The sequence below is a fragment of the Allomuricauda sp. NFXS6 genome (genome assembly GCF_040148835.1).
Taxonomy (GTDB): domain Bacteria; phylum Bacteroidota; class Bacteroidia; order Flavobacteriales; family Flavobacteriaceae; genus Flagellimonas.
The window spans coordinates 1-115,343 of sequence record NZ_JAGEMG010000011.1 but is presented as its reverse complement, the minus strand read 5'-3'; the positions used below and the strand labels follow the sequence as shown (position 1 = coordinate 115,343).

At 41.7% G+C, this 115,343-nt stretch carries 97 protein-coding genes, 1 tRNA gene and 1 pseudogene (1 of these 99 running past the window's edge); 46 read left to right on the top strand and 53 right to left on the bottom strand.

Annotated features, from left to right (window positions below; translation table 11 throughout):
- The 3 genes from J4E06_RS15520 to ppsA all read right to left on the bottom strand — a co-directional run.
- A protein-coding gene (locus J4E06_RS15520; protein WP_349524902.1) for a zinc ribbon domain-containing protein crosses the window boundary here: on the bottom strand, positions 1-87 show its 5' portion. The gene continues 84 nt to the left of window position 1, outside the view; the window shows 87 of its 171 coding nt (coding positions 1-87); it begins with the start codon at positions 85-87; its stop codon lies beyond the left edge, outside the window.
- 24 nt (positions 88-111) lie between these two features.
- Positions 112-513 carry a DUF302 domain-containing protein gene (locus J4E06_RS15515; RefSeq protein ID WP_349524901.1) on the bottom strand — a complete coding sequence of 134 codons (402 nt, stop codon included), beginning with the start codon at positions 511-513 and terminating at the stop codon, positions 112-114.
- A gap of 680 nt (positions 514-1,193) precedes the next feature.
- Complete coding sequence (gene ppsA, locus J4E06_RS15510; protein ID WP_349524900.1) at positions 1,194-3,593, bottom strand: phosphoenolpyruvate synthase; 2,400 nt, start codon at positions 3,591-3,593, stop codon at positions 1,194-1,196.
- A gap of 261 nt (positions 3,594-3,854) precedes the next feature.
- Between ppsA and J4E06_RS15505 the strand changes: the two genes are divergently transcribed.
- From J4E06_RS15505 to J4E06_RS15490, 4 genes are all read left to right on the top strand, one after another.
- Positions 3,855-4,364, top strand: a complete 510-nt coding sequence (locus tag J4E06_RS15505; protein ID WP_349524899.1) for a nicotinate-nucleotide adenylyltransferase — start codon at positions 3,855-3,857, stop codon at positions 4,362-4,364.
- A gap of 49 nt (positions 4,365-4,413) precedes the next feature.
- Entirely contained in the window at positions 4,414-4,620 is a 207-nt protein-coding gene (locus J4E06_RS15500; protein WP_349524898.1) for a dodecin family protein, read from the top strand.
- A 157-nt stretch (positions 4,621-4,777) separates the two neighbouring features.
- Positions 4,778-5,416, top strand: a complete 639-nt coding sequence (locus tag J4E06_RS15495; protein ID WP_349524897.1) for a class I SAM-dependent methyltransferase — start codon at positions 4,778-4,780, stop codon at positions 5,414-5,416.
- Positions 5,413-5,823, top strand: a complete 411-nt coding sequence (locus J4E06_RS15490; protein WP_349524896.1) for an archease — start codon at positions 5,413-5,415, stop codon at positions 5,821-5,823. Before J4E06_RS15495 ends, J4E06_RS15490 begins: the two co-directional genes overlap by 4 nt.
- 38 nt (positions 5,824-5,861) lie before the next feature.
- Here J4E06_RS15490 and J4E06_RS15485 read toward each other — a convergent pair whose 3' ends face one another.
- On the bottom strand, positions 5,862-6,497 hold the full coding sequence (locus tag J4E06_RS15485; protein WP_349524894.1) for a phosphoribosyltransferase: 636 nt from the start codon (positions 6,495-6,497) through the stop codon (positions 5,862-5,864).
- Positions 6,490-7,155, bottom strand: coding sequence for a dienelactone hydrolase family protein (locus J4E06_RS15480; RefSeq protein WP_349524892.1), 666 nt, complete (start codon positions 7,153-7,155; stop codon positions 6,490-6,492). The genes J4E06_RS15485 and J4E06_RS15480 overlap by 8 nt, the downstream gene beginning before the upstream one ends.
- Positions 7,156-7,436: 281 nt before the next feature.
- Between J4E06_RS15480 and J4E06_RS15475 the strand changes: the two genes are divergently transcribed.
- Together J4E06_RS15475 and J4E06_RS15470 are read left to right on the top strand one after the other, a co-directional pair.
- Complete coding sequence (locus J4E06_RS15475; RefSeq protein ID WP_349524891.1) at positions 7,437-7,652, top strand: hypothetical protein; 216 nt, start codon at positions 7,437-7,439, stop codon at positions 7,650-7,652.
- A 26-nt stretch (positions 7,653-7,678) separates the two neighbouring features.
- On the top strand, positions 7,679-8,221 hold the full coding sequence (locus J4E06_RS15470) for an ABC-2 transporter permease (protein ID WP_349524889.1): 543 nt from the start codon (positions 7,679-7,681) through the stop codon (positions 8,219-8,221).
- Positions 8,222-8,343: 122 nt separating this feature from the next.
- Here the strand turns inward: J4E06_RS15470 and J4E06_RS15465 are convergent, their stop codons facing one another.
- The gene (locus J4E06_RS15465) at positions 8,344-8,640 is read right to left on the bottom strand and encodes a hypothetical protein (RefSeq protein WP_349524888.1); all 297 of its coding nucleotides are present in this window, start codon (positions 8,638-8,640) and stop codon (positions 8,344-8,346) included.
- Positions 8,618-8,998 carry a hypothetical protein gene (locus J4E06_RS15460; protein ID WP_349524886.1) on the bottom strand — a complete coding sequence of 127 codons (381 nt, stop codon included), beginning with the start codon at positions 8,996-8,998 and terminating at the stop codon, positions 8,618-8,620. Before J4E06_RS15460 ends, J4E06_RS15465 begins: the two co-directional genes overlap by 23 nt.
- Positions 8,999-9,119: 121 nt before the next feature.
- Between J4E06_RS15460 and J4E06_RS15455 the strand changes: the two genes are divergently transcribed.
- The 4 genes from J4E06_RS15455 (at position 9,120) to J4E06_RS15440 (ending at position 12,239) form a co-directional block, all read left to right on the top strand.
- Complete coding sequence (locus tag J4E06_RS15455; RefSeq protein WP_349524885.1) at positions 9,120-9,506, top strand: hypothetical protein; 387 nt, start codon at positions 9,120-9,122, stop codon at positions 9,504-9,506.
- Between the two features lie 174 nt (positions 9,507-9,680).
- On the top strand, positions 9,681-10,472 hold the full coding sequence (locus tag J4E06_RS15450; protein ID WP_349524884.1) for an MlaE family ABC transporter permease: 792 nt from the start codon (positions 9,681-9,683) through the stop codon (positions 10,470-10,472).
- Positions 10,472-11,248 carry an ABC transporter ATP-binding protein gene (locus tag J4E06_RS15445; protein WP_502877357.1) on the top strand — a complete coding sequence of 259 codons (777 nt, stop codon included), beginning with the start codon at positions 10,472-10,474 and terminating at the stop codon, positions 11,246-11,248. The genes J4E06_RS15450 and J4E06_RS15445 overlap by 1 nt, the downstream gene beginning before the upstream one ends.
- 1 nt (position 11,249) lies before the next feature.
- Positions 11,250-12,239, top strand: a complete 990-nt coding sequence (locus J4E06_RS15440) for an MlaD family protein (protein ID WP_349524882.1) — start codon at positions 11,250-11,252, stop codon at positions 12,237-12,239.
- 67 nt (positions 12,240-12,306) lie between these two features.
- On the opposite strand, the gene J4E06_RS15435 is transcribed toward J4E06_RS15440, so the two are convergent.
- The 5 genes from J4E06_RS15435 to J4E06_RS15415 form a co-directional block, all read right to left on the bottom strand.
- Positions 12,307-13,386, bottom strand: coding sequence for a response regulator (locus J4E06_RS15435; RefSeq protein ID WP_349524881.1), 1,080 nt, complete (start codon positions 13,384-13,386; stop codon positions 12,307-12,309).
- Between the two features lie 2 nt (positions 13,387-13,388).
- Positions 13,389-15,938, bottom strand: coding sequence for a PAS domain S-box protein (locus tag J4E06_RS15430; protein ID WP_349524880.1), 2,550 nt, complete (start codon positions 15,936-15,938; stop codon positions 13,389-13,391).
- Positions 15,939-16,225: 287 nt separating this feature from the next.
- Complete coding sequence (locus J4E06_RS15425; RefSeq protein WP_349524879.1) at positions 16,226-17,944, bottom strand: cation-translocating P-type ATPase; 1,719 nt, start codon at positions 17,942-17,944, stop codon at positions 16,226-16,228.
- Entirely contained in the window at positions 17,895-18,881 is a 987-nt protein-coding gene (locus tag J4E06_RS15420) for an HAD-IC family P-type ATPase (protein WP_349524877.1), read from the bottom strand. The genes J4E06_RS15425 and J4E06_RS15420 overlap by 50 nt, the downstream gene beginning before the upstream one ends.
- Positions 18,882-19,000: 119 nt before the next feature.
- Complete coding sequence (locus J4E06_RS15415; protein ID WP_349524875.1) at positions 19,001-19,465, bottom strand: Hsp20/alpha crystallin family protein; 465 nt, start codon at positions 19,463-19,465, stop codon at positions 19,001-19,003.
- 226 nt (positions 19,466-19,691) lie between these two features.
- Here J4E06_RS15415 and J4E06_RS15410 point away from each other — a divergent pair, with 226 nt between their 5' ends.
- A complete protein-coding gene (locus J4E06_RS15410) occupies positions 19,692-20,543 on the top strand; it encodes a universal stress protein (RefSeq protein ID WP_349524874.1) in 852 nt (283 codons plus the stop codon).
- On the opposite strand, the gene J4E06_RS15405 is transcribed toward J4E06_RS15410, so the two are convergent.
- From J4E06_RS15405 to J4E06_RS15395, 3 genes are read right to left on the bottom strand one after another with little or no spacing between them, the layout of a single operon-like run.
- Positions 20,537-21,214 (bottom strand): ABC transporter ATP-binding protein, encoded by a 678-nt coding sequence (locus tag J4E06_RS15405; RefSeq protein ID WP_349524873.1) that lies wholly within the window; start codon positions 21,212-21,214, stop codon positions 20,537-20,539. The two genes, J4E06_RS15410 and J4E06_RS15405, sit on opposite strands and share 7 nt — an antisense overlap.
- An 8-nt stretch (positions 21,215-21,222) precedes the next feature.
- Positions 21,223-22,485 (bottom strand): ABC transporter permease, encoded by a 1,263-nt coding sequence (locus J4E06_RS15400; RefSeq protein WP_349524871.1) that lies wholly within the window; start codon positions 22,483-22,485, stop codon positions 21,223-21,225.
- Complete coding sequence (locus J4E06_RS15395) at positions 22,482-23,579, bottom strand: efflux RND transporter periplasmic adaptor subunit (RefSeq protein ID WP_349524870.1); 1,098 nt, start codon at positions 23,577-23,579, stop codon at positions 22,482-22,484. Before J4E06_RS15395 ends, J4E06_RS15400 begins: the two co-directional genes overlap by 4 nt.
- Before the next feature lie 197 nt (positions 23,580-23,776).
- Between J4E06_RS15395 and J4E06_RS15390 the strand changes: the two genes are divergently transcribed.
- Together J4E06_RS15390 and J4E06_RS15385 are read left to right on the top strand one after the other, a co-directional pair.
- On the top strand, positions 23,777-24,628 hold the full coding sequence (locus J4E06_RS15390) for a universal stress protein (protein WP_349524869.1): 852 nt from the start codon (positions 23,777-23,779) through the stop codon (positions 24,626-24,628).
- 12 nt (positions 24,629-24,640) lie between these two features.
- On the top strand, positions 24,641-25,495 hold the full coding sequence (locus tag J4E06_RS15385) for a universal stress protein (RefSeq protein WP_349524867.1): 855 nt from the start codon (positions 24,641-24,643) through the stop codon (positions 25,493-25,495).
- A gap of 464 nt (positions 25,496-25,959) precedes the next feature.
- Here the strand turns inward: J4E06_RS15385 and J4E06_RS15380 are convergent.
- Together J4E06_RS15380 and J4E06_RS15375 are read right to left on the bottom strand one after the other, a co-directional pair.
- A tRNA-Ser gene (locus tag J4E06_RS15380) sits at positions 25,960-26,044 on the bottom strand.
- A 129-nt stretch (positions 26,045-26,173) separates the two neighbouring features.
- Positions 26,174-26,662 carry an outer membrane beta-barrel protein gene (locus J4E06_RS15375; protein ID WP_349524866.1) on the bottom strand — a complete coding sequence of 163 codons (489 nt, stop codon included), beginning with the start codon at positions 26,660-26,662 and terminating at the stop codon, positions 26,174-26,176.
- A gap of 175 nt (positions 26,663-26,837) precedes the next feature.
- On the opposite strand from J4E06_RS15375, the gene J4E06_RS15370 reads away from it, so the two are divergent.
- Positions 26,838-27,590 (top strand): sulfite exporter TauE/SafE family protein, encoded by a 753-nt coding sequence (locus J4E06_RS15370; RefSeq protein WP_349524865.1) that lies wholly within the window; start codon positions 26,838-26,840, stop codon positions 27,588-27,590.
- A gap of 14 nt (positions 27,591-27,604) precedes the next feature.
- Positions 27,605-28,798, top strand: coding sequence for a DegT/DnrJ/EryC1/StrS family aminotransferase (locus J4E06_RS15365; RefSeq protein ID WP_349524864.1), 1,194 nt, complete (start codon positions 27,605-27,607; stop codon positions 28,796-28,798).
- Between the two features lie 514 nt (positions 28,799-29,312).
- Here J4E06_RS15365 and J4E06_RS15360 read toward each other — a convergent pair.
- The 12 genes and pseudogenes from J4E06_RS15360 to J4E06_RS15305 form a co-directional block, all read right to left on the bottom strand.
- A complete protein-coding gene (locus J4E06_RS15360) occupies positions 29,313-31,190 on the bottom strand; it encodes a BspA family leucine-rich repeat surface protein (protein WP_349524862.1) in 1,878 nt (625 codons plus the stop codon).
- A gap of 527 nt (positions 31,191-31,717) precedes the next feature.
- A complete protein-coding gene (gene ribB, locus J4E06_RS15355) occupies positions 31,718-32,857 on the bottom strand; it encodes a 3,4-dihydroxy-2-butanone-4-phosphate synthase (RefSeq protein ID WP_349524861.1) in 1,140 nt (379 codons plus the stop codon).
- 571 nt (positions 32,858-33,428) lie between these two features.
- Positions 33,429-34,907 (bottom strand): annotated as a pseudogene (locus J4E06_RS15350) (LptF/LptG family permease); the annotation flags it as partial.
- Between the two features lie 3 nt (positions 34,908-34,910).
- The gene (gene lolA1 / locus J4E06_RS15345; RefSeq protein WP_502877355.1) at positions 34,911-35,576 is read right to left on the bottom strand and encodes an outer membrane lipoprotein periplasmic chaperone LolA1; all 666 of its coding nucleotides are present in this window, start codon (positions 35,574-35,576) and stop codon (positions 34,911-34,913) included.
- On the bottom strand, positions 35,563-37,953 hold the full coding sequence (locus J4E06_RS15340) for a DNA translocase FtsK (RefSeq protein ID WP_349524860.1): 2,391 nt from the start codon (positions 37,951-37,953) through the stop codon (positions 35,563-35,565). Before J4E06_RS15340 ends, lolA1 begins: the two co-directional genes overlap by 14 nt.
- Positions 37,954-38,015: 62 nt before the next feature.
- Complete coding sequence (locus J4E06_RS15335; RefSeq protein ID WP_349524859.1) at positions 38,016-38,381, bottom strand: diacylglycerol kinase family protein; 366 nt, start codon at positions 38,379-38,381, stop codon at positions 38,016-38,018.
- Positions 38,374-38,880, bottom strand: coding sequence for a thiol peroxidase (gene tpx, locus J4E06_RS15330; RefSeq protein WP_349524858.1), 507 nt, complete (start codon positions 38,878-38,880; stop codon positions 38,374-38,376). The genes J4E06_RS15335 and tpx overlap by 8 nt, the downstream gene beginning before the upstream one ends.
- Positions 38,881-38,975: 95 nt before the next feature.
- Positions 38,976-39,233, bottom strand: coding sequence for a DUF6952 family protein (locus tag J4E06_RS15325; RefSeq protein WP_127136767.1), 258 nt, complete (start codon positions 39,231-39,233; stop codon positions 38,976-38,978).
- A complete protein-coding gene (locus J4E06_RS15320) occupies positions 39,214-39,528 on the bottom strand; it encodes a thioredoxin family protein (protein WP_349524857.1) in 315 nt (104 codons plus the stop codon). The genes J4E06_RS15325 and J4E06_RS15320 overlap by 20 nt, the downstream gene beginning before the upstream one ends.
- Positions 39,529-39,533: 5 nt before the next feature.
- Complete coding sequence (locus tag J4E06_RS15315; protein WP_349524856.1) at positions 39,534-40,178, bottom strand: peroxiredoxin; 645 nt, start codon at positions 40,176-40,178, stop codon at positions 39,534-39,536.
- 353 nt (positions 40,179-40,531) lie between these two features.
- Complete coding sequence (gene nhaC / locus J4E06_RS15310) at positions 40,532-42,022, bottom strand: Na+/H+ antiporter NhaC (protein ID WP_349524855.1); 1,491 nt, start codon at positions 42,020-42,022, stop codon at positions 40,532-40,534.
- A gap of 71 nt (positions 42,023-42,093) precedes the next feature.
- Positions 42,094-43,314, bottom strand: a complete 1,221-nt coding sequence (locus J4E06_RS15305; protein WP_349524854.1) for an aminotransferase class I/II-fold pyridoxal phosphate-dependent enzyme — start codon at positions 43,312-43,314, stop codon at positions 42,094-42,096.
- 150 nt (positions 43,315-43,464) lie between these two features.
- On the opposite strand from J4E06_RS15305, the gene J4E06_RS15300 reads away from it, so the two are divergent.
- Positions 43,465-43,923 carry an Lrp/AsnC family transcriptional regulator gene (locus J4E06_RS15300; protein ID WP_349524853.1) on the top strand — a complete coding sequence of 153 codons (459 nt, stop codon included), beginning with the start codon at positions 43,465-43,467 and terminating at the stop codon, positions 43,921-43,923.
- Between the two features lie 352 nt (positions 43,924-44,275).
- Positions 44,276-45,679: a dihydrolipoyl dehydrogenase gene (lpdA, locus tag J4E06_RS15295; RefSeq protein ID WP_349524852.1), complete on the top strand. Its 1,404-nt coding sequence runs from the start codon at positions 44,276-44,278 to the stop codon at positions 45,677-45,679.
- A gap of 210 nt (positions 45,680-45,889) precedes the next feature.
- Here lpdA and J4E06_RS15290 read toward each other — a convergent pair whose 3' ends face one another.
- The gene (locus J4E06_RS15290) at positions 45,890-47,095 is read right to left on the bottom strand and encodes an acyltransferase family protein (RefSeq protein ID WP_502877354.1); all 1,206 of its coding nucleotides are present in this window, start codon (positions 47,093-47,095) and stop codon (positions 45,890-45,892) included.
- 121 nt (positions 47,096-47,216) lie between these two features.
- Here J4E06_RS15290 and J4E06_RS15285 point away from each other — a divergent pair, with 121 nt between their 5' ends.
- From J4E06_RS15285 to J4E06_RS15260, 6 genes are all read left to right on the top strand, one after another.
- Positions 47,217-47,750: an NADPH-dependent FMN reductase gene (locus J4E06_RS15285; RefSeq protein ID WP_349524851.1), complete on the top strand. Its 534-nt coding sequence runs from the start codon at positions 47,217-47,219 to the stop codon at positions 47,748-47,750.
- 7 nt (positions 47,751-47,757) lie between these two features.
- Positions 47,758-49,047 carry an anthranilate synthase component I family protein gene (locus J4E06_RS15280; RefSeq protein WP_349524850.1) on the top strand — a complete coding sequence of 430 codons (1,290 nt, stop codon included), beginning with the start codon at positions 47,758-47,760 and terminating at the stop codon, positions 49,045-49,047.
- A gap of 704 nt (positions 49,048-49,751) precedes the next feature.
- The gene (tilS, locus tag J4E06_RS15275) at positions 49,752-51,059 is read left to right on the top strand and encodes a tRNA lysidine(34) synthetase TilS (RefSeq protein WP_349524849.1); all 1,308 of its coding nucleotides are present in this window, start codon (positions 49,752-49,754) and stop codon (positions 51,057-51,059) included.
- The gene (locus tag J4E06_RS15270; protein ID WP_349524848.1) at positions 51,056-53,035 is read left to right on the top strand and encodes a protein-disulfide reductase DsbD family protein; all 1,980 of its coding nucleotides are present in this window, start codon (positions 51,056-51,058) and stop codon (positions 53,033-53,035) included. The genes tilS and J4E06_RS15270 overlap by 4 nt, the downstream gene beginning before the upstream one ends.
- Before the next feature lie 84 nt (positions 53,036-53,119).
- The gene (locus J4E06_RS15265) at positions 53,120-55,507 is read left to right on the top strand and encodes a penicillin acylase family protein (RefSeq protein ID WP_349524847.1); all 2,388 of its coding nucleotides are present in this window, start codon (positions 53,120-53,122) and stop codon (positions 55,505-55,507) included.
- Between the two features lie 105 nt (positions 55,508-55,612).
- A complete protein-coding gene (locus tag J4E06_RS15260) occupies positions 55,613-57,148 on the top strand; it encodes a YifB family Mg chelatase-like AAA ATPase (protein ID WP_349524846.1) in 1,536 nt (511 codons plus the stop codon).
- 2 nt (positions 57,149-57,150) lie between these two features.
- Here J4E06_RS15260 and J4E06_RS15255 read toward each other — a convergent pair whose 3' ends face one another.
- A complete protein-coding gene (locus tag J4E06_RS15255) occupies positions 57,151-58,581 on the bottom strand; it encodes a M20 family peptidase (RefSeq protein ID WP_349524844.1) in 1,431 nt (476 codons plus the stop codon).
- Positions 58,582-58,821: 240 nt separating this feature from the next.
- Here J4E06_RS15255 and J4E06_RS15250 point away from each other — a divergent pair, with 240 nt between their 5' ends.
- Complete coding sequence (locus tag J4E06_RS15250) at positions 58,822-59,232, top strand: hypothetical protein (RefSeq protein ID WP_349524843.1); 411 nt, start codon at positions 58,822-58,824, stop codon at positions 59,230-59,232.
- Here J4E06_RS15250 and J4E06_RS15245 read toward each other — a convergent pair.
- A complete protein-coding gene (locus tag J4E06_RS15245; protein WP_349524842.1) occupies positions 59,229-59,672 on the bottom strand; it encodes a hypothetical protein in 444 nt (147 codons plus the stop codon). The two genes, J4E06_RS15250 and J4E06_RS15245, sit on opposite strands and share 4 nt — an antisense overlap.
- A gap of 181 nt (positions 59,673-59,853) precedes the next feature.
- Here J4E06_RS15245 and J4E06_RS15240 point away from each other — a divergent pair, with 181 nt between their 5' ends.
- The 10 genes from J4E06_RS15240 (at position 59,854) to J4E06_RS15195 (ending at position 72,303) form a co-directional block, all read left to right on the top strand.
- On the top strand, positions 59,854-61,050 hold the full coding sequence (locus tag J4E06_RS15240; protein WP_349524841.1) for an Nramp family divalent metal transporter: 1,197 nt from the start codon (positions 59,854-59,856) through the stop codon (positions 61,048-61,050).
- Entirely contained in the window at positions 61,051-61,794 is a 744-nt protein-coding gene (gene pxpA, locus J4E06_RS15235; protein WP_349524840.1) for a 5-oxoprolinase subunit PxpA, read from the top strand.
- Positions 61,791-62,525, top strand: coding sequence for a 5-oxoprolinase subunit PxpB (gene pxpB, locus J4E06_RS15230; RefSeq protein WP_349524839.1), 735 nt, complete (start codon positions 61,791-61,793; stop codon positions 62,523-62,525). Before pxpA ends, pxpB begins: the two co-directional genes overlap by 4 nt.
- On the top strand, positions 62,518-63,357 hold the full coding sequence (locus tag J4E06_RS15225; RefSeq protein WP_349524837.1) for a 5-oxoprolinase subunit C family protein: 840 nt from the start codon (positions 62,518-62,520) through the stop codon (positions 63,355-63,357). The genes pxpB and J4E06_RS15225 overlap by 8 nt, the downstream gene beginning before the upstream one ends.
- A 361-nt stretch (positions 63,358-63,718) precedes the next feature.
- Positions 63,719-65,395 (top strand): dihydroxy-acid dehydratase, encoded by a 1,677-nt coding sequence (gene ilvD, locus J4E06_RS15220; RefSeq protein WP_349524836.1) that lies wholly within the window; start codon positions 63,719-63,721, stop codon positions 65,393-65,395.
- Positions 65,396-65,433: 38 nt separating this feature from the next.
- The gene (gene ilvB / locus J4E06_RS15215; RefSeq protein WP_349524835.1) at positions 65,434-67,167 is read left to right on the top strand and encodes a biosynthetic-type acetolactate synthase large subunit; all 1,734 of its coding nucleotides are present in this window, start codon (positions 65,434-65,436) and stop codon (positions 67,165-67,167) included.
- 75 nt (positions 67,168-67,242) lie between these two features.
- A complete protein-coding gene (gene ilvN / locus J4E06_RS15210) occupies positions 67,243-67,770 on the top strand; it encodes an acetolactate synthase small subunit (RefSeq protein ID WP_014034547.1) in 528 nt (175 codons plus the stop codon).
- 23 nt (positions 67,771-67,793) lie between these two features.
- Complete coding sequence (gene ilvC, locus J4E06_RS15205; protein WP_349524834.1) at positions 67,794-69,269, top strand: ketol-acid reductoisomerase; 1,476 nt, start codon at positions 67,794-67,796, stop codon at positions 69,267-69,269.
- A gap of 16 nt (positions 69,270-69,285) precedes the next feature.
- Positions 69,286-70,551, top strand: coding sequence for a threonine ammonia-lyase (gene ilvA, locus J4E06_RS15200; protein ID WP_349524833.1), 1,266 nt, complete (start codon positions 69,286-69,288; stop codon positions 70,549-70,551).
- A 159-nt stretch (positions 70,552-70,710) separates the two neighbouring features.
- The gene (locus J4E06_RS15195) at positions 70,711-72,303 is read left to right on the top strand and encodes an NADP-dependent glyceraldehyde-3-phosphate dehydrogenase (protein ID WP_349524832.1); all 1,593 of its coding nucleotides are present in this window, start codon (positions 70,711-70,713) and stop codon (positions 72,301-72,303) included.
- A 196-nt stretch (positions 72,304-72,499) separates the two neighbouring features.
- Here J4E06_RS15195 and leuB read toward each other — a convergent pair whose 3' ends face one another.
- The 5 genes from leuB to recG all read right to left on the bottom strand — a co-directional run bounded on the left by leuB (position 72,500) and on the right by recG (position 79,565).
- Positions 72,500-73,558: a 3-isopropylmalate dehydrogenase gene (gene leuB / locus J4E06_RS15190; RefSeq protein ID WP_349524831.1), complete on the bottom strand. Its 1,059-nt coding sequence runs from the start codon at positions 73,556-73,558 to the stop codon at positions 72,500-72,502.
- Positions 73,559-73,601: 43 nt separating this feature from the next.
- Positions 73,602-75,119, bottom strand: a complete 1,518-nt coding sequence (locus J4E06_RS15185) for a hydroxymethylglutaryl-CoA lyase-like TIM-barrel protein (protein WP_349524830.1) — start codon at positions 75,117-75,119, stop codon at positions 73,602-73,604.
- Between the two features lie 30 nt (positions 75,120-75,149).
- Positions 75,150-75,746: a 3-isopropylmalate dehydratase small subunit gene (leuD, locus tag J4E06_RS15180; RefSeq protein WP_349524829.1), complete on the bottom strand. Its 597-nt coding sequence runs from the start codon at positions 75,744-75,746 to the stop codon at positions 75,150-75,152.
- A gap of 100 nt (positions 75,747-75,846) precedes the next feature.
- Positions 75,847-77,259 (bottom strand): 3-isopropylmalate dehydratase large subunit, encoded by a 1,413-nt coding sequence (gene leuC / locus J4E06_RS15175; protein WP_349524828.1) that lies wholly within the window; start codon positions 77,257-77,259, stop codon positions 75,847-75,849.
- A 200-nt stretch (positions 77,260-77,459) separates the two neighbouring features.
- On the bottom strand, positions 77,460-79,565 hold the full coding sequence (recG, locus tag J4E06_RS15170) for an ATP-dependent DNA helicase RecG (RefSeq protein WP_349524827.1): 2,106 nt from the start codon (positions 79,563-79,565) through the stop codon (positions 77,460-77,462).
- Between the two features lie 46 nt (positions 79,566-79,611).
- On the opposite strand from recG, the gene J4E06_RS15165 reads away from it, so the two are divergent.
- The gene (locus J4E06_RS15165; protein WP_349524825.1) at positions 79,612-81,693 is read left to right on the top strand and encodes a M1 family metallopeptidase; all 2,082 of its coding nucleotides are present in this window, start codon (positions 79,612-79,614) and stop codon (positions 81,691-81,693) included.
- A gap of 4 nt (positions 81,694-81,697) precedes the next feature.
- The gene (locus tag J4E06_RS15160; protein ID WP_349524824.1) at positions 81,698-82,612 is read left to right on the top strand and encodes a patatin-like phospholipase family protein; all 915 of its coding nucleotides are present in this window, start codon (positions 81,698-81,700) and stop codon (positions 82,610-82,612) included.
- A gap of 1 nt (position 82,613) precedes the next feature.
- Here the strand turns inward: J4E06_RS15160 and J4E06_RS15155 are convergent, their stop codons facing one another.
- From J4E06_RS15155 to J4E06_RS15135, 5 genes are all read right to left on the bottom strand, one after another.
- Entirely contained in the window at positions 82,614-83,135 is a 522-nt protein-coding gene (locus J4E06_RS15155; RefSeq protein WP_349524823.1) for a DUF7935 family protein, read from the bottom strand.
- A gap of 76 nt (positions 83,136-83,211) precedes the next feature.
- Positions 83,212-83,985 (bottom strand): OmpA family protein, encoded by a 774-nt coding sequence (locus J4E06_RS15150; RefSeq protein WP_349524822.1) that lies wholly within the window; start codon positions 83,983-83,985, stop codon positions 83,212-83,214.
- Between the two features lie 34 nt (positions 83,986-84,019).
- The gene (locus tag J4E06_RS15145; RefSeq protein WP_349524821.1) at positions 84,020-85,600 is read right to left on the bottom strand and encodes an FMN-binding glutamate synthase family protein; all 1,581 of its coding nucleotides are present in this window, start codon (positions 85,598-85,600) and stop codon (positions 84,020-84,022) included.
- 190 nt (positions 85,601-85,790) lie between these two features.
- A complete protein-coding gene (locus J4E06_RS15140; RefSeq protein ID WP_349524820.1) occupies positions 85,791-87,077 on the bottom strand; it encodes an amidohydrolase in 1,287 nt (428 codons plus the stop codon).
- A gap of 17 nt (positions 87,078-87,094) precedes the next feature.
- On the bottom strand, positions 87,095-87,634 hold the full coding sequence (locus J4E06_RS15135; protein ID WP_349524819.1) for a DsrE family protein: 540 nt from the start codon (positions 87,632-87,634) through the stop codon (positions 87,095-87,097).
- Between the two features lie 101 nt (positions 87,635-87,735).
- On the opposite strand from J4E06_RS15135, the gene J4E06_RS15130 reads away from it, so the two are divergent.
- Positions 87,736-90,105: an ATP-dependent helicase gene (locus J4E06_RS15130; protein WP_349524818.1), complete on the top strand. Its 2,370-nt coding sequence runs from the start codon at positions 87,736-87,738 to the stop codon at positions 90,103-90,105.
- Positions 90,106-90,240: 135 nt separating this feature from the next.
- Positions 90,241-92,472 (top strand): alpha/beta hydrolase family protein, encoded by a 2,232-nt coding sequence (locus J4E06_RS15125; protein WP_349524817.1) that lies wholly within the window; start codon positions 90,241-90,243, stop codon positions 92,470-92,472.
- 103 nt (positions 92,473-92,575) lie between these two features.
- Here J4E06_RS15125 and J4E06_RS15120 read toward each other — a convergent pair whose 3' ends face one another.
- Positions 92,576-93,199, bottom strand: a complete 624-nt coding sequence (locus J4E06_RS15120) for a hypothetical protein (protein WP_349524815.1) — start codon at positions 93,197-93,199, stop codon at positions 92,576-92,578.
- A gap of 238 nt (positions 93,200-93,437) precedes the next feature.
- Here J4E06_RS15120 and J4E06_RS15115 point away from each other — a divergent pair, with 238 nt between their 5' ends.
- Complete coding sequence (locus tag J4E06_RS15115; RefSeq protein WP_349524814.1) at positions 93,438-94,058, top strand: L-threonylcarbamoyladenylate synthase; 621 nt, start codon at positions 93,438-93,440, stop codon at positions 94,056-94,058.
- Between the two features lie 237 nt (positions 94,059-94,295).
- Here J4E06_RS15115 and J4E06_RS15110 read toward each other — a convergent pair whose 3' ends face one another.
- The 3 genes from J4E06_RS15110 to J4E06_RS15100 form a co-directional block, all read right to left on the bottom strand.
- A complete protein-coding gene (locus J4E06_RS15110; protein ID WP_349524813.1) occupies positions 94,296-95,168 on the bottom strand; it encodes an OmpA/MotB family protein in 873 nt (290 codons plus the stop codon).
- Positions 95,169-95,264: 96 nt separating this feature from the next.
- The gene (locus J4E06_RS15105) at positions 95,265-96,266 is read right to left on the bottom strand and encodes a glycosyltransferase family 2 protein (RefSeq protein ID WP_349524812.1); all 1,002 of its coding nucleotides are present in this window, start codon (positions 96,264-96,266) and stop codon (positions 95,265-95,267) included.
- A gap of 12 nt (positions 96,267-96,278) precedes the next feature.
- On the bottom strand, positions 96,279-96,725 hold the full coding sequence (locus J4E06_RS15100) for a type I restriction enzyme HsdR N-terminal domain-containing protein (protein WP_349524811.1): 447 nt from the start codon (positions 96,723-96,725) through the stop codon (positions 96,279-96,281).
- 26 nt (positions 96,726-96,751) lie between these two features.
- Between J4E06_RS15100 and holA the strand changes: the two genes are divergently transcribed.
- Positions 96,752-97,753 (top strand): DNA polymerase III subunit delta, encoded by a 1,002-nt coding sequence (gene holA, locus J4E06_RS15095; RefSeq protein WP_349524810.1) that lies wholly within the window; start codon positions 96,752-96,754, stop codon positions 97,751-97,753.
- A gap of 2 nt (positions 97,754-97,755) precedes the next feature.
- Here holA and J4E06_RS15090 read toward each other — a convergent pair whose 3' ends face one another.
- From J4E06_RS15090 to uvrA, 5 genes are all read right to left on the bottom strand, one after another.
- The gene (locus J4E06_RS15090; RefSeq protein ID WP_349524809.1) at positions 97,756-98,133 is read right to left on the bottom strand and encodes a DoxX family protein; all 378 of its coding nucleotides are present in this window, start codon (positions 98,131-98,133) and stop codon (positions 97,756-97,758) included.
- Positions 98,134-98,231: 98 nt separating this feature from the next.
- A complete protein-coding gene (locus J4E06_RS15085; RefSeq protein ID WP_349524808.1) occupies positions 98,232-100,643 on the bottom strand; it encodes an alpha-ketoacid dehydrogenase subunit alpha/beta in 2,412 nt (803 codons plus the stop codon).
- A gap of 157 nt (positions 100,644-100,800) precedes the next feature.
- Positions 100,801-103,686: a gluzincin family metallopeptidase gene (locus J4E06_RS15080; RefSeq protein ID WP_349524807.1), complete on the bottom strand. Its 2,886-nt coding sequence runs from the start codon at positions 103,684-103,686 to the stop codon at positions 100,801-100,803.
- Positions 103,646-104,332: an LOG family protein gene (locus tag J4E06_RS15075; protein ID WP_349524806.1), complete on the bottom strand. Its 687-nt coding sequence runs from the start codon at positions 104,330-104,332 to the stop codon at positions 103,646-103,648. The genes J4E06_RS15080 and J4E06_RS15075 overlap by 41 nt, the downstream gene beginning before the upstream one ends.
- A 20-nt stretch (positions 104,333-104,352) precedes the next feature.
- Complete coding sequence (gene uvrA / locus J4E06_RS15070; protein ID WP_349524805.1) at positions 104,353-107,214, bottom strand: excinuclease ABC subunit UvrA; 2,862 nt, start codon at positions 107,212-107,214, stop codon at positions 104,353-104,355.
- A 108-nt stretch (positions 107,215-107,322) separates the two neighbouring features.
- Between uvrA and J4E06_RS15065 the strand changes: the two genes are divergently transcribed.
- The gene (locus tag J4E06_RS15065) at positions 107,323-108,222 is read left to right on the top strand and encodes a nucleoside hydrolase (protein WP_349524804.1); all 900 of its coding nucleotides are present in this window, start codon (positions 107,323-107,325) and stop codon (positions 108,220-108,222) included.
- Positions 108,223-108,287: 65 nt separating this feature from the next.
- Positions 108,288-108,812: a DUF8685 domain-containing protein gene (locus J4E06_RS15060; protein ID WP_349524803.1), complete on the top strand. Its 525-nt coding sequence runs from the start codon at positions 108,288-108,290 to the stop codon at positions 108,810-108,812.
- 220 nt (positions 108,813-109,032) lie between these two features.
- On the opposite strand, the gene J4E06_RS15055 is transcribed toward J4E06_RS15060, so the two are convergent.
- Positions 109,033-111,228 (bottom strand): transferrin receptor-like dimerization domain-containing protein, encoded by a 2,196-nt coding sequence (locus J4E06_RS15055; protein ID WP_349524802.1) that lies wholly within the window; start codon positions 111,226-111,228, stop codon positions 109,033-109,035.
- 175 nt (positions 111,229-111,403) lie between these two features.
- Here J4E06_RS15055 and J4E06_RS15050 point away from each other — a divergent pair, with 175 nt between their 5' ends.
- The 4 genes from J4E06_RS15050 (at position 111,404) to J4E06_RS15035 (ending at position 115,141) form a co-directional block, all read left to right on the top strand.
- Complete coding sequence (locus tag J4E06_RS15050; RefSeq protein WP_349524801.1) at positions 111,404-111,904, top strand: hypothetical protein; 501 nt, start codon at positions 111,404-111,406, stop codon at positions 111,902-111,904.
- A 69-nt stretch (positions 111,905-111,973) separates the two neighbouring features.
- Positions 111,974-112,471, top strand: coding sequence for a hypothetical protein (locus tag J4E06_RS15045; protein WP_349524800.1), 498 nt, complete (start codon positions 111,974-111,976; stop codon positions 112,469-112,471).
- 3 nt (positions 112,472-112,474) lie between these two features.
- The gene (locus J4E06_RS15040; protein ID WP_349524799.1) at positions 112,475-113,296 is read left to right on the top strand and encodes a tetratricopeptide repeat protein; all 822 of its coding nucleotides are present in this window, start codon (positions 112,475-112,477) and stop codon (positions 113,294-113,296) included.
- 135 nt (positions 113,297-113,431) lie between these two features.
- Positions 113,432-115,141 (top strand): leucine-rich repeat domain-containing protein, encoded by a 1,710-nt coding sequence (locus J4E06_RS15035; RefSeq protein WP_349524798.1) that lies wholly within the window; start codon positions 113,432-113,434, stop codon positions 115,139-115,141.
- A 47-nt stretch (positions 115,142-115,188) separates the two neighbouring features.
- Here the strand turns inward: J4E06_RS15035 and J4E06_RS15030 are convergent.
- A partial coding sequence (locus tag J4E06_RS15030) for an integrase core domain-containing protein (RefSeq protein WP_349524937.1) occupies positions 115,189-115,343 on the bottom strand: 155 nt, incomplete at its 5' end.

Sequence of the window (115,343 nt, the reverse complement as noted above, 5' to 3'; positions counted from 1 at the left end):
ATTGATACTGCCATCCCGGTTGGTTCCAAAATCGGTAAGGTGGTACATGGGCTTTCCACAGTGTTGGCAAATATTTGAAGATTCCATGACGGTATACTTTGTTGATATGGGTCAATGACTTTCTTGAAGGGCCTCTATCACTCTTTTGAGTTTGTCCCGGACCTTCTCGGCAATGCCCATCAAGGCCTCATTGTGGACTCCCATCATCGAAGCAATGGGATTTACGGCGGCCACCTCTATGTTGCCATCTTCGGCTTCCCTTACGATTACATTACAAGGAAGCATGGTGCCAATCTTGTTTTCTACCTGTAATGCTTTATGGGCAAATGATGGGTTACAGGCTCCCAAAATTGTATAATTGGGAAAGTGTACATCCAATTTCTGCTTCAATGTATTCCTGATGTCAATTTCGGTAAGAACCCCGAAACCTTCATTTTTAAGGGCGGAGGTGGTGCTTTGTATAGCTTTCTCGAAAGTGGTATCACTGAGAACGGTATTGAAATAATATTCCATTTTTATCAGAATGAATTAATTTAGGGAACAATACACCATTACTAAGGAGAATGGACGGAATTTAAATGGAAACAGGGAGCCAAGACTCCCTGTTTCTTCGAAAGGCTTGAGTTGCTTTCTGCCTTAAACTTTCTCTATACCATCTTATTTCTAAAATGCTTAAGAACGATTGTACAGTGGACAATCCAAACCTTTCTAGTTTATGTATCCTCTCAGATCATAAACATTTTATGGGGTGTTTTTGATGGAGAGGAGGATCGTTCTCCGCATTTGGAAAAATGTGGTTGATATTCAAATCCTCGTGCCTTATAAAAACACCTTTTATTACCATTGGCTTTTTTCCAATTAACTATTTTTCTATAGTTTTTGTAGAAACCGGAGCATTTTAATGCCCCGGTTTCACAGAAGAAGTTATCCTACCCAACGCTCTTTTTCTTGTATATGCTACTAGTGTTTATCACTAAACATTTTTGCAATTCCAAGAGGAGTCAAAGAATAGTTGTATCTCCCTCTGTATTTCTTAAACCAATGATTTTTATCTTCAAAGAACGTATAGTATCGTAATCTTGGTGCTAAATTAAGGCGATTGTTTTGGCTTTGAAATGATCTGGATCATCTGGGTACTTTTTTTTCAAATTTTAACATTTTTGACAACATTGTCATTTCTTATGAATTCAATGTCAAGCCAAGAATGTGCTTTTTCTATCAACCATTCTTTTTTCTGCCTTGTTGATGTTCTTTATCCCTTTTAACAACGCATCGGGATTAAAGGAAATACTGTTGATGCCCAGGTCCACCAAAAAAGCCGCAAACTCGGGAAAATCACTTGGTGCTTGCCCGCAGAGTCCAATTTTGGTCTCGGTCTTTTTTGCAGATGAGATGGCCATGGAAATCATCTTTTTGGCAGCGGGGTCATTTTCATCAAAGAGACCACCCATTATTTCCGAGTCACGGTCAATCCCCAAAGTAAGTTGTGTAAGATCGTTGGAACCAATGGAAAAGCCATCAAAGATCTGTGCAAACTCCTCAGCCAAGATTACATTGCTGGGTATTTCGACCATGGTATAGATCTCAAGCCCATTTTCCCCTCTTTTCAATCCGTTTTCCTCCATTATCAGGAGTACTTTCTTTCCTTCCAATAGGGTGCGGCAAAAGGGTACCATTACCTTAAGGTTGGTCAAACCCATGGTATCCCTAACCCTTTTTATAGCTGCACATTCAAGTGCAAATCCATCCCTGTACCGATCGCTGTAGTAACGGGAGGCGCCTCTAAAGCCCAGCATGGGGTTTTCCTCTTTGGGCTCAAAATCTTTTCCTCCGATGAGGTTGGCATATTCATTCGTCTTAAAATCGCTGAGCCGCACAATGACTTCTTTGGGATAAAAAGACGCGGCAATGGTGGCAATTCCCTGTGAAAGCTGGTCTATGAAATAATCTGTCCTCTTGGGATAGTCCTTGGTAAGCATTTCGATTTCTTTTTTTGCACCTTCATTTTTGATGCTGTCAAAATTGACCAAGGCCATGGGGTGGATCTTTACCGAATGGGTTATAATAAATTCCATACGCAATAATCCTACACCATTATTGGGATAAAAAGAAAGTTGAAATGCACTCTCGGGGTCGGACAGAATCATTTTGACCTCAGTATCAGGCAAAAGGATATTTGAAAAATCTACCTTGGTTTCCTCAAATTTTAAAGCTCCATTATAAATGTGGCCGGTTTTCCCTTGGGCACAGGACAGGGTAACATTCTGACCATTTGAAAGAACATCGGTGGCATTGCCACAGCCAACAATGGCAGGCACTCCCAATTCGCGGGCCACAATGGCTGCATGGCTGGTACGCCCACCTTTGTTGGTGATGATCCCACCAACCTGTTTTAGGAGCGGATCCCAATCCGGGGTTATGGTATCGGTCACGATCAAGTGTTCCGATGTTAGATCTTTGGCTTCTTTGGGGGATTTCAATTGGAGTACTGTACCCACTTTTATTTTTGAACCTACGGCATTTCCAGAGGTGAGTATCGTTCCTTTTTCAAGCAGTTTGTACTCAATATATATGTTCATGTCCCTGCCTTGATGCACCGTTTCCGGCCGTGCCTGAATGATAAAAAGTTCACCGGAAAGACCGTCCTTTGCCCATTCAATGTCCATGGGTTTTTGGTAATGTTTTTCTATGGCCATGGCCCATTGGGCCAATTGCACAATTTCATTATCGGAGAGGACAAACTGGACCTGCTTGGAAGCTGGAGTTTTAATGTTCAATGTTGGTTCTCCGTGCTGATCTGTGTTATAGATCATGGTCAAACGTTTGTCGCCCTTCTTTTTTTGGATGATGGGGAAGTGTCCCGTTTTCAAGGTGGGTTTAAAAACATAGAACTCATCAGGATTGACATTGCCCTGTACGATGTTTTCCCCGAGGCCCCAAACCCCGGACAACAGAATGACATTTTCAAAACCGGATTCAGGCTCTATGGTAAACCCCACACCCGAACAGCCCTTATCTGCCCTTACCATTTGCTGCACACCTACCGATAGGGCAACATCAGCATGTTTAAAACCCTTGTCGTTACGATATTTGATGGCCCTATCCGTATATAGGGAGGCAAAACATTTTTTAACCGCCTCCAGAACTTGCTTTTCCCCTTTTATGTTCAAAAACGTGTCATGTTGCCCTGCAAAACTGGCACCGGGAAGGTCTTCGGCCGTGGCACTGCTCCTTACGGCAACAGTGGCAGAACCACTCTTGTCAAGATTTTGGTAGGCTTCCACTATCTTTTGGGAAAATTCATCTGAAAAGGTTCCGCCCAATATCAAATCCCGCGCCTTTTTGCCAATTTCATTTAAGTTGACATATGTGTTTGTATCCAAACTTGCCAAAACGTCTTCCAAAGGTTTTCGAAGTTGATTTTTATCCAAAAAATCCCAGAAAGCATCCGATGTGGTTGCAAAACCATTAGGAACTCGAACCCCTTCCTCTATCAATTCATTGTACATTTCACCCAATGAGGCATTTTTCCCACCAACTTTTGGTAAGTCATCAATATGTATTGCTTTAAAAGGTTTGATGTAATCATCCATGGCTAAGGATTTAATTCACAAATTTCAAGGCACAGCGACTATTTTCCAATGATTTGGGTCAGTCCATTAGATTCTCTGGATGTAAATTTTAGCATTGACCGCCCTGTTTTCAATGGATTCTAAATGAGTCACTTAAAATGATTCAGGATGATCTGGGTCATTTCGCAAAGAGCCTATCCACACTAGTTTTGAATATATGAAGCGATACATTTAAAAAGATGGCTCAGTAGCCATTGAAGTATTAACAAAAACACTAAGATTATGAAAAAGATAGTATTAACTCTATTGACCGTGGGACTCGCAATCTCTTTGCACTCCCAGATCATCAAAACGGAAGAATTGTCAGAGGTAATTGTGTATGCGACCAATTACAAGTATTTGAACAACATCGACACTGAGGAAGAGGCTTCCATACCTGTTGAAATGCTCAGAAGAAAAGTTGCAGCTTTTGACGTAAAAGGTTCTGAATTCTATCAGGATGATTATGACCTGTACAACATTAATTTCTTTATCCCAGAAGGGAAAATCCTTGCTGCCTATGACAAAGACGGCAAGATTATCCGAACTGCTGAAAGGTTTAAGAACATTAATCTACCGAATACGGTAAAGAAGGCCATCTTGGACAGGTTTCCGGAATGGACCATAACCAAGGATGTCTACCTGGTCACTTACCACAACGAAAAGGGTGTTTCCAAAAAGTATAAATTGAAATTGGAAAATGGGGATAAGACGTTGCGGGTAAAAGTGGATGAAAAAGGTGAGTTTCTATAGAAATCGGGGTCGTCTTTGGCCTAATTAATAAACAATAAAATCAATCATTATGTCAGTATTAAAAGTCGTCGAAATTATGGGAAACTCAAAAGAGAGTTTTGAGGATGCCATCAATAACATTGTCAAGGAGACATCAAAAACAGTGAGGAACATCAAGTCTGTTTATGTAAAGGACATGCAGGTTTGTGTAAAAAGCAACCAAATTTCCGAGTACCGTGTGAATGCCAAGGTCACTTTCGGAATAGATGAAGAATAATTCCTAGTTAGTAGGTTTTGTTTGTATGGTCCGCGCTGGTCTCCTGGCTTCGGACCGTATTTTTTGTAATGGTCAGTAGTAGGTAAAGCCTTATGGTTGACCTGGATCATTGTGCACCATGCGTCCAATAACTAAATTTTATAAAAAACAATAAGCTATGGCAACTACAGCAGTATTTGATGAACATGTATCCCAATACGAGCAATGGTACGAGGACCATCCCGAGGTGTATCAGTCCGAAATATTGGCATTACAGGAGCAGTTTTTGGAGATGCCCCAGAACATAAGGGGAATTGAGGTAGGCCTGGGCACTGGAAGGTTCTCCGAACCTTTGGGCATCAAGGAAGGAATTGAGCCTTCTCTGGAGATGGCAAAAAAAGCATTTGATAGGGGGATTGAAATCATGAAAGGTAAAGCAGAGCACTTGCCCTATTCCGCCTTGCAGTTTGATTTTGTCCTTTTTGTCACCATTTGCCATTTTAGCAATGTAAAAAAAGCCTTGTCCGAAGCTTTTCGTGTTTTAAAATCGGATGGGGCCATTATTATCGGTTTTTTGGACAAAGAACGTAGCATTGCAAAATCCTATATGGGCAAAAGGGATCGAAGCAATTTTTACAGAACAGCAACTTTTTATTCGGTAAGTGAGTTGGAACAACTGCTGAAAAAATCAGGGTTCAAAAACATGAAATATAACCAGACCCTTTTTGGTGAACTGGAAAGCATCAAAGAAGTGCAGATTCCCAAAACCGGTCATGGATTGGGATCTTTTGTGACCGTAAAAGCGATGAAGCCATGAATGGGTTGGTACAACATACGGCTGATATTGAAATAAAGGTACTGGCACCAACGCTTAAGATACTTTTAAAGGATAATCTTGGAATCATGAACGATATCTTAAAAAAGGGAGGCTGTGACACTATAAGTCATTTCGACTGCCAGATGTGCGTGGAGGTCACTGCTAAGAATACGACAGATCTCTTGATTGGTTTTCTCTCAGATATCCTATCCATCACCTATATTCAGAAGTCTCTTTTCTGTAATGTTTATTTTACCGAGCTATCGGAAAATAGAATCAAGGCCCAGCTTTATGGCAAGTGGTTGGGTGAATTTGATAAAAATATCAAAGAGGTAATCTACCAAGATGGTTATGTGTTAAGGAACGAAAAGAATATGTGGGAAAGCCATATCATTTTTACTATTTGAATGAGAGAGATAGTGAAAGGTTTTCCATAAAAACCGAATCAAGGGTTGACCGTACCGTTGGTTTGTTCCAACAATATAATGGCTTCTTCTTCCGAAACTTGGTCGAATTCTGAATAAAATTGCCCCACAGCATGAAAATTACGAGGGATGAGAAGGCAGATTACCTCATCAATATATTTGGAATCCTGTAGATTTTGTACCGCTCCATGAGGCGCCACAGGGATGGCAACTATTGTTTTTCTTGGATTTTGATGTTGTACCAATTGGGCAGTGACCTTTATGGTGTTTCCTGTAGCTACACCATCATCCACTATAATCACAGTTTTGTCCTTCAAGGGTATTGATATTTTATTCTTGTGGTAAGCCTCAAATTTTTTCCGAAGCTTTTCACGGATACGTTGCGTTTCTTTAACAATGTAATTGCTTTCAACTCCATGCTCATTGGACAGAATGACGTCCTCCAAACTTACGGCTCCAATGGCATATTCCTTGTTGTAGGGATGGCCAATTTTTTTGGAAAGAGCTACATCCAACGGGGCATTCAAAGTTTTTGCGATGATGGCCCCCAAGGGAAGTCCGCCTTTGGGTATGGCAAGTACCACTACATTCTGATTTTTGTATTTTTCAAGCCTTTCTGCCAATTGCAGTGCGGCATCTTCCCTGTCTCTAAACATAATTTTCTGGATTTTTTTCGAGCCATCTCAGAAACCAAGTAGCAGAAATTTCGGCAACCGCTCTTAACTTGCCCGGCTCCTCAAACAAATGCCCCGCACCGGGGATGATTTCCAATTTCTTTCTGCATTTCAATTTTTCATAAGCCCTTTGGTTCATGGAAATTACATCGGTATCTCGCGAACCTACGATAAAAAGGGTAGAGGCCTTAACTTCGGAAAGTTCGTCCATGGCCAGATCTGGTCTCCCCCCACGCGATACCACTGCTTTTATGGCAGTTCCAAAAAAGGCAGCTGCCCGTAGGGCCGAAGCAGCACCGGTACTGGCGCCAAAATATCCTAAAGGCAACCCCTTGATTTTTTGGTGTTGTTGAGCCCATTGTGTCGTTTCAATAAGTCGATGGGTGAGCTTTTCTATATCAAACCTATTCTTATAGATTTTGTCTTCCGATTCGGTTAAAAGATCAAATAATAACGTAGCTATTCCTTTTTGCTGTAATATGTTGGAAACATAGTTGTTTCGGGGGCTCAAACGGCCGCTGCCACTTCCGTGGGAAAAGAGCACCAAACCCTTGGGGTCGGAAGGGATGTCCAAAAATCCCTCCAAGACAACATCTTTAAGGGATATGTGGACCGTTGCATTTTGTTCTTCAGTGTTCATGTTTTTTCTCTTTGCTTGAAGCCCATGGTTTCTTGCAGTATTGGAATTTTCAGCATCACATAAAAAAAGGAGGCGGAAAAAATGACCTACATTATGCCGTGCCCAATTTGAATGGAAAGTTAAAGTAAACGCTTACTGCTATCAATGATGTTCATCATTCAAGGTATCCATTTTGGTATGATGAAGATCATTTTCAAAGAATATCCCAGCCGTTATTTTTATTGAATCATTATCCTGAGAAAGCGTGTAAAGTACATTCTAGTTAAAAGTTGCCTAAAACTATGAGAGAGTTGAACTCCATATTGGACAGGATTACCATGTTGACCAATACTATGGAATCACAATATCCGGAATTGTATCAATTTTTGGACGAAAATCCGATTACCCTTCCTCTATTACCACATCCAGAAATGAACAAAGAAGTGATGGAATCTTATCTGCAAAGTTTACAAGAGTTGCTAGATCATCATGTGAAAACCCATAAAAATGAACCTTAAAACAAACAAAAGAAAAAAATGGCCCTATGAAAATTAAACGGTACAAAGTAGTGGTTTGGATATTGATTGGTGCCATGGTCCTTTTCTTTTTACTGGCTGTTTGGTACAAGAGCAGGTATTCGATGGATGTTGTAGAACCATACGCTATGTATTCGCAAACGTTTGATAAGAAACTGCTCATTGCAACACAGGGCAGTGCCTTTAAGGACTCCTTGGTTCGGAACGTTGTTCGCTATTACAAAAATGATTCTGTTTTCATCAAGATCATTGATGTCTCTGAGCTTCAAGGGATAGTTCCTGCCGAGTTCAATGCCACACTGATTTTACATACTTGGGAATATGGAAGTGCACCGGAAGATGTGGTGGCCTTTGTGGAAAAGAATAGGGACCATCTTGAAAAAGTGGTTGTGTTCGCTACATCCGGAGAGGGAAACAACAGTATAGAAGGTGTAGATGGTCTCGCGGGAGCTTCCATTATCAAGGATATGTTCCTTTACAAGGATTGGATACTGTTAAAATTGGATTCCTTATTGCCTCGTGAAAAGAGCCAAGCCCCTCAATACAGATGATGGCCAACGAGGGCTTTCTACTTGATTTTCGCAATGGGAGATTTGGTTTTCACGAGATGTTCCGTAAAAAGTCATTTTATAAAATGGGGTAGAATCAGCTCCCATTTTGGATGGCATGAAACTTACACGCAAGGCCTTCGAAATGCTCCAAGCGATATATTGGCCAAGGATTGAAAAAGAGCTATCGTTGAAATACCCCAAGAACCCGAGAAACGTTCAAAACCATAGACCTGTCCAAAGAAACGGGAGCGGAAACCGTTTCGAAGATGTACAGGACCATTTGGGAATATGGGTTGAAGGTAATCACCATCTACAGGGACGGTAGCAAAGCAGACCAAATTTTGCAAGCCCGTAGGTTGAATAGGAGTTTCAATGGTTGAAGAAGGTGTTTGTGACTTATTTGTTTCTTCTTCCAACACTTTTATTGCTCCTTCCCCTGTCCGCATTGTTCTGATCGTGATACCGCCTAATGTCGTCCTCATAATAATTCCTAATGCGTTCATATCGAGATCGGTTCAAGTCTTGTGTACGGTAACGGGGCGGTAATACCTTTCTCCTTATCCATACCCCACCATCCCAATAAATGTAGGTTCTGGCCGATAAATCATAATAAATGCTCAGTTCTGGAAAATATACATATCTAACAGTCTCGATCCTATTCGGGTAAAACCAGGGTGGGGGAGGGTCTGCCAAATTGTGCGAAACCAACACCGGACTACAGCCCTGCACTGCCATAAACAATAGGACAATTGCTGTGTATGACCAAATTCTCTTCATGATATTTTCATTTAATAAGACAAAGTAATGTAAAGGAGAGTCCCAGAAAAATGACCCAGATCATTCCATGAAAGCATGGGATAGGATAGTTTTGGGATAGAACATTAAGTGGTTAATTATCATGGAAAAAGTAATCATAGACAACAGTGACCTGCATTTTGAACACAAACAGTGGGATTCCGAACTTGCCTTTTGGAAAGATGAATTGAAATCGTTCAACCTTCGTTTGGATGAATTGGTAAACCGATGGACCAAAAAGGAGGTGCTCCAAAAATTGGAACACTACCAAAACGAATTCATGCTCCACAATGGCGTCATCGAAAAGCTTCAGGAAGAAATACAGGTCCATGAAACAAACATAGCGGCCCAAGAAAGGACAGGCAGGCCTGCACTGGATACCATTTTGGTCAAAAACCATTCTGATTTCCGAAAAAAAATGGAAGAACAGCGGCAAATCTATGCAGATTTGAAAAAGGAATTTTTTCGATTCTTGTCACAGTACATGTAAAAAAATAACGATTTGTTGCGGTAAAGGTTCCATCATCGGACAAGGTTTTGGAAGTTATGTTTGCTGATGGACAAAAGGTCCAATGCTTCATAAAAGCAGTTGACCTTCAACACGGATGATGGTTTTTATGATAACCGTCATTTCAGCACCGGTTTTGCCAACCTATTTTTGAGTATGGAAGACTTGGCAATTCCCATGAAAATTATGGAAAGGACCAAACTTTTTTTTAAAGAGGTGGGTAGCCTTTCCCATTTTGCAGGCCGTTTTTTTAGACAGGCCCTGAACCCTCCATTCGAATTCAAGGAATTGTTGAGACAATGTTACCAAGTAGGGAATAGGTCCCTGCTATTGGTGATGGCCACAGGTTTTATCATTGGTCTGGTACTGACCCTACAATCTAGGCCCACGCTCATAGAATTTGGGGCCGTGTCCTGGATGCCCAACATGGTAGGGATTTCCATAGTCCGTGAAATTGGCCCCGTGATCACCGCCCTGATCTGTTCGGGCCGTATAGCTTCCGGTTTTGGTGCAGAGCTCGGTTCCATGCGGGTCACGGAGCAGATAGATGCGATGGAGGTTTCGGGCACCAATCCCTTCAAATATTTGGTGGTGACCCGCATTTGGGCCGCTACGCTCATGCTTCCCTTGCTGGTCATTTTTGGGGATTTGGTAGCGCTTTATGGTTCCTCTCTCGTAGAAAACATGAAAGGGGATGTCTCCTTTAGGTTGTATTTCAACACGGTTTTTGATGCACTCTCCTTCGGAGATCTGGTACCAGCGACCATCAAGTCCTTTTTCTTTGGATTTGTTATTGGGCTAACGGGCTGTTACAAAGGATATAATTCGGATAAAGGGACCGCAGGGGTGGGAATAGCAGCAAATTCTGCCGTGGTCATGGCATCCCTGCTCTTGTTCGTGGTCGATTTCATTGCCGTTTTTGTTTCTGATATATTTTATGAGCTATGATGGGAAGGCAAGAACAAATCACGGGAAAGGCCAAGGTTGATGATGATTTGGTAATCAAGATTGAAGATCTCCACATCAGTTTTGGCGACAACCATGTGCTGAAAGGGTTCAACATGGTTTTGCACAAAGGGGAAAACTTGGTGGTCATGGGAAAATCCGGTTCGGGCAAGTCTGTGCTGATCAAGTGTATGGTAGGGCTCATCACTCCAGGTCAGGGCTATGTGGAAGTTCTTGGTAAGGAGATAAGTGCTTTGGACCAGCATGCTTTGGATGAGCTTCGCTCCAATATCGGGTTCCTTTTTCAAGGGAGTGCCCTGTACGATTCTATGACGGTGCGCGAAAATCTGGAATTTCCCATGCGAAGGCACAGGAATAAATTTGGTAAAGACCAGGATACGCTTCCGTATGTTATGGAAGCTTTGGAGAATGTGGGCTTGGCGCATACCCTGGATTTGATGCCCGCTGAACTGTCCGGGGGAATGAAAAGGCGGGTTGCCTTGGCCAGGGCGATTATTTTAAGACCAAAATTGATCATGTACGATGAGCCCACCAGTGGATTGGATCCCATAACAGCAAAGGAAATCATCGAGTTGATGCGGAACATCCAAAAAAAATATGGCACTTCGGCCCTGATCATTACCCATGATGTAGACTGTGCAAGGGTCGTTTCGGAACGGATGATCTTGCTGGTGGATGGAACAAATTATGCCGAAGGCACCTATGGGGAACTGTTGGCGTCGTCGGACCCTATGGTAAACGCATTTTTTAAAAAGTGATATGGCTTCAAAAACTTCTTCAGAAAATATAAGATTGGGCATCTTTGTGGTGGTCGGAACCTTACTGTTGCTCATAGCAGCCTATCTTATTGGCAACCGACAGAACATGTTTGTCAAAAACTTTACCTTAAGTGCTGTTTTCAAAAATGTGAATGGGCTTCAAAATGGGAACAATGTTCGATTTTCAGGTATCAATATTGGTACGGTCAACCGTATCGATATGATGAACGACACTACCATTTATGTCTATATGACCATCGAAGACAAAATGCGGAACCATATTAAGAAAAATGCCATTGCCACAATAGGCTCCGATGGTTTGGTGGGCAGCATGTTGGTGAACATTGTTCCAAGTGGAGGAGAAGCGGAGTTGGTGCAGAACGGTGACGAGCTCCAATCATATAGTAGGATTTCATCCCAAGATATGCTCAGCACACTCAATGTTACGAACGAAAATGCAGCTTTGCTCACATCCAATCTTTTGAAGGTTACCCAATCCGTGATGGAGGGAAAAGGGGTTTTGGGTCGCCTGCTCAATGATACGTTGATGGTACAGGACTTGCAGCGTATCATAAAAAATCTTGAGCGGAGCAGCAATCATGCAAATAGCACACTCTCCGAACTAGAGGTCATTGTGGGAAAAATTGATATGGATGAAAGTGTTGCCGGGGTAATACTGTCGGATACCTTGGCGGCTGCAAATATTAAGAGCAGCATTGAAAATTTGGAGACCTCAAGTATCCAAATAAGGCAAATGACCGAAGACCTGACCCAGCTTATCGATGGTTTGAACACAGGGGAGGGGATGCTCCATTTGGTATCCAAAGATACGACCATGGCCAATCTCCTTATGCAAACAATGCGCAACATTGAACAGGGAACAGATAAATTCAATGAAAATATGGAAGCCTTAAAACACAATTTTTTGACTAGAAGATACTTTCGAAAAATGGAAAAGGAAAAAGAGAAGGCAAATAAACAGAAGGATTGAATCCCGATCACTATAATTCATTTTTGGCCCATAGGTTCCACTTAAATATTTATAGGATAATCTTGGATCATAGCATCCCCTCAAAATCTGCTATACGTTTTAAACGGTCAATATCCAATATGGTAAGTTTCCTCTTTTTATCAGTACCTACAAGACCAATTTCCCTGAATTTGGTAAGTGTCCTGATGGCGGTTTCCTTGGCTACACCGATCAAAGAGGCAAAATCTTCCCGAAGCATATCCACACCTTTATGATGCTCATCTTTAAGGATGCCCTTTTCGTGAAGTTCCAGCAGCGCTTTTGCTGCCCGCCGATCCACAGATGAATAGGCGATGTCTATCAATTTTCCTTGTAGGTCGATCATATTGTTGGAAATTATGCCAAGGAATTTATTGGCCACTTCCTTATCCTGGTATACCAAGTGTATAAAATCTTCCTTGGGAATACCGAGCACTTTGGCATGTTCCATTACGATGGCCGTTTCTAGATAAGTGCCGCCACTTCCCAACAAAGATAGTTGCCCTACAAAGTCCCCGGGCCCATATAGTCCGGTAATCATTTCTTTGCCGCTTTCCGTGCCCCTAAAAGTCTTTATGTTTCCATCTTCTATAAAATAGAGATAATGTGCAGCGTTCCCTTCTTGATATATTCTTTCCCTATCCTTAAAAATTTGGGATTCCCTTTCTTTGGAAATGAGTTCTTTTCCCAGATATTCGGATACCTCCTTAAAAAAATGGTTGATTCCGACTGGGGTCTTTGAAAACTTTTGCTGGATAAAGTTATGTTTCTTTATCCGCATTTCCACGGCATCCAATAGTTCCTGTGACCGATAAGGTTTATAAATATAATCATCGGCCCCAAGGCTCATCCCCATTCTTATATCTTCCTTCTTGTCTTTGGCGCTTAAAAAAATAAAGGGAATGTTTGCTGTATCGCTGTTTTGACTCAAGACTTCCAGTACGGTATATCCATTTGCTTCAGGCATGACTATGTCGCTGATGATGATATCGGGCAGTTGTTCCATGGCCATTTGGATACCTGCCCTGCCATTGGCCGCAGCTATTACGTTATAGTTGGCCAACTCAAGAATTTCCACCGTGTTCTCGCGGACTTCCCTGTTGTCTTCAATTACCAATACTTTTTTCATTTTTATTTATAGTGTTTTGGAAACTTTAATTCGAAGGAGGTACCATGGTTCTCTTTACTGTCATACCGTAGTTCTCCTCTCATCAACTCCGTATACAATTTTACAATGTGCAGCCCAAGCCCGGTCCCTTGAACATTAATGCTATTTCTCGCCCTGAAGAACCGTCGAAAAAGATACGGTTTGTCCTCTTCGGGTATTCCTATGCCCTGATCGACGACCTGGATTTTTACCTTTTGCGATTCTTCCTCAATCCTTAGGATAATGGGTTGGTTTTCATCAGAATATTTAATGGCATTGCTCACTAGGTTCATTAGTATGTGTTGCACCAGCTTAGGATCCAGGTAAATTTCTATTTTCGAATGGTTGCATTCCAAAACAATGCTCTGACCGTTTTTTGTATTCACTTCCATTTGCTGGATCAAGGATTTTGACAATTGTAATAAGTCAAAAAATTTAGGGGTGGGTTTGGTTTCCCCTTCCTCTAATTTGGTGAGCGATAGAAAATCGTTCAGTATGTTTACCAGATGTTCCACATTGGCTTTTATTCTTCCCAAATGGAACAAACGTCTTTCTGTTTTTTCAGGCCCGTTGAGTTTTTCTATCAATGAAGTTGAAGACAGAATAATGCTAAGAGGTGTCCTGAACTCATGGGAAGCAGTACTGATAAATCTGGTCTTGAGCTCACTTAGTTCCTTTTCCTTTTTTAGGTTTTTAAGGATTCTCTCCTCGTTTCGTTTTCTCTCTGATATATTTAATAGAACGAGTACTGCATGGGTAACTTCACCATCTTTAGACAATATGGGAGTGGTGTTGATTACATAATTACTGTTCTTATACTCGATTTCAAAACTTAGATGTTTACCTTTTAGGGCCTGGATCATGTGATATTTCAAAAGGCGTTTACTGCTTGTTGACAATCCATCAAATTCCATTATGGTTGATGCTTTTTTTGAATAAACCTGATCTTGGAGATGTTTCAACTCTGCACCCTTTATAAAATTGATTTGCATTTGCTTGTCCACCAATATTATAGCACCTTTTGGGAAATTTTGGGTGATGGCCAAAAGCATGCTTTCCTGTATTTCTGCCCTTGTCTTGGCAGCGTTGGCATCTGTAACTTGCTCAATAAGCTCAAAATTTGTTACCGTCAATTCCTCTAGAATCTTTTTTAGGTCTTTGTTGCGTTGCTCAACTTGTTTTTCCAACTCTTTGGAATAAGTCTCCAAATGCTTTTGGTTCGTTTGCAATTTTTCGCGAATCTTCTTTTGTTCAATGGCCAAACCGATAAGACCGACCATCTCATCGACCAATTCTTCCTTTTCGAAGAAAGGATAATGTTCGGAAGGGTAAAAAGCGGACAAAACACCAAGAATGTGATTATCAGCATCTAAAATAGGGGAGGAACTGATGGATTTGAAACCAGCCTTGGTCAATTCGGACCGGTACTTGGACCATGAAGGTTCGTCCAGAATATTGGCGACCCTTACTCTTTTTTTGGACTGTATAGCCCGTATGCAGGGACAAGAATCAGATGTGGCTAAAATTTGGTCCATGACCTTGCCAATTGCAGGGTGTGTTTTACTTCCAGAGACCCTCTTGGGCATTTGTTTGGCATCATCATATAAAGTGATTGCCACGGTACCTATACGTATTTGTTGCTCCAGCACTTCTTGAACACGGTCAAAAATTTCGGGCAGAGGCCTTTTTTTTATGACCATTTCAAAAATGTCATTCTTGGCTTTTCTTAAGAACTCTAGGTTCTTTCTTTCCGTAATGTCGTTTTGAATACCTATAAAATGTGTGGTTTCCCCATTGATGTCCCGTACTGGGGTAATGGATAGTTCATTCCAGAACATGGTCCCATCTTTCCCATAATTTCGTATCTCCACATGGCAAGGAGATTGGGTCGCGAGTGCATCTCGAATGATTTGAATTTCCTTTTGCTGGCGGTCATCGCTTTGAAGAAAATTGCAATTTTTTCCAACGACTTCTTCCTTGGTGTAACCGGTTATTCTTTCAAAAGCCTGGTTGACATGGATAATGGGAAATTGTTTGAGTTGCGCATTTGCTATGATGATTCCATTCCCTACCTCATCCAAGGCCCTCTCCTTGATAACATTGATGTTGCCGCCCATGATTTGGGTGGTGATATCTTGCATATATCCTTCCAGATAGGCCGTGCCTTCTTTTTTTTCCACTGCAATTCCGGTTTCACTGATCCAGTGAATCTTCCCCTCTTTATCTATTATCCGGTATTTCAACTGGAACTTTTCGTTTTTGCCCAAGGCCAATTGTACCGCGTTCCATACATCATCCTTGTCCATGGGGTGAATCAGACTTCCCCAAGCTATTCCATCTGACTTGCAAAATTGTTCGGGCCAATATCCTGTGACGCATTTGCACTCATTGCTGATGAACTGCATGGTTCTGTCCGAATCGTTCTTACAGCGAAATACAATGCCCGGGAGGTTTTCCACCAACGTCCGTAGCTTTCGGTCACCCTCAAACAAAAGGGAGGAAGCTTTTTCTTCTTTGGAATTTTGCCGTTTCATTTAAACAGATGGTTTTAGATCATAACAGTGAAATATAGCAAGTGGATTCCTTGATTTTTCTTTGGTTCTTTTTGGAATCAGTATCATCTTTATGGACCGAGGGTTTTCCGTTTAAAAATTTCAAGGAGCAATAAAAAGAACACAACCAAATATAATATATGACTTTTTACCTTGACATGACATAAATCATTTTCTAAAGCTCCCTCAAAACGGAATAAAATGGATTTAAATATTTGACAATCAATATATTTTAAGGGAGTTGTGTGATATCTGTTTGATGATATGATTCACTGCACGAAGCCCATTTTTTTAAATATCTGGGACAGCGCCAATGAACCAAATCCAAATAGTACGGACAATTGGAGTTGTTCCCAATTTAAGGAGACCAAGGAAAGTGCTTGGGATGTGGATGGAATCACATAAGCAAGTGCCGTAATGGTAAGGCTCAGAACAATGGCACCCCATACCCATGGATTCTTGGTAACTTCATTGAAAAGAAACGAGACCTGTCTATTGGGCATATTGAAGACATTGAGCAACTGTGCGATAATGAGTGTGTAGAACGCCAAATTATTGATTTGTTGAGGGTTGAGGAGTAAATGATAATTGGCATAAAGTGTTATGCCCAATACGGCACAGGTGATGGAAATGCCATAAAGAAATGTCGATTTCCAAAGCAAAGGTGTCATAATGGGTTCTCCGGACTTTCTTGGCGGCCTGTCCATTGCATCGTTTACCCCTTTTCCAAAACCTAGGGCAAGAGCGGGAAAAATATCGGTTACCAGATTCAGAAATAGAATCTGTAAGGGTAGCAAAGGGGAAGGAAGGTTTAAAAGGGCTGCCACGCCCACAATAATGATTTCCCCTAGATTACACGACAAAAGATAAACCAAAAATTGTCTGATGTGCTCATAGATTACTCTACCTTGTCTGATGGCCAGTTCCACAGCTCCGAAACGGTCATCTTTTAGGATTATATCCGCGGCCTCCCTTGCCGCCTCAGTACCTCTTCTGCCCATGGCTATACCAATGTCTGATTTGATAAGTGCTGGTACATCGTTGATTCCGTCCCCGAACATTCCAACGACATGGTTTTGTTTTTGAAAAAATGTAATGAGGTCCAATTTCTGTTTGGGCGTGACTCTGGCGAACACTTTAGTGCTTAACAAATGTTTTTTGGATTCGTCTGTTTTTATGTTAACAATGTCCAGTTCCTTTCCTTCCATCAGCGCACTTTCTCCTTCTGCCTTGGTCAATAACCCAATATCTTCAGCAATTTTCTGCGCTGTTTTGGGATGGTCTCCGGTCATCATGACCACTTTGACTCCTGCTTTATTGTAGATGTCCATGATTGCTTTCACGTCTTCCCTCGCCGGGTCTATAAAACCTACAATTCCTATTAGAACAAGGTTGTTGAGCAACTCTGCTTTTTTAAAATTTGCCCCTTCTACTTCCTTATACGCCATGGCTATGGTTCGAAGCCCTTGGGAGGACATTTGTTCCACTGATTCCTCCCATTCGTTGATGTTGTTGAGTTTGGCAATGTTTCCATTGTCCAATTTCTTTGTGCACATTGGAGCTATGCTCTCAAAGGCTCCCTTTACATAAACACAGGAAGATGAAGAACCGGTTTTGTTAACAGTTGCCATAAGCTTCATTTCCTCATCAAAAGGTAACTTATAAACCTCTGGAAACTCTTCTCTTATTTTCTGCGGATCTTTATCAAGCTTTTCAACAAATCGAAGCAATCCCAAATCAATGGAATCGTAATACGATTGATCGGTACCCAAGATTATATCGTTGCAAAGTACACTGGTCCGCACAAGCTGCTCCAATGCTCTCTTGTTTGTTGGTGCTTTGATTGATTGGCCTTTTCCTTGATCTAATTTCTGGAATGTTCCACAATCAAGTCCAACGGTATGTACCGTCATATTGTCTTCGGTCAATGTCCCTGTTTTATCTGTAGCGACCATGGTAATTGAACCAAGGGTCTCCACAGCTTCCATTTTTTTTTTTGATGACGACTTTCTTTTTGGACAATTTTAGCATTCCTCTGGCCAAAGCAATGGTGACCACAACAGGAAGACCTTCAGGAATGGTGGCTACGGCAAGTGCGATTCCTGTTTCCAACATGATCAGTAAATCCTGGCCCCTGAGAATCCCGAATAGGGTTATCGGGAAGACAAAGGCAAGCGTGACCCAAACCAAACGTTTGCTGAGCTGGTTCAATTTCTTATCCAACGGGTGGCCTGTTTCTTCGGCCGACTCCCCAAGCAACTGTATTTCTCCTAAAACTGTGCCCGATCCAATGGCAACAACTATTGCCTTTCCCGACCCTCTGTTCACCGATGTGCCTTTGAAGACTATATTTTTTTGGTCTGTTACGGGGATGTTTTGCCCTAAAGTCTTGGAATCCTTTTCTACAGGAGTACTCTCTCCTGTGAGAATAGCTTCTTTCATCTCAAGGTTTTCTGTGCTTATCAAGCGAGCATCGGCGGCAATGACATCCCCGATTCCAAACGTAAGAATATCTCCAGGAACAAGCTGTGTGACCGGTACTTTTACAGTCTTACCAGATCTTATCACACGACATTCCATTTGTCCAATATCCCGGAGCAATTCCAGGGATCGTACCGCACTGAGTTCCATGAAAAATCCAATAAGTATGGTAATTAGGATGACAATACAGACTGTAATGGCCTCTAACCACTCACTAAATACAAAACTCAGAACAGCCGCTATGGAAAGAATGTAAAAAATAGGATTGGCAAATTGATCTTTTAGGATGGCCAATTTTCCCTTCCTTGCATGGGCGGGGAGATAATTTTCGCCATACTGGGCCAGGCGACTTTTTACTTCATGGGCACCTAATCCTTTTGCTATATTGCTATTTAGGTCTTTGACCACTTGTTCCCATGGAAAGGCAAAGGCATTGTAGCTCATGGTATTTGTAAGGTAAGTTTATGTGTTTTTTGGTAAAAAAGGAACAAAAAATCCCCATCACAGGAATTCCATGAAAAAGATTGCGGAAACTGTAATGGGGACTGGGCTAAAAGTTCAATTCATGAGACTTGGATCACCTTGGGTTTCTTTTTTTTGGCCTCTTCTTTTTTTACCAGTTTAAACCGCAGTATACCATCATTGTATTTTGCATTGACGTTATCATCTTTTATGAAGTCTGGCAATTGAAGAGAACGTTCAAAGGAATTGTGGCTGAACTCCCTTCGGGTGTAATTCGCATTTTTCTCTTCCTCTGAGGTCGATTTTTCAGCAGAAATGTTCAAACATCCATTTTCAATGGTGATTTTAAAATCTTTCTTGTTAAAGCCCGGCGCGGCTAACTCAATTTCATAGTCATCATCGGTTTCTTTGATGTTCATGGCCGGAATCGTGGTTTTTCCGTTCCAAAAACTGTCCTTCAACAGATTGGTGTCCCATACACGATCTTCAAAAAAATCGTCAAAATCGAAAAAATCGGAACCGATGAGGTTCCCAAAAGGTCTGTTTCTAAATTTTACTAATGACATAACGCAATTGTTTTTTAGGTTAAATAAAATCATTTTACAACTAAGTGGAACTAAATTAAAAACAATACCCTCGAAGTGAAATGATGTGGATCATCCAAGACTCGTTTAAAGGGTTAAATAGAGAACCCATGTTTTTGATTTGCAGAAACTAGGATACTCAACTGGACATAGCTGACCAAAATCATTCCCACATCTATCAAAAACCAATAGTTTCACATAAAAAACGATGAGAACCATACTCTGCGCCACAGATTGCTCCAAAAATTCCGAAGCGGCCCTAAAAATGGCCAATGCCCTGAGCAAAAAACTCGAATCAAGGTTGTTGGTGCTCCATGTGTTTGATCTGAATGTGGCGCTGCTGACCCCTTTGAGCATAACATACGCCAAGATGGAAAAAGAAGCATTCGAAGAAAATCGCAAAAAACTGGTCGATTTCTATAAAGAGCATCTGGGAGAACTTAAAAACAGCACAAAGCTCCGGTTAATAGTAAAGGAAAATGCCATAATAAACGATGCCATCATTGACGCTGTTACCGAGTTTGACGCTTCAATGGTCATTATGGGCACAAAAGGCAGAAGTGCACTCAAGGATATGATAATAGGCAGCAACTGCAAGGTAATGATCAATAAAAGTCCCTGTCCTTTCTTGATGATCCCACCAACTGCGGATAAATTTTCAATAGCGCGTATAACTTATGCTTCCGATTTTGAAGAAACGGATATACATGCCATTGATTGGCTCGTTAAAAGCATGGCACGTCCATATCAAGCTTTTGTTAAAATAGTTCATGTAAACACCTTGGATTGGGAAAAAGGTGAGGAACAGATGCAGTGGTTCCAAAAAATACTGCTCCAAAAGGTCAAGTATGAAAAATTGGGGTTTGAACTGATTCATTCCGACAATGTTTCTGATGCCCTGACGCAGTATGCCGAACGTGGGGAAATGGATGTATTGGTCATGTTGGAGCGGAACAGAAAAAGTATTGCGTCCTCCTTTGTCCACAAGGATTTTGTAAAGCAGATGATGTCCAAGACCCAACTTCCCTTGCTCAGTTTAAACAAGTCCATATTTTATTGAGCCACAATTCTTCCGTCTTCCAATTGAATAATGCGATCGGTTCTTTTGGCAAAATCCTCATCATGGGTTACCACCAAGAGCGAAAGTCCTTGTTTCTCCTTGAGTTTTTTGAAGATATTGAATACGTTTTCAGAGTTTTGGCTGTCCAAGTTTCCAGTGGGTTCATCGCCCATCAAGATCGTAGGGTTGTTGATCAACGCTCGGGCAATGGCCACGCGCTGCTTTTCCCCTCCAGAAATCCGAGAGGCCCGCTGGTGGGCCAAATGACCTATATGGAGCATTTCAAGTTTATGCAGGGCATCGCGTTCAATCTCGGCGGGGGATTTTTCGCCAAGTTTTTTCGCGGGCAACATCACATTTTCCAGAACACTGAATTCGGACAATAAATAGTGGAATTGGAACACAAAACCGATATTTTTATTACGGATTCGGGAGAGTTCACGTTGGGTTTTCCCAGTAATCAATTCTTTGCCCAAATACAATTCCCCGCTATAATCGGTATCCATAGTGGAAAGAACATACAACAAGGTGGATTTTCCAGACCCAGATTTGCCCATAATGGAAACAAACTCCCCTTTTTTGACCCTAAAGGAAACATCTTTCAGAACATGAAAATCCTTGGGTTTATGGAAGTGCTTGTTGATATTTTTGGTTTCAAGGACAAGGTTCATAGGCTAGATTAAGTTCCTCTGATGATTTTTACAGGATCGATATTTTTGGCCCTATTGGAAGGCAAATAGCCTGCAACAAAGGTTGATAAAAGGGCAAAAGTGATCCCAATGATATAATAGGTCGGGTCATAGTTTACAGGGTACGTGGTGATGGTGGGCAACGCCTCAGTTTCAAAAGGAGTCTGGTCAATTATTTTTGAAAGTACAAATCCGACCATTAGCCCCAAAAAACCACCGACCAATCCTATGATTATGGCCTGACTCATAAAGATGAGCTGCACATCCGTTCCTGAAAAACCAGTTGCTTTGAGTATGGCAATGTCTTTCATTTTTTCATAGATCAGCATGTTCAATATGTTATAAATGCCAAAGCCGGCAACAATAAGCAGCGTAATGGAAACTGCATAGGTAATAAGGTTCCTGATGTTCGATCCCGTTTCAAATTGTGCATTGGCCTCGTTGATTCCCATAGCCTTGACATTGAACTGTTTTCCCAAGCGTTCTGCCATCGATTGTGCCTCGGTTATGTCCAACAATTTGATATTGATATCAGTGACATAATTCTCTGCTTCCCCTAAAATGCGCTGGACGGTCTTGAGATTGACAAAGCTTTGTACATTGTCAATTTCTGCAATGCCACTTTGATAGATGCCCACTATCTTCAAAGGAAAAATACTACCGGATACCGTACTTATCTGTACCCTGTCTCCAACGGACAAGGACATTTTATCGGCCAATCCTGCCCCCAAGAGAATGCCATTATCATTGTTCTTCAAGGTTTCAGGGGAACCTTGCACAATATTGTCCCGTAGGTTGGACAAACGGACTTCCTCCATGATATCCACCCCAATCAGATTACCGCCCAGCTCCATGGAACCGGATAGATAAAAGATCTGTGCCCTGAGTTGCGGCGTGGCTCCATCCACGTTTGGCTGTTTTTTCAGATAATTTAGAATGGGGAGCGCATTGTGTATCTTTTTCTGGCTTTGTTTTGGTTTTATGGAGTGCACCACGTTGAATGTGTTCTTGAAATCATCATAAAGGGCAATGGGTTGTTCAGGAGAGGGACGGATCTCATTATAGATGTGGATGTGGGGAGTTTGGTTCAACACCAGATCATCCAGCATGGTGTTTAGCCCTGTCATGAAACTGACCAGTGTAATATAGGCCCCAATCCCAAAAGTAACCCCTAGCGTAGCAGTAACGGTGGATTTCATCTTGGTGAGAAGATGGGTCTTGGCAATGTCCAATATTACATTCCAATTGATCATGGTTCTGGTTTGTATATTACCGTGTTTTCGTTGATGCCGTCCAAAATCTCTACCAATACCATGTTCTGCAGGCCAATGGTAACCTTAGTTTCTCCCTCGTCCGTGATTACTGTTGATTCGTCGACCAGATATGTCTTGGGGATGGTCAGGGTTTCCTTTTTTTCGGCAATGATGATATTGCCTTCTCCTGATAGGCCGGGATACAAGGTTTTTGGAGGCTTATTGAACAAGGCTTCAACTTTGAACGTTTGGGAACGTTCATCTTTTCTGGGATAGATTTTGTCCAAGGTCCCTTCAAAAACTTTGGGACCGTAGGAATCAAGTGTAATGAACACTTTTTGCCCAATACTGAGTTTAACAATGTCCACCTCATCTACCAATAACTCCACAACAAATTTATCGCTTCTTCCCACTGCCGCCACGGGTTCCAATGTATTCACAATTTCGCCGGGATTTTTGTAGAGGGCATATACCTTGCCGTCTATTTTACTGGTTATGGTGAAATCATTCGACGTTGTGAGCGAGGTTTTATAATTGTTTTCAGCTTGTCTCAGATGGGTTTCGAGCTCATTTTCTGTCTGTTCATATTTCTTTTTGAGCAATCCCAGACGATTTTGGGAAAGTTCATAGGCCAATTTTTTGTTGTCGTATTCCAATTTTGAACCAATGTTTTGGTCCCAGAGTTTTTTTTGACGGAAATAATTGATGGAATCATTTTTCTGTTGGAGCTTGGCAGCTTGGATTTCGTCTGCTATGCTGTTCAGAATTCCCGAAGTACCAGAATAGTTCTCTTGGGCCAGTTGCAATGCCAGTTTAGCATTTTCTTTGTTTAGCTCAGGTGAGGTGTTAATAATCTGTAGAATACGATCGCCCTTGGCCACCTTATCGCCTTCTTCCACCCAAATCTTGTCCAAAATGCCCATGGCCACCGAGTAAACCTGATAAAGGCTATCGGGTTGTACCGTGGCGGAAGCATATACGGATTCGGTCATCGGCAGTTTCTCCGGATATATTTTTTCCTTGGGATCGGTACATGCGAATAGGAGGGACGACAAGATAGAAAACAGCAAAAAGTATTTCATGGTACTTGGCATGGGATAATGTTCAAATTACAAACAAAATACCGATCTGGAATATGAGCAAGATCAGCAAAAGTTCCGTAATCAGGTTATCAGGGGAACTTTGTGAAATGATTCAGGTCATGGTAAAAAAGCCTGGCATACCTTAATATTGAATGGAACAAAGAACTGTTTGCAAAGGAAGCATCCAATTCCTTTTAAAGTAAAAGATTATGAAAAAAATACTGCTGCCCACCGATTTTTCCAAGAATGCATGGAACGCAATCCTTTACGCTCTGGAACTTTTTAAGGAGGAGAAATGTACATTTTATCTATTGAACGCTTACACACCGGCTTTTTATAGAATTGATTACATGGTGGGTGGTCCCATGGCCAGTGCCATTCCGGACATTGGGGTCGATATTTCCTTGAATGGATTGGAAAATACATTAGATCGGATTAAAAACGATCACCACAATCCAAGACATACCCTGGAAATCCTGTCAGCCTTCAACACACTGCCCGACGAGGTCAATGAGGTTTGCCAAGATAGAAAAATTGATATGGTGGTGATGGGAACCCAAGGTGCGACCGGTGCAAAGGAATTTTTTCTGGGTTCCAATACCGTACATGTCATCAGAAAAGCAGCTGTGCCCGTTTTGGCCGTTCCCAACGGTTACCGTTTCAAGAACATTAAAAAAGTGTTGTTGCCCACGGATTATTGGTCAAAATATAAACCCAATGAGCTGAAACCTCTCCTGGACATGATCAAAAAATTTGGGGTCGACCTCCATGTACTACATGCTCTGGAAGGGCATGACCTTACCAAGGCACAATCTGAAAACAAGGAACATCTCAAAAAAATGTTTAAAGGTATTCCCAATGTGGTTTTTACAGATAACACGGATGAATATATGCCCAATATTGTGCATGATTATATTGAAAGGAACCACATTGGACTGGTGGCCATGATGAACAGGAAACACACCTTTTTAGAACGACTTATGATGAAGCAGAATGTGGATGCTGTTGGGTATCATTGCCAAACACCTTTTTTGGTACTGCCCGATACTTCCGAGATTTAAAATATAAATACTATGAAGAATATCCTTTTGCCCACCGATTTTTCCCAAAACGCATGGAATGCCATTTTTACGGCCATCAAACTGTATGGGCCATTAACATGTAGATTTTACCTTTTGCACACTTATGAACCGAAATTACAGAATGTGTCAGGCTTTAAGAGCACTTCCAGGGCAGGAAACATTTATGGTTCAATGGCTGCTGAATCGAAAGGTGAACTAGATAAAATCAAAGAGTATTTGCTGAAAAACCACAAGAACAAAGACCATGTTTTTGAGACATTGTCCATTTCTGGTGGATTGGTGGAAAGCATCCAAACGCTAATCCCAAAACTGGATATAGACAATATTGTTATGGGGACCCATGGAGTCACTGGATCAAATAAGTTTCTTTTTGGAAGCAACACCCTAAAGGTTATACGTGGAATCGATAATTGCACAATGCTGTTAGTCCCCGGTTCTTTTAATTTCCAAAGGCTTAAATCCTTGGCCTTTCCTACTGATTATATGCATTTTGTTCCCAAAAACATGTTGTTTTCTTTGCTAGAGTTGATGGAAGTATGGAAATCGGAGATTCATATGTTCTATGTGGCGCAGGAATTCAAATTATCGAAACAGCAAGAAAACAATAAGGAAGTTTTAATGGAAAGGTTCAAGAAATTCCCAGTAACGCCCCACGATGTTCCCATGTCATCCAATGTAGCGGATGCCATTTTGAAATTTATTGAAGGGTTGAAAGTGGATTTGGTTGTCCTAACCAAACATTCACATGGTTTTTTTGAAAGGTTAACCCGAGAACCTATAGTAAAAAAAGTAGGGACTCAAACCAGTGTTCCTTTATTGGTTCTTCCAGGTTTTGGTGGAAATTGATAAGGGAGGATGAACAGGATACTCCAAAAAGAGGACACTTTTGCATACATTTTAATTGCTTGCGATCACAATCATCTACGACAAACAATAAAGTTTGAGGGATGGGGCTTGCTCAATAGTGTAACAATTTTTTTAAAACAAAGGACACAATGAACATGCCCGACCTACTTTGTCGGTTTTGTGCTTTTTGATGTAGAATAAGAGAGATAACATAAAAGGGATACCTATTTTAACATTATTTACCTTGAAATTAGTAAAAAAATATTAAAGAATAATCCTTGTAATGTATTGATTAACAATATTTTAAATGATATTGGGTGTCCCTTTTTAGTAAGATTACAGGTGACACCGAATTGGGCACCTATTAGGATGATATTATCTGATATCATTTGATACCAAAAAAAATAAAAACCCTGTAAATCAATAATTTACAGGGTTTCTTGTTTTGAGATGATGTCTCTCAGCGGAGGAAGAGGGATTCGAACCCCCGGAGGTGTGACCCTCAACAGTTTTCAAGACTGCCGCATTCGACCACTCTGCCATTCCTCCTAAGCGGGTGCAAATATATAAAGCTTTTTCTTATCCCAAAAGACCTTTTTAGTTTATTGCACATAAAAGTAAAAATCCGATGTGCCTAAACCTAAGCACATCGGATTTCAGTTAAGTTTGCAGAGAGCTTCAATTCAGGTTGAACTCCACTCCAAGGGAAATAATGTCCCAACTGCCGCCATCTAGAGCAACTCCCCTGTAGGCAAGCACAATGTCCATGAGCTCACTCACCGAGTAAGCTGCTTTGGGGGCATAATAAAAGCCTCCGTCATTTCCATCACTTATGCCAATGGCATAACCAAGATCAGCTCCTAACGAAAATTCATCGGAAACACTAAAGCGCCCTGCGGCGGCAATAGGTAAGAACTGCACGTCGTCAACTTCAAAACCTCCTATTTCATCGCCAAAAGAATGGGAATAGCCCGCAGTGGGTCCCACTTGAAACTCATCTGAGACATCAAAAAGATAGCCCAGGTCAATTGCAATGGCAAAAGTTGCAAAGTCACCGGCATCGCCAATGGGAAGCCCCGCGTGGATACCTGCCTTGAAATCACCTTGTGCCTGAACAAAACTCAGCCCAAAGAATGTGGCCAACATAAATAATGCGATTTTTTTCATGATTATGGATTTATGATTACTCCAAATGTAATAAAATATAACATATTGGTAATTTTGACCAACTAATATTGTGAAATTCAGATACAATAGTTTATTATTTTGAATATTTTAAACTTGATTAAAGTTTATAAAAATCAGTACGCCCTTTCAAAACAATGGTGATACCTTTGTTTTTATGCTCGAATGGTACCATTATTTACTGTTGATTGCTGTAGGTTTTGCGGTGGGATTTATAAACACCGTAGCGGGAGGAGGTTCCTTACTGTCCCTTCCCACGCTTATTTTCTTGGGATTGCCGCCAGCCGTGGCCAATGGCACCAATCGGGTAGCCATTGTGATTCAAACCGCTATGGGCACCGCTGGTTTCAGGAGTAAGGGCATCTCCACCTATCCTTTTAATGTGTATTTGGGGATTTCTGCTTTTTTGGGCTCCATTATCGGGGCCTATATTGCCGTGGATATCGATGGCGAAACCTTTAACCGAATTTTGGCTATAGTGATGATTACAGTCGTGCTTATCATCATTTTTAAACCCAAAATGCGCGTGGAGGAGATGCAGGAACGCCTCACGGGCAAATACCTTTGGGTGGCCATGATCGTTTTCTTCTTTTTTGGAATCTATGGAGGATTTATCAATGCAGGACTTGGTTTTTTGATGTTGTTATTTTTGCATTACTTTAATCAAATGAATCTGGTTAGGTCCAACGCAACCAAAGTGGCCGTGGTTTTCATTTATATGTTGGCCGCCTTGGCGGTTTTTGTATTCAACGACAAGGTGGATTGGAAATTGGGACTTGTATTGGCCATTGGAAATGGTTCGGGAGCATGGTTTGCCAGTAGGTTCTCCGTGAAAAAAGGAGACGGATTCATAAAAACATTTTTAGTAATTGCCGTAGTCTTGATGGCCATCAAACTATGGTTCTTTTAAAATAAAATTGAATTATGCCAGGATTTGAACTTTTTGGGGATAAGGAAAGAAAAGAAGTACAGGATGTAATAGACTCTGGAGTGCTGATGCGCTACGGGTTCGATGGCATGCGGAACGGACATTGGAAAACCAAGGAACTGGAAGCTGGTTTGTGCCAACGGATGCAGTCCAAACACGCCCACGCCGTAAGTAGCGGTACAGCTGCATTAACGGTAGCTTTGGCAAGTGCCGGTATTGGAGCAGGTGATGAAGTGATTATGCCCACCTTTACTTTTGTGGCCAGTTTTGAATCTATCTTGGCATTGGGAGCCGTCCCTATTTTGGTAGATATTGATGACACCTTGACTTTGAAGCCCAAAGCGGTGGAAAAAGCCATCACCCCAAAAACCAAAGTGGTAATGCCCGTGCATATGTGCGGTTCAATGGCGAATTTGGATGCCTTGAAAGTTATTTGCGACAAACACGGATTATTATTGTTGGAAGATGCTTGTCAGGCCATTGGAGGAACTTACAACGGAAAACCGTTGGGAAGCATTGGCGATTTGGGATGTTTCTCGTTCGATTATGTAAAAACCATTACCTGTGGAGAAGGGGGGGCTGTGATCACGGATAACGAAGTGTATTATGGGAATGCCCACAAATATTCCGATCACGGTCACGATCATATTGGAAACAACAGGGGGGCAGAGGAGCACCCGTTTTTAGGCTACAATTTCCGAATCTCCGAAATGAATGCCGCAGTCGGTGTGGCTCAATTGGCTCGTTTGGATGAATTTATTGCCATTCAAAAAAGAAACTATGGTATTTTGAGAGAAGCATTGTCCAGTATTCCCGAAGTAGTATTTAGAACGGTTCCCGATGGGGGAGAGGAAAACTATTCTTTTCTGAACTTTTTTATGCCGTCGGAAGAGTTGGCACAAATTACCCATCAGGAATTGATTGAGGCTGGTGTGGACGGATGTTTTTACTGGTACAATAACAATTGGCACTACTACAAAAAATGGGAACATTTGACCGAGATGAAATCATTGGGCAATTTGCCAAAAGATGTGCAAGGGTCTTTACCCGATTACAGCAAAGCTGATTTCTCCGAATCAGATAAATGGATGTCCAGAAACATTTCTTGCTTGATTAAACTGGGCTGGACGCAGGAAGAAGTGGCCGAACGTGCCCAAAAAATGGTGGAGGCGGTAAAAGCAGCATTATAGCCATTCTTTTGAATTGGTGAAGGGCAGTTGAGGAGCTTCGATTGTTGGATTATTGGAAAGACGTGCCTTGAGCGGAGTCGAAGGGTTACCTAATGTTAAGGCCTGAGATTAAAGAAGAGATTTAGTTTTTGGATTGTTGGATGAAGGTTAAAGGGTGAAAGGTGGATTATTGGATGATTGGAAATTGACCATTGTTTATTGTTAATTGGTCATTGATTTGACACGAATTTCACGAATGACCAGCATACGCTTTGTTTGTCATTCTGAGCTGTCACCCTGAACGTAGTAGAAAGGGGTGCGAAGAATCTTTGGATTTGCACTTGGTTCTTGTTCTTGAACTTGTGAAAGAGGTTCTTCAGTCGTTGCACTCCTTCAGAATGACAGTTGTGGATTCCGTTTTCGTGCTTCTACTAAGCTCAGCAACCACACGGAATAAACTGCAACCGAAAGATGATATTGTAGTCAAATTTCGGGGGAATAACTTGGTTGCTTTAATTTGTTTGTACTTTATTGGTTATGGGCAATTTATGTAGCTTTCCCCTGTTACAGACCATCCTGCAATGTTCTCCAACCAGTTTATTTCTGATTCGGCAAGTGACCCAATACAGAACTCCTGTCCATCTAACCCTAATAAAATGTTCTGAGGTCCACCATTGTTCTCGATAAAATTTCCCCAACCCTGCAGGGTCTGGGTCATGCTGGTCTGTGGATCCATACCTGAATTATCAAACATAGCGGACATACCATCTTCGTTTAAGTTATCAATATTTCCTATGTCCCAATTGCCAAGGTTCTGATTAAAACTGGTTGCACCCCATAGCATTACTGATGTATCTTTAACATTTTCTATATTCCAACCACTGATATTACTATTGAATGAGGTGGCATTAATAAACATTCCACTCATAGTCTCCACAGAGCTCACGTTCCAACCACTAAGGTCTCCATTGAAGGAAGTGGCGCCATTGAACATATCGCGCATATCGGTTACCTTGTCCGTAGTCCAACCACTGATATTACTGTTGAATGAGGTGGCATTCATAAACATTCCACTCATAGTCTCCACAGAGCTTACGTTCCAACCACTAAGGTCTCCATTGAAAGAAGTGGCATTTTCAAACATATTGTTCATACGAAATACGTTCTCCACATTCCAACTGTTCAGTCCATTTCCAACAAAAGCATCCGCATTTTGAAACATTTTTGTCATAAAGTGGACTGTACTTACGTTCCAACCACTAAGATTACGATTGAACGAAGTGGCATTTTCAAACATATTGTTCATATTGGTCACCGCACTTACGTCCCAACTACCAATGTCACCGTTGAACGAACTGGCACCATTAAACATACTGTTCATATGCGTCACTTCACTTACGTCCCAACCGCTCAAATCACCGTTGAACGAACTGGCATCTTTAAACATACTGGACATTGTGTTGACTGCACTTACGTCCCAACTACTCAAATCACCGTTGAACGAACTGGCACCTTCAAACATTCCATACATATCGGTTACAGAGCTAACATCCCATTCACTAAGATCACCGTTAAACGAACTAGCGCCCATAAACATTTTACGCATATTGGGTACATTTGAAAGGTCAGGAATATCTGTTGCATAATAGTTTTCCAACATTGTAGCATTCATAAAAGCATAATTCATTGATTTCCATTGAATGTCGCCCCATTGCTCAATACCCACAAGGCCATAACCTGCTTTGGGGGCTGGGTCAAGGTTTAAAAGACCTAATACCTCCATCCAAATAGCGGGGAAATCTCCTATTATGGCCACAGTGTGCTCACCTGCTTCAGCATATTCATGAGTTATAAAATTATTATTAGCTGAACTTATTTCCTCTACGGTGCCATCACCCCAGTTTATTGTGAAATTATAATAATAATGAGAGACCAGTCCAATATAAATGGTCTCGTTGGCCATATCGGTCTGCCAAACGGTCACAAAAGCTGTGGGGTCATCGGGGTTAGCCTCTGCCACGTCAAATACTGTAATGGTTATCGTGGCACTCGCAGTCTCGCCCTCGCTGTCTGTAACGGTTACGTTTACTTCGTAATTGGACTTTGCCTCAAAGTTGAGGGACTTTCCGGTCTTTAGGCTCAAAGAGCCCGCTTCGGTAATTTCAAAGAGTTCGTTTTCGGCAATGCTGAAGGTCAACACATCGCCTTCGTCGCTGTCTGAGGCGGCCACGGTACCTATTTCGTCCGCGTCGGTAATGTTCTCGGGCACTTCAAAACCTTGGGCGCTTATGGTAGGGGCAGTGTTGGTGGGTTCTGGTTTGGGAGGAGTGCTCGCCCCGTCGTTCTTACTGCAGGACCATACCAAAGCCACGGCCAACATTCCTATTCCAAATTTGTAAAGTAGATGTTTCATAACATATTTTTTATTGTCTACGATAAGCAAGATGGCAAGTTTAGGGGAGTTTTGTCGGCACGATCTTATGAACACCTCCTCTGGGTTGATGGGTGCCCAGTTTGGGTTGATGCGGGATTTTCAATTGACAGTTAACAATTGACAGTCAACAATATTCGATTATTGGAATGTTGGAATGTTGGATGAAAGGTGAAGGTTGGAGCTTTGATTATTCGATGGTTGGATTGCTTGCTGGTTGGCTTATTGGAATTGACCATTGTTTATTGTGAATTGGTCATTGATTTGACACGAATTTCACGAATGACCAGCATACGCTTTGTTTGTCATTCTGAGCTGTCACCCTGAACGTAGTCGAAGGGCTGCATGATTCCCTGTTCCGATAACTATCGGTTTGTTTCAGGTTCTCACAACTTGTGAGATTCCGAAAAAGTTCGGAATCAAGTTGAAGTTTTGGATTCCTGCCTTCGCAAGAATGACAATTGACACAAATTGCACTTGAATTTGATTCTTGAACTTGCAATTGTTGATTAGTAGTTCACATACTCCACAATCTCAAGACCGTAACCCACCATGCCCACACGTCGGGTTTGACCTGAATTCGTCAACAACCGAATCTTGGAAATGTTGATGTCGTGAAGAATTTGCGCTCCAATGCCGAAGTCCTTATTGTCCATTTCAATTTTTGGGGCTTTGGTGACTCCTTGACCTTGAATTTTTTTGAATTCTGACAATCTACTTAACAAATTCTTGGATTGGTTACCTTGATTTATAAAGATCATAGCGCTTTTTTCCGCTTTGTTCAGTACGTCGAACATGCGCTGCAAACCTTCATCCGGATTATTGGTCAAAGTTCCCAAAATATCGTTGTTCACCAAAGTGGAGTTGATTCGGGTCAACACTGGTTCCCCAGCTTTCCAGTTTCCTTTCAACAAGGCAATATGAACTTGGTCGTTGGTGGTTTGTTGGTAGGCCCTCAACCTAAATTGGCCAAATCTTGTGTTTATCGTAAACGCTTCTTTGAGTTCGATCAAGCTATCGTGTTCCATTCGGTAGGCGATCAAATCCTCTATGGAAACAATTTTAATGTCGAATTTCTTCGCAACTTCCAACAATTGGGGCAATCGTGCCATGGAACCATCTTCGTTCATGATCTCCACGATAACGCCCGCAGGTTCCAATCCCGCCAGTCGGGCAAAATCAATTGCTGCTTCGGTATGTCCGGTTCGGCGCAAAACACCACCTTCTTTGGCAATCAAAGGGAAAATATGGCCGGGTCTGGCCAATTCGTGGGGTTTGGTTTCTTTGTTGGTGAGCGCAAGTACTGTTTTGGCACGGTCTCCAGCGGATATTCCTGTGGTTACCCCTTTACCTCTTAAATCCACGGATACGGTAAATGCGGTCTCCAAAGGGTCTGTATTGTGGTTCACCATTTTATGGAGTCCCAAATCTTTACAGCGCCCTTCGGTTAGGGGAGCGCATATAAGACCTCGACCGTGCATGGCCATAAAATTGATGGTCTCTGGGGTTATCAGCTCGGCAGCGGCCAAAAAATCACCTTCGTTCTCCCTGTTCTCATCATCCACCACAATAATAACCTTGCCATCCCTAATATCGGCAATGGCTTCTTCTATGGCGTTTAGTTGTATGTTACTTGAATTTAAAGACATTTTATCGGATTAGTTTCATGTCTTCTCTCAACGATTTTTTTACGTAAAAGTAGAAGAAAAAATAAATTAATGCTCCAAGGATGAATGCTATTATAGGGTTAAATTGCCCATCCTTATTGATTAATTTGTAGAGGTTTGAATATTGAATTCCAGATTTGATAATATAAATCAAATACCCTAGAATAAATAAGTTGGAAAGAACTATATATAATATGTCCCCCACTTTTGAATCTGGCAATATTAAACTGGAAAGTGGCACAAAAATTATAGCTAAAAAGTATAGGACAAATGCAATTTTGGAATCTGATTTAAAACCTTGATATAGTTCTTCAGCCCTTTCGTAGGCTAGATTCTTTAGAGTTCCTTTTAATCTCAACTCCTCAATGCTGACCCCCCTTTTTTCTAGAATAGAAATAGCCGTATTTCTATAAGATGAGTCAAAATCATATTGTTTAAAATTTTTAACAATGTCCATCAACTTTTTATTATCATAGGACTCGAGATTTTGTATGGTATTTTTGTCACCAATTTTATCAAAATCTAATTTATTCTTTTCCTCAGCTTCGTTATCTTTCTTTTTAAATAATAATTTAATACGGTCTATAAAATGACCAAATCCTACTAATCCCTTATCCGCCGTGGCCCTTCTGGTAAGCGATATGCCCAAGGGGAGCATGATCATAGTGGGCAGCCAAGCTCCGATAGCGGGATGAATGTTCCCTTCCTTGGCGTAGTTGCCAGCAAAAACGCCTAAAAAGTAATAAGTCAAAAATAAGATAATAGCGACCACCATGGGCAATCCCAAACCTCCCTTTCGGATGATGGCGCCCAATGGTGCTCCCACAAAAAATAAAATTATGCACGAAAGGGCCAGTGCATATTTTTGATGGAGCGATAGGATATGGCTGTTGTAAAACTTGTATCTGCTTTGCAGTTCTTTCTTTTTAGAGGTCACGGTAGATAGGATACTGGAAACATCGTTCAATGCTTTTTTCATCACCTGAATCTGTTCCCACTGCTCCAGCTCACCTACAAATTGATCGATGGTTTCAATGGAATCCAATTGGGTTTCTTTTTCCACAGATTCCGGTTCAATCAGCTCTAAGTTTTGTCTGGTAGTATCTTGCGGGATTTTTAGCGGAAATGCGCCCATTCGGTTGACGACGTTTTTTGAAAATGCGGCAACTTTTTCAAGATTGTTTTCGCGAAGGGAGTCGATATCTTTGATGAGTCGTCCTACATTTTTCATTTTATTGGTGGTGATATTCTGGTCTTCCTCCAGATCTTGGTCATTGAGTTCAGAAATATCAATATTGATGGTGTAGGTATCGAAATTAGATTTTGCAAAAGGTTGTTTTCGTTTCTCCTTTGCATCCTTTTTCACAATTTCCTCGTAATAGTGCCCATCTTTCAGTACCAATTGGATGATATCCGATTCCTCACTACTGATCAACTCCCCGGTTTTGGCCTTGATTACGGTATTGTTGATGTTCTGGTTGGTTTTTTTGTGGATGATGACGTTATCCAAGAATCGGTCTTGTTCCCCATACTTCTTGTCCACTTTTATGTTCATTCCCTCACCGGTGCCTTCAAAATCACTGAAAACGCCTTCGGTTATGGCGGCGGCTGGTTTTACTTTAGCAATATTTCGCCTAAGGTTGAACATTTTTTGCTCGGACTTCGGAATCACATCATTTGCAAAAAAGAAAGTGACCACCCCTAAGAACAGTACAAAAACAATTAAACTGCGCATCCCCCGCTGAAGCGATATACCGGAAGCTTTCATGGCAGCGAACTCATAGTTTTCCGCAAATGTACCAAAGGTAAGAATGGAGGAGAGGAGCACCGTGAGCGGTAATACCTTGTCCACCAAGGTTGGGATAAAGTAGAAAATAAACTTGCCAATAATGACTATGCCCAGTCCTTTTCCCGCTAAATCATCAATGAACAGCCATATTCCCTGAAAAATGAATATGACGATCAGAATGAAAAAGGAACTGAAGAAGTTGTATAGAAATCTTCTTAGTATATACTGATCAAGTATTTTCAATGCCTAATTTCTTATGATATAGTATCCTTTATCCTCGTATTTTTTCTCGTCAAAGGTAAACAGAGTACTTGATATGGGCTGATTGGTTTTGAAAGAATTAACGGTAATGATGGTTTTGGTACCGTTGTTTCCCGTTTGAATCAGTTTGTATATATGTTTTGTTTCGGAATCAATTCCTAAAAGCACGGATTTGATTTCGGTGTTGGAATCAATCGGAATCAACTTTACGAATTGTATTTTTCTTCCGCCCACGTTTTGAAGAATATCCCATTGGTAGTTGTGTCCCGTTTTATAAAAAGTCAACATTTTGGATGGGCTTACATTGTCGTTGTCCTCGTTAACGTCCTCAATGGTCACTTCTTCGTTTTCTGGAACCACGGTGTATACTTTGTTGCCATCATACAATTGTGTGGCTCCAAAATAGTTCAACAGGTATTTTTCACCATCCAAAGTTACGTTTCCGTTGGTTTCCTGTTTGAGGTTGGCCTCTGTGTTTTCCAAAGTGGATTGAAAATCAATATAAATATTGTCGTAGCTCTGCACCTTGTTGTACACTTCATCCAAAAGTGCTTTGGCTTTATCTGAGTTTTGTCCGTAGGAAAAAAGTCCAGCGACAAACAATGTTATTAAAAGAATACTTTTCTTGATCATGATCTTATTTTGCTTCATTTTCTAATAGTTGTTCCAAAGAATACATATCGGGAACCAAAACCTGTCTTGCTTTGCTTCCTTCAAATGGTCCTACAATTCCTGCGGCCTCCAATTGGTCTATAATTCTACCCGCTCTGTTGTATCCCAATTTTAATTTTCGTTGAATCAAAGAGGCGGAACCTTGTTGTGCGGTTACAATCACTTCTGCCGCATCTCTGAACATGGCATCCCTTTCCGCGATATCATTATCAAGACTTGTGCCAGATTCTTCTCCCACATACTCTGGTAGTTCGTGTGCTTCGGGGTAGGCGCGTTGCGAACCAATATAATCGGTGATCTTGGCAACTTCTGGTGTATCCACAAAGGCACATTGCAGCCTTGTAACATCATTTCCTTGTGTGTAGAGCATATCCCCGCGACCGATAAGCTGATCGGCGCCTTGGGCGTCCAAAATGGTTCTGGAATCAATTTTTGAAGTTACCCTAAATGCTATTCTTGCGGGGAAGTTGGCCTTGATGATTCCTGTGATTACATTCACCGAGGGTCTTTGGGTCGCAATGATCAAGTGAATACCGATGGCACGTGCCAATTGTGCCAATCTGGCGATCGGCGTTTCAACCTCCTTGCCCGCGGTCATGATGAGGTCGGCAAACTCATCGATTACCAAGACAATGTAGGGCAAGAATTTGTGCCCATCGTTCGGATTCAGTTTTCTGGCCTTGAACTTGGTGTTGTACTCTTTAACGTTCCTCACCATGGCTGACTTGAGCAGCTCGTAGCGATTGTCCATTTCAATACAAAGCGAATTCAAAGTATTGATTACCTTTGTGTTATCGGTAATTATGGCTTCTTCGGAATCGGGGAGTTTGGCCAAGAAATGACGCTCAATCTTGTTGTACAGGGTCAATTCCACCTTTTTGGGATCCACCAAAATGAATTTAACCTCTGCCGGATGTTTCTTGTAAAGTAGGGAGGTAATGACCGCATTCAACCCTACGGATTTACCTTGACCCGTGGCACCGGCCATAAGCATATGTGGCATTTTGGCCAGATCTACTACAAAAGTCTCGTTGCTAATGGTTTTTCCGAAAGCGATGGGCAGTTCCATTTCCGCTTTTTGGAATTTATTGGAAGCGATTACCGAACGCATGGAAACTACTGTCGCGTTTTTATTTGGCACCTCGATTCCCACCGTTCCTTTTCCTGGAATAGGGGCAATGATTCGGATACCCAAAGCTGCCAATGACAAGGCAATGTCGTCTTCCAAGTTTTTGATTTTGGAAATTCGGATACCCGCTTCGGGAACAATTTCGTACAGCGTTACCGTAGGACCAATGGTCGCTTTGATCTGGGCAATCCCGATTTTATAATTTTTGAGGGTACTTACAATTCGATTTTTGTTTTCCTCAAGCTCTTCTTGGTTGATGGTAATTCCGCCAGATGCCCCGTGCGACTCGAGTAAGTCCAAAGTGGGAAATTTATAGTTGCCCAATTCCAATTTGGGGTCGAACTCACCAAAGTCTTCCACAAGTTTCGCAGCTTTGGCGTCAGTTTCTTCTTCCTCAATCGGAGTTTCCTCAACCTTTAGGGCAATATCGGATTCCTCTTCTTCGGGAATGTTGACATCCAGTCCCGCTTCATCCAAAGGAGGAATATCTTTTTTATGGGTATAGGTGTCTACTTTTTCGGGAACGTTATCTTCGGTGGTCAGCTCAATGCTTCCTTCTTGGTCATCCAAAGTAGATTGTAGCGTGGTTGATGATGCTGAATCTTCATTAAAGTCCGATTTGATTTTTTGTTTTTGCCTACGGAAGAAATTGGCAAAGCCTTCGGGTGTAAAGTTGAACAATTGCACCAAAATGACCATCAAAACAAATATAAGAATCAAGAACACCCCGATTTTGCCTGTGTAATCCTGAAGAAAATCGTTCATTTCATAACCGATGAGTCCACCCAATAGTGGGAAATCAACAGCAAAGAAACCTAGGGCAATGGAGCCCCAAATGACTCCGACCAAGCCCCAAATCCATTTGGAGATCAATCGTTTTCCATGCAACCCAAGAAATAAATAAAGTCCGGTGACTGCCAATAGGAGCGGAAACACAAAAGATGCTAAGCCAAAGCCTTTGTACATAAAAAAGTGACTTACATTGGCTCCGAATTTGTTCAGGAGGTTGCTGGCTTCTGCATTGCGGTCGGCAAATTGGGACAACATACTTTGATCCTCCTGCCACGTAAAATAAAATGACATAAAAGAGAAGAAAAGTGCGATGCTGAGAACAATCAAAAGGCTGCCAAAAATAATCTTGTTCTGCTTGGAAGGTTTAAAAGACACCTTCTTCTTAGCAGTAGTGCTGGTTTTTTTTGATTTGGATTTTGTTCTTTTTTTGGCCATCAATCAATTTTAAGCGGGGCTAAGTTACAAATTTACGTTGCTACTCGGGGTCTTGGATTTTACTAAAAGATTTTGGGCACGTAAATGATCAAACCAACAATGCTTGCCAAGACCGATACTATCATAACGGCTCCTGCGGAAATATCTTTTATCAAACCGATTTTGGGGTCTAAATTGGGTTGAATATAGTCGCATATTTTTTCAATGGAGGTATTCACACCTTCCACTCCCATGACCAAACCAATAGCCAACAGTTGGAGAATCCATTCGGTATTAGAAATTTCAAAATAAAAGCCGAAGGCGGTAACAATCAATGCGATAAAGAACTGAATCTTGATACTGGACTCGGTCCGTAATAAAAGAAACATGCCCTTTAGGGCATATCCCACACTTTTGATCCTGTTCCGTAAAAAAGATTCCTTAGGCATCCATCAATGCTTCAAGGGCGGCTTTATAGTTAGGTTCATCCACAGTTTCCGACACTTGTTCGGAATAGACTACTTCACCATTTTCGTCGACCACCACTACGGATCGTGATAGCAAACCTTGCAACGGTCCATCGGTAAATTCCACCTTATAGGATTTTCCAAAGTTGCCATCTCTAAAGTCGGATAGCGTCTCTACTTGATCGATTCCTTCAGCACCACAAAAGCGGGCCTGAGCGAAAGGCAAATCTTTAGAAATGCACAAAATCTTGGTGTTGCTCAATTCTGCCGCTTCTTGGTTGAATTGACGCACGGATTGGGCACAGGTGCCCGTATCTATACTTGGAAATATATTGAGAACCACTTTTTGACCCTTATAATCAGAAAGGGAGGTAGTGGACAGGTCGTTTTTCACCAAAGTAAAGCTAGGTGCTTGGGAACCATTTCCCGGAAGGTTGCCAAGTGTATGAATTTCATTTCCTTTTAGTGTTACAGTTGCCATAGTAGTTGTTTTGATTTGGAATCAAAAATACTAAAAAAACCTTCCCGAAGTCTGTTACGGGAAGGTTCTTATTTCAATGTTTGTTACAATGTCCGTTACTTGTCTATTGAGCCAAGCACCCTTGACATAAAACCGTTGAGTGCTTCTTTTTTTGGAGTTCCATTCTTGATTTCTCCGGATACTTCCAAGGCTCCATAAATATTGGAGATCAACTCCCCGATCATATCCAGTTCCTCATCTTTTAAACTGGAAACCTCACAAACACTTTCAAGTGTATCGGCAGTTTCCTGCAAATAGTCCTCATCGTGCTCTTCTGCAAAATTGACCAGTTGTTTAATTATGGGCAACTTCATTGATCAAGTCTTTTAAAACATCATACTTATTGGTCTGCACCTGATTCTTCAGAGATCCTTTGGAAAAAGCAGCGAAGGTGGGCAAGTTGTCCACGTTGGCCAATTTTCTGGATTCCGGGAATTTTTCGGCGTCGACCATCACAAAGGTTATGTTCTCGTTCAAAGAGGCTTCTTTTTTGAACTTCGGCTTCATAATCCTGCAGTTACCACACCAGGATGCGCTGTACTGCACCACTACATTGTCATTTTCGGCAATGACCTCGTTTAAATTGTCTTTATCCAATTCTACGATCATAGTGCTTAGTTTACGTGATTGGCCAAATACTCAGAAACACCTGCTCTATCAGCATTCATCGCTTCTTTTCCTTCTTCCCAGTTGGCTGGGCAAACCTCACCTTTTTCCTGCACGTGGGTGAAGGCATCCACCAAACGCAAAAATTCTTTTACGTTTCTTCCCAATGGCATATGGTTGATGCTTTCGTGGAATACGGTTCCTTCTTCATCAATCAAATACGTAGCTCTGTAAGTTACATTGTCTCCTTCTACCACAACAGAGTTGGTCTCTTCGTTGTAGTCTTCTTTCATAATATCCAAAATGCCCAAGGCGGTTGCCAAGTTTCTGTTACTGTCAGAAACAAGAGGATAGGATACACCTTCGATTCCACCGTTGTCTTTTTCGGTACTCAACCAAGCAAAATGTACTTCGGCAGTATCGCAAGAAGCTCCAATAACAATGGTATTTCTTTTTTCGAACTCACTTAAGTTTTGTTGAAAAGCAAAAAGCTCCGTAGGGCAAACAAAAGTGAAGTCTTTTGGGTACCAGAACAACAAAACTTTTTTGTTTTCGGCTTTGGCTTTCTCTAAAATGTTGATTTTGAACGTATCGCCCAACTCGTCAATGGCGTTTACTTCAATGTTTGGAAATTTTCTTCCTACTAATGTCATTTATTGGATTTTTTTAGAATTCGAGTAGCAAAAATAGTGCGGTTTGACGGCTTTTGCCAGCTCGGAAATTACTTTTTCTTATGGTCTAATAAGTCGTGACTATGTCGTAAAAAAGCACCATCAATATTAAGGTAGTGACAAATTTGAGCCATCAAAATTGAGAACTCTGCAAAGAATCAGGTTTAATAAAAAAAAACGGAATGAAAATTTATCTTAGTGAACGAATCAATCTAATAGACAAAAGTTGTCAGGTCGAGCGCAGTCGAGACCTAACTTAAAAATCTAAGTGTCCCATAACTTCTCGACTGCGCTCGAAGAGACAGGGTGTGATGATTGGTTGTGGTTCCTAAAAATTATTCAGCCGTTGTTGTGGCCAATTGCTTGATCTTGATTCGGAATGCAGCAAAAAGCAATGTCATAAACGGACTGAGCCAGTTAAAGATAGCATATAGTGCATATTCCCCAACACCTACACCCAAAACACTGCTGTGGTAGGCTCCACAGGTGTTCCAAGGCACCAATACGGAAGTTACCGTACCTGAATCTTCCAAAGTCCTACTTAGGTTTTCTGGGGCCAATCCACGTTCTTCATAAGCTTTGGAAAACATTTTACCAGGAACTACGATGGCCAAATATTGGTCAGATGCAGTTACGTTCAATGCCAAACAGCTACCAACTGTACTGGCGAACAACCCAAAGGTAGTCTTGGCCAATTTTAGAAGAGATTCAGTGATACGCTCCAGAGCACCGATGCCATCCATAATGCCTCCAAATACCATGGCGCAGACTATTAACCAAATGGTGCCTAGCATGCCGGACATTCCTCCCGAGGAGAAAAGATCGTTAAGTGCAGGGTCGTCCGTGGCAATTGATGTATCAATCGTTATAGCGTTTAGGATTCCTTTGTAACCTGTTTCAAAATTTAAGGCTGCGCCTCCACCGATGTTGGCCACAATGTCTGGCTGAAAAATAAGCGCAAAAACACCACCTAACAGCGTACCAATCAAAAGCGCCATTAATGGCGGGGCCTTTTTTACGATCAAAGCAATTACAACCAATGGTACCAAGAACAACCATCCATTTATATTGAAGGTGGAGCCAATATTTTCTAGTAGTGAACTTGTATCGGCAACTCCTGAGGTATCAATCGTAAATCCAAGAATGATGAAAACAATCAAAGTCACTACGATGGTCGGAACCGTAGTGTAGGTCATATAGCGAATGTGTGAAAACAAATCCCCACCAGCCATTGCGGGGGCCAAGTTGGTAGTATCGCTCAAAGGGGACATCTTATCTCCAAAATAGGCTCCTGAGAGTACAGCGCCGGCCGTCATGCCCAATGAAATGCCCAACGCATCGCCAATACCTATAAGTGCAATACCAACAGTCGCAGCCGTGGTCCAGCTACTTCCGGTAGCAATAGAGATAATCGCAGAAATAATGACACTGGCGGCCAAAAATATAGTGGGATTCAAAATTTGAAGACCGTAGTAGATCATCGCGGGAATAATACCGCTGACCAACCAAGTGCCCGAAAGTGCGCCGACCATCAACAAAATGAGCAAAGCTCCCGTAGTGGACCGAACATTCTCCGCTACTTCGGCAATCATTCTTTTATAGGAAACCTTATTGAAAATACCTACGATTGCGGCCACGGCACCGCCCATCAACAAAATAAATTGGTTGGAACCGCTTAGTGCTTCATCTCCAAAGACATAAACATTATATGCCAACATGGCGACCAGTGCAAGCACCGGAATCAATGCCTCCGCTATGGTCAAATTTTTATTTTCTACAATATTTTCATTTTCCCTAAACTTTGGTTTTTTCTTTCTGTCCGGCATTTGGTCTGAGTTTGTTAGAAGGTAATATTACGATTTTGCACTATGTTGTGCAAACAACGTTGGTTTACTTCTTAGGCCAAACTTGCATCGGGAGATAAAATACCTAGCTTGTCCATACACTCACGCATGGTGATGTATGTTTTATGGATATCGTTGTCCAATCCGATTGAAAAACGGATAAGTCCTTGGGAAAGACCCAGTTCTTTTTGTTCTTCCTCTGGAATTTCGGAAGAGGTTGAAGTTCCAGAAGCGCTGAACAAGGTTTTATAGAAACCAAGGCTTACTGCTAAATAGCCCAGTTTTTCTTTTTGCATAAGTTCCATTAAAGCATTGGCCCTTTCTACGGAACCAACATCTAGAGTGAGCATGCCGCCAAAGCCATATTCGCGGTTCATCTGGGATTTCATCAAGTCATGGCCAGAATGACTTTCCAAACCGGGGTATACCACTTTTAAACCGTCTTTCTCAAATTGTTTGGCCAAGTAATGGGCATTTTCGCTATGTTTTTTAATACGGATATGCAGTGTTCGCATATTCTTAAGGATTGAAGCGGCCCGCAAACTGTCCAAAGTACTTCCCAAGAGCATTCCAGCACCGTTGTTCACATCTTTTAAACTGAGACAAAAATCTGTTGTTCCACAAACCGCTCCAGCAACACAATCACTACTACCGTTGATGAATTTGGTAAGGCTGTGCACTACAATATCGGCTCCCAATTGTGCCGCATTTATCGTCAAAGGAGAAAAGGTGTTATCGACGACCAATGGCATCTCGTTCTTTTTAGCAATTTTGGATAGCGAAGGGATATCAGCAATTTCCAAGAGCGGATTGCTGATAGCCTCGCAGTAGATCATTTTGGTTTTTGGGGTGATGGATTTCTCGACCGTTTCCAAATCGGTAATATCTACAAAGTAAACATCAATATGGAACTTTTTCACGAAGTTCTTCAAGAAGGCGTAGGTACCCCCGTAAATGGTTCTACTACAAACAATATGGTCACCCGAATCGCAGAGTTGAAGTATAACAGCAGTAATGGCGCCCATCCCGCTGGCGTAAACATTGGCAGCTTCCGTTCCTTCCAGTTGTGCCATGGCTTCGCCCAAATATAGGTTGGAAGGGGAGGAGTGACGGCTGTATAGGTAGCAGCCTTCGGTATTCCCTTCAAAAGTATCGAACATGGTTTTTGCAGAAAGAAAAGTGTAAGTTGATGAATCTGATATAGAGGGGTTTACACCTCCGAATTCACCAAAATATTGAAGGTCTTGAATGTGTTCTGATGCTTTATAGTCCATAATGTACCGTTTTTAGTAAAAATATAAATTGATAGACCCAAAATCAATAGATATATTTGAATAAGGAATATTTGTCCTAAATAATAAAATAATTAGGTAATTGTTCCATAAAATTGGAATTTAGCCTTTATAGTTAGAAAAATCGTCGGTATGAAACTGGATAAAGTGGACATTGAGCTGCTGAGATTGCTCCAAGAAGATTGCAAAAAGACAACAAAGCAGTATGCAGATGCTTTGCATTTGTCCAAAACTGCGGTCTATGAGAGAATTCGTCGTCTGGAACGTAATGGGGTAATTACTCAATATGCTGCTTTGGTGGACAAAGAAAAAGTTGGGCGCGATTTTATGGTGCTCTGCCAAATACGGTTGGTACAGCATACCAAGGAGAACGTTCTAAAATTTGAACGCGAGGTATTACAGCTTCAAGAAGTCTCCGAATGCTTTCATGTAGGTGGGGATTACGATTATATTTTGAAAATATTTGTTGAGGACATGAAAAGTTACCGGGAGTTTATGGTGACCAAGCTCACCGCCATCGCCAATATCGGCAACACGCAAAGCTCTTTTGTGATTAATGAAGTGAAGAATAGTCCTTCGGTGCATATTTAGAAGTCAGAAATCAGTGGGCAGTATGCAGTCGACAAATTTCAAGCTCAAGAAAAAAATGTTCGAGCTATTCGTGTCGAAGCAGTGAACAATGAACAATGAACAATGAACAATGAACAATTATCCATTAACAGTCGACAATGAATAATAATCGAAGAATCTAGAATTAGATATGAGATGTGAGAATCTTTTCCTTTTTAACCTTCGCCATTAAAACCAAACCCTAAACCCCAAACCATCCAACCATCGAACAATCCAACATAATACATTGATACTGTCCCGAAAAACATTTGTATTTTTACGGTTGTTTTTAAAAAACAAATCTTTTAGCAATTATCCTTACAAATAATATAATATGAATCAATATGATGTAGCTATTATTGGCTCTGGACCTGGAGGCTATGTAGCAGCCATTCGATGTGCCCAACTGGGAATGAAAACGGCAATAATAGAAAAGTATTCCACTTTAGGAGGTACTTGCCTTAACGTAGGCTGTATCCCATCCAAAGCACTTTTGGACTCCTCGCACCATTACGAAGATGCCGTAAAGCACTTCGAGGAGCACGGTATCGATATTCCGGGAGAAGTAAAAGTAAACTTGGAGCAAATGATTGCCCGTAAACAAGGCGTGGTTGACCAAACCACCAAGGGTATCGAGTTTTTGATGAGCAAAAACAAAATCGATGTCTATCACGGAGTTGGGAGTTTCAAGGATGCCACGCACATCAATATTGCAAAAGAAGAAGGAGAAGAAACCATTGAAGCTAAGAACATTATCATAGCCACGGGTTCTAAACCTTCGTCTCTGCCATTTATTGATATTGATAAAGAACGTGTGATCACTTCCACGGAAGCCTTGAAACTTAAGGAAATTCCAAAGCACTTGATCGTTATCGGAGGTGGTGTAATTGGATTGGAATTGGGTCAGGTATACAAACGCCTGGGTGCAGATGTAACCGTTGTGGAGTATATGGACCGAATTATCCCGGGAATGGATGGCGCTTTGTCCAAAGAACTCACTAAGGTGATGAAAAAGCAAAAGGTGAAGTTCAACCTATCCCACAAAGTTAAATCTGTGGAGCGTAAAGGTGATGAGGTAATTGTGAAAGCCGATGACAAAAAAGACAAGGAAGTGACCATTACAGGTGACTACTGCTTGGTAAGTGTGGGCCGTAAGCCTTATACCGAAGGATTAAATGCCGAAGCTGCTGGAGTAAAATTGGATGAAAGGGGTAGAATAGAGGTAAATGAGCACTTACAGACCAATGTTTCCAACATTTATGCTATTGGTGATGTGGTAAAAGGAGCTATGTTGGCACATAAAGCTGAGGAAGAGGGCACTATGGTCGCTGAAATATTGGCAGGTCAAAAACCACATATCGATTACAACCTGATTCCTGGAGTAGTTTACACTTGGCCAGAAGTTGCGGCTGTAGGTAAAACAGAAGAGCAATTGAAGGAAGAAGGTGTCGAGTACAAATCAGGTCAGTTTCCTATGCGTGCCCTGGGTAGAGCCCGAGCCAGTATGGATATTGATGGTTTTGTGAAAATTCTTGCCGATAAGAACACGGATGAGGTATTGGGAGTACACATGATAGGTGCGAGATGCGCCGATTTAATTGCTGAAGGCGTGACTGCAATGGAATTTAGGGCATCGGCCGAGGATATTTCGCGTATGAGCCACGCACACCCTACCTTTGCGGAAGCTGTTAAGGAAGCTGCATTAGCTGCCACAGATGACAGGGCCTTGCATGTTTAATTTACTTTTTGACAAGCATATAAAAAAATTCGTCAGTTCGAGTTTTTCCTTTAAGAAAAGTATCGAGAACTCAGGTTCCCATAATCATCGCTTACAAGTACAATGAGGTTCTGAAATACCTTGCCTGCCGGTAGGCAGGAATTCAGAATGACGTGTTTCAATCATTTTTAGACAACTACAAAGCATTCAATCGTAAGGTTGGATGCTTTTTTAGCTTCTAACAGTGCGCAATATGCGCCTTAGGAAAAGTCGGGCCCTATTGAAAACCTCCCGTAGTATAGGAATGGAAATTTCTTTCAACTCAAAGAGTTGGATTTGTACATAAGAAACGCCCAAAGCCATTTGAGATTTGATGTTTGCTTCGTATTTGTTGTATTGGAGAGATAGGAATGTGCAGGCAATCATGAAAAATACAGCGCCCGGAATCACAATTTCTGGAGAAAGGGAGTAATTGAAGAACCTGTACAGTCCCAAGCCAGTGAAACTTCCGTACAAAATAATAAAGTGAATCACATAAATGGATAGTGTATTCGCCCCGATTTTTAAAACCGTTTTGTTCGTCATTAATTGGCGAAGTATCATAAACACGGCAAATACTACAAAAACATTCCCCAATCGGATAAACAGGTAATTGTTGTCTTGAATCATTTTGAATAATTCGATTCCAGTCAGTTCGTGGAAAAACAAAAATGTCGGAGACGAAAAGTAACAAAGCCCTATTCCAGTTATAATTGCTAAGGAAATGGCAGCAGGGTAAAGATACTTGTAGTCTTTAAACCTTGTAAAAAGCACGGAGATGAAGGCTCCTATGGCAGCGTAGCCAAACCAAGGAATTATTGTAAATACCGAACCGTTGGATTTGCTAAAGTAATTTGCAAGAGCGTTTGGCAAAAACGAAAAGGACCATTGTTTGTATAGTGGTTCAAATAAAAAGAGCAAAAAAGTGATGCTCATAAGCACCAGCGGAAACACATACTTTTTTCGTTTGGCGGTAAGTAAATAAAGAGTAATTAAGCCCAATATGGAAAGTCCGATGCAATGGAGGACGTCCACTAAATAAAATGAACTGTAAATCTCACCCTTAAAGATGCCACCCAGATTCAACCGCAGCAAATAACCGATGGCAACCAACTGAAGTCCGCGACGAATTCCTTTGGAAACCCTTGGATTTTCCAAACCGTTTTGAGGAACCCGTATCAATAAATAAGTAAAGATAAACCCGGAAACGGTAAAAAATACAGGTGCCGTAATCCCACGAAAATAAAGCCAAACATTGTAAATGGTGTTGCTGGAATCCCTAAAAACAGGATCCAACAAACCATCTATAAAATGCCCTTGGAGCATCATCAGAATGGCCCACGCCCGCATAGCATCAATAAAAAATAGCCTGTTGTTCTTGGCAGTCATTTGGTTCATAATCACCCTATATACTTGTTTAGCAGGTAGTTTGGATGTTCTGCGCGTCAAAAATATACAAAATAGTCGCATGTCTGCCACAATCGGGGTATTTTAGCGAAACAATCGATCATTTTACGCTATGGCCGCAATTTTGGCATTTGCCGGGAGCAATTCTTCCACTTCCATCAATTTTAGATTGGTGCAACTCACTACTTCAATGTTGCAAGATCATGATGTCCAGACCCTAAATATGGCGGAACACCCTTTTCCGATGTATAGTGAAGACCATGAAAAGGAAAATGGGTTTTCGGAATCTTTGGTTGGGCTGAAAGCAAAAATCAACAAAGCGGAGGGACTAATTTTATCGGTTAACGAGCATAACGGAAATCCATCGGCCTATTTTAAAAATGTGCTGGACTGGCTCTCGCGATTGGATCGAAACTTTTTGGAGGGTACCAAGCTTTTGTTGATGTCCACTTCTGGAGGTAAAAGGGGAGCAAAAGGTGCTATGGCGGTTGTTGAAGTTATGCTGCCCAGGTTCGGAGCCGAGGTAGTAGCTACTTTTTCCCTACCCTCTTTTTATGATACCTTTACCGATACGGGCATTTTGGATAAAGGTTTGAAAAAGGAACATCAAAAGGCCTTGGAATATTTCTTGAACTCTTTAAAATAAACACGTATTGCGGACACAGCGTTCCTTTCGTATAAATTCCACTTCACAAAGTAAAAAAGCTTTACTACAATGGGCTAAAGCATATAGGAATGTGGTTTGGTTGGACAGTAACTTACACCGTGACCAATATTCCAGTTTTGATGCTTGCTTGGCTGTTGTGGCATCTCAAGAGTTGAATGGTTTGGATGAGCTTCAATCCTTTGTGGAGCAAGAACGGGATTGGTTGTTCGGTTATTTTTCCTATGATTTTAAAAATGAACTGGAAGATTTAAGTTCCAATAATTTTGATGCTCTAGGATTTCCGATACTTCAGTTCTACAGGCCCAATAAAATTATAATTATTGATGATGGACAACTTCATTTTAAGTATTTGGATGCTTTTGCTGATGAAATTGAAATCGATTATGAGAAAATAACCAATGGTCAACAAGGAAAATCTTCTACCAAGCAGAGCGACCCCATCAAAATTAAGATGCGCATCCACAAGGATGCTTATTTTGAGAAAGCCCATCGTTTTTTGGAGCATATTCATCGCGGGGATATTTACGAGGCCAATTTTTGTCAAGAATTTTATGTGGAAGAGGTATCCATCGACCCTTGGGAGACCTATGAAAAACTGAATGGTATATCCGAACCACCTTTTGCAGCCTTTGCTAGATTGGATGATAGGTACTTAATGTGCGCTTCACCGGAACGATACATCAAAAAAATGGGCCAAAAAGTGATTTCCCAACCCATTAAGGGTACCGCAGCTCGTGGGAAGGATGAATTTGAAGATGAAAAAATCAAAAAGGGACTGTCTCAGGACAAGAAGGAGCGTTCCGAAAATATTATGATCACCGATTTGGTCCGCAACGATTTGTCCAAAAGTGCTTTAAAGGGCTCTGTTAAGGTAGAGGAACTCTGCAAACTGTACACTTTCAAGCAGGTACATCAATTGATTTCCACCATAGTTTCAAAGGTTTCTTCTGATAAAAATCCATTGGAATTGATAAAGGAAACCTTTCCTATGGGCAGTATGACTGGTGCCCCAAAAATATCTGCAATGAACATTATTGAGCAATTGGAGGAAACCAAACGCGGTTTGTACAGTGGGGCCGTAGGTTATTTTGCACCAAACGGTAATTTTGATTTCAATGTGGTCATTAGGAGTATTTTGTACAATGCCACTAAAAAATATGTATCCTTTTCCGTGGGAAGTGCCATTACAGCAAAATCCGACCCGGAAAGGGAATACCAAGAATGTTTGCTAAAAGCTAAAGCTATGCGGACCGTTTTGGAGGAAAGGGAAAAATAGGGAAGGAACCAAGACCGCTGCGCTGTTGGATACAGGAACAGACTTTTGAAATTAGGAGTTCAGAGTTACAAAGTTATTGAGTTACTGCCGACTGCGTACTGCAACTGCCGATTGACTTCGGACTCGTATGGGATTCCGAATCAAGTTCGGAATGACGGTCTGACACGAATTTCACCAATTGCTAGAATTAAGTTTAAGCATCAAGTTCAAGAACAAGTTCGGAGTTATGAAGTTATTGAGTTACTGCTTACTGCCACTGCTTACTGCCTAGAGCATCAATCTCCAATGACCCCTCCACGGCAGACACGAATAGCACAAATCATCACGAATACCACTTATTTCGAACTGTCATCCTGAGCGCAGTCGAAGGAACAGTCTATAACCTTTTTTGGGCGAAAAGGTAAAGGGTTGGACGCGAATTTCACTAATTTCTCGAATCAAGTGCAAGTTCAAGAACCAAGATACAAGAACTGGATCATTCAACAACCCGAAACCCGAAACCTGAAACCCGAAACCAGGATTGGACTTCTGACATCGGGCTTCGTGCTTCCGACTAATTTATTCATATACAGCATACTGCCTACTTTAAACTGTCTACTGCAAGTTCCAACTCAAATGCCAACAATACAACAACAAAATAACCAAGTAACATAATATCAGTTTAACACAGATACAAGGCTAAGGTTTATTTGTAAATTCGCGCTATGTTCCCAAAGTTCAAAGAGCACATTGATCAGGAGATCTCTTTTTTAAAAGGAAAGAAGCTGTTATTGGCCTGTAGTGGAGGTTTGGACAGTGTTGTGTTGATGCATTTGTGCGAGGCGACCAACTTGAACATCGTTTTGGCCCATTGCAATTTTAAACTTCGTGGTGGTGAAAGTGATGGAGATGAAGATTTTGTGAGGCAATTGGCCTTTAAATTCGGGATTCAAGTCTTTGTGAAACAATTTGAAACCGAGCAGTATGCCGAAAAACAACGTTTGTCCGTTCAAATGGCAGCCAGGAAACTGCGCTATCAATGGTTTGATGAACTTTTGCTTGCCAAAGGTTTTGATTATGTGTTAACGGCCCACCACGCGGATGATAACCTGGAAACTTTCCTGATCAATTTATCCCGAGGGACAGGAATCGATGGACTGTCTGGAATTCCCGAGGTGAACGGGCAAGTGGTTCGGCCATTGCTGCCCTTTTCCCGAAGTGAGATTTTGGAGTATGCAGAATCGGAAGGTATTGCCTGGCGAGAAGATAGTAGCAATGCCAGTTCCAAATACCTTCGGAACAAGATTCGTCATCAACTTGTACCTCCCTTAAAGGAATTGCATCCAACTTTTCTACAAAATTTCTTGAATACTCAAAACCATTTACAGCAGACCAACGATTTGGTCACCAATCACTTAAATGAGGTGAAATCCAAATTGTTCAAGTCAAGGGATGGTAACATTAAAATGGCCATTTCAGAACTGGAACAGTTGCAGCCTTTGGAATCTTACTTGTACGGATTGTTCCAAGGTTATGGTTTTACGGAGTGGAACGATGTAGCTGGTTTATTGACCGCTGAGAGCGGTAAACAAGTGTTTTCCAAAACCCATAGATTGTTGAAGGATAGGGATTGCCTCATTCTTTCAAAAATCGAATCCCAGCCAAATGGAACCTATCCTGTTCACTGGGATAAATGTCACAATGAATTGCCCGTACAATTAAAGTTGGAACTTGTTGATGCCATAGATGAACAGGCGAAAAATGTCGTATTTTTGGATAAGGAAAAGTTAATGTTCCCTTTAGCGTTAAGGAATTGGGAAAAAGGCGACTATTTTTATCCCTTTGGGATGCAAGGCAAAAAAAAGTTGTCCAAATTTTTCAAGGATGAAAAAATAGACTTGTTTTCCAAAGAAAAACAATGGCTGCTCTGCTCGGACAACAAAATTGTTTGGGTTGTGGGCAAAAGGGCCGACGAACGATTCAAGGTTGAGGATTCGACCCGACAAATATTAAAGATCACGCAACTGATATGAGATTATTGGTACTCTTTTTAGGATTATTCTTCATCAATTTAACCGCATTTGCCCAAACAGATGAAAATCCTGCGATTTGGAGCCACGAAGTACATAAACTGTCCGATACCGAATACGAATTGGTGTTCAAGGGTAAAATAATGGACGGCTGGCATGTGTATTCGCAATATACTGCCGAAGGAGGTTCTCTCCCTAGTGAATTTACTTTTGAAAAAGCTGGTGAAGACTACGAACTTATTGGTGAAACAGAAGAAAGTGAAACTATAAAAGAGTATAGCGATATTTTTGAGGTGGAAGAAACCTTTTTCAAAGGCGAAGCCATCTTCACCCAGAGAATTAAGTTGCTAAATCCTGAAGTCAACCAAATCTCGGTAAACCTATTTTATCAAATATGCAAGGAAGTATGCCTTCCCGTTGATGAGTATTTTCAAATTTCCTTGGATGGGAGCGGTTTTGTGGCCGAGGAAACAACCTTGGATGAACGAAGTTCGGCCTTGGGAGCATCACTAAAGGTAGATTTAAAAAACAAACAATTACTAAATCAAAACGAAATCACCGATTCCGAAGGAAAGTCAAACCTCTGGGTGATTTTCGGTTTGGGTTTCATTGGCGGCCTAATCGCCTTGTTGACGCCCTGTGTGTTTCCTATGATTCCGTTGACAGTTTCCTTTTTCACCAAACAGACGCAAAATAAATCCAAAGGCGTTGCAAATGCCTTGCTTTACGGGTTCTTTATCGTTTTGATCTATTTCTTGTTGAGTTTACCGTTCCATTTGTTCAATTCGGTGGACTCACAAATATTGAACACTATTGCCACGAACATCTGGCTCAATGTGTTCTTCTTTATCATTTTTGTATTCTTTGCCTTTTCGTTTTTCGGTTATTACGAACTGACATTGCCCAGTTCTTGGGCCAACAAGATGGATTCCGCCTCGTCCAAAGTAGGAGGGGGGCTCGGTATCTTTTTTATGGCGTTGACCTTGGCGATTGTATCATTCTCTTGTACAGGGCCCATATTGGGCGGCTTGTTGGGAAGTACAACCCTCGCTGAAGGCAACGTAGCCACTAATTTAACTTCTGGTATGGTTGGCTTTGGTTTGGCCTTGGCTTTGCCATTTGCACTATTTGCTATGTTCCCTGCTTGGTTGAATTCCTTGCCAAAATCCGGCGGATGGATGACCACGGTTAAAGTGGTACTTGGCTTTTTGGAACTGGCCTTGGCCTTTAAGTTCCTTTCCAATGCCGATTTAGTAGGTAATTGGGGCGTTTTTAAAAGAGAAATATTTGTAGGTATTTGGGTCGTGCTCTTCATTTTGATGACCTTATACTTGTTCGGAATCTTTAGGTTTCCACATGATGGACCTAAAAAGAATCTTTCACCTGCCAGAAAATTAACAGGAATAGTAAGCTTGGCTTTTACGATTTATTTGATTCTGGGACTTTTCAATATCAGTAACTTAAAACTACTTAGTGGATTTCCACCACCAAGCTTTTACAGTGTTGTGGAAACGGAAAGCGATTGTCCCTTAGGTTTGGACTGCTTCAAGGATTTTGAAGAAGGCGTAGCCTACGCACAAGAAGTGAACAAACCTATTTTGCTGGATTTTACGGGCTGGGCCTGTGTAAATTGCAGAAAGATGGAGGAAAACGTCTGGAGCGACCCAAATGTGTACCCCATACTTAAAGAGGACTACGTTTTGATTTCCCTTTATGTGGATGACAGAAAGGAATTGCCGGAATCGGAACAGTTCGACTTTAAATATGATTCTGGACGCATAAAAGCCATTGAGACCATTGGTCAAAAATGGGGGACATTCCAAACCATCAATTTTAATGCGGCGTCACAACCGTATTATGTGCTGCTCTCTCCAAACTTGGAAATTTTGAACGAAGCCGTGCAATATGTTGACGTTGAAACGTATGAGGAATGGTTGAAATCTGGCTTGGAAAAACACCATCTTTCTATGAACAAATAATTGACATTTGTCAATATCTTTTTTAATCCATCTAAGAAATTAATTATACCTTAGAGTTGTCTAATCGACTTAACCATCATTTTTGTGAAAAAGTACAAAAAGATTCTTCTTGTTATAGCAGGATTGCTTTTGTTTGTAATTATTGGTATTGCCATATTCTTAAATTCCCTCAAACCCGATTATGGAGGTGAAAAATCCTTACCGGGACTTTCCAATGAGGTGACCACCTATTTTGACGCCTACGGGATTCCACATATTTATGCCGAGAATGAAGCCGATGCACTTAAAGCCTTGGGCTATGTGCACGCACAGGACAGATTATGGCAAATGGAGTTGTTGCGAAGGGTCGCCAAGGGAAGACTTTCTGAAGTTTTTGGAGCGGATATGCTTAAAACCGACAAGTTTTTCCTTTCCTTGGGTATTGATGACCACACCAAGGAAACCATTTCCAACCTGGATGAACAAAGCGAAACCATTAAGATGTCCCAAGCCTATTTGGATGGTATCAACGAGTTTATAAAGGAAGGCCCAACACCTGTGGAATTTTATTTGACCGGGATTGATAAAGAACCGTTCACCATCGAAGATGTTTACAATGCCGTAGGGTATATGGCTTTCAGTTTTGCGATGGCGCACAAAACGGACCCTTTGTTGACAAGTATGCGCAACAAACTGGGAGAGGAATACTTGAACGACTTGGCCATAAGTTCCGATACCTCAACCGTATGGATTAAAAATTATAAGGGAATTGAAACGGATACCTTGGGCACCAATATTACCGCAAGTGTAACGGCAGCTTTGGATAAATTGCCCATTCCACAGTTTGAGGGGAGCAATAGTTGGGTAGTGGCACCGAAAAAAACCAAAAACGGAAAGGTGATTTTTGCAAACGACCCGCATATTGGGTTTGCTCAACCTTCGGTTTGGTACGAGGCGCACGTTAGCACTCCGACCTATGAAAAATATGGATATCATTTGGCAGGCGTGCCTTTTCCGCTATTAGGCCATAATAGAAAATTGGCCTACGGTCTCACGATGTTCGAGAACGATGACATTGATTTTTATTACGAAGAGACCAATCCCTCCGATAGTACAAAATATAAAACCGCTGAAGGTTGGAAGGACTACGAATTCGTAAACAAAACCATTAAAGTAAAAGATGGGGAAGATGTGTCCTTCACCTATAAAAAAACACATCACGGTCCAGTTTTAAACAATATTGCCGACCAAATTTCCGGCGAACGGCCCATTGCGATGTCATGGATGTACACCAAGCCCAAAAATAGGGTGGTGCATGCTTTGTACCATATGAGCCATGCCACCAATATGGAAGAATTTAAAACTGCACTGCCCGATATTCACGCCCCAGGTCTCAATGTAATGTACGGGGACGCCGAAGGCAACGTAGCCTGGTGGGCAACAGCAAAGCTATATGAGATGCCCGATAGTTTATCCACCAAATTTGTTTTGGACGGAACAACGGGAAAAGAGGAACCTTTACGCTATCTGGACTTTTCCGAAAACCCCATGGCTGAGAACCCGCCTTGGAATTATGTGTACTCGGCCAATAATCAACCAGACTCGATTGCGGGAATGCTTTATCCGGGATATTATCTACCAGAAAACCGAGCCAAACGAATTGTACAATTATTGGATGCCAAAGACGATTGGGACAAAGAATCCATTTCAGAAATGATATTGGATGTCACCGCTCCGGTAAATACAGAAGTGGTTACGGAGCTGATAAAACTGTTTGATGTCACACACTTAAACAGCAAACAATTGGTGCTTTTGGACTCTTTAAAGAATTGGAACGGGAAATACACGTTAAATAGCACAAGCCCAGTAATTTACCATAGAACGCTTTATAATATGGTAAAAAACACTATGGAGGATGAGTTGGGACCTGAAATGTTAAAGCAATTTTTATCCACCCATTTGTTTAAAAGACAGATTGCATGGGGAGCACGTATGGAAAGCGGAAAATGGTGGGATAACATAAATACTCCTGATGTAGTGGAAACTCGGCAGGATATTGTGATGATGTCCTTCGCCCAAACATGGGAGTCTTTAGTGAACGATTTTGGAGAGGACACAAGCCAATGGACATGGGACAAAGTGCATACCATTGAACATCAACACCCATTTGGGCAGGTGGCATCCCTTCGAGAGTATTTTAACGTGGGACCCTTTCCTATTGAAGGTACCCGCGAAGTTATCAACAACCTCTCTTTTCCTTACGATACCACAGGATTTTACAAAGTAAGCTCTGGACCATCCACCCGAAGAATCATCGATTTCTCGGATGTGGAGAACAGCATCAGCATATTGCCCACGGGGCAGTCAGGAAATCCGTTGAGCAAACATTATCAGGATCAAGCCCAAATGTACGTTAATGGTGAGTTTCGTAAAATGATGATGAACAAACAGGAAATAGAGGAAACTGCTGAGTCTATTTTAATCTTCCGTTAATTCAAAACGGGCATTCGTCAATTCAAATTGGGGTATTCATCAAAAGGGAATTCTTTTTGAATCGGGATTGGCTACTTTTCAGTCTTTTTCAATTAGAAATCCAATATGCTGATTAAAGTTTACGGAAGTGCCGTTTTTGGTATTGAGGCGACCACGATTGTAGTGGAAGTTAATATTGACAAGGGAATCGGCTACCATTTGGTAGGATTGCCGGACAATGCAATAAAGGAAAGTAATTTTCGAATTGCCGCCGCCCTTCAAAATAACGGCTACCGAATTCCCGGTAAGAAAATCACAATTAATATGGCTCCCGCCGATTTACGAAAAGAGGGGTCGGCCTACGACCTTACGTTGGCCATTGGCATTTTGGCGGCATCGGACCAGATTCGTTCAGAAAACATTGATAAGTACTTGATTATGGGAGAGCTTTCTTTGGATGGAAGCCTACAACCCATAAAGGGAGCTTTGCCCATCGCCATAAAAGCGGCAGAGGAAAGTTTTGAAGGGTTTATTTTGCCCAAGGAGAATGCCAATGAGGCTGCCGTGGTAGATGGGCTCAAAGTATATGGGGTGGACAATATTAAAGAAGTCATTGATTTTTTTGATGACGATGTTCCTTTGGAACAAACCCAAGTGGATACCCGTCAAGAATTTTATGATCATCTACATTTTCCAGAGTTTGATTTTGCCGATGTAAAAGGACAGGAAAGTATAAAGCGTTGTATGGAAATTGCTGCTGCAGGTGGGCACAATATTATTTTGATCGGTCCGCCCGGGGCAGGGAAGACGATGTTGGCCAAACGCTTACCCTCCATTTTACCTCCGATGACGCTCCACGAAGCTTTGGAAACCACCAAAATACATAGTGTTGTGGGCAAGGTCAAAAATAAAGGGCTGATGAGTCAAAGGCCGTTCAGAAACCCACATCACACCATTAGCAGCGCTGCGTTGGTGGGAGGAGGCAGTTATCCACAGCCCGGTGAAATCTCGTTATCGCACAATGGAGTTTTGTTTTTGGATGAACTTCCCGAGTTTGAACGCCGCGTACTGGAAGTAATGCGTCAACCTATGGAAGATAGGGAGGTTACCATTGCCAGAGCTCAGTTTACGGTAACTTATCCCAGTAGTTTTATGTTGGTGGCCAGTATGAATCCGAGTCCTGGAGGATATTTTAACGACCCGGATGCCCCAGTGACCTCCTCGCCCGCAGAAATGCAGCGGTATTTGGGGAAGATTTCCGGTCCATTATTGGATCGGATAGACATTCATATTGAAGTAACCCCTGTACCCTTTGATAAATTGTCGGAGGAGCGAAAAGGAGAGAGTAGCGTTGTGATCAGGAAAAGGGTCGAAGCCGCACGCGAAATACAGACCCATAGGTTTCAACACATAGATGGAATACATTACAATGCCCAAATGGGTACCAAACAAATTAGGCAGTTTTGCAAGTTGAACGAATCCTCCAAAAATCTTTTAAAAGATGCCATGCAGCGTTTGAACCTATCTGCAAGAGCCTACGATAGAATTTTAAAAGTGGCGTGTACCATTGCTGATTTGGAACAATCAGAAAACGTGGTGGAAAACCATATTTCTGAAGCTATTCAATACCGAAGTTTGGACAGGGAGGGGTGGTTAGGTTGATTTTAGTTGAACCGTTTGATCAGATTATAAGTGAACACAATCATTTCCTTGTAATTATCCTTGCTGATTTTTTCATCAATGCCGTGGAACATAGACATACTGTTTGGGTTCACTCGAACAGGGTAGAATCGGTATACATCATCAGAAATATCGTAAAAATATCGGGCATCTGTACCCCCTCCAATTAATCCCGGAACCACAACAGATTCAGGAAACACAGAGCGGATGGTTTTTTCAAGATTTTTAAAAGCATCCGAGTCTATTCCGGAAACTGGGGAAGGATTGGTGGCGAATTTGCCTGCCAATTCCACTTCGATTCCTTCTCCAACCGTTTCTTGAATATGCTGTTTCACTGATTCAATGGTCTCACCGGGCAATATTCTAAAATTGACAGTGGCTTTGCCGACCGTGGGGATAACATTGTCCTTAACGCCACCCTCTATAATAGTTGGTGCTGTGGTAGTGTGGGCATTCAAGGCTTTGAGCACCGGACCTTTAAAAAGCCAAGGATTTGCAAATGCCATTTTTTTGAAGAAAGGCATTTCAGCTCCCATATATTCAAATTGATAGTCAATCGGCTTTACTAATTTATAGGGTCGCTGGTTGTTCTCCAAATCTACTATGGCCTGTGCCAACATACCCAGGGTGTTTTCCTCTGGTGGTGCAGAACTATGTCCTCCGCCAGTTTTTACAATAAGGTTGAAGGAGGCATAGCCTTTTTCCGCTAAATTTACCATAGCAACGACCTTATCAAAGTCCGGAATCATATTTTCCGCCAAAAAGCCACCTTCATCCAGGGTCATCGCTGCCCGAACCCCTTTGTCCTTCAAATATTTTGCTATGGCTTTGGCTCCGTTGCCGCCACCAATTTCTTCATCATGGCCAAAAGCGAGATAAATGGTTTGCTTGGGTACAAAGGATTCCTGCAACAATACTTCAACGGACTCCATAAGGGCCATTAAGGAGCTTTTATCGTCCAAAGTTCCCCTTCCAATAATGTGGCTATCAGTGATTTTTCCTTCAAAGGGGCCAGCTTCCCATTCGGTTAGGGTGGGCTCGTCAACGGGAACAACATCTTGATGGGAAAGCAGTACAATAGGATTTAGGGATGGGTCGGAACCCTCCCATTTATAAAGCAGACTATATTCATTTATCTTTTCCAAACTCAAATTTTGGTGCAAAAGTGGATAAGTTTCGCCAAGAAATTGATGAAATCCATGGAATGCCGTTGAATCGGGCATAACGTCGTCACCAAAGGAAATGGTTTTGTATTGAACAGCTTTGGATAAGTTTTGAAAGGCAGTACCGGGAAAATCCATTGACGCAACAGGCTCGGACCCCACCTGTTTGGAGCTTAGCGATAGTGTGTTGTAGACGACGACCGCTGCCAAAACGACAAAGATGGCCACAAGGACAAGAATTAATTTTTTCATGGTTGGTTTACATATGGTTCTTTTAAAATATTCATTCAAAGTAGACAAAAATTTCCGTATCTATCATTTCTTGGTGCGAGAATCATAAATTATCAATTTAAAACACTGTTATTCAATAATTTCACAATGAGAACAACTAAAATAACAAGATGCGCAAACACAATGTTAAATACTATTAATGTGCTGTGATAAAGTGTGTTAAGTACTATTTTTGCACGTTTTTAAAAAAAAATAGGAAACATGCAGTGTGTGGAATTGAACCCAATCGGGAATTTTGATACTTGGGAACAGGAAAAAATTGATGAGTTGTTACATCAAGAAATTCAGGAATCGTTAAGCAATAGATTGGTTTTTGAGAATGAAGGGGTAAAGCTATGGGATTTAATGCTTCTACCGGGTCAGCGACTGAATTTTAGAAGACATAATACCAACTACGGCTGGGTGTGTACAACAGGAGGATTGGTGATAACACGTTATGGTAATGGTAAAATAGATATGATCAAGCTAAACCCCGGTGATACAGAATATTTTGAAAACAAGGGCAAAAACTATATCAACGATTTGGAGAATATTGGGGAGGATACCTTGGTCATTAATATTTTGGAATACAAGGATTCCAAAATAGAAAAGAGCTATCAGTTCACCAATTAAATTGCTTTAATGTTCGCCTTTAAGCCTGAGATGATACCGAGTATATTGGCTACGGTTTCATCCAAATAATATTTGATGGCCAAATGCGGAATCCGGATAGTGGTAAAACCATTTTTGAAGGAGTGCATGGCTTCTTCAAGATCGTTTATAGCCTGCTCGTGGGTGATCATATTGTAATTTTGGTCAATCTCGATATTGAGTTTGACGCGGGAGATGGCAATATCAACCGATTTTTTACCATCCCACCATTCCAGCATGGGGTGAGCTCCAGCTTCTTTTAAGGCGTAGAATAAATGAATGGCATCAATCGGGGTATCGTTATCCAGTATAACTTTTTTGATGAGCCGTGTATGTCGTTCGCAAAGTTCAACACCTATGGATTCTTTTGAAACTTTAAGTTGTTGAGGGCTAATCTCTTTGCCGCAATCCTTACATGTCATAAGTCTTTTTAAGGTTTAAGTCTAAGTATGATTTGGGACTATTATAACTTTGAGTTTTTTAAAATCGTATAAAAAATCGACGTACGGCATTTCACTTTTAGACGAAATACACTTTTTCGGATGAAATGCATGTTTTCTCCAATTATCCTTTTAATTTAATCGCTCCAAAACCAAAGAACCTATGTTTAAAAAAATAGGACCAGGGGTTCTGGTGGCCGCAGCCTTTGTTGGGCCTGGAACCATAACCATGTGTACCTTGGCGGGAGCTCGCTTTGGCTACGCATTGATTTGGGCTTTGTTGGTGTCCATTATCGCAACCATTGTTTTGCAAGGAATGGCAGGCAGAATAGGACTTGTTACGCAAAATGGACTAGTTGATGTGGTAAGAACAGAACTTAAAACACCCTGGGTCCGAAACGTGGTAATAACTATAGTTTTGGGTGCTATTTTGGTGGGTAATGCTGCCTACGAAGCTGGTAATATTGGAGGTGCTACTCTCGGTCTTGAACAATTGTTGCCACAACCAGAATTAAAATCCCTTTTACCGTCAATTATAGGAGTCATCATATTTTTGTTGCTCTGGTTTAGTAATTATAAGATTTTAGAGAAGATATTTATGGGCCTAGTGGGTATTATGGGACTCAGCTTTGTAATCTGTGCCATTATCACCCAACCATCAATCACTGGTATATTAAAAGGAATGTTCGTTCCTCGCTTACCAGAAGACGGATTGCTCACGGTAATAGCTTTGGTGGGGACCACGGTGGTGCCATACAACCTCTTTTTGCATGCCTCATTGGTGAAGGAGAAATGGAATTCCAAAACCGATTTAAATGCGGTGAATTGGGATACCATCGTATCCATTGGCTTGGGAGGATTGGTCTCCATAGCAATACTTATAACCGCCTCCGCAGCCCCAATTTCAGAAATTAATAACGCTTTGGATATGGCAAAAGCCCTTGAGCCTCTGTTTGGTAAAATGACGTTCTTATTTATGGCAATCGGACTTTTGGCCGCAGGTATTACCTCTGCAATCACAGCGCCTTTGGCGGCTGCCTACGTGGCCAGTAGTTGTTTTGGTTGGGAAGGAGGCATGCAGAACAAAAAATTCAAAATGGTTTGGGCCATTGTGCTTTTGTGTGGTGTGGTTTTCCTATCTTTTGACATAACCCCCATCGAGGTGATTCAATTTGCACAGGTGGCGAATGGTATTTTGCTTCCTGTAATGGCACTCTTGCTTTTATGGATTGTCAACAAAAAGTCTGTGATGGGGCAAAACAAGAACTCCTTGGTGCAAAATGTACTGGGAATTACCATCGTGGCATTTGCCATATTTTTGGGAGCAAAAAGTATATTTAAGGTTATTGGATTGTTGTAGATGGGTAGATTTAAGATAGATATTAATTGTGATGTAGGGGAGGGAGTAGGGAACGAAGCGGATATCTTTCCATTCATAAGTTCCTGCAACATTGCGTGCGGTGGCCATGCGGGTGACAAGGAAACCATGTTAAAGGTTGCCTCCCTCGCCAAGAAACATAACCTTAAAGTAGGTTCGCATCCATCATACCCTGATAAAGCTAATTTTGGCAGGGAAGTGATGGATATATCGGACCAAGACCTAATACAAAGTATTAGAAAACAATTAGCGGATTTTGATGAGGTTCTAAAACAGAAACAAATCAGCTTGCATCATATCAAAGCCCACGGAGCACTGTATAATCAAACGGCAAAGGATGAGAGGTTGGCAGAGGTGTATTTAGATGCCATTGCCGATTACAAAGAGAAAGCCCTTCTGTACGTTCCTTTTGATTCGGTAATAGCACGAAAAGCAAAGGAACAAGGTTTCAATCTTTGGTTTGAAGCCTTTGCGGATAGAAACTATAATGCTGACTTATCCCTAGTCTCCAGAAAAGAAGAAAATGCATTAATTACAGCACCCGAAGTAGTGTTGAAGCATATATTGTCTATCATTAAAAAAGGTCAGGTACAGTGCGCGGATGGTGAATCATGTAAGATCCAGGCAGATACCCTTTGCGTTCATGGAGATACAGTTTCGGCCTTAAAAATATTAACGTATCTTTCTAAAGAATTACCCAAGAACCAGGTAGAAATACAAAAGTGAAAAGTTACCCCATCAGCATCAAACCCTTTGGAGAACGAGCCGTTTTAGTGGAATGGCCCGATGAGGTAAGTGAATCCATTTTGGCAGACATCCTAGATTTTATGGACGCTTTTAAGGAGTTGAAAATACCCGATTGGGAAATGTCCGTCGCCTATAATTCTTTAACCATGGTTTACAACCGCGATCATATAGATTTTGAGGAGACCAAGCATATGATTTTGGAATGCCATAAAAAACAGGCTCAGTCAAAAACAGAACGAGTTCAACATTTATGGACACTTCCCGTTTGCTACGACCTTGAATTTGGAATGGACATTGAAGAAGCAGCCAAAACTTTGAACATTTCGGTAGAAGAACTTATTAAACAGCATACATCGCATCAATATGTGGTGTTTGGCATTGGTTTTTTGCCTGGTTTTATGTATTTGGGCGGACTGCCATCATCTTTAGAGATTCCACGCAGAGCAGAACCAAGATTAAAAGTTCAGAAAGGTTCCGTAGGGTTAGCCAGTAAACAAACTGGTATTTACCCTCAAGATTCCCCAGGCGGCTGGAACATTATTGGCAATTGTCCGGTGGACTTGTTCGACCCCAGTAAGGAAAACCCTTGTTTTGTCAAAGTGGGTGATAAGATACAGTTCGAGAGCATTTCCAAAGCAGAATACGACCTTCATAAAATTGAAGGCGAAGTAGGTATTTATGAACCCGAAAAAGTTGTTCTGAATGCTTAAAGTGTTGAAACCAGGTCTTTATTTAAGTATTCAGGATCTTGGCAGGTTCGGACATCGAGATATTGGTGTACCGATTGCTGGTGCCATGGATGTGGAATCGATGAAAAAAGCCAATTTATTATTGGAGAATGATGAGAACGATGCGGTTTTGGAAATGACCATGACGGGTCCCACACTCCAATTTAATACCGATACGTATATTAGTTTGTCCGGCGCGCACATTGTTGCTACATTGAACAACGAGCCGATTGATAATTACACGGTGATCAAAGTGGCTAAGGGTGATATTCTATCGTATGGCCGCCTAGAAAAGGGCTTTAGGGGGTATTTGGCGGTTAAAGGTGGTTTTCAATCGAAAAAACTGCTCAATAGCCGCTCTCAATTTTACCCTGTCACCCAATCCGCCAGACTTAAAGATGGCGATGAGATACCCTACACGGAAACAAAGAATTACGAGCCTAAAATATCAGAAGTAAAGATTGAGGAGCATTTTGAAATAAATAAACTAAAAGTTTACAAGGGGCCAGAATTCTCTTTATTTTCCGATGGTCAGCTCACAGAGATTTTTGCGAAGCCTTTCACCGTTGCCAAAGAAAACAACCGAATGGCCTACCAACTTTCGGAATTAATTGCAGGGCATTCCCATTCCATGTTGACCTCGGGAACTTTACCCGGCACCATTCAGCTTACTCCCGCAGGCCGAATGATTATTTTAATGAAGGATGGCCAAACCACAGGAGGCTATCCTAGAATTCTACAACTTTCCGAAGCATCCATTTCCGTTTTAGCGCAGAAAAAGTATGGGGATGAGCTACTATTTAAACTTGTTTAGAAATAATTCTTTATTTTAATCAAAAACAGAACCGTTATTTTTCGTACCATTGAAATATGAAAAGAAATAAACAAGTCTTTATCGAAGTCATTATTATCCCCAAAACGGGGTGATACAGACTTGCTATTGACTGAAAAAGGCCTGTATCCCATACGATATAGGCCTTTTTTGTTGCAATGAAATGAATTGAATATTGGAATTTTAATCAATCTAAAAAACTGAAATACAGATAATTATGTTTATTATGTTTCCAGTGGATTTAAACGGCAAGGAACTGTTAAAAATCTAGGGCTTTTTAAACATTTATCTTTGAATTACGGTATAAATTCAGAAGAATACTGTATTTGAATGAAATTTGACAATGGAATTGAACAAGTTTAGTAAAAAAGTAACACAAGACCCAACCCTGCCGGCCGCTCAGGCCATGTTGCATGCGATTGGGCTCACAGACGAAGATTTACAAAAACCTTTAATCGGAATAGCGAGCACAGGGTATGAGGGCAACCCCTGCAATATGCACCTAAATGATTTGGCCCTCGACGTGAAAAAGGGAATCGAATCATCCAATTTGGTAGGGCTTATCTTCAACACCATTGGGGTGAGCGATGGAATTTCCAACGGAACTCCGGGAATGCGATACTCCTTGCCTTCAAGGGATATCATTGCAGATTCCATAGAAACCGTGATTCACGCCATGAGCTACGACGGATTGGTGACCGTGGTAGGGTGCGATAAAAATATGCCCGGTGCGCTAATGGCACAATTGCGCTTGAACCGCCCGTCCATTTTGGTGTATGGGGGAACCATTGCCCCGGGATGCCACAATAATAAAAAACTGGATATCATATCCGCTTTTGAGGCTTACGGACAAAAAGTTGCTGGAGCTATAGATGAAGCAGAGTATAAGGAAGTCATTCACAAAGCGTGCCCGGGAGCGGGGGCCTGCGGAGGTATGTACACGGCCAACACCATGGCCTCGGCTATTGAGGCAATGGGGATGTCCATGCCTTTTAACTCATCCATTCCGGCGGTTAACGATAAAAAACAAGCAGATTGCGAAGCATCGGGAGCTGCATTGTACCATTTGTTGAAGGAAGACATCAAACCAAGGGATATTGTTACCAAAAAAGCATTGGAAAATGCCTTTAGATTGGTTACAGTGCTTGGTGGTTCCACCAATGCAGTACTTCACTTTATGGCCATAGCGCATGCTGCTGAGGTTGATTTCACCTTGGAGGATATTACAAGAATTAGTGAATCCACACCCTTGTTGGCCGATTTAAAACCTAGCGGAAAGTATTTGATGGAAGACCTTCATAATGTGGGAGGTGTTCCAGCGGTATTAAAATATATGCTGAAGGAAGGTATGCTTCACGGTGATTGTATGACCGTTACTGGAAAAACGTTGGCAGAAAACTTATTGGAGGCTCCAGATTTGAAAGAAGGTCAGGATATCATCAGAAAGAAAGAGCAACCCATTAAAGAAACGGGACATATTCGTATATTATATGGAAACCTTGCTTCCGAAGGTGCGGTGGCCAAAATCACAGGGAAAGAAGGATTGGAGTTTACTGGGACAGCCCGTGTTTTTGACAGCGAAACAGCCGTAAACGAGGGAATTCATACGGGGAAGGTTCAAAAAGGTGATGTGGTGGTCATTCGTTACGAAGGCCCAAAAGGAGCACCGGGAATGCCCGAAATGTTGAAGCCTACGTCTGCCATCATGGGAGCTGGACTTGGAAAAGATGTAGCTCTTATCACCGATGGTAGGTTCTCAGGTGGTTCCCACGGATTTGTGGTAGGCCACGTTTCCCCCGAGGCACAAGTAGGTGGTGGAATCGCCTTGGTGAAAAACGGAGATGAAATAACCATTGATGCGGTAAACAATACCATCAACATCAACATCTCGGACGAAGAGTTTGAACAACGAAGAAAAGAATGGAAGCAACCTGAACTGAAAACAAAATCAGGTAGCTTATACAAATATGCCAAAACGGTATCATCGGCAGCAAAAGGCTGTGTTACCGATTTGTTCTAAAAAAATTATGATAGGGGTATCTCCCTAAATACAGGCTTATGGAGACATTGAAAGCAGAAAAAAAAGATAGTAAAAAACAAAAGGCAATCAGGATAACAGGTGCGGAAGCCATAATTCATTGCTTGCTTGCAGAAGGGGTTGATTTAATCTATGGTTACCCTGGGGGCGCTATTATGCCCGTCTATGATGAACTATACAAGTTTCAGGATAAATTGACTCATATTCTGACACGCCATGAACAAGGTGCTACGCATGCTGCCCAAGGTTACGCAAGAGTTACGGGTAGAGTAGGAGTAGCTATGGCAACTTCAGGGCCGGGTGCGACCAACTTGGTAACAGGTATCGCCGACGCACAAATAGATTCGACACCCATGGTTTGTATTACGGGTCAGGTAACCAGAAGCCTTTTGGGTTCCGATGCCTTTCAGGAAACGGATATCGTGGGCATTTCCACACCTGTGACCAAATGGAATTATCAGATTACAAAGGTTGAAGAGATTCCGGAGATAATGGCCAAGGCCTTCTATATCGCAAGGTCAGGAAGACCGGGCCCTGTATTGGTGGATATTACCAAAAATGCCCAGTTTGACGAATTGGATTTTGTGTATGAAAAGTGTACCGCGGTAAGAAGTTATACGCCAGCTCCCAAACCGGGGCTTGGTAGTCTTGAAAAAGCAGCCGAATTGATCAACAGTGCCAAAAAGCCATTTATTGTATTTGGACAAGGAGTAATCTTGGGGGAGGCCGAAGCCGAACTCAAAGCCTTTGTTGAAAAAACAGGAATTCCTGCGGCATGGACTATTCTAGGATTATCCGCAATGGATACAGATCACCCTTTGAATGTTGGGATGGTAGGGATGCACGGAAACTATGGCCCCAACATGCTCACAAACGAATGCGATGTGCTTATTGCCATAGGTATGCGTTTTGATGATCGTGTAACGGGCGATTTAAATACCTACGCGAAGCAGGCGAAGGTCATTCATTTTGAGATAGACCCAGCAGAAGTCAACAAGAATGTTAAAGTGGATGTGGCCGTTTTGGGCAATTCCAAAGAAACTTTAAGCCAGATATTGCCTTTGGTCAATAAAAATGAGCATAAACAGTGGAAAGCCGAGTTTGATAAAATGTATCAAATCGAATACGATACCTTGATCAACAATGATATTCATCCTACCAAGGAAGGATTGACCATGGGCGAAGTGATTGAGCAAATCAATATGGCTTCTGGTCATGAAGCTGTAATTGTTTCGGACGTGGGTCAGCACCAAATGATAGCGTGCCGCTATGCTAAGTTCAATCAGTCCAAGAGCAATATTACTTCTGGCGGATTGGGCACCATGGGATTTGGGCTTCCGGCGGCCATCGGTGCAAAAATGGGCGCAATGGACCGCGAAGTAGTAGCAATAATAGGAGACGGCGGTTATCAAATGACGATTCAGGAGCTGGGCGTTATTTTCCAGCACAATGTGCCCGTCAAAATTGTGGTTCTGAATAACGACCACTTGGGAATGGTGCGTCAGTGGCAAGAACTTTTCTTTGATAGACGATATGCTTCAACGGTAATGACCAACCCGGATTTTGTAAAGATTGCAGAAGGTTACCATATCAAATCCAGAAGAGTTTCCGAACGTGGCGACCTTCAAGAAGCAGTACAGGAAATGATGGCATCCAAAGACCCATACTTTTTGGAAGTGAAAGTGGAAAAAGAGGATAATGTATTCCCGATGATTCCATCAGGCGCTTCTGTTTCAGATATCAGATTAAAATAAAATTATAGATTATACCTTATTGGGTGACGGTTCATTCATTTTAGATTCAATAGGGCAGCAAGAGTATAAAACACTATGGAAAAACAATGGTATACCATCTCGGTGTATTCCGAAAATCATGTGGGGTTGCTCAATAGAATATCAGGAATATTCTTAAAGAGACACATTAATATTGAGAGTTTAAATGTTTCAAAATCAGAGATAGAAGGTGTTTCTAAATTCACGATTGTAGTTTTTACCACCGAAGACTGGACGCGCAAGATTGTTGGACAGATAGAAAAACAAATCGAGGTCATCAAGGCATATTATCACACCGATGACGAAACTATTTATCAGGAATCCGCATTGTTTAAAATCGCTTCGCATTTGTTGTTCGATGAAAGGCAGATTCAAAACATCATCAAAGAAAGCAATGCACAAATTGTTACCGTAAACCGTGAGTTTTTTGCCTTGGCCAAAACAGGGCGTAGGCACGAAATAGACGAAATGCACGATGCACTTTTGCCTTATGGCATTATGCAGTTTGTGCGTTCGGGCAGAATTACGGTAACCAAGGCAGCGATGCCAATAAGCGAAATATTACAAGAATTTCAAGAAAACTAAATAGCGTAAAATCAAATATTAAAATGGCAAATTACTTTAACACACTATCACTTCGCGAACAACTGACCCAATTGGGAAAATGTAGATTTATGGATTCCAGCGAGTTTGCTGATGGTGTTACCGCACTAAAAGGAAAGAAAATAGTAATAGTTGGGTGTGGCGCCCAAGGGTTGAACCAAGGACTGAACATGCGTGACTCTGGTTTGGATATTTCCTATGCCCTGCGTCCAGCTGCAATCAAGGAGCAACGTCAATCTTATAAGAACGCCAAGGAAAACAACTTTGTTGTTGGAACCTACGAGGAATTGATTCCAACAGCCGATTTGGTCATTAACCTTACTCCGGACAAGCAGCACACTAACGTGGTAAGCACAGTAATGCCTTTGATGAAAAAAGGGGCAACCCTATCTTACTCACACGGTTTCAATATTGTGGAAGAGGGGATGCAAGTGCGTGAAGACCTTACCGTGATCATGGTAGCGCCAAAAAGTCCAGGTTCCGAGGTGCGTGAAGAGTACAAAAGAGGTTTTGGGGTACCAACCTTGATTGCCGTCCACCCAGAAAATGACCCTGAAGGTAAAGGTTTGGAGCAGGCCAAAGCGTACGCTGCAGGAACCGGTGGGGACAAAGCAGGTGTTTTGGAATCATCATTTGTGGCGGAAGTAAAGTCAGATTTGATGGGAGAGCAGACCATTCTTTGTGGTTTGTTGCAAACTGGTTCCATTCTTTCCTTCAACAAAATGGTTGAAAAAGGAGTGGATAAAGCCTACGCCTCTAAATTGATTCAATACGGATGGGAAACCATTACCGAAGGTTTGAAGCAGGGAGGTATTACCAACATGATGGACCGTTTGTCCAATCCAGCCAAGATCAAAGCTTTTGATTTGGCAGAAGAGCTAAAAGTGATTATGCGTCCATTGTTCCAAAAGCATATGGATGATATTATGAGCGGACATTTCTCCAAAACGATGATGGAAGACTGGGACAACGGGGATAAAAACCTATTGGATTGGAGAGCTGCCACAGGAGAGACTGCTTTTGAAAAAACACCGGCAGGAGATATGGAAATCTCTGAGCAGGAATACTACGACAACGGTGTGTTAATGGTAGCTTTTGTGAAATCAGGAGTGGAATTGGCCTATGAGACTATGACCGAATCGGGAATTATTGGTGATTCAGCGTACTACGAATCATTGCATGAGACCCCATTGATTGCCAACACTATTGCAAGAAAGAAATTGTTCGAGATGAACCGTGTAATCTCCGATACAGCTGAGTACGGTTGTTATTTGTTCGATCACGCTTGTAAGCCACTTTTGATCGATTTTATGAAAAAAGTGGATGCCGAAGTTATAGGCAAACACTTTGGTGAAGGCAAAGATACCGGTGTGGATAATGTAAGGTTGATTGCCGTGAACAAAGCCATCCGTGAGCATGATGTAGAAGTTGTTGGTGCCAGATTACGTGCCTCAATGACGGCCATGAAGCCAATCGGATAAAGAAACCATTGGCCCTATGAGTGAAACTGTGGAAACGTATTTTCCGCAAATAGCGGATATTTATCAAGCAGCAAAGATCATTGCCCAAGTGGCGGAGGTAACACCGTTGCAGCAAAGTATCCGCTATTCCAAGACTCATGGGGCTAATATTCTTCTAAAAAGAGAAGATCTCCACAGGGTACGTAGCTACAAAATTCGTGGCGCATACAACAAGATCAGTTCACTCAGTCAAAAACAACTGGATAGTGGTGTTGTTTGTGCCAGTGCAGGAAACCATGCACAGGGCGTGGCCTTTGCTTGTAGTCATTTACAAGTAAAAGGAACCATTTATATGCCGGTAGTAACTCCAAAGCAGAAAATAGATCAGACTAAAATGTTTGGTGGGGATTGGGTAGACGTGGTCCTGGAGGGAGATACATTCGATGACTCCAAAAAAGCGGCTCAAATATTCTGTGAGCAAGAAGATAAAACCTTTGTCCATCCGTTTGATGATGAAAAAACCATAGAAGGGCAGGCAACTGTTGGTTTGGAGATTTTACAACAATCCAGCGAGCCCATCGACTACGTTTTTGTGGCGGTTGGAGGAGGAGGATTGGCATCGGGACTATGTGGTACGTTCCAAGCGCTGTCGCCCAACACCAAAATAATAGGCATCGAGCCTGAAGGTGCGCCGTCCATGCTCAAATCCATGGAGCAAGGAGAATTGGTGGAGTTGGAAAACATCGATAAGTTTATCGATGGAGCAGCGGTTCAGAAAGTGGGGTCGTTGACCTATCCCATCTGCAGGGAGTACCTACACAAAATGATGACCGTTCCCGAAGGGAAAGTCTGCCAGACTATATTGGACCTTTACAATAGAGATGCCATAGTGGTTGAACCGGCAGGCGCTTTGACCATTGCAGTTTTGGACTATTTTAAGGAAGAAATAAAGGGTAAAAATGTGGTGTGCGTGGTCAGCGGAAGCAATAACGACATTACACGAACAGCCGAAATCAAGGAAAGGGCCTTGCTATATGGCCAATTGAAGCATTATTTTATCGTGAGGTTTCCTCAGCGTCCCGGCGCATTAAAGGAATTTGTGGTGGATATCCTTGGGCCTACTGACGATATCACCCATTTTGAGTACTCTAAAAAATCGAGCAGGGAAAATGCACCAGCTATTGTAGGGGTTGAGCTTAAATCTCCTGATGATTTGGAACCCTTGGTCAAACGTATGAAGGACAACAATTTTTTTGGGGATTATCTCAACAATAAGCCAGACCTGTTTCAGTATTTGGTGTGATGTCACCAACATTTTCAGGCATCATTATTATAAACTCGGTTTTCTATCCCTTTCAAGACCAATTGCATGAAAACTAAGGCATTTTCATTCGTTTTTATGTTAGTTTTGTGTGATGAGAGACCATTTTCAATCAACACTAATCGCTTAAAACAACAACTAATGGCTACAACTAAAACAGCAATACCTGAGCAATATCAAATCACTGAAGAAATCCATCAAAAAACCTATTTGGTACACGGTGAATTGCGTAAATGGAATGGCGATACCAGTCCAGTAGTTTCCACAATTTCATCAACAAAAGAATATGCTCCCACAACCTTGGGAAGTGTACCTGACATGGGGGAGCCTGAGGCAATGGATGCATTGGATGCTGCGCTTGCTGCTTATGACAAAGGGCAAGGACTTTGGCCAACGATGAAGGTGAAAGATCGTATTGAGTGCATGGAGGCCTTTGTGAAGAAGATGGAGCAGAAACGCGAAGAAGTGGTAAAGCTTTTGATGTGGGAAATCGGTAAATCCAAACCGGACTCTTACAAGGAGTTTGATCGTACCGTTGAGTACATTTACGATACTATCGAAGATTACAAACAATTGGACAGAAACAGCGCCAAGTTTGAAAAACACGATGGCGTTTATGCTCACATTCGAAGAGGTCCATTGGGCGTTGTGTTGTGTCTTGGACCTTACAATTATCCCCTAAACGAAACCTTTGCTTTGCTGATTCCAGCCATTATCATGGGGAACACTACTATTTTTAAACCCGCAAAGCACGGAGTTTTGTTGATCACACCACTTTTGGAAGCTTTTCAGAGCAGTTTTCCCAAGGGAGTGGTAAATATACTTTTTGGTCGAGGAAGAGCTGTAGCGGCACCGATAATGAAAACAGGCAAGGTGGATGTGTTGGCCTTGATAGGAAACAGTGTTTCTGCCAATGCTTTGCAGGACCAACACCCAAAAAGTAACCGGTTACGTTTGGTTTTGGGATTGGAAGCAAAAAACCCGGCAATCGTGCTGCCTGATGCTGAATTGGATTTAACTATTAATGAGTGTATTTCGGGAACGTTGTCCTTTAACGGGCAGCGTTGTACTGCTTTAAAGGTGGTTTACGTTCACGACGAAGTAAAAGATGAGTTTTTGAAACGATTCGCGGAGAAAGTTGATGGATTGAAATTCGGAAACCCTTGGGATGATGGCGTCAACCTAACCCCACTTCCTGAGCCAGACAAGCCAGCATATATCCAAGAGTTGTTGGATGATGCTTTGGCCAAGGGCGCCAAGATCATCAATAAAAAAGGAGGGAAGCATTTTGACAACTACATATGGCCAGCCGTGTTGTATCCTGTGACCAAAGATATGCGGGTATATCAAGAAGAACAATTTGGGCCTATAATTCCCGTGCTTTCATTTAAAGAAATTGAAGAACCTTTGGATGATATGGCAGAATCCAACTATGGACAGCAAGTGAGTTTGTTCGGTAAGGATGTTTATACCTTGTCTCCGCTGATTGATTCTTTAGCCAACTTGGTCTGTCGTGTAAATCTGAACAGTTCTTGCCAACGTGGACCAGACGTGTACCCATTTACAGGTAGAAAAGACTCAGCGCAATCCACTTTGAGTGTGCACGATGCTTTGCGTTCATTCTCCATAAGAACCTTTGTTGCTTTTAAAGACAATGATTTGAACACCCAAACCGTGGAGCAACTAATGGAAGCCAAAGTGAGCAATTTCTTGAGTACGGACTACATTTTGTAAAAAAAAGTGTCAGTTCGAGTTTTTTCCAAAGGAAAAAGTATCGAGAACGAGATTTAAAATGATGAAAATCTGATTCTCGATACGTTTTTCGTTTCACTCAAAACACTCGAATTGACGAATTTCCATATGGTATAAAAGATTAAAATAAAAAGCCCCGAATGTAGGGGCTTTCTTTTTGGTTTGTATGTGGGGTTGGTTAAATATTCTTCGCCAACCAGTCACCAACTTCACTGGTTTTGTAGGCTTTTCCGCCATCGGCCAAGTCCTCGGTAACCACACCTTCGGCCAATGATTTGTTTACCACTTCGCGAATCGCTTCAGCTTCATTTTTTAGGCCAAAAGCCGTTTCGAACATCATGGCCGCGGATAAAACCGTTGCCAAAGGGTTGGCAATATCTTTTCCTGCTGCTTGTGGGTAAGAACCGTGTATGGGCTCGAACAAAGATGTCTTTTCTCCTAAAGAGGCAGATGGCATTAATCCCATAGATCCTGAAATCACGGAAGCTTCGTCGGTTAAAATATCTCCAAATAGGTTTTCGGTGATCAATACATCATAAGCGCTTGGCCATTGCACCAAACGCATCGCTACGGCATCCACAAATTCATAGGACACTTCTACTTCGGGATAGTCTTTTTCCAGTTTCTGAACGGTTTCCCTCCACAAACGAGAAGTTTCCAAAACGTTGGCCTTGTCCACACAGCAAAGCTTTTTTGAACGCTGCATCGCCATTTCAAAGCCTTTTTTGGCCAAACGCTCTACCTCGGCGCGAGTATAAGTGCAAGTGTCGTAAGCGGTATTGTCGTTGTCTTCACGACCTCTCTTTCCAAAATAAATTCCGCCTGTCAGTTCACGAAGAAAAACAAGGTCAGTGCCTTCAATTCTTTCTTTTTTCAAAGGTGACTTATCAATCAAAGATGGAAAAGTGAAGGTTGGACGTACATTGGCGAACAATCCTAATTTCTGACGCATTTTCAACAAGCCTTGCTCTGGACGTACTTTGGCAGATGGATCGTTGTCAAAACGTGGATGACCAATAGCACCAAAAAGAACGGCATCGGCAGCAACACAGACTTCATGGGTTTCGTCAGGATAAGGTTCACCAACGGCATCAATGGCGGCAGCACCCGTTAGTGCAGGGGTCCAGCTAATTTTGTGCCCGAACTTTGCAGCTACGGCATCTGATACTTTTACGGCTTGGTCAATTACTTCTGGGCCAATTCCATCTCCGGCCAAGAGCGCTATGTTTAGTTTCATTATGTCAATTATCAGTTTTCAATAAACAATTCTAAATATCTGGTTATACTAGATTGAGCATTTTTTCAGTGGCTTTAATGGCAGATACCGTTTGGTCTGAATCCAGTCCGCGCGTAGTAAAATCCTTTTCCTTGGTCTGCCAGGTGATAACAGTTTCACAAAGTGCGTCGGAATTACTGCCCGGTGGTATTCGAACAGCGTAGTCCACTAATTTCGGTAACTCTCGCCCTTCTTTTTTGTATACTTTTTTCAAGGCATTGATGAAGGCGTCAAACTGACCGTCTCCCTGTGCATTTTCCTCATAGATTTTCCCTTCAATTTCTATGGAAAGGGTAGTGGAGGGCTTCAATCCCTTGGAGTGGGTTAGCACATAAGATCTTACAAATACTTTTTGTTGATGCAGCTTGTTGTCCAGCACATCGGAAATGATGTAGGGCAAATCATCTTTAGTAACGCGTTCTTTTTTATCACCAAGCTCAATGATGCGTTCCGTTACCTTTTTCAGTTCATCATCGTTCAAGGTTAATCCAAGCTCTTGAAGATTCTTTTGGATATTGGCCTTTCCAGATGTTTTACCTAGAGCGTATTTACGTTTTCTGCCAAATCGCTCAGGCAACAAATCATTAAAGTAAAGATTCTTCTTGCTATCTCCATCTGCATGTATTCCAGCAGTTTGAGTAAATACATTATCACCAACAATAGGTTTATTGTCAGGTATGCTGAAACCTGTAAAGGCAGATACCAATTTACTAACCTTATAAAGTGATGATTCTTTTACGCCAATCTTGATTTCTGGTAAAAAATCATTGATTACGGCAACGGCACTGGCAAGAGGTGCATTGCCCGCACGTTCGCCCATTCCATTTACGGTAAGGTGCAATCCGTGGGCACCTGCCCTTAGAGCCTCCATTACGTTGGCGACACTTAAATCATAGTCATTATGACCGTGAAAATCGAAATGGGTGTTGGGGTATCTTTCAATGATTTCCTTTAGGAAAGCCCCTGTTTCGGTATGTGTAAGCACGCCAAGGGTATCCGGAAGCAATACTCGCTTGATGGGCTGCTTTGTCAAAAAATCCAAAAACTGAAAAACATAATCCTTGGAATTTCGCATACCGTTACTCCAATCCTCCAAGTAAACGTTGGTGTCAATTCCTAGGTTTTGTCCTTCAGAAATTACATTTTCTATTTCTGTAAAATGCTGTTTTGGAGTTTTTTTAAGTTGGTGGGTTAAATGATTCAATGAACCTTTGGTGAGCAGGTTTTGAACTTTGGCACCTGCTTCTTGCATCCATTTAAGGGATACGCCATTGTCCACAAAAGTCAACACTTCCACTTTGGAAAGATAACCTTCCGTTTTAGCCCAATCCGTTATATTTTTTACGGCCTGTAGTTCTCCTTCCGAAACACGGGCGGAGGCAACTTCGATACGGTCTACCTTGAGCTCTTCCAACAACAGTTTGGCCAAAGTAAGTTTTTCGGAAGCCGAAAAAGAAACCCCAGAGGTTTGTTCACCATCCCGTAGGGTGGTGTCCATAATTTCTATGGTACGTGTTTTCATTTTTTGGGCCGTACTGTTCGGACTAATGGGTTATAGAGGTGTATTTTCGGCGTATTTCTCAATATCGTCTTGGATGTTCAACAAGTAGTCAATATCATCAAAACCATTGAGCATATTGTCCTTTTTATAATCGTTGATATCAAAACTTTCGCTTTCGCCTGTGGCTAAAATGGTAATCTTTTGTTCTGGTAGGTTGATTTCCAGCTCGGTTTTTGGATCGGCTTCGATCGCCTTGAAGATTTTGTCCAAAAACTCTGGACTCACTTGAACAGGAAGTACACCGATGTTCAAACAGTTACCTCTAAAAATATCTGCAAAAAAGCTGGAAACCACACAACGGAAACCGTAATCGTAAACCGCCCAAGCTGCGTGTTCTCTGGAAGAACCCGAACCGAAGTTTTTACCTCCTACCAAAATCTTTCCGGAATAGATAGGGTTGTTCAGTACGAATTGTTCTTTCGGAGTTCCATCTGAGTTGTATCTCCAGTCACGGAACAGATTATCGCCAAATCCTTTACGTTCGGTAGCTTTTAGGAATCTCGCGGGGATGATCTGGTCGGTATCCACATTTTCGATAGGCAATGGTACCGCTGAACTTGTTAGTATGTTGAATTTATCGTAAGCCATTATTTTTCAATTATCAGTTTTTCAATTAACAATTATCAATGAGCATTAATCAATTTTTTGTTGCTCTATTGTTAATTGTTTTATTGTAGATTGTTTATTGTTAAGCAAATGCTTCTTCGTGCATTAACTCCCTTGGGTCTGTCACTTTTCCAGTTACGGCTGCAGCGGCAGCCACCAATGGACTAGCGAGCAGCGTACGGGCGCCGGGGCCTTGTCGTCCTTCAAAGTTTCTGTTGGACGTACTTACGGCATATTTACCTGCTGGAATCTTATCATCGTTCATTGCCAAGCATGCTGAACAGCCGGGCTCTCTCAATTCAAAACCAGCTTCTGTCAAAATATCCAAGATGCCCTCTTCTTTAATGGCCTCTTCCACTTTGTGGGAACCGGGAACCAACCATGCGGTTACGTTATCAGCTTTCTTTCTACCTTTTATGATGGAGGCAAAAGCTCTAAAATCTTCAATCCTGCCATTGGTACAACTTCCAAGGAACACAAAATCGATAGGTTTGCCCACCATGGGCTCTCCTTCGTTGTAGTCCATATACTCCAAGGATTTTTTGTACGTCGCAACGGCACCATCAATGGTTTCGGCCAAAGGGATATTATTACTGATTCCAATGCCCATACCTGGGTTGGTACCGAAAGTAATCATAGGTTCGATTTCGCTCGCATCAAAAGTGACCTCTTTGTCAAATTCAGCATCGTCATCGGAATACAGTGTACTCCAATATTCCATGGCAGCATCCCAATCCTTGCCTTTTGGTGTATATTCTCTTCCTTTGATGTAGTCAAAAGTCTTTTCATCCGGAGCGATCATGCCGCCACGGGCACCCATTTCAATACTGAGGTTACAAACCGTCATACGGCCTTCCATGGACATATTTTTGAAAACATCTCCGCCATATTCCACAAAATATCCAGTAGCACCGGATGTGGACAATTTGGAAATGATGAAAAGGGCCACATCTTTGGGAGTGACAGCTTCGCTCAATGCTCCGCTTACATTGATGCGCATACTTTTAGGCTTGGGCTGCATAATGCATTGGGTGGACAATACCATTTCCACTTCGCTGGTACCGATACCGAAGGCAATGGCACCAAAGGCTCCGTGGGTAGAGGTGTGTGAATCTCCACAAACAATGGTGGCTCCAGGAACGGTGATTCCGTTCTCTGGACCAATTACGTGTACAATACCGTTTTTCTTATGCCCAAGTCCCCAGTATGGAATACCGTGGGCGTTGGCATTTTCCTCCAAAGCCCTTAATTGATTGGCGGACAAAGGGTCCTTAACGGGCAAGTGCTGGTTTCGGGTCGGGGTATTGTGGTCCGCGGTGGCAAAAGTGCGCTCTGGGTACAATACTTTTATTCCTCTGTTCTTTAATCCTAAAAAAGCTACGGGACTCGTTACTTCATGGACCAAATGCCTGTCGATGAAGAGTACATCCGGACCATTCTCAATATGCTTTACGACATGGGAATCCCAAACTTTATCAAATAGTGTCTTGCTCATTGTGTCTTCAATAATTTGTAAGCCTACAAAGTTAAAATTTGTGAGTGAAACCGATTATCGGTTAGTAGTAAAATTACGATGTTCAACAGTAATTTCGAGCCATTGTATTTAAACGTAACAAATCTTAGAGGTTGATTTTCAATTTATAACAATGAAGTTTGAAGAATTGTAGCATACACCAATTACAAACCTAATCGATGTCAACTAATATAATTCCAAATGGTTTTATTGGCCATCATTTTGGAATAGGCGCTGAGAATAGAAGCGTTTTCTGCTTTTTCGAGGCGTGGGTCTTGTTTAAGCAATTGAATGGCATAATAACGGGCCGTTTTTAGGATTTGATTGTCCTTAACAATGTCCGCAATCTTTAAAGTCAGCAGGCCACTTTGTTGGGTGCCCATCAAATCCCCAGGACCGCGAAGCTTAAGGTCAACCTCCGCGATTTCAAAACCATCATTGGTGTGTACCATGGTCTCTAGTCGGGTTTTGGCATCTTCAGATAGTTTATGACTTGTCATCAGAATACAGAAGCTCTGTTCTGCACCTCGTCCCACGCGACCGCGGAGCTGGTGCAATTGCGACAATCCGAACCGTTCGGCACTCTCAATGATCATTACAGAGGCGTTGGGAACGTTAACGCCCACTTCGATTACCGTAGTGGCGATCATAATCTGTGTTTCGCCTTTCACAAAGCGTTCCATTTCGTAATCCTTATCAGCGGGCTTCATTTTACCGTGGACAATGGAAATTTGATATTCAGGTTGTGGAAAATCGCGGACAATGCTTTCGTACCCATCCATCAAATCTTTATAATCGAGTGCTTCTGACTCTTGAATCAGCGGATACACAATATAGATTTGTCTCCCCTTTTTAATTTCATCTTTGATGAAACCAAACACCTTTAGTCGATTACTGTCGAACCTATGTACTGTTTTTATTGGTTTTCTACCAGGAGGCAGCTCATCAATCACCGAGATGTCCAAATCACCATAAAGGCTCATTGCTAATGTCCTAGGAATGGGAGTTGCCGTCATCACTAAAATGTGCGGAGGTGTCTGATTTTTATGCCAAAGCTTGGAGCGTTGTGCCACACCAAACCGGTGCTGTTCATCCACAATGGCCAAGCCAAGGTTCTGGAACTGGACTTTGTCCTCCAAAACCGCGTGTGTGCCCACTAGAATGTTCAAATTGCCATTTTCCAATTGATTGTGCAGCAAAGTGCGTTCGGACTTTTTTGTAGAGCCTGTCAATAGAGCAATCTTAACATCCATATTTTCCAGAAGCTCCTTGAGCCCATTGTAATGTTGGGTCGCCAAAATTTCCGTTGGAGCCATCAAACAGGCTTGAAAACCGTTGTCAATAGCCAACAGCATACACATTAATGCCACAATGGTCTTACCTGAGCCCACATCGCCTTGCAGCAATCGGTTCATTTGGGCATTGCTCCCCAAATCGTTCCGAATTTCCTTAATGACACGTTTTTGGGCATTCGTGAGTTCAAAAGGCAAGTGGTTTTCAAAGAATTCGGTAAATTTTTCGCCCACAGCTTCAAAGGGCATTCCTTTTATTTTTTGTTTCCGTTGTAAATTTTGGGATATCAATCGCAATTGCACAAAAAACAACTCTTCAAACTTTAACCGAAACTGTGCTCTGGCCAACAATTCTTGATTCTTAGGAAAATGGATATTGAAAAGCGCTGCACTCTTCGATATCAACTTCAATTCTTCCAAAATGTTTTGCGATAATGATTCTGGAAACTTGCCCTTGCACTCTACAAACAACTGCTGCATCATTTTACTGATGACACGATTTGTGATTCCCTTATTACTTAATTTTTCCGTAGAAGGGTAGATGGGCTGCATCACCATTTTTAATCCCTTTTGATGTTTTTGCAGGGTTTCCATTTCGGGGTGGGGCATGGAAAATATACTTCCGTATTTGTTCACCTTGCCAAAAACCACGTAGGGTTCGTTGAGTTTTAAATTTTCCTTGATCCATTTATGCCCTCGGAACCAAACGAGGTCCATTTGCCCCGTTTCATCCACAAAAGAGGCCACCAAACGTTTGCCTCTTTTTTGCTCCACTGTTTTTATGTGGACAATTTTCCCCACCACTTGCACATCGGCACCGCTGGGTTGTAGTTGATTAATTTTATAATAACTCGTCCGGTCCAAATAGCGATTAGGGAAGAGGTGCAGCAGGTCTTTAAAGGTCTCAATGCCCAATTCGGTCTTTAGGGCATCGGCCCTGTTTGGGCCAACTCCTTTGAGGTATGCTATGGGAGTTTGCAGAAAATTGGGATTCATCGAACTAAAATATGTAATTTGGAAGGACTTTTGATAAGATGATGGTATGAAGCTGAGCCCCGTAGTCGTTTTTTTCCTATTTGTACAGTTCTTGTCCAGTCAAGTTCAGGATAAGGTCGACTTTGTCCACGCCAAAGTTTTGATTGAGCCAACACCTTCCGAAAACCGCATAAACGGTAGCGTGACCTATCAATTTGATGTAATTGAAGATGTGGGTTCCATTTACCTTGATGCTGTAGACTTGGAGTTTTCATCGGTTTTTCTGGATCATACAAAGATAGATTTTGATTACAATGGTCGAAAAATAACCATCAAAAAAAAGCTGGAAAAGGGCGGTAATCATATGCTAAAGCTAGATTATGTGGCCAAACCCAAACAAACGGTATATTTTTTAGGATGGGATGATGGTGTCAGAAACAATGAGCAGGTTTGGACCCAAGGACAGGGAAAATATACCAGTCATTGGTTGCCCAGTTTTGATGATATGACCGAAAAGGTCGAGTTTGACCTGGATATCGTCCTAGAGCAGGATTATACGGTAATTGCGAACGGGAAATTGGTCAAAAAAGACACCTTGTCAGATTCCAAAGGGTATTTGTGGCATTTTGATATGGAGAAACCGATGAGTAGCTACCTGGTAGGTTTTGCCATTGGGGACTATAATAAAAAAGTGATTGAATCATCCTCGAGAATACCGATGGAACTGTATTATGAACCCACTGATTTCACGAAAGTGGAGCCTACTTACCGATACACAAAGCATATTTTCGACTTTTTAGAGAAAGAAATCGGTGTGGCTTATCCTTGGCAGAATTACAAGCAAATTCCCGTTCAGGATTTTCTGTACGCAGGGATGGAGAACACCAGCTGTACCATATTTTCCAATCAGTATGTGATAGATTCCACGGCCTTTGTTGACAAAAACTATGTTAATGTGAATGCGCACGAATTGGCCCACCAATGGTTTGGTAATTTAGTGACCGAAACCAGCAGTGAACACCATTGGCTGCACGAAGGTTTTGCCACTTATTATGCGTACTTGGCTGAAAAGGACATTTTTGGGGATGATTATTACTACTGGCAATTGTTGGAAACGGCCAATGCCTTACAGCGTTTCTCTGGAGATGACGGTGGCGAGGCGCTTCGCAATCCGAACGCAGGCAGCCTTACTTTTTACGAAAAAGGCGCTTGGGCCTTGGTACTGCTCAGAGATAGAGTAGGAGAGGAAGCTTTTAAAAAAGGCATACAGAACTATCTCAATAAATATGCTTTCAAAAACGTTACGATTCCAAACTTGATAGAAGAACTGGAAATGGTTTCCAATACCAACCTTGATGATTTTGAGAAGTTGTGGCTGGAGAATCCTGAATTTCCTCATGATCAAGTAGTTGCTTTTTTGGAAGAAAAAAATGTATCCATCAAAACCTATTTTGAGCTTAAAAATAAGATAGCGAAGCAACCTGAAAAAACCGAGTCCATCTTAAAACGAGCTTGGAAAAGAATAAAATCAAACCAACTAAAAGAAAACCTTATTTTGGATTATGGTGATAAGGTTTCAACAGATTTTTTGGGCGATATTATCAAATCCGAAGGCTTAAAAGTTCGACAGGCTGTTATCCTTTCACAGAATAAAATCCCGGATGAGCTTCAAACGGATATCGAAGGACTTTTAAAAGATAAAAGCTATACTACATTGGAGGCTGCTTTGTATCGCTTGTGGACCGATTTCCCTCAAAATAGAAGTAAATACCTCAATGAAACGGACGGCATCATGGGATTTCCCAATAAGAACATCCGATTGCTCTGGTTGACACTGGCCTTGGTGTCGCCAGAATATAACCCCGATTCAAAAGCACTTTATTTTGATGAATTGAGCGGGTACACTGGTTCGGAACATCATTTTGAGACTCGTTTGATTGCCTTTCAGTACTTAAAAAGTATAGGAGGTTTTACGGATACCGTGTTAAAAAACCTGGTGGAGTCCTGTAGTCACCACGTATGGCACTTCAAAAAATCGGCCAGGGAAATATTGAGCGACTTTTTACAATCCGAGGGGAATACGGCCCGTATTAAGAGTATTTACCCTTTGTTAAGTCAACAAGAAAAACAATATTTGGAAAAACTTTAAGTGAATGAGGGCATTGGTCATTTCTGGAGGGGGCAGCAAAGGCGCATTTGCAGGAGGAGTTGCCCAATTTTTGATTCAAGAAGCCAAGCACGATTACGATTTATTTGTTGGGACTTCCACGGGAAGCCTTTTGATTTCCCATTTGGCCCTGAACAAGTTGGACAAAATAAAGCATATTTATTCCAACGTCAACCAAAAAAGCATTTTCAATAATTGCCCGTTTATCATTAAGAAAAAACATGGGGTCGAAATCATTGCCATCAACCATTGGAATGTGATCAAGAACTTTATAAAGGGCAAAAAAACCTTCGGGGAAAGTGAAAACCTCCGAAAATTGATTCGCAAATCCATCACACTTGAGGAATTTAACGATTTGAAAAAGAGTAAAATGGACGTGGTGGTTACCGTATCCAATTTATCGTTGAATCAAGTGGAATATAAGTCTATCAACGATTGTACCTACGATGAATTTTGTGATTGGATATGGATTTCATCCAACTACACACCTTTTATGAGTTTAGTCAAAAAAAATGGCTGTGAATATGCCGATGGCGGCTTGGGAACTTTGGTGCCCATTGAGGAAGCGCTGAACCGAGGTGCTACAGAAGTTGATGTGGTTGTGCTTCATACCGAGGTGAATCACCTAAACCGAATGTCTTCCAAAAACCCTTTTGATCTCATCACCACCATTTTTGGTTTTATGTTGGATCGAATCGAGAATCAGAATATCCGAATTGGAAAGTTGGTGGCCAATCAGAAGAATGCAATCATCAATTTCTACTATACGCCAACGGTTCTCACCACAAACTCATTGATTTTCAACAAGGAAAGAATGACTTTGTGGTGGAAACGCGGTTATTTGTATGCCAAGAACAAGAACGAGGAAACTAGCCCCATTGAACCTGAACGGCAGGAATAGGCTATTTCCAGAGGTCGGTTACTTCCTTTTTTACAAAGGCCAGAGCAGCACTGGAAGGAGATTCCTTTTCCATGGTTTGATTGAGAATATCTTCGCGCAGCTTGTCCGGTGAATCGGTCTCGCTCATTCCAGCGGAACGGATGATTTGAATCGTTGTGTTTTTAGCTGTTTTGATGATGTTCCAGCAAGAATCTGACATATAGATCTGTTGCGATAAATTATGTTCAAATTCTGTTTCAATCTGTTTTATAAGCAAGTTTTCGTAATCACTTTTACTTTTTCCGGCAGGTGCCACACGCACAACTAGGCTGTTCAATGCTATACGTTCCAAGAAAAGTGCCATGCGTTCGTAGGCCTGTAAACGAATGGGCAAAGTTTCTTTTTGGGAATCTTTGTGCAGCAAAAATCGTCTGCGTCCATCTTCGTTTCGAGTGTGCAATCTAAAGAAATAGAAGGCAACAGCGCCGGTAACAACGGCCGGTAACAAATAAGCAAATAACTGAAGGATTTGATCTCCACTCATACGGTAGTCTGGTTTTTTATTGATTTTACACTACCAAGAACGCATCAAAATCCCAAAAAGTATTTTAGGTGAAAGGTTATTGGCCAGCTTTCGCACTTTCTTTGGCCTTGGCGTAAAAACCTTTATAATCGGGTCGTAGTTTGATATTGATACCTTCCTTGAAGTTTCCGTCCTTAGCAGAAATCGCTATGCTTTCCGCAGGAACCTCCAAGCTTGTCACCAATTCTGAAGCGATAGCGGCAACCTGATTGAAGGTTGGGGCAAACTCCCCGGTAATGTTCAAGCCTTCCACTTCTGTCTTAAAATCGGGATTGGTTTTGATCACATTGGCAACTCCCGTTAACCAAGTTTTACCTTCTTCGGTCAACTTAGCTGATGTATCCGAATCAAAAAGTGCGGTGATACTATTACTGATAACAACAATACCTCCTTCAACACCCACTTTGGCGTTTTCTCCTAAAGTTTGTTTGATTCGGGTCAAAGAAACAATGGCGGTGGAATCGTTTGCGGAAATCATATCGTTGATACCGCTCAATTGTCTTTCCTTTCTGGCCAAAGCTTCCATAGCACGGTCTACATTATCCGAATTTTGTTTAGATAGTTCCGAGAAGTTGCTCATATTGCTTAAAAGCGTAGCATTGGCATCTCGGAGGGTAGCATTTTCAGATTTAAGTGCCTCTGCCTCTGCATTTGCAGATGATATTTCTCGCTTTGCTACTGCCAATTCCTGCTCCACTTTGGAAATTTGAGTCTTTAAAGTGTCAATTTCTGCAAAAAGCTCGCTTTTTCGTTGGGAAAAAGCACTGGTGGCTATCGCTAAAAGAAGGATAAGGGGTAAGTTTCTTTTCATAAGTAGTACAATTATTCTGTTTAAATATTCGGGTCTAAATTATGTTGTTTTTTTTTATTGTTGGTTTTCCACCAAGGTGTTTACAATCAAAAAGTTGTTGCATTGAATCAAACTTCACTTTTTCTTTTTGATATCCATAAACCGACTTTAAATCGCTGCTAAGATAATCATCATCTACGTTTACTTGCACATCATCCATATTAAATTGACAGGGATGTTCGTAACCTGCCGCATGCGTAATTTCCAAAAACTCCTTTCTAAATGTTTTAAAATACTGTGCCAATCTATCGGATTTTAACGGTACATTAATACCACTTTGACGCCACTTGCTTTGGGTCGCGACACCAGCAGGACAACGGTTGGTGTGACAAACCTGTGCTTGGATACAACCGATGCTCATCATGGCTTCCCGGGCCACATTGATGCAATCGGCCCCCATGGCAAAAGCCATCGCGGCTTTACCAGGAAAGCCCAGTTTTCCGCTACCGATAAAGACAATCCGCTCCGTAAGTTCACGTTCCTTGAACAGACTGTAAACTTTTGAAAAACCATAGGTCCAAGGCAGCGAAACATGGTCGGCAAAACTTGGAGGCGCCGCACCCGTTCCACCTTCACCACCATCAATGGTGATGAAATCCGGGCCTTTCCCGGTCTTTTTCATTAAATCGGCCAATTCCATCCATTGTTCAACTTTTCCTATGGCGCCTTTAATGCCCACGGGCAGTCCTGTTTCTTCCGCAATGGATTCAATAAAATCCATAAGTTCAGGAATTGTGGAAAAAGCTTTGTGGGTAGGAGGGGAGATGACATCTTTTCCTACCTCAACACCACGTATTTCTGCAAGTTCGGGCGTTATTTTAGAGCCGGGCAACACGCCTCCCTTCCCAGGTTTTGCCCCTTGTGAAAGTTTGATTTCAATGGCTTTGATGCAGGGATTTTCATCTACCAAGACCTTTAATTTGTCCATAGAAAAACCACCATCACGAGACCTTACGCCAAAATAACCTGTTCCAAAATGGAAAATAACCTCCCCGCCCTTTTTATGATAAGGGGATAATCCACCCTCACCTGTGTTGTGGTAAGCGCCACATTTTTCTACACCCTGGTTCAAAGATGCTATGGCAGCAGCGGACAAAGAACCAAAACTCATGGCAGAAACGTTGATGATGGATGCAGGACGATAGGGTTTTTTACGTTTGTTGTAAGCTCCCATTACTTTGGCGCAGGGCAAAAAATAGGGGTGTTCATTGTTCGGGTGATTTTTGGGTACTTGAAATCCAATCATCGCATTTTTTATGAAGATGTGTTGATGCTTGTAAATATCTCTGTCCGTTCCAAAGCCCTCATAATTGTTCTCTTTTTTTGCAGAAGCATAGATCCAACTACGTTCAATACGGTTAAAGGGAAGCTCTTCTCGATTGTTGGCCACAAAATATTGTCGCATTTCCGGCCCTATACTTTCCAACCAATACCGAAGGTGACCCACAATGGGATAGTTATGACTGATGGTATGCGCTTTTTGGAAGAAGATGTCGCGAATGGCAACCAAAAATAGGAAAATCAGAAGCCAAGCCCACCAAGGAATATCAGCTAGAAAATCAAGGAATGCTTCCATATTTTTTAATTTGACGTAGTAGCTACAAATATCAAGCCCCAATATCCAAATTCCAAATGCTGGAGGATATTGGGGCTTTAAGCTTTATTTTATCATAGTATCAGATAATTCTGATACTTCAATTCTCGATACAATTTTTTTTCGATGCTCTTCAAAAAAACCACTCGAATTGACAGCTGTAAAAAAACATTTATTTACTTCTGTCCAAATAATCCAAAGCAATCTCGGTCATCGCTTTTACACCTAGTTGCAACCCGCTGTCATCAATTTTGAAATCTGGTGTGTGGTGCGGAAAATGCTCATCGGGACCCGCGTTGGGGTCTTTACCGCCCAAAATGTAAAAGAAGCCAGGGACTTTTTCTTGATAGAACGAAAAATCCTCCGCTCCCGTAATGGCTTTGATCAAATGCACATTTTCGGCACCGGCCACTTCTTGAAGACTTGGAAGCGATGCTGCGGTCAAGTCGGTATCATTATAGGTGATTGGCACCCCTTTGGCAATTTCCACAGTAGCTTCGGCACGATAGGCCTTGGCAATGGTTTCTGCCATTTCTATCATTCTATCGTTCACTTGTTTTTGCATATCGTAATCCAATGTACGGATGGTTCCAATAAGTTCTGCGCTTTCTGGAATAATGTTGTTACGCACACCACCACTGATTTTTCCAACGGTGATGACAGCAGCTTCCTTGGTCAATTCCAATTCACGGCTGATGATGGACTGGTAGCCATCCACAATTTTGGAAGCCACAAAAATGGGGTCGATTCCTCCCCAAGGCTGTGAACCGTGGGATTGCTTTCCTTTGATTTTCACCACAAAGCGTTGCGCAGCGGCCAAAGCACCACCTGGTTTATAGGCAATATGCCCCACAGGTAGGTAGGAACCAATATGAAGCCCATAAATGGCATCCACTTTCGGGTTTTCAAGTACGCCTTCCTTTACCATAAGTGCGGCACCACCTTCTTCTCCCGGAGGTGCTCCTTCTTCGGCAGGTTGGAATATAAATTTGATGGTTCCGTGGATTTTATCCTTATTATTGGCCAAAACCTCTGCGGTTCCCATCATAATGGCAATGTGGGTATCGTGCCCGCAAGCATGCATCACACCAACTTCTTCACCTAAATACTCGGATGTTACTTCAGATTTAAAGGGAAGGTCATTTCTTTCGGTAACGGGCAGCGCATCAATATCTGCTCTAAGGGCAACCACTTTTCCGGGATGGTCTCCTTTTAAAAGCCCTACAACACCTGTGTGGGCAACCCCTGTTTGTACTTCGATGCCCAAAGATTTTAAATGGGCGGCAATTTTTTCAGCTGTTTTAAACTCTCTGTTACTGAGTTCTGGGTTTTGGTGCATATCGCGTCGCCATTCGATTACTTTGGATTCGACTGCGGCGATGTCTTTTTCGAGCCCGTGGTCTTGGGCATACATACTTAAGCTTGCAGAACAAAAAGCAAGTGCTAAAATTTTCTTCATAATCGGGTTGAGTTAGTTTATAAATTGATTGGACGGTATCCTTGGTTTTGCAATTGGATGTTGGCCGTCATTGCAGATAGCGCAATCTTAACACCAGGTATTAATTCTTCCTTTGGAAGTTCCCTTGTTTTGGACGATTGCCCGCACATGATAACTTCTACACCGGCTTCGAGTAAATCCTCCACCAGCTTCCGGTTTGGATTGGCTACCTTGTATCTATCTTTATATGCCACGTCTTTCAACAAGTTTCTAGCGGCGGTACCATGAACAATCAGTGCAACCTTCAATTGCGAAGCAGGTACACCACTTTGGGCATGCATATTTAAAAAACGTGCTACGGTATTTAGGTTTCTATTGATTTCCGTATCGGATTCTGGACCAACTTTTACATCAAAAACCACTTTAAACTCTTTTGATTTGTCAGTTTTAAAATCGGGGTCTTCTATTTCCCATACAGCACCGTAGTCCCCTATGATGGGACCTGCTTTGGTAGTTTGTGAAATTCCAGAAAATGTAACAAAAACTAAAAGGAATAGGGGGAGGTGGTGAAAATTCATCAGCTATTTTAATTAAGATGTTAAATATATTTAAAAATAAGGCCAAAACCGAAAACGATGTTTATAAAAATTGAAAGCTTGATTTTAGCAAGAGATCAATAATGGCTAATTTCACATCTACTTTTAAAAGATTCTGGCCCTTGAGTGATTTTATAGATGAATTGAACGATGCGCAGCGCGCTCCTGTGCTGCACAAGGATGGACCTCTAATGGTGATTGCCGGTGCAGGCTCTGGTAAAACCCGGGTACTCACTTACAGAATAGCCCACTTGATGGAGCAGGGGGTGGACTCCTTTAATATTTTGGCCCTTACCTTTACCAACAAGGCAGCGCGTGAGATGAAGAAGCGTATCGCTGCCATTGTTGGAAATTCCGAGGCCAAAAACCTATGGATGGGGACATTCCACTCCGTTTTTGCCAAATTGCTTCGCTTTGATGGAAATAAACTGGGGTACCCCAGCAACTTCACCATTTACGATACGCAGGACTCCCAACGTTTGATTGCTTCCATCATTAAGGAGATGGGGCTGGACAAGGATATTTACAAGTACAAACAAGTACAAAACCGGATTTCATCCTATAAAAACAGTTTAATTACTGTTAAGGCCTATTTTCAGAACCCTGAATTGATAGAGGCAGATGCCATGGCAAAACGCCCAAGATTGGGAGAAATTTATCAGAATTATGTGGATCGATGCTTTAAGGCTGGTGCTATGGATTTTGATGACCTTTTGTTGCGGACCAATGAGCTGTTGACCCGTTTTCCGGAGGTGTTGATGAAGTATCAAGACCGTTTTCGATACATTTTGGTGGATGAGTACCAAGATACCAACCATTCCCAGTATTTGATCGTGAAAGCTTTATCTGACCGTTATCAAAATATTTGCGTGGTAGGGGACGATGCACAGAGTATTTATTCCTTCCGTGGGGCGAACATCAGCAATATCCTTAACTTTCAAAAAGACTACGACGATGTGGCGATGTACCGTTTGGAACAAAATTACCGTTCTACCAAAAACATTGTCAGCGCAGCAAATTCCATCATAGCAAATAATAAAAACCAGTTGGAGAAGAATGTTTGGACCTCCAATGATGATGGTGGGCTTATAAAAATACACCGCAGTGTCACCGATGCCGAAGAAGGACGCTACGTAGCGGGCTCCATTTTTGAGAGCAAGATGCAAAATCAGATGCAAAATGGTGATTTTGCCGTGCTCTATCGGACCAATTCACAATCAAGAGCTATTGAGGATGCGCTTCGTAAACGTGATATTCCTTATCGGATTTATGGCGGTCTATCCTTCTATCAGCGTAAAGAGATCAAGGACGTGCTCGCCTATCTGCGATTGATCATCAATCCAAAGGATGAGGAGGCGCTAAAGCGGGTCATCAACTTCCCCACAAGAGGAATTGGGCAAACCACTGTGGATAAGCTTGTGGTGGCAGCCAATCATTACAATCGTTCCATTTACGAGGTAATGGAGCATCTGGATAAGCTCAATTTGAACATTAATGCCGGAACCAAGCGGAAGTTGACGGATTTCGTCACTATGATCAAAAGTTTCCAAATAATGAACGAGGGTTCCGATGCCTTTACCTTGGCGGAACACGTGGCCAAAAAAACAGGCTTGCTTTTGGAGTTTAAAAAAGACGGTACGCCAGAGGGAATTGCCAAGATGGAGAACATCGAAGAGCTTTTGAACGGTATCAAGGATTTTGTTGAAGGTCAAAAAGAAATTGCCGATGCCACGGGAAGTCTCACCGAGTTTTTGGAAGATGTTGCCCTTGCCACCGATATGGACAAGGATATCGAAGATGACGATAGAGTGGCTTTGATGACCATCCACTTGGCCAAAGGATTGGAATTTCCATACGTTTACATTGTGGGGATGGAAGAGGATTTGTTCCCTTCTGCTATGAGTATGAACACCCGAAGTGAATTGGAAGAGGAAAGAAGGTTATTTTACGTAGCCTTGACCCGAGCCGAAAAACAAGCGTTTCTTACCTATACCCAAAATCGATATAGGTGGGGTAAACTAATTGACGCTGAACCCAGTCGTTTTTTGGAGGAGATTGAGGAGCAGTATGTGGAAAATTTAACCCCTGTGAACGATGGTTATCGGTATAAATCCACAATCGATAAGAATATTTTTGGTGAGGTTGACAAGAGCAAACTGCGACAGGTGAAACCCCGAAATGGGACACCGCCAAGTACGCAGAAGCCCAATGAAAACCAATTACGAAAACTACGAAAGCTAAAACCTGAAATTTCCGCCCCTGCCAAAGCCATGGATTTGGACCCAGGCCTGGTTACCGGGGCACGAGTGAACCATACCCGATTTGGACGAGGAAAAATACTAAATATTGAAGGCGCGGGGAATGATAGAAAGGCTGAAATCCATTTTGACCAAGGTGGCATCAAAAAACTGTTGCTACGTTTCGCCAAACTTGAGGTTTTGGACAGTGCCTAATAAATTTTCGCTATCTGATAATTAAACCATCACTGGTTTAGGGATTTTCCAATTAATTATTTAGAGGCTGTTTGGGTGGGCAAAAATGCTTAAATTCAAAGCTGTTATTTTTAATAAACCAACCAACATCCCCCTATGAAAAATCTCTTTCTCAAACCCGTATTTATTGCAGTAGCTATTCTTGTTATCACTCTTTTTGGAGTGTCGGGTTATCATTATGCCATCGGCTACCCTGCTTGGGTGACCATGTTGGCAGGAATACTGATAGGTTTTGTTTTGATCATTCTATTAAAATTGCTGCTCAGTTGGCTGGCACCTTTGGCCAAAAAAATACCCTTGACCCTTGTTACTACAGTTTTAGGTGGTTTTTTGGCGCTATATATCATGCGTATGTATGCCTTTGGATGGCCTTCCATGCTATTTTATGGTTTAGCTTTATTTGGATTCATTTGTTTGGTGCTGTTGACCTTAGGTGTTTGGCAAATCATCAAAAAGAAAAATGGGAAAACAGGGGGCATCCTAATTGTTTTGAGTGTTGTTATGTTGGTTTTAGGGTTTTATGGATTTAATGCTTTGGATGGTGATCCTTATATGGATGAAACATCGTCAGAAGAAAAAGTTGATGTTGCTTTTTTGAGTGAAATGGGCGTCAAAAATCCATCAACCAAAGGCAATTTTGATATAGAGACCTTTACCTATGGCAGTGGCACTGATGATAAACGACCCGAATATGCCGATGGCGTAAAAATGAAGACGCCAACGGTAAATGCATCATTATTACTTCCGGAATGGAAGGGCAAGAAGAAGAAATGGCGTGAAAAATACTGGGGCTTTGGTGTGGATAGCTTCCCATTAAATGCCCGGGTGTATATGCCCCAAGGAGAAGGTCCTTTCCCTATGGTGATGATGGTGCATGGGAACCACAGCATGCTGGATTATTCCGATGGTGGGTATGCCTATCTTGGAGAACTTTTGGCCAGTAGGGGAATTATTGGAGTTTCTGTGGACGAGAACTTTATCAACGGGCACTGGTCCGGTGATTTTAGAGGAAAGGAAATGCCAACCCGTGGATGGTTGTTGCTCAAACATCTGGAGCAATGGAGGGAATGGAACCAAGACAGCAATTCTGATATGGCTGGCAAAGTGGATATGGACAATATTGTTCTTGTGGGTCATTCCCGAGGAGGGGAGGCGGTATCTATCGCTGCGGCATTCAATACCTTGGATAGATTTCCCGACAATGGCAATGAAACCTTTGATTTTGGTTTTGGAATCAAAGGCATTATCACCATAGCTCCCACGGATTACCGGTATAATCGTGAAATTAGCCTGCAAGACATTAATTATTTGTCCATTCAAGGGGCTTATGACTCGGATGAGACCAGTTTTTGGGGAATGCGACCTTTTCATCGCTTAACGTTTTCTGAGGATTTTGATGGCTTCAAAGCTGGTCTTTACATGAATCATGCAAACCACGGTCAGTTTAACTCCACTTGGGGACGGTCGGATTTTGGTGCGCCCATGAAATGGTTACTTAACCTTAAACCTTTGATTTCGGGCGAAGAACAGCGCCAAGCTGCCAAAGTTTATGTGAGCGCTTTTGCGGAGGCTGTTCTAAAAGGAAACAAGGATTATCAGCCTATGTTCCAAAATGTGGACTTGGTAAGTGATTGGTTGCCCGAGGAAAACTATAGGAGCCAATACAGTGACATTCATAAAAATGTACTGGTCAATTTTGAAGGCGACTTGGATGTAACCAGTGCTTCAAATGATATAAAATTGTCCGCCGAAAATTTTAAGGTGTGGCGTGAAACAGAATTGTTGGCCAGGGATGGCGGGAGCCAGCAGAACAATGCATTGGTGCTCGGTTGGAGCCATAGCTCGGATGTTGAAACTGATTCCATACCTATTTATAGCATTCGATTGCCCGACACCTTAAAGAATTTTGGGACTGCTGCTACCTTGGCACTTTCTATGGCCATGGGCGATATATCGGAACTTAAATTTGAAGATGAAGATGAAAAGCCTGAAACGCCAAAAGTGGGGTTCAATTTTAGTATTATGCTCCAGGATAGTCTAGGAAATTTTGCTTCGGTAGTGTTGGCGGATAACAACAAACTGCCGGGTACCATCAAGACCAAGTTCACTAAATTTAAGTTCTTGGATAAAGAAATGATTGGTGAAGCTTCCGAAATCCAGTTGAAAAGTTGTTATGTGCCCATTTCTTCTTTTCTAAAGCAGAACGATAGCTTAAACCTGTCCAAGTTACAAAGCATCAACTTGGTTTTTGATAGAGATACTTTGGGCGTTGTGGTTTTGGATGATATTGGGTTTTATGAAAAGGTTGCTTGGGACAGTATCCAATAATTGATTGTACTGGCCACAGCGAGTTTTGCAGCTTATTCTAATTATTTTGTAATCATTAAGGTTTAGAGTGATGATTTTTAAGACATTTAAAAACATCTTGTTTTCATAGTGATGTGTTATCCACATAAGCTTGCTCCGTTTCCGGAATTTGTGATTCTGCCAAATACCCGTTGGTGATTTTATACCCGCTTTGGACCAAATCATTTAGATCTTTTTCCGTTAAGTAACTACCTTCCAAGATGTACAGCGTCTTGTTTTCATCCTGTTTGTTGGATTTTATACGATGGTACACCATAGGATTCCCGTACAATGAGGAAGCCTTTACTTTGTCTTCATACTTATAAAGTGCAATATTTTTGATGCTATTGCCCAAACAATCCATTTTGGTCTGCCAAGAAAATACCGCAAATTGTTTGTCTCCAGAAAATATGAAGCTAATTTGATGGACTGTTTTGTCAAATGATTTTATCAGACCTTCAAACTTCTCGTTTGTGCGGACATTTTCTACAATCCTTCTCATACGCTCATTAATGGTAACTATCTCATCTAAGTTTTTGCAGTCAGTGTTGTCAATTTGATGTAACCGACTTAATAGACCATCCAATTCTGCGAGAGTTTCTTCTGTACTAAACGCTTTGTTATCCGATTTGTTCGATGGTTTGCAACTCACAAAAAGTATTAGAAGAGAGCAACTTACCAAAAATGCCACTTTTGTTTTTAGTCTCATAGCCAGATTATTTTTATTAAAGTTGCGACATTTAACTCAGTACCGACGGTACCAATTAACCAATGCCACGTATGAATTGATGAATGGCCCTTCTCCGTTTATATAGATTCAGAAAAAACGATGGGTTGGGTGTTTTATCATATATTTAACAGCGTGAAAATCATGACTCAATGACTTTGATATGTATTATCTTTGTGAGTCAATCCATTAGAGATTTTTCCACGTATTTTGGTCAAGTATGGCAGAGCTGATTAAACTTTATGAAGAAAACCCTAACCCAAAGCAGGTCCAAAAAGTTGTGGATGTGCTTCGGAAGGGAGGGCTCGTCATCTACCCGACAGATACGGTTTATGGGCTAGGCTGTGACATTACCAATTCCAAGGCATTGCAACGTATTGCAAGAATCAAGGGGGTAAAGCTGGAAAAGGCCAATTGGTCCTTCATTTGTGCAGATTTGAGCAATCTGTCCGATTATGTACGGCAGATAGACAGTCCGACGTTTAAAATCCTTAAAAGGACCCTTCCGGGACCTTACACTTTTATACTTCCGGGAAACAACAATCTCCCCAAAGACTTTAAGAAAAAGAAGACCGTAGGTATTCGTGTACCCGATAATGCAATTGCAAGAGCATTGGTAACAGGCTTAGGGCATCCGATTGTTTCTACTTCCATTAGGGATGATGACGATGTTTTGGAGTACACCACGGATCCAGAATTGATTTTTGAAAAATGGCAAAACCTCGTTGATGTTGTAATTGATGGCGGATATGGGGACAACGTGGCATCCACAATAATAGATCTTTCAGGGGATGAACCCGAAGTGATTCGGGAAGGCAAGGGAAGCCTTGAGATATACTGAAAAAAAAGAGTATCTGTCAAAAATTGTCGTCAACCTGAACTTGCCTGCTGGCAAAGGCAGGTTTCAGGTTCTCCAAGTGATTTGTTTATCAGTAAATGAGATTTTGAAATAAACCCGCCTACCGGCAGGCAGGTTCAAAATGACGCATTCCAATATTTTTTGGGGAGCCTTGAGATAATTAAACAAAAAAAAGCGGCCAAATGGCCGCTTTTCTATTTTTAAGCTGATGCTTATTTCTTATTTGCCTGTACCGCCGATAGCAGGATCTTTCATTCCTTCTTCGATCATGTTGTAGAACTGATCGATTTTTGGAAGTACAACAATTCTAGTTCTTCTGTTTTTGGCTCTGTTGGCAGATGTATCGTTGCCTACAAGTGGTACGTAGTAGCTACGTCCGGCAGCTGTCATTCTAGCAGGGTCTACGCCAAAATCGTTTTGTAGGATTCTAACAACAGATGTTGCTCTTTTGGCACTAAGGTCCCAGTTGTCCAATAGAACGCCGCTTCTATAAGGTACATTGTCGGTATGACCTTCTACCATAAATTCAAAGTCAGGTTTGTTGTTCACCACTTTGGCTACTTTTCCAAGCACTTCTTTTGCAGCATTTGTTACATTATAGCTTCCGCTTCTAAACAACAATTTATCGGAAATGGATACGAATACCACACCTTTTTCAACACTGATTTCAATGTCTTCATCATCCAAGTTGCCCAAAACACCTTTTAGGCTCTGTACCAATGCAAGGTTTACAGAGTCTCTACGTGTAACGGCATTTTGCAATTTTCTAATGGTAAGGTCTTTTTCTTGAAGGCTCTCAAGGGATTTTTCAAGGTTTTCAGCTCCTTTTGTGGTAAGAGTTGTCAAGTTGCCCATATTGTTGATGAGCTCTTGGTTGTTTGCTTTTAGGAAGGCGTTTTGATCTTCCAGAGTTTTTAATCTGGAGTCTGCGGTTGCTTTTTCTTCAAGACAATCGTTCAATTTAACGGTTGCAGAATTCAATAGGTCCTGGGTTTCTTTGTGCTTGGCTTCAAGATCGGCATATTTCTTTTGCGATACGCAAGAAGATAAAAGGATTGTCATCGCCAATGTTCCTAGAAAAATTTTTTTCATAGTTCAGAGTATAATTTAAGGATTGTTAGATTTATCAAATGTTAAAAAACTACACCAAAATTAGATAAAAACCAAGGTTCCTATTTTTCGGCTTAGTTAATCTTTTACTAAAATGTTAAAATTCTCTACTTGATGTACGAAGTAAGACCATACTATGGATGTCGCAATATGGTATTTTAATATAAAATTAGCTTTTTCGCGCTTTCTGTACATTTTTATAAAGTTAGCATAAAAACTGAGATGTGCCCTTAAAATAGCGAAACAGTGATCAAATTTTAATTGGAAAACGAATCGTAAAGCCGCCACGGCATCGAAGAGTAATCGAGCGAATATCAAAGGCAATGCTCTTTTTCGGGGAAGATTTTTTGTGATGGAGTAGAGGGAGTTCCTGAAATTCAGAAAAGTTTTTTTTGGGTTCATATTGGATAAGGTGCTGCCTCCCAAATGGTACACCTCGCTATGGCCCACATAATACACCTTATGCCCTGCATTTTTAGCTCTCCAACACAGGTCTATTTCTTCCTGATGGGCAAAATAGTCTTCGTCAAAGCCACCAAGTTCTTTAAAAACATCACTTTTGATGAACATGCAAGCACCCGTGGCCCAAAACACTTCTTTGATGTCGTTGTACTGTCCTTCGTCCTTTTCTATGGTCTGAAATATTCTACCCCTGCAAAACGGATAACCGAACATATCTATGAATCCTCCAGCTGCCCCGGCATACTCAAAATGGTCTTTTTTAATTAGGTCTAATATTTTGGGTTGGATGATGGAAGCTTCCGGTAATGTCTCAAAGGCATTTTTGATGGGCTCCAGCCAATTGGGAGTAACTTCCACATCAGAATTCAACAGACAGAAGATATCAGCTTCAATATGCTTGAGGCCATCGTTGTACCCTTTGGCAAAGCCACCGTTAGTGCTGTTCTGGACAATACCGATAGAGGGGTAGTTTTGTTTTAGAAAATCCACCGACCCATCCGTGCTTGCATTGTCCACCACATAAATGTCCGCTCCTTTGGAATATTCCATGACCGAAGGCAAAAACCTTTCGAGCAAGGCTTCCCCATTCCAGTTGAGTATGACTACGGCGATTTTCAAAACGGAGGCAAATTAACGGCTAAAATCAGGAATATCCTCTAAAAACCTGTATTTTTCATTCTTATGGTCCATCTCGCAGTAGTAATGTTTTAAACCATTGGTCACCATTAAGTGTTCGGCCTTTAGCTCGTAATTGTACCTTGCAATTTGATCAAAAGTATCCTGTGTGATCTTTACCTCGGGCGCCTTGCACTCGATCAAAAGAAAAATGGAGCCATCAGAATTGAAAACGACCACATCATATCGTTTCTTTAAATTGTTGACCTTGAGCTGCTTTTCCACATTGATCAGGCTCTTCGGATAATTTTTTGTGAATACCAAATAGCGAAGCACGTGCTGGCGAACCCATTCCTCGGGTTGGAGTGCAACAAATTTTTTACGAAGCCCATCAAAAATGTACTGGCTATTTTGGCTATTTTTGATTCGAAATGAATATGGCGGAAAGTTCAAATCTTGCATTGGACAAAACTGGTGAATTAATTTGAATGGACAAAGTAAAAGAGATCGTATCGGAAATCAACAAAGGAAACCCAAAACCTATTTATTTTTTAATGGGGGAGGAGCCTTATTATATTGACCAAATTTCCAAATTCATAGCAGCAAACATTCTCACGGAAGAGGAAAAGGGCTTTAACCAGATGGTGCTGTATGGAAAAGATACCTCTATTGATGATGTGGTCTCGAATGCCAAACGTTTTCCAATGATGGCACAATACCAAGTAGTTATTGTTAAAGAAGCGCAGCACCTTTCCAGAACCATCGAAAACCTTGTTCCCTACGCAGAGAACCCACAGCCGACCACAATTTTGGTAGTTTGCTACAAGTACAAAAAATTGGACAAACGAAAAAAACTCTACAAAACCATAAAAAAGAATGGGGAGCTTTTTGAAAGCAAAAAATTGTACGATAATCAAGTAGCGGATTGGATTCGAAGAATTTTGGCCAGCAAGAATTATAGGATATCACCAAAATCTTGTGTGATGCTGGTGGAGTATTTGGGCACTGATCTTAGTAAAATAAGCAACGAACTGGATAAATTGATGCTGATTGTTCCCTCCGCCACGGAAATTACTCCTGAGTTGATTGAGGAACACATAGGAATCAGCAAAGACTTTAATAATTTTGAGCTAAAAAAGGCGATAGGCGAGCGTAACGTGCAAAAAGCATCTCGAATCATAGATTATTTTGCCCAAAATCCCAAGGACAATCCATTTGTAGTGACCATAACGTTATTGAATACTTTCTTTACACAATTGTTGCAATATCACGGACTTAAGGACCATTCCCCCGGGAATGTTGCCAAAGTCTTGGGAGTAAACCCCTATTTTGTAAATGAATATGTAGTGGCAGCAAAAAACTACCCTATGAAAAGGGTGAGCGGTGTTATATCCAGTCTTAGAACTTTGGATTTAAAGAGCAAAGGGGTCGGTGCCAACAATATGGCCCAAGCTGATTTGCTGAAAGAACTGCTTTCGGAAATACTGTAGCATTACCTTTTGTCCACGCTATATTTACCAGGTCCCAATAGCATAATAACCACAAATACGGTAAGGTAAAGCAAAGCTTTTTCCTTTGTTGCGAATGGGTCTGCACTGTGAATCATAAAACCGGCAACAAACATGGTTATGGCCGTAGGTATGGCAGCCCAACGGGTTTTAAAACCGATGATGATCAATAATGGACATATGAATTCACCAACCACGGCCAAAAAAAGGGATGGAGCTTGGCCTATACCGAATGGATTGGCAAATTCTGTGTTTCCGTTAATCAATTTCATAAGTTTTGGGTAACCATGGGTTATCATAAAAACAGATGGTACAACTCTTAAAATTGCTAGCCCAAGGTGCACAAGTGTATTATTTTTCATGTGGGGAAATTTTAATCCACGTGAAAATATAAATTAAGTTTTAAAAAACGGAAGATTAATTGATGAAAAGTGTTTCCGAATTGACGGATGTGCAAAAGCTACCTGAGTTCTGGATAAGATTTAGGGTCCGCCTCGTGCATGATTTGATAAACTTTCTCAAAAATATCCTCAGCACTAGGTTTGGAAAAATAATCTCCATCTGATGCGTATGCAGGGCGGTGCGCCTTGGCGGACAAGGTCTGGGGTGCGCTGTCCAGAAACTTGTAACCACCTTGCTTCTCGATCACTTCTTGTATTAGGTATGCGGAGCAGCCTCCTGGAACATCTTCATCGATCACCAAGAAGCGATTGGTTTTTTTAAGGCTTTTAACTACATCATGCCCCAAATCGAATGGGAGCAGGGATTGGGCATCAATAACCTCAGCGTCTATGCCGACTTCCAACAGATCGTGGGCTACTTTTTCTACAATTCTTAATGTTGAACCGTAGGATAATAGGGTAATATCAGTGCCTTCTTTGAGTGTTTCAACTTTACCGATCGGCGTACAGAACTCTCCTAAATTGGAAGGTTTCCTTTCTTTTAAACGATATCCGTTTAAGCTCTCAATGATCAAAGCAGGCTCATCGCTTTTCATTAAAGTGTTGTAAAAACCTGCTGCCTGCGTCATATTTCTAGGGGCGAGAACATACATACCTCGCAACAAATGAATCAAACCTCCCATGGGCGAACCAGAGTGCCAAATTCCTTCCAAACGGTGTCCCCGGGTACGTACTATAAGTGGTGCTTTCTGTTTTCCCACGGTTCGGTACATCAAAGTGGCCAAATCATCACTTAAGGTTTGAATGGCATACAGAATGTAATCCAAATATTGAATTTCGGCAATGGGACGCAATCCTCGCATGGCCATTCCGATTCCTTGACCGATAATGGAGGTTTCCCGTATTCCTGTATCGGCTACTCTTAAATCCCCATATTTCTTTTGAAGGCCTTCGAGCCCTTGGTTGACATCTCCGATATTACCGGTATCCTCTCCAAAAACCAGAGCTTCGGGATATTTACTGAACAATACATCAAAGTTATCCCTCAAGATAACCCTTCCATCAACCTCCTCGGCATTGTCGGAATAGGAGGGAAGCACGGGCTCTATTTTTGTGGCCTTATTGCCAACTTCGTTGTATAGGTGAGATCCATACTGATAATCGTTGGTTGCTATAAAATTATCCACCCACCGCTGAAGCTGTTTTTTCTGCGAAGTAGATTCTCCCAAGAGGTATCGAAGTGCTTGTCTTGATTTTGAAGCCAAATCTTTTTTAAGGGGTTCTTCAAGAGCAATCAAATCATTTTTCAACTTGTTGATGAAAGTTCGGTTAGGACTTTGGTTCGCGACATTTTCAAGCAATTGTACCAGTTCCTTTTTAGCTGTTAATTGGGGTTTTAAAAATTCGGACCAAGCTTCTTTTTTGGCAGCACGTACTTTAAGCTTTATTTCACGCTCCACCTTTTTGAGTTCTTCTTCGGTGCATATGCCATTTTCAATGATCCATTCCCTAAAACGCTTGTTGCAATCATTTTCACGTTCCCACTCCAAGCGTTCAGGTGACTTGTACCTTTCGTGTGACCCAGAGGTAGAGTGTCCTTGTGGTTGGGTGAGTTCGGTAACATGAATTATAACGGGCACATGGCTCTCGCGAGCGATGTCTGAAGCGTTTTCAAAAGCATGGATAAGTGCGGTGTAGTCCCAGCCTTTCACTTTTAAGATTTCAAAGCCTTCGTGGTCATCGTCTCGTTGGAATCCACTTAGGGCCTCGGAGATATCACCTTTGGTGGTGTGGTATTCGGATGGTACAGAAATACCATATTCATCGTCCCAAATACTGATGACCATGGGAACCTGCATTACGCCTGCGGCATTTAATGTCTCAAAAAAATGGCCTTCGCTGGTACTCGCATTTCCTATGGTGCCCCAAGCTACTTCATTTCCATTATTGGAGAATTTGGTCTGATCAATTCCGTCTACGTGTCGATATATTTTGGATGCTTGGGCCAAGCCGAGCAAGCGGGGCATTTGACCTGCCGTACAGGAAATGTCCGCACTACTGTTTTTTTGCTCAGTTAGGTTTTTCCAGGAACCATCTTCGTTTAAGCTATGGGTTACAAAGTGGCCTCCCATTTGCCTTCCGGCGCTCATCGGTTCTTTTTCCAAATCTGTTGTGGCGTAAAGTCCATGGAAGAAAGCCTTGGGGCTTAAGTAACCCAATGCCATCATAAAGGTTTGATCTCGATAATATCCACTTCTAAAATCACCGTTTTGGAACGCCCTGGCCATAGCTAATTGTGGTAGTTCTTTACCGTCTCCAAAAATACCGAACTTGGCTTTTCCAGAAAGTACTTCACGTCTTCCCATTACACTGCATTCTCTGCTGGTGACAGCTGTCTCATAATCTTGGAGGATTTGAGATTTAAAGTCATCAAAGGAAATATCGTTACTAGTGCTAGGGTTAGGTTTCATAGACCGTTCAAGATTTCTGCGAAAATACTAAAAATCCGTCAAAATTGCAATATGTTGTTTCGTTAATAAAATACAAATTAATCAAAAACACTAAAAATAAATTGAAGTATCATCAATAAAAGTGTTCAAAACCAACATTTGATTGTCAAATTGTTAATCAAAACCACTTTCGTGTAAACAGTCCAACAAGTGTTCTAGGGCTTAAGGTAACCACAAAGCGTATCCGTTGTGTATAGTTGTTTTGGGCAATTTCCCAACCTCTGTTGGAGTATACGGGAAAATATAGTTCAAAGTAATCTGTGACCAAATTCAAACGAATACCGGAGTCGTAGACAAAGCGCGCACTTTCCCCTTTGTTTTTTATGAAACCTAGGTCTCCGTAGGCCTCTACCCATCTCCAAATATTGGTGCTCGCATTGGTGGTGGCGATCCAGTCGTTGGCAAATGGATTTTCCAGTTTGGACTTAAAGCCTCCTTCTGCAATTATTACTTGTTGGCTATAAATCCCTGAGTCTTCAGATCGTCCTAAATAAGCCAGGTCAAACATATAATCGGTTGGTCTATCCAATGCAAAGCTGAAGAAATTTGATTCTGTTTTGTTCCGTAAAAATTTACCAGCATAAAAACGGAGATTCAGCTGTCTGTTACTTTGAAACAACTTGCGATAATCCCATTCAAAAGCAATCTTGGTAAAGTCGCTGGAATGTTGTGCATCTATATACCAAGAGGAATAGTTCAAGATATTGTTGTCAACATCGGTGAATCGCACGTTCATCACACTGTAATCGGGATCGGTATCCAATTCGCCGACCAAATTATCATCAATGGTTCTAAATACGTTTCTATATCTGAACATTAAATATTGCCTACGGTTGGAGAGCAGGTCGTTGGGACGCCATCCAAAACTAATTGCAGGCGTTAATGTGGAAACTCTGGAGTTTACCTGAAAGTGCGAGGTGGAACCCGAAAATGAATAATTGGAAACGAACAGGCCGGTTTTATTATGGTACTTCCGGTATCTAAGCCCTGCTTTTCCCACCAAGGTTTTTTCTAGAAAGGAATAGGTGGGGGCTATATCGTATTGAAAGGGTCTTTCCAGAAAGGTTTTGTTGTATAGCCTCATCCCTGGTGTTACGCCATCGTATAGGTTGAAATTGACAATCGGTACATAAAAAACCTGATTGTAATAAGGGTCTTCGGTATCTTTAAAAAATTGAAACTTCAATTTCTTGTTGCTCGAAAAGAAACCATTTAAGGTTTTCCAATTATCCCGCTGATTGAATTCAGGAATTTTTTGATCATAATTCAACACCAAACGATCTTCATTCCCTCGTGGAATTGTAAAACTTTTGGTTGAGTCTATATCGGTAAACCAATACTGCGATACCACGGAGTCATTTTCAAGCCCAAAAAGAGATATCGGTACATTGGTTCCCCGTTTATTTTTTAGAACAAAAGTGATGGAATCTTCGGTCTTTTCAACTTTCTTGATTTTATAATCAATTTTTTTGTCCGTAGCAACGTACTCGTCAAAAAACCAATCCACTTTCTTATCTGCATACTTTTCAATGGTCTTTTTAAAATCGACAGCGGATACTTTTTGTTTTTGTTTGTAATTTTTGAAAAAATCCAATACAGTGCTATCTATTTTCTTTTCACCCAAATATGCCGATAGATAGGACATACCGAGTCCAGCTTTGTACCCATTGGCAATTTTTTGGTTGAACTTGATCAGTGAATCATTTGAGGTTGTTAAGGCTTGATCGATATTCTTACGCGCCGATAGCATACTGAACAAAGAATATTGTTCATTAAAATCCATTTGGGCCAGGTGGAAGTTTTTCAATCCCCAGATATTGGAAAGTTTTCCGATCAGTTTTTGATCCGGATAATGTTCATCCACATACCTGATGATTAGATAGAAGCCAATAGCATCGTTTACCCAACGTTCCTTTCGGGGATCTAGGTAAAGTGACTCCTTCAAATAACTGCGAATAGCTGTTTTTAAGAACTTCATTTCAAATTGAAACTGCTCTTCGTAGGGCCTAATAAACGATGGAAGTTGACTTACTCCGTATAATGGAGATCTGTTGTAGTCAAGCTCACTGACCAAAAGGTTGTCATGAGGATATTCCCCTAAATTTTCATAGAGGAACTGTGCGATTTTATTAATGGATATTCCTTGGGATATTTCTTCATACTTATTGGATTCTAAATCGGTAGTGATGGTGACATAATCCGTGACGTGTTTAGTAAACTTATCAGTGATGGTAAGAATGATTTCACAGCTTTTTCTGTTGTCCCCGATCAGTTGTACATGTTGCCCTCCAGGAAAGTTGGAAATACTGGAATTACGGTAGTTGGATGCCAAGAACAACCGCTCGGGATACGTAAAATTTATTCTGGTCTCTGTAACATCCGTATAAAGATCATCAAGGTTTATGTTGTTGTATAGCTTCCATCCGTCATCAAAAACAGCTGGGGTAAAGTACCAATCCTTTAAATTGTAACCAAGGTTATCATTATGTCCGTAGCCTGTAAATTTTGCTTCGGGCAACCTAATGGTGTAGGTGAAGAACAGCTGTATGGATTCACCGGGCTTAAGGATTTCATTCAAATTTACCCTAATGATATCTACGTTCCCTTCTCTCTTCCAGTCCAGTCCGGTATAGTTGTGGTCCACAATACTTTTGATGGTGGTCTTGCCCCTTTCACGCTCCTTGGCCAAGTGAAGACTTCTGTTGAACTCTTCCCCGAAGCGTTTTGCAAGCGCCGTTTTTTTATTGGAATATGCATGATTCCAATCGTTGAAATAGAGGGTGGAAAGTCCCTTGTCCGATCGGTTCACATAGGTAAAATGTTGGCGAATACGTATTTGATTGGTGGGACCATCGAGTGTGGCCACTATCTCATTTTGGTGCTGGCCCCATAGGTTGGGGCAGCCCATAATAATTAGTAACACAAGGCTAAGTAATATGCGATGGTCGATCAATGCGATGCGATTAAAAATTGGGACTAAGCGTTCTGCCTTTATAAAAGGCATCAATTATCTCAACGACTTCATCCTCGGTGTCTACCAATCTGATCAGGTCAAGGTCTTTTGGGCTAATGTTCCCCGCTTCGACCAAAGTTCCCTTGATCCAATCCATTAAACCTTTCCAAAACTCGGTTCCAACCAGTATGATAGGGAAGGTATGTATTTTATGGGTTTGTATCAGGGTGAGGGCTTCAAAGAATTCATCCAAGGTTCCGAAACCTCCGGGCATTACCACAAACCCCTGTGAATACTTAACGAACATTACCTTTCTAACAAAAAAATAGTCAAAGTCAAGGCTTTTGTCATCATCAATAAAAGGATTGTCGTGCTGCTCAAAAGGCAGGTCAATGTTCAATCCTACGGAAGTGCCGCCTGCTAAATTGGCACCCCTGTTACCTGCCTCCATAATTCCTGGCCCGCCCCCGGTGATTACACCGTATCCGGCTTCGGCTATTTTTTGGGAAATCTTAACGGCTAAATCATAATACGGATGTCCTTCACGAACCCTTGCCGATCCAAAAATGGATACACAGGGTCCGATCCTGCTCATTTTTTCAAAACCATTGACAAATTCGCCCATAATTTTAAATATGGCCCACGAATCGTTCGTCTTGATTTCATTCCATCCTTTGGAATGTTGTTCTTTTCGCATTTGCATAGATGTATATTGTTTTAAACTGCGCGTTTTATTTTTTGTTTTGTACTATCCAGTTCTTTCTTTAAAAACTTGGCGGTATAACTCTTCTTGTCCTTGGCCACTTCTTCAGGGGTGCCCGATGCAACAACTGTTCCACCGCCTCGTCCGCCTTCGTAGCCAATATCGATGATATGGTCCATCATTTTGATGACGTCCATATTGTGTTCGATTACCAAAATGGTATTGCCTTTGTCCACCAATCGTTCGAGTACTTCCAAAAGCACTCTTATATCTTCAAAATGTAGGCCTGTGGTCGGTTCGTCGAGGATGTAAAATGTGTTTCCAGTGTCTCTTTTGGAAAGCTCTGTGGCCAACTTTACCCGTTGGGCTTCACCTCCGGATAGGGTGGTGGATTGCTGTCCTAGAGATATATAACCCAAACCTACGTCTTTTATTGTCTTAAGTTTACGATGAATTTTTGGAATATTCTCAAAGAAATCCACGGCTTCGTTGATAGTCATCTCCAACACATCCGCAATGGATTTTCCCTTATAGCGAATTTCTAAAGTTTCCCGGTTGAATCTTTTACCATTGCAAGTCTCACATTCCACGTACACATCAGGCAAAAAGTTCATCTCAATTACTTTTAAGCCTCCACCTTGACAGGTTTCGCATCTTCCGCCCGCCACATTAAAGCTGAAACGCCCCGGTTTATAGCCACGTATGGCAGCTTCGGTGGTTTTGGAAAACAAGGAGCGAATTTCGCTAAAAACTCCGGTATAGGTAGCTGGATTGGAGCGAGGGGTTCGTCCAATAGGGGATTGGTTTATGTCGATAACCTTATCAATGTGCTCCAGTCCTTTAATTTTTTTATAGGGCATCGGTTTTTTTACGCCGTTAAAATAATGTGCGTTCATAATAGGGTAGAGGGTTTCGTTTACCAAAGTGGACTTGCCACTTCCTGAAACTCCCGTAACCCCGATCAATTTTCCCAAAGGGAAATCCGCCGTCACATTTTTTAGATTATTGCCCGTACAACCCGAGAGCGTAATTTTTTTACCGGTCCCCTTGCGACGTGTTGCTGGAACAGGTATTTCAAGCTCGCCCGTGATGTATTGTGCGGTTATGGTGTGCTGGCCAATCAATTCTTTTGGACTTCCTTCGGATATAATTTCCCCACCGTGTTTTCCTGCTTTGGGACCGATATCGATAACGTGATCCGCACTTTCGATCATATCGCGGTCGTGCTCCACCACAATAACGGAATTGCCTATATCGCGCAGTGCTTCCAAGGATTGAATCAATCGTTCATTGTCGCGTTGGTGCAGACCAATGCTGGGTTCGTCCAAAATGTAGAGCACGCCCACCAATTGTGAACCTATTTGTGTGGCCAATCGAATACGTTGCGCCTCACCGCCGGACAAAGATTTGGAACCTCGGTTCAATGAGAGGTAATCCAGTCCAACATCCAACAAAAAACCAACACGGGCTTTGATTTCTTTGATGATTTCTTCTGCAATTTTCTTCTGATTCCCTTCCAACGTACCTTCCAAATGTTTGAAGAAAGCAGCAAGTTCGGCAATATCCATCTGTGCCAGTTCGGCAATGTTTTTGCCATCTATTTTAAAATAGAGCGACTCCTTTCGCAAACGAGAACCATCACAACTTGGACATTCCACTTTGTCCATATAATCTTTGGCCCAACGTTTTATGGAAGTAGAGTTGGCTTCTTCGTACTGGGTTTTGATGAAGTTGGAAATGCCTTCGTAATCAATTTTATACTGTCTTTTTACGCCAAGACTTTTGGAGTCCACCTCAAAACTTTCCTTGCCACCGTTCAAAATAACGTTCATGGCTTCTTCTGGAATCTTTTCTATAGCATCCGTTAGTTCAAAATTGTAGCGTTGCGCAATGGTTTCCAGTTGTTTGAAGGCCCAGGATTTTTTGTATTCTCCCAAAGGCGCAAGTCCACCGGATTTGATGGATATTTTTTTGTTGGGGATGATTTTGTTTTCGTTTACCTGAAACACATGGCCCAGGCCACTGCATTCTGGGCACATTCCTTTAGGTGAATTAAATGAAAATGTGTTAGGTTCGGGAGTAGGATAGGAGATGCCCGATGATGGGCACATTAAATCCCGACTAAAATATCGGGGCACTGTTTCGCCCTCTTCCAAAACCATAAGCACATTGTCTCCACTGTACATGGCCGTATTGATGGTTTCGCTCAAACGTTTGTGGAAATCTTCGCTATCGCCAACTTTCAATCGGTCAATAACAATCTCGATGTCGTGGGTTTTATAACGATCCACCTTCATTCCTTTGGTGATGTCGGTAATCTTACCATCAACCCGGACTTTTACAAAGCCTTGCTTTGCAATCTGTTCAAAAAGTTCGCGGTAATGTCCTTTTCTGGACTTGATCACAGGAGAGAGCACATTGATTTTTTTGTCTATATACGACTCAATAATCAAATCTTTGATTTGCTCATCGCTATAGCTTACCATTTTTTCCCCTGTGTTATAACTGTAGGCGTCTCCAGCACGTGCGAAGAGTAAGCGCAAGAAATCGTAAACTTCTGTAATGGTGCCCACGGTAGATCGGGGTGATTTTGAGGTGGTCTTTTGTTCAATGGCGATTACTGGGGAAAGACCGTCAATTTTATCCACATCGGGTCGTTCCAGACCACCCAAAAATTGCCTGGCGTAGGCCGAAAAGGTTTCAATGTATCTGCGTTGGCCCTCTGCGTATATGGTATCGAAGGCTAAAGAGGATTTTCCACTCCCCGAGAGTCCCGTGATGACCACCAGTTTTTCGCGTGGAATGGTAACGTCAATATTTTTTAGGTTATGGACCCTTGCGCCCTTAACCTCAATATGTTCTTCGTAATTGATCATAAATCATAGCAAACTTCAAATGTAGCGATTTGGGATGTAAAAAGGAAGCCGATGTCCATTACCATTTTGATAAAATAAACAGTAAGTTTATCAGATAAAGTTTTAAAAATGAACCCTAAGTTTTTGTTTCCACGTATTTTGACTTTTCTTGTATTTTTCTACGGTCTTGCCTTTGGTTTTGGTCAGACCCGGCAGGTAATTGTTGATGCCGACACAGGGAACGAGGTGGATGATTTTTATGCACTGTCACTTATTTTGGCCGACTCCAGCGCAAAGGTTACCGCTTTGAATGCCGCACATTGGCAAACGAGCCATTGGGCGGTAAAGCAGACCATGGAGAACAGTCATCGCCTAAATCAACAATTATTGGGTGAAATGGGATTGCAGGTAAAAACACTGCGGGGAGGCCATGCTCGTATGTACGATTGGGGGGATAGGGCGCAACACTCGGCAGCAGCTTACGAAATAATAGAGCAAGCAAAACAAAATAAAAAAGTGACGGTCATAGTCCTTGGTGCATTGACCAATGTGGCATCAGCTGTTTTTATAAGTCCCGAAATTGCTGAAAATCTCGAGGTGTACTGGCTGGGAACAACCATGGATTTTGACACGAAAGTGCTCAAAAGAAATGATTTTAATTCTTTGATGGATCCATTTGCACTGGATTACTTGTTGGACTCCAAGGTAGATATGAACATAATGCCCATAAATGTGGCCGTTGATATGGAGATTGAATATGAAGAGCTTTCTCAAGCCATTGGAAAAACAAAATTTGGTAAATTTTTGATAAAACGCTGGGATGACCATTTGGATGGTGCCCGAAAAAGCAGGGTTTTGTGGGATTTGGCATTGGTCTCGGTGTTTTTAAATCCTGAATTTGGCAAAACAACCATCGTGCAAACATCTCGGGATAGTGGAAATCGTGCCATAACCTACTACAACCATATTGATGCGAATGCGATTTACCAAGATTTCTACAAAGTGTTGTCAGCTTTTGAAAAACGGTAGTTTTTGAAGAAAAATGGTTGTTGAAATGTATAAATTAGCGTTTTAATTAAGTAAAGAAAATCAAAATGAAACTATTGGGCATAGGCTCCAGAATAGATCACCCCGAATACGGAAAGGGTGTGGTGACCAACGTATCGTCCAAACATTATTGGGTGACTTTTTTAGAAAATGGATTGGAAACCATTGATTTGGACGCTGAATTTGAAGTAATCGAAAGTGTTGAAGATGAAGTGGACAGTGTTAGCTTTTTTGATGTGGAACGTTCCTTGGTGAAGATTCTCGAAAAATGGAGCGACACACACCAAAAAGTGGCCATAGCCGATAAATGGAAGGGTGGCAAACTGGTTTTGGAACCCGATGATGGTACAGCCAACAAGGAAATCCCCATTGAGACCTTCTTCCATAAAATTGTGATGGTGCGCGACCGTATACGTGTGATGGAGCAAAAGATAAACAGTACCAAAAACTTGGACGATCAAGAAAAAGTGGACCTACAACAATACATTACCCGTATTTATGGTAGTTTGACAAGTTTTAATGTACTGTTTAAAACCAAAAATGACCATTTTGTAGGGGAGAGGGGGAAATAATCAGGCGATTAACCTGTTGTTGGGTATTTCAATCATATGTAAGGACATTCTTTTTTTATTAGTGCTGACCTCCTCCCATATTTGGGTATTGGTCATACCTAGAGAATTTGGGCTCTCTTAGAGTGCCCACCAAGGATTTCTTCCCAATACTATAACCAATAAAAAACCACCTCCCACGATATTTCGTAAAAGGCGGTTCTGTTTTTTTACCAGGATTTAATTACTGTACCATGCTGTTCAGTTGCTGTACTTGGACATCAAAGTTTTTAAGGGTGGTGGCCAATACCCCGATTTGTTCCTGTGCTTCTTTCCATTCCTGCTGTTCAATGGCCTCGCGCACGCCTGGAAGTGTTTTTACCCCATAGCCCGTGTAAAATCCGGGGGCATAAATCTGGTGCTTGAACCAATCCCTACGGGGCAGTCCTTTATCCTGCAACAATACCTGCTCCATGCCCATCAACTGTTGGTTTATTTGTGCCTTTTTGGCACCGGATAGGGCAAGCACATCGGTCCTGGAAAAGGTGGCTATACTTTTCTTTAGATCGGCAACCACATTTTGTATGGGCGAGAAATCCAAATAGGGTACTTCTTCCTTCATTTTTGAGGGCGCTATCGGTTTTTTGGGATCCATCACCAGTTCATAGGTATCGGCTGAAACCAGTTTGTTGTGTTTTTCCACTTCGGCACGCATGCCCTCTAAGGTTTTCATCACTTCGCCCAAATAGGTTTCAATGGTGCTGTGCCATTGGGTGAGTTCAAACGGCAATACCTCGGCATTGGCCAAACGCAACGAGATACGTCCTGCCGTGTTGGCCAAGGCCACGCCATAGTCGAACCCGGGATCTTTAAAACGGGTGTAGTGGCTGTAGGTATCATAAATGGTGTGGTATTCCCCACCAGAACCTTCACCGCCGTAGCCCAAGTTCAAGGAGGCAATACCTGTATGCTGTATAAAAGGCGTATAATCCGAACCAGAACCCAGTGCGGACAGTTTAAACGAATTGTCGCCACCGCGCATAACGTTGGCGGCTTTGCGGCGCTCTGCCACGGACACCCCTTTTTGTGGGTCGGTCACGGCATGGGCCACTTGGCTTACCATGGCCTGAAGTGAGTGGGAACCTCCAGCACCCAAATAGCCACGGCTGTTACCATCGGTATTGATGTAGGCCACGGCCTTTTCTTTCAATTCCGGAATATGGTCTTCTACCCATTCCGTAGAACCGATAAGTCCAGGTTCTTCGGCATCCCAAGCGCAATAGACCAAGGTACGTTTTGGTTTGTTGCCCGCTTTGGCCAATTTTCCGATAACGCGGGCTTCTTCCATCAAGGCCACCATACCACTGATCGGGTCGCTGGCACCATGTACCCAAGCATCGTGGTGGTTCCCACGGATGACCCACTCGTCGGGGAATTCATCCCCTTCCAAAGTAGCAATCAGGTTGTGGGCAGGTTTCAATTGCCAGTCAAACTCCAATTTGAGGTGGACTTTGGCAGGTCCGGGCCCAATATGATAAGTAAGGGGCAAAGCACCTCTCCAAGAAGCAGGGGCCACAGGGCCTTTTAATGCTTCCAATAAGGGCTGTGCATCCTCATAGGAAATGGGCAGTACCGGAATCTTGGTAATGGTAGGTGCATCTTCACGCTTTAAACGTTTTGCGTCCTTGGTGGCTGCATAGCCGGGCGTCAATACATCTCCTGGGTAGAGCGGCATATCCATTACGGAACCGCGCTGTACACCGGTTTTATTTTTATAAGGTCCTTCGGGATACACATCGCCCTGGGCGTAACCATCATCTTCAGGGTCGGAATAAATGATACAGCCAATAGCACCTTTTTCAGCGGCCAGTTTCGGCTTTATCCCGCGCCAAGAACCGTAATATTTAGCAATAACGATTTTCCCTTTTACATCAATCCCCAATTTTTCTAGTTCATCGTAGTCGCTGGGGATACCGTAGTTCACAAACACGAGTTCTGCTTCCACATCGCCATCGGTAGAGAATGCGTTGTAGCTGGGCAACAATTTATCGCCCTGCGCGGTGTAGGGGTCGCCCTCGACCGCCACGGCTTCCAATTTAGCGGAATAGGTTGTGGGAGCGGTCAGCTCCAGTACCCGGACTTTGGGATAAGGGAAAAGCACGTGGTAGGTATCGATCTCGGTTTTGTAGCCCCAAGATTTGAACTGCTTTTCCATCCATTTTACGTTCTTTTCGCCGTATTCGGTGCCCACCCAGTGGGGTTCGGCCGCCAATAGTTTCATCCATTGGTCCAAATTGTCGGCGGAAAGTTGTTTTTCGTAGTCTGCTTCGAGCTCTTTTTGTGCTTCCGAAGCTTTTTCACTGAACCCAATGATCCTGTCCTGGGCCGTAACACTGATAGCTCCCAAAAGTAGGAGCAGGGGAAATAATTTATTTTTCATTGTTTTGAATTAGCGCTTAAATTTAAGGGATTGTTTGCAGGTAATGAAGAGAAAAGGCGGAAGTGTTGGTAAGTTTTCAAGGAATTTACATTTTCTTTGAAAAACATCACAAAAATGATAAGCACCCTATGGGTTCCAAAATTCAATTTTGAAGGGGTCTGGAAAAACATAAAATATGAGATCAATCATTTTGCTATTAGCGTTGACAGCTGTTACTGCAGGGAAGGCCCAGAAACAAGAGGTGTTTCAAAATGCGAACGAATTGGTAAAGGAAACGCAACGTGTTATTTCCATTGAGGCGGGGCAAGTGATCGACACTGCCTATTTCCGAACTTTGTTTTTGTCCACGGCACACTTTAGTGTGGTCGGAAAAAAAGATGGGGAGTATACTCAGGAAACCATGGGTCTCGATGAATTTTTGGAAATGCTTACGGACGACTATTATTCGTTGGGCTATCACGAAGAATCCACAGGTGAAATTGTTGACGAATACAACGGCATGGCCCAGGTGATTCAAAGTTTTGAGGGGGTTGATTCCGAGAACGAAACAGGAAAAGGGGTTGGTAGTTATCAATTGGTATACTCCGAAGGACGTTGGTGGATTGCCAATATGGTCTGGGCCATGAGTTCGGATGATGGCAAGGATATTCCAAAGAAGTATTTGAAAAGCAACTAGTCATGTATTGACTACCGAATAGTTTTGAATTGTTATCTTGCCAACAACCATTAACGAAATAGCTCTTTTTTGAAAAGCAAACTCAATATTTGGCTGCTCGTCAGTTTTCTGATTGCTGCAGCATTAAGCCTTTGGCTCTACTTTAAACAAACAACGAAGGTCGGTGATGTTTTCTATGACAGTGCCATGGATTCCGCGGAATTCAATCCGTGTGGTGATTATCAAATTCTTCAATATTATCAAGTAGGCACCTACTATCAAAGTGGCAAAAAAGCCATCAAAACGGAGCTTTTGCCAAAAGTAAAAACGGATGGCCTTCCCCAAAATGGTTTGTTGACCGTTCGTTTTGTTGTGAATTGCAACGGGGAAACCGGGTATTTCAGGACTAAAATGATCGATGCGAACATCAAGGAAATTGAAGTGCCTCTCGAAGCCTCAAAACCTATTTACGCACTAATTGCTGAGCTAAAAGGGTGGGTTCCGGGTCAAATTTACGGAAATCCAACCGATAGCTATGCGCAAATAGCCTTCAAGCTTGAAGATGGTAAAATCACTGATATTTTTTAAGGTATGAAGCTGTTCCTCAAAATCATAAAAATCCTATTGGCCACTGTTTTTACGGCCTATATTGGTCTTATAGCACATCAATTGGTGTTTCAATCCAAAGAAAAGCGGTTCCATATTGCAGGAAACATGCAAGGGCATGGATGGTCCCAAACGATGTTTGGGATTCTAAATTGGCAACACCCCGATTATGCCGCCGCTTTTTTTGAGCGCTCCGTTCCTTTTAATAAAAGAGGGGATTATGTCACGGGTTTTTATTATTTGAACACCGCCGTGGATTTAAAACCGTTACATCACCTAGGATATAGAGGGTATATGAAATTACGTTTTCTCCGGGATTACAAGGCCGCCTTGGCAGATTTTGATCGTTTGGATGCCATGACACCCAATGTGGTGGATGCGCCTTGGGGCGAGGACATCGATTTTTTACGTGGTGAATGCTACTACGGCCTCAAAAATTATCCGAAGGCCTTGGAACATTTCGAGCAAAGTGTGGCAAATCAGGGTGCGGATTGGGCAGATGTGCAAGCCTTTGTGTACCAAGGTTTATGTCATTATGAAATGCAGCACTTTGATGAAGCCATAACAGCTTTTGAAAATGGGTTAAAGCAATACGACACCACCTGCGAAGCTTATTTTGGGTTGGCAAAGACTTATTTAGCGGTAGGGGACACCATAAGTGCCAGAAATAACTTGAACAAGGCACAAGAAACCTTGCCTTACAAGCATACGGACATCTATAAGGAGTATCTCAATGAAATCTACCAAGAGGATTTGGATGGTTTGTTGACTACTTTATCTAAGTTGACTACTTTATCTAAGAAATAATGCCATTTATGGTAAACAAAAGCATTTAAGTAGAAAAAATCTTACTTTTATCCAACACATAAAATAAATAATTAACCTCATTCTTCTGGATACATCATATCAATATTTTGTCCCAGCTAAACAAACCTATGTTATATGAAAAAAGCATTATATCTGCTAACCCTGTTCACTTTACTTATTTCATGTTCTGAAAGTGAAGAACCCATACCACCCGAAACACCGCAACCACCCGTTGCTGTGGAACAAGGTGGACAATCGTTTAATATTGCCAACAAAGAGATCACGGCTAAGAATTCTTCCAATCTCAATGGCAAGGATTATATACCATCTTATGTTTTTATAAGTTTAGAAAACAGTGATGGAAATAAGATTTTGGACAGGCAAAAACTTGACGTTGTTGGTCAAGGAGGTGATTACGTGACAGAAGAAATAATGCTGGATGCCGGGACGTACAAATTAACAGAGTTTATAGTGGTGGATTCTGATGATTTGGTCATTTCCTTGGTGCCCAAAGCCACCTCAGCTTTATCTCAATTTACAGGAACCTCACTTCCTTTTGATTTCACGGTTGAGGAATCGGACTCAAAGAACACACCTGTTGAAAACATTGAAGCTGCAGGATACTCATGGGTAGAATTTGGATATGAGGAAGATGACCTAGCTTTATCCGAGGCCGAAGATTTCTTTACGTTAACGGTTGATGACAGTGAGAATCTTACCACCAAAACATTTTCTTTAATTTCTTTAACAGGCTCTACCTATAAAATTGATTGGGGAGACGGCACTGTGGATGAATATGTATCGATTTTGAGTGGTCTTAATTTAGATAATGAGTTGACCCATAAATATGAGGAAAATGGTGTATATGAAATAAAAATCATTGGAGCCATTAAGGTAATTGAAAAAGTGGAGTTTCGTAGTTGGTTGGCTGAAGATGAATATCAAAGCAATCTTGTTTCTGCGGACATTAGTGGCTTATCATTATTAAAAGAAATTGTATTCCATGCGGGTGAATTGACAAATCTCGACACTTCCCAAAATCCTTCATTGGAATTCTTAGGTGTTAGCAGCAATCAATTGACTTCTCTGGATTTAACCAATAATGAAAAGCTAAAATCACTTTATGGGGATGATAATCAGCTAAATGAAATAGTATTCCCTCTAAACTCGGTGTTGGATTTCATTTCTGTAAAGGGGAATCAATTTTCCAACTTGGACGTTTCCAATAATTCAAATCTAAGAGTACTGATTGCAAGAGAAAATCCTTTAACCCATATTGATTTTACCAATAATTTGATTTTGGAACGATTTGATTTGAGCGACAATTTGTTGTCTGAGATAGATCTATCCCAAAACTTAAATTTAACGGAAATAAATGTTGGAAGAAATAATTTGACGCAAATAGACCTTTCTAAAAACACCGAATTGGAACGAATAGATTTGTACTTTAATCAAATAAGTTCCATTGACCTTTCGTCAAACTTAAATTTAAATATATTGTACATTATGGGTAATATGTTGTCTGACATAGACTTAAGTCTTCAAGATAGTTTGGAAACATTGGCTATTTATAGCAACAATTTGGACGATTTGGATTTATCCAATAATCCTATGGTTAGGTCTCTTTCCATTGGAGATAATGAATTTGATGCAACCCAACTGGACTTGATAATCTCAGGTGTATACGACAATGCTGTTATGAATTCTATTAATTCAGGCTATATAGATTACCAACTTAACCCAGGCACAGATTTGATTGATCAAACCACCATTGCAAAAATCAACGAGCTAGGATTGGATTATGATTGGACCTTTAATAATAATCAATTTTTTAATTTAAATTGAGAGTATCACATTTTTGACTGTGTCGTCCTAAAATAGGTTGACAGTTTTTAAGTATAATTATTTAATAGACCTGTAGAGTTTTCTTCACAGGTTTTTTCATGAATAAAGTTAGGTGTTTTCATCTGAAGACTCAAGTGAGGCCTATGGTTATTATATGTATCTATTGATTCTTTTATTAAAAGCTCTAGTTCTTTACCAGTAT

Coding starts and splice junctions, on each gene's coding strand:
- J4E06_RS15515 (WP_349524901.1), bottom strand. CDS start 513: ATGGAATATTATTTCAATACCGTTCTCAGTGATACCACTTTCGAGAAA.
- ppsA (WP_349524900.1), bottom strand. CDS start 3,593: ATGGATGATTACATCAAACCTTTTAAAGCAATACATATTGATGACTTA.
- J4E06_RS15505 (WP_349524899.1), top strand. CDS start 3,855: ATGAAAAAGATAGTATTAACTCTATTGACCGTGGGACTCGCAATCTCT.
- J4E06_RS15500 (WP_349524898.1), top strand. CDS start 4,414: ATGTCAGTATTAAAAGTCGTCGAAATTATGGGAAACTCAAAAGAGAGT.
- J4E06_RS15495 (WP_349524897.1), top strand. CDS start 4,778: ATGGCAACTACAGCAGTATTTGATGAACATGTATCCCAATACGAGCAA.
- J4E06_RS15490 (WP_349524896.1), top strand. CDS start 5,413: ATGAATGGGTTGGTACAACATACGGCTGATATTGAAATAAAGGTACTG.
- J4E06_RS15485 (WP_349524894.1), bottom strand. CDS start 6,497: ATGTTTAGAGACAGGGAAGATGCCGCACTGCAATTGGCAGAAAGGCTT.
- J4E06_RS15480 (WP_349524892.1), bottom strand. CDS start 7,155: ATGAACACTGAAGAACAAAATGCAACGGTCCACATATCCCTTAAAGAT.
- J4E06_RS15475 (WP_349524891.1), top strand. CDS start 7,437: ATGAGAGAGTTGAACTCCATATTGGACAGGATTACCATGTTGACCAAT.
- J4E06_RS15470 (WP_349524889.1), top strand. CDS start 7,679: ATGAAAATTAAACGGTACAAAGTAGTGGTTTGGATATTGATTGGTGCC.
- J4E06_RS15460 (WP_349524886.1), bottom strand. CDS start 8,998: ATGAAGAGAATTTGGTCATACACAGCAATTGTCCTATTGTTTATGGCA.
- J4E06_RS15455 (WP_349524885.1), top strand. CDS start 9,120: ATGGAAAAAGTAATCATAGACAACAGTGACCTGCATTTTGAACACAAA.
- J4E06_RS15450 (WP_349524884.1), top strand. CDS start 9,681: ATGGAAGACTTGGCAATTCCCATGAAAATTATGGAAAGGACCAAACTT.
- J4E06_RS15445 (WP_502877357.1), top strand. CDS start 10,472: ATGGGAAGGCAAGAACAAATCACGGGAAAGGCCAAGGTTGATGATGAT.
- J4E06_RS15440 (WP_349524882.1), top strand. CDS start 11,250: ATGGCTTCAAAAACTTCTTCAGAAAATATAAGATTGGGCATCTTTGTG.
- J4E06_RS15435 (WP_349524881.1), bottom strand. CDS start 13,386: ATGAAAAAAGTATTGGTAATTGAAGACAACAGGGAAGTCCGCGAGAAC.
- J4E06_RS15430 (WP_349524880.1), bottom strand. CDS start 15,938: ATGAAACGGCAAAATTCCAAAGAAGAAAAAGCTTCCTCCCTTTTGTTT.
- J4E06_RS15425 (WP_349524879.1), bottom strand. CDS start 17,944: ATGGAAGCTGTGGAGACCCTTGGTTCAATTACCATGGTCGCTACAGAT.
- J4E06_RS15420 (WP_349524877.1), bottom strand. CDS start 18,881: ATGAGCTACAATGCCTTTGCCTTTCCATGGGAACAAGTGGTCAAAGAC.
- J4E06_RS15415 (WP_349524875.1), bottom strand. CDS start 19,465: ATGTCATTAGTAAAATTTAGAAACAGACCTTTTGGGAACCTCATCGGT.
- J4E06_RS15410 (WP_349524874.1), top strand. CDS start 19,692: ATGAGAACCATACTCTGCGCCACAGATTGCTCCAAAAATTCCGAAGCG.
- J4E06_RS15405 (WP_349524873.1), bottom strand. CDS start 21,214: ATGAACCTTGTCCTTGAAACCAAAAATATCAACAAGCACTTCCATAAA.
- J4E06_RS15400 (WP_349524871.1), bottom strand. CDS start 22,485: ATGATCAATTGGAATGTAATATTGGACATTGCCAAGACCCATCTTCTC.
- J4E06_RS15395 (WP_349524870.1), bottom strand. CDS start 23,579: ATGCCAAGTACCATGAAATACTTTTTGCTGTTTTCTATCTTGTCGTCC.
- J4E06_RS15390 (WP_349524869.1), top strand. CDS start 23,777: ATGAAAAAAATACTGCTGCCCACCGATTTTTCCAAGAATGCATGGAAC.
- J4E06_RS15385 (WP_349524867.1), top strand. CDS start 24,641: ATGAAGAATATCCTTTTGCCCACCGATTTTTCCCAAAACGCATGGAAT.
- J4E06_RS15375 (WP_349524866.1), bottom strand. CDS start 26,662: ATGAAAAAAATCGCATTATTTATGTTGGCCACATTCTTTGGGCTGAGT.
- J4E06_RS15370 (WP_349524865.1), top strand. CDS start 26,838: ATGCTCGAATGGTACCATTATTTACTGTTGATTGCTGTAGGTTTTGCG.
- J4E06_RS15365 (WP_349524864.1), top strand. CDS start 27,605: ATGCCAGGATTTGAACTTTTTGGGGATAAGGAAAGAAAAGAAGTACAG.
- J4E06_RS15360 (WP_349524862.1), bottom strand. CDS start 31,190: ATGAAACATCTACTTTACAAATTTGGAATAGGAATGTTGGCCGTGGCT.
- ribB (WP_349524861.1), bottom strand. CDS start 32,857: ATGTCTTTAAATTCAAGTAACATACAACTAAACGCCATAGAAGAAGCC.
- lolA1 (WP_502877355.1), bottom strand. CDS start 35,576: ATGAAGCAAAATAAGATCATGATCAAGAAAAGTATTCTTTTAATAACA.
- J4E06_RS15340 (WP_349524860.1), bottom strand. CDS start 37,953: ATGGCCAAAAAAAGAACAAAATCCAAATCAAAAAAAACCAGCACTACT.
- J4E06_RS15335 (WP_349524859.1), bottom strand. CDS start 38,381: ATGCCTAAGGAATCTTTTTTACGGAACAGGATCAAAAGTGTGGGATAT.
- tpx (WP_349524858.1), bottom strand. CDS start 38,880: ATGGCAACTGTAACACTAAAAGGAAATGAAATTCATACACTTGGCAAC.
- J4E06_RS15325 (WP_127136767.1), bottom strand. CDS start 39,233: ATGAAGTTGCCCATAATTAAACAACTGGTCAATTTTGCAGAAGAGCAC.
- J4E06_RS15320 (WP_349524857.1), bottom strand. CDS start 39,528: ATGATCGTAGAATTGGATAAAGACAATTTAAACGAGGTCATTGCCGAA.
- J4E06_RS15315 (WP_349524856.1), bottom strand. CDS start 40,178: ATGACATTAGTAGGAAGAAAATTTCCAAACATTGAAGTAAACGCCATT.
- nhaC (WP_349524855.1), bottom strand. CDS start 42,022: ATGCCGGACAGAAAGAAAAAACCAAAGTTTAGGGAAAATGAAAATATT.
- J4E06_RS15305 (WP_349524854.1), bottom strand. CDS start 43,314: ATGGACTATAAAGCATCAGAACACATTCAAGACCTTCAATATTTTGGT.
- J4E06_RS15300 (WP_349524853.1), top strand. CDS start 43,465: ATGAAACTGGATAAAGTGGACATTGAGCTGCTGAGATTGCTCCAAGAA.
- lpdA (WP_349524852.1), top strand. CDS start 44,276: ATGAATCAATATGATGTAGCTATTATTGGCTCTGGACCTGGAGGCTAT.
- J4E06_RS15290 (WP_502877354.1), bottom strand. CDS start 47,095: ATGAACCAAATGACTGCCAAGAACAACAGGCTATTTTTTATTGATGCT.
- J4E06_RS15285 (WP_349524851.1), top strand. CDS start 47,217: ATGGCCGCAATTTTGGCATTTGCCGGGAGCAATTCTTCCACTTCCATC.
- tilS (WP_349524849.1), top strand. CDS start 49,752: ATGTTCCCAAAGTTCAAAGAGCACATTGATCAGGAGATCTCTTTTTTA.
- J4E06_RS15270 (WP_349524848.1), top strand. CDS start 51,056: ATGAGATTATTGGTACTCTTTTTAGGATTATTCTTCATCAATTTAACC.
- J4E06_RS15260 (WP_349524846.1), top strand. CDS start 55,613: ATGCTGATTAAAGTTTACGGAAGTGCCGTTTTTGGTATTGAGGCGACC.
- J4E06_RS15255 (WP_349524844.1), bottom strand. CDS start 58,581: ATGAAAAAATTAATTCTTGTCCTTGTGGCCATCTTTGTCGTTTTGGCA.
- J4E06_RS15250 (WP_349524843.1), top strand. CDS start 58,822: ATGCAGTGTGTGGAATTGAACCCAATCGGGAATTTTGATACTTGGGAA.
- J4E06_RS15245 (WP_349524842.1), bottom strand. CDS start 59,672: ATGACATGTAAGGATTGCGGCAAAGAGATTAGCCCTCAACAACTTAAA.
- J4E06_RS15240 (WP_349524841.1), top strand. CDS start 59,854: ATGTTTAAAAAAATAGGACCAGGGGTTCTGGTGGCCGCAGCCTTTGTT.
- pxpA (WP_349524840.1), top strand. CDS start 61,051: ATGGGTAGATTTAAGATAGATATTAATTGTGATGTAGGGGAGGGAGTA.
- J4E06_RS15225 (WP_349524837.1), top strand. CDS start 62,518: ATGCTTAAAGTGTTGAAACCAGGTCTTTATTTAAGTATTCAGGATCTT.
- ilvD (WP_349524836.1), top strand. CDS start 63,719: ATGGAATTGAACAAGTTTAGTAAAAAAGTAACACAAGACCCAACCCTG.
- ilvB (WP_349524835.1), top strand. CDS start 65,434: ATGGAGACATTGAAAGCAGAAAAAAAAGATAGTAAAAAACAAAAGGCA.
- ilvN (WP_014034547.1), top strand. CDS start 67,243: ATGGAAAAACAATGGTATACCATCTCGGTGTATTCCGAAAATCATGTG.
- ilvC (WP_349524834.1), top strand. CDS start 67,794: ATGGCAAATTACTTTAACACACTATCACTTCGCGAACAACTGACCCAA.
- ilvA (WP_349524833.1), top strand. CDS start 69,286: ATGAGTGAAACTGTGGAAACGTATTTTCCGCAAATAGCGGATATTTAT.
- J4E06_RS15195 (WP_349524832.1), top strand. CDS start 70,711: ATGGCTACAACTAAAACAGCAATACCTGAGCAATATCAAATCACTGAA.
- leuB (WP_349524831.1), bottom strand. CDS start 73,558: ATGAAACTAAACATAGCGCTCTTGGCCGGAGATGGAATTGGCCCAGAA.
- J4E06_RS15185 (WP_349524830.1), bottom strand. CDS start 75,119: ATGAAAACACGTACCATAGAAATTATGGACACCACCCTACGGGATGGT.
- leuD (WP_349524829.1), bottom strand. CDS start 75,746: ATGGCTTACGATAAATTCAACATACTAACAAGTTCAGCGGTACCATTG.
- leuC (WP_349524828.1), bottom strand. CDS start 77,259: ATGAGCAAGACACTATTTGATAAAGTTTGGGATTCCCATGTCGTAAAG.
- recG (WP_349524827.1), bottom strand. CDS start 79,565: ATGAATCCCAATTTTCTGCAAACTCCCATAGCATACCTCAAAGGAGTT.
- J4E06_RS15165 (WP_349524825.1), top strand. CDS start 79,612: ATGAAGCTGAGCCCCGTAGTCGTTTTTTTCCTATTTGTACAGTTCTTG.
- J4E06_RS15160 (WP_349524824.1), top strand. CDS start 81,698: ATGAGGGCATTGGTCATTTCTGGAGGGGGCAGCAAAGGCGCATTTGCA.
- J4E06_RS15155 (WP_349524823.1), bottom strand. CDS start 83,135: ATGAGTGGAGATCAAATCCTTCAGTTATTTGCTTATTTGTTACCGGCC.
- J4E06_RS15150 (WP_349524822.1), bottom strand. CDS start 83,985: ATGAAAAGAAACTTACCCCTTATCCTTCTTTTAGCGATAGCCACCAGT.
- J4E06_RS15145 (WP_349524821.1), bottom strand. CDS start 85,600: ATGGAAGCATTCCTTGATTTTCTAGCTGATATTCCTTGGTGGGCTTGG.
- J4E06_RS15140 (WP_349524820.1), bottom strand. CDS start 87,077: ATGAAGAAAATTTTAGCACTTGCTTTTTGTTCTGCAAGCTTAAGTATG.
- J4E06_RS15135 (WP_349524819.1), bottom strand. CDS start 87,634: ATGAATTTTCACCACCTCCCCCTATTCCTTTTAGTTTTTGTTACATTT.
- J4E06_RS15130 (WP_349524818.1), top strand. CDS start 87,736: ATGGCTAATTTCACATCTACTTTTAAAAGATTCTGGCCCTTGAGTGAT.
- J4E06_RS15125 (WP_349524817.1), top strand. CDS start 90,241: ATGAAAAATCTCTTTCTCAAACCCGTATTTATTGCAGTAGCTATTCTT.
- J4E06_RS15120 (WP_349524815.1), bottom strand. CDS start 93,199: ATGAGACTAAAAACAAAAGTGGCATTTTTGGTAAGTTGCTCTCTTCTA.
- J4E06_RS15115 (WP_349524814.1), top strand. CDS start 93,438: ATGGCAGAGCTGATTAAACTTTATGAAGAAAACCCTAACCCAAAGCAG.
- J4E06_RS15110 (WP_349524813.1), bottom strand. CDS start 95,168: ATGAAAAAAATTTTTCTAGGAACATTGGCGATGACAATCCTTTTATCT.
- J4E06_RS15100 (WP_349524811.1), bottom strand. CDS start 96,725: ATGCAAGATTTGAACTTTCCGCCATATTCATTTCGAATCAAAAATAGC.
- holA (WP_349524810.1), top strand. CDS start 96,752: ATGGACAAAGTAAAAGAGATCGTATCGGAAATCAACAAAGGAAACCCA.
- J4E06_RS15090 (WP_349524809.1), bottom strand. CDS start 98,133: ATGAAAAATAATACACTTGTGCACCTTGGGCTAGCAATTTTAAGAGTT.
- J4E06_RS15085 (WP_349524808.1), bottom strand. CDS start 100,643: ATGAAACCTAACCCTAGCACTAGTAACGATATTTCCTTTGATGACTTT.
- J4E06_RS15080 (WP_349524807.1), bottom strand. CDS start 103,686: ATGCCTTTTATAAAGGCAGAACGCTTAGTCCCAATTTTTAATCGCATC.
- J4E06_RS15075 (WP_349524806.1), bottom strand. CDS start 104,332: ATGCGAAAAGAACAACATTCCAAAGGATGGAATGAAATCAAGACGAAC.
- uvrA (WP_349524805.1), bottom strand. CDS start 107,214: ATGATCAATTACGAAGAACATATTGAGGTTAAGGGCGCAAGGGTCCAT.
- J4E06_RS15065 (WP_349524804.1), top strand. CDS start 107,323: ATGAACCCTAAGTTTTTGTTTCCACGTATTTTGACTTTTCTTGTATTT.
- J4E06_RS15060 (WP_349524803.1), top strand. CDS start 108,288: ATGAAACTATTGGGCATAGGCTCCAGAATAGATCACCCCGAATACGGA.
- J4E06_RS15055 (WP_349524802.1), bottom strand. CDS start 111,228: ATGAAAAATAAATTATTTCCCCTGCTCCTACTTTTGGGAGCTATCAGT.
- J4E06_RS15050 (WP_349524801.1), top strand. CDS start 111,404: ATGAGATCAATCATTTTGCTATTAGCGTTGACAGCTGTTACTGCAGGG.
- J4E06_RS15040 (WP_349524799.1), top strand. CDS start 112,475: ATGAAGCTGTTCCTCAAAATCATAAAAATCCTATTGGCCACTGTTTTT.
- J4E06_RS15035 (WP_349524798.1), top strand. CDS start 113,432: ATGAAAAAAGCATTATATCTGCTAACCCTGTTCACTTTACTTATTTCA.